The 115,343-nt window shown below is 42.2% G+C and carries 97 protein-coding genes, 5 tRNA genes and 1 other RNA gene (2 of these 103 only partly in view); 51 read left to right on the top strand and 52 right to left on the bottom strand.

The features are described 5' to 3' along the window. Positions 1–915, bottom strand: the beginning of a protein-coding gene (locus FGL37_RS15640) for a glycoside hydrolase family 92 protein (RefSeq protein WP_028069090.1). It extends 2,217 nt beyond the left edge of the window; the window shows 915 of its 3,132 coding nt (coding positions 1–915); its start codon is at positions 913–915; its stop codon lies beyond the left edge, outside the window. A gap of 878 nt (positions 916–1,793) precedes the next feature. On the opposite strand from FGL37_RS15640, the gene FGL37_RS15635 reads away from it, so the two are divergent. Further along, positions 1,794–2,555 (top strand): response regulator transcription factor, encoded by a 762-nt coding sequence (locus FGL37_RS15635; RefSeq protein WP_051606611.1) that lies wholly within the window; start codon positions 1,794–1,796, stop codon positions 2,553–2,555. A 10-nt stretch (positions 2,556–2,565) separates the two neighbouring features. On the opposite strand, the gene FGL37_RS15630 is transcribed toward FGL37_RS15635, so the two are convergent. Then, positions 2,566–3,255: a hypothetical protein gene (locus tag FGL37_RS15630; RefSeq protein WP_028069092.1), complete on the bottom strand. Its 690-nt coding sequence runs from the start codon at positions 3,253–3,255 to the stop codon at positions 2,566–2,568. 106 nt (positions 3,256–3,361) lie between these two features. Beyond that, on the bottom strand, positions 3,362–4,111 hold the full coding sequence (locus FGL37_RS15625; protein WP_028069093.1) for a HesA/MoeB/ThiF family protein: 750 nt from the start codon (positions 4,109–4,111) through the stop codon (positions 3,362–3,364). Positions 4,112–4,304: 193 nt separating this feature from the next. Between FGL37_RS15625 and FGL37_RS15620 the strand changes: the two genes are divergently transcribed. The 3 genes from FGL37_RS15620 to FGL37_RS15610 all read left to right on the top strand — a co-directional run bounded on the left by FGL37_RS15620 (position 4,305) and on the right by FGL37_RS15610 (position 7,384). Then, positions 4,305–4,655 carry a DUF2200 domain-containing protein gene (locus FGL37_RS15620; RefSeq protein ID WP_028069094.1) on the top strand — a complete coding sequence of 117 codons (351 nt, stop codon included), beginning with the start codon at positions 4,305–4,307 and terminating at the stop codon, positions 4,653–4,655. A gap of 155 nt (positions 4,656–4,810) precedes the next feature. Further along, positions 4,811–5,677, top strand: coding sequence for a helix-turn-helix domain-containing protein (locus FGL37_RS15615; RefSeq protein ID WP_037532521.1), 867 nt, complete (start codon positions 4,811–4,813; stop codon positions 5,675–5,677). Positions 5,678–5,854: 177 nt separating this feature from the next. Next, entirely contained in the window at positions 5,855–7,384 is a 1,530-nt protein-coding gene (locus FGL37_RS15610; RefSeq protein ID WP_028069095.1) for an acyl-CoA dehydrogenase family protein, read from the top strand. Between the two features lie 441 nt (positions 7,385–7,825). On the opposite strand, the gene FGL37_RS15605 is transcribed toward FGL37_RS15610, so the two are convergent. Beyond that, entirely contained in the window at positions 7,826–9,736 is a 1,911-nt protein-coding gene (locus tag FGL37_RS15605) for an AAA domain-containing protein (protein WP_028069096.1), read from the bottom strand. A gap of 195 nt (positions 9,737–9,931) precedes the next feature. Between FGL37_RS15605 and FGL37_RS15600 the strand changes: the two genes are divergently transcribed. From FGL37_RS15600 to FGL37_RS15590, 3 genes are all read left to right on the top strand, one after another. Further along, positions 9,932–10,294, top strand: coding sequence for a cupin domain-containing protein (locus tag FGL37_RS15600; RefSeq protein WP_037532524.1), 363 nt, complete (start codon positions 9,932–9,934; stop codon positions 10,292–10,294). Between the two features lie 48 nt (positions 10,295–10,342). Further along, positions 10,343–11,086 carry a BlaB/IND/MUS family subclass B1 metallo-beta-lactamase gene (bla, locus tag FGL37_RS15595; RefSeq protein ID WP_081817809.1) on the top strand — a complete coding sequence of 248 codons (744 nt, stop codon included), beginning with the start codon at positions 10,343–10,345 and terminating at the stop codon, positions 11,084–11,086. A 77-nt stretch (positions 11,087–11,163) separates the two neighbouring features. Beyond that, a tRNA-Ala gene (locus FGL37_RS15590) sits at positions 11,164–11,237 on the top strand. 82 nt (positions 11,238–11,319) lie between these two features. On the opposite strand, the gene FGL37_RS15585 is transcribed toward FGL37_RS15590, so the two are convergent. Next, entirely contained in the window at positions 11,320–11,748 is a 429-nt protein-coding gene (locus tag FGL37_RS15585) for a nuclear transport factor 2 family protein (RefSeq protein ID WP_081817810.1), read from the bottom strand. A gap of 289 nt (positions 11,749–12,037) precedes the next feature. Between FGL37_RS15585 and FGL37_RS15580 the strand changes: the two genes are divergently transcribed. After that, positions 12,038–13,294, top strand: a complete 1,257-nt coding sequence (locus FGL37_RS15580) for a BamA/TamA family outer membrane protein (protein ID WP_028069099.1) — start codon at positions 12,038–12,040, stop codon at positions 13,292–13,294. A 3-nt stretch (positions 13,295–13,297) separates the two neighbouring features. Here the strand turns inward: FGL37_RS15580 and FGL37_RS15575 are convergent, their stop codons facing one another. Continuing rightward, on the bottom strand, positions 13,298–14,422 hold the full coding sequence (locus FGL37_RS15575) for a lipid II:glycine glycyltransferase FemX (protein WP_028069100.1): 1,125 nt from the start codon (positions 14,420–14,422) through the stop codon (positions 13,298–13,300). Between the two features lie 256 nt (positions 14,423–14,678). Here FGL37_RS15575 and FGL37_RS15570 point away from each other — a divergent pair, with 256 nt between their 5' ends. Both FGL37_RS15570 and ybaK read left to right on the top strand, forming a co-directional pair. Continuing rightward, positions 14,679–16,334 carry a DNA polymerase/3'-5' exonuclease PolX gene (locus tag FGL37_RS15570; protein ID WP_028069101.1) on the top strand — a complete coding sequence of 552 codons (1,656 nt, stop codon included), beginning with the start codon at positions 14,679–14,681 and terminating at the stop codon, positions 16,332–16,334. A gap of 4 nt (positions 16,335–16,338) precedes the next feature. Then, positions 16,339–16,827 carry a Cys-tRNA(Pro) deacylase gene (ybaK, locus tag FGL37_RS15565; RefSeq protein WP_028069102.1) on the top strand — a complete coding sequence of 163 codons (489 nt, stop codon included), beginning with the start codon at positions 16,339–16,341 and terminating at the stop codon, positions 16,825–16,827. Here the strand turns inward: ybaK and FGL37_RS15560 are convergent. The 8 genes from FGL37_RS15560 to FGL37_RS15525 all read right to left on the bottom strand — a co-directional run bounded on the left by FGL37_RS15560 (position 16,824) and on the right by FGL37_RS15525 (position 26,637). Next, positions 16,824–17,591: a methyltransferase domain-containing protein gene (locus FGL37_RS15560; RefSeq protein ID WP_028069103.1), complete on the bottom strand. Its 768-nt coding sequence runs from the start codon at positions 17,589–17,591 to the stop codon at positions 16,824–16,826. The genes ybaK and FGL37_RS15560 overlap by 4 nt on opposite strands. Before the next feature lie 34 nt (positions 17,592–17,625). Then, positions 17,626–18,609: a lipoate--protein ligase gene (gene lplA, locus FGL37_RS15555; RefSeq protein WP_028069104.1), complete on the bottom strand. Its 984-nt coding sequence runs from the start codon at positions 18,607–18,609 to the stop codon at positions 17,626–17,628. A gap of 114 nt (positions 18,610–18,723) precedes the next feature. After that, positions 18,724–19,725: an ATP-grasp domain-containing protein gene (locus FGL37_RS15550; protein WP_028069105.1), complete on the bottom strand. Its 1,002-nt coding sequence runs from the start codon at positions 19,723–19,725 to the stop codon at positions 18,724–18,726. A gap of 10 nt (positions 19,726–19,735) precedes the next feature. Beyond that, positions 19,736–21,568, bottom strand: a complete 1,833-nt coding sequence (locus tag FGL37_RS15545) for a peptidase MATCAP family protein (RefSeq protein ID WP_028069106.1) — start codon at positions 21,566–21,568, stop codon at positions 19,736–19,738. Then, positions 21,558–22,337, bottom strand: a complete 780-nt coding sequence (locus FGL37_RS15540; RefSeq protein WP_051606616.1) for an N-formylglutamate amidohydrolase — start codon at positions 22,335–22,337, stop codon at positions 21,558–21,560. Before FGL37_RS15540 ends, FGL37_RS15545 begins: the two co-directional genes overlap by 11 nt. A 744-nt stretch (positions 22,338–23,081) precedes the next feature. Then, a complete protein-coding gene (locus tag FGL37_RS15535; protein ID WP_028069108.1) occupies positions 23,082–24,308 on the bottom strand; it encodes a Glu/Leu/Phe/Val dehydrogenase dimerization domain-containing protein in 1,227 nt (408 codons plus the stop codon). Between the two features lie 12 nt (positions 24,309–24,320). Beyond that, a complete protein-coding gene (hppD, locus tag FGL37_RS15530) occupies positions 24,321–25,448 on the bottom strand; it encodes a 4-hydroxyphenylpyruvate dioxygenase (RefSeq protein ID WP_028069109.1) in 1,128 nt (375 codons plus the stop codon). Between the two features lie 31 nt (positions 25,449–25,479). Then, the gene (locus tag FGL37_RS15525) at positions 25,480–26,637 is read right to left on the bottom strand and encodes a homogentisate 1,2-dioxygenase (protein ID WP_028069110.1); all 1,158 of its coding nucleotides are present in this window, start codon (positions 26,635–26,637) and stop codon (positions 25,480–25,482) included. Positions 26,638–26,946: 309 nt separating this feature from the next. On the opposite strand from FGL37_RS15525, the gene FGL37_RS15520 reads away from it, so the two are divergent. After that, on the top strand, positions 26,947–27,921 hold the full coding sequence (locus tag FGL37_RS15520; protein WP_028069111.1) for a fumarylacetoacetate hydrolase family protein: 975 nt from the start codon (positions 26,947–26,949) through the stop codon (positions 27,919–27,921). 10 nt (positions 27,922–27,931) lie between these two features. Beyond that, the gene (locus FGL37_RS15515; RefSeq protein ID WP_028069112.1) at positions 27,932–28,834 is read left to right on the top strand and encodes a flavin reductase family protein; all 903 of its coding nucleotides are present in this window, start codon (positions 27,932–27,934) and stop codon (positions 28,832–28,834) included. A gap of 24 nt (positions 28,835–28,858) precedes the next feature. On the opposite strand, the gene FGL37_RS15510 is transcribed toward FGL37_RS15515, so the two are convergent. From FGL37_RS15510 to FGL37_RS15490, 5 genes are all read right to left on the bottom strand, one after another. Further along, positions 28,859–30,616, bottom strand: a complete 1,758-nt coding sequence (locus FGL37_RS15510; protein WP_028069113.1) for an aromatic amino acid hydroxylase — start codon at positions 30,614–30,616, stop codon at positions 28,859–28,861. A 130-nt stretch (positions 30,617–30,746) separates the two neighbouring features. Further along, on the bottom strand, positions 30,747–31,949 hold the full coding sequence (gene tyrS, locus FGL37_RS15505; protein WP_028069114.1) for a tyrosine--tRNA ligase: 1,203 nt from the start codon (positions 31,947–31,949) through the stop codon (positions 30,747–30,749). A gap of 250 nt (positions 31,950–32,199) precedes the next feature. Next, positions 32,200–33,048 carry a hypothetical protein gene (locus FGL37_RS15500; protein ID WP_028069115.1) on the bottom strand — a complete coding sequence of 283 codons (849 nt, stop codon included), beginning with the start codon at positions 33,046–33,048 and terminating at the stop codon, positions 32,200–32,202. A gap of 179 nt (positions 33,049–33,227) precedes the next feature. Then, positions 33,228–33,647, bottom strand: a complete 420-nt coding sequence (locus FGL37_RS15495) for an SH3 domain-containing protein (protein ID WP_028069116.1) — start codon at positions 33,645–33,647, stop codon at positions 33,228–33,230. 17 nt (positions 33,648–33,664) lie between these two features. After that, positions 33,665–34,168 (bottom strand): BON domain-containing protein, encoded by a 504-nt coding sequence (locus FGL37_RS15490; protein ID WP_028069117.1) that lies wholly within the window; start codon positions 34,166–34,168, stop codon positions 33,665–33,667. A gap of 234 nt (positions 34,169–34,402) precedes the next feature. On the opposite strand from FGL37_RS15490, the gene FGL37_RS15485 reads away from it, so the two are divergent. Next, positions 34,403–35,506: a DUF695 domain-containing protein gene (locus FGL37_RS15485; RefSeq protein ID WP_028069118.1), complete on the top strand. Its 1,104-nt coding sequence runs from the start codon at positions 34,403–34,405 to the stop codon at positions 35,504–35,506. Here the strand turns inward: FGL37_RS15485 and FGL37_RS15480 are convergent, their stop codons facing one another. Beyond that, positions 35,507–37,006, bottom strand: coding sequence for a hypothetical protein (locus FGL37_RS15480; RefSeq protein WP_028069119.1), 1,500 nt, complete (start codon positions 37,004–37,006; stop codon positions 35,507–35,509). A gap of 134 nt (positions 37,007–37,140) precedes the next feature. On the opposite strand from FGL37_RS15480, the gene yiaA reads away from it, so the two are divergent. After that, positions 37,141–37,608, top strand: coding sequence for an inner membrane protein YiaA (yiaA, locus tag FGL37_RS15475; RefSeq protein ID WP_028069120.1), 468 nt, complete (start codon positions 37,141–37,143; stop codon positions 37,606–37,608). A 57-nt stretch (positions 37,609–37,665) separates the two neighbouring features. Here the strand turns inward: yiaA and FGL37_RS15470 are convergent, their stop codons facing one another. After that, positions 37,666–38,997 (bottom strand): sigma-54-dependent transcriptional regulator, encoded by a 1,332-nt coding sequence (locus FGL37_RS15470; protein ID WP_028069121.1) that lies wholly within the window; start codon positions 38,995–38,997, stop codon positions 37,666–37,668. 254 nt (positions 38,998–39,251) lie between these two features. Here FGL37_RS15470 and FGL37_RS15465 point away from each other — a divergent pair, with 254 nt between their 5' ends. From FGL37_RS15465 to FGL37_RS15455, 3 genes are all read left to right on the top strand, one after another. Beyond that, positions 39,252–40,838 (top strand): ABC-F family ATP-binding cassette domain-containing protein, encoded by a 1,587-nt coding sequence (locus FGL37_RS15465; protein WP_028069122.1) that lies wholly within the window; start codon positions 39,252–39,254, stop codon positions 40,836–40,838. A 300-nt stretch (positions 40,839–41,138) separates the two neighbouring features. Next, complete coding sequence (locus FGL37_RS15460) at positions 41,139–42,875, top strand: GMC family oxidoreductase (protein WP_028069123.1); 1,737 nt, start codon at positions 41,139–41,141, stop codon at positions 42,873–42,875. 3 nt (positions 42,876–42,878) lie between these two features. Next, positions 42,879–43,511 (top strand): gluconate 2-dehydrogenase subunit 3 family protein, encoded by a 633-nt coding sequence (locus tag FGL37_RS15455; RefSeq protein WP_028069124.1) that lies wholly within the window; start codon positions 42,879–42,881, stop codon positions 43,509–43,511. Positions 43,512–43,588: 77 nt separating this feature from the next. Here FGL37_RS15455 and FGL37_RS15450 read toward each other — a convergent pair whose 3' ends face one another. After that, positions 43,589–44,485 carry an OmpA/MotB family protein gene (locus FGL37_RS15450; protein ID WP_028069125.1) on the bottom strand — a complete coding sequence of 299 codons (897 nt, stop codon included), beginning with the start codon at positions 44,483–44,485 and terminating at the stop codon, positions 43,589–43,591. A gap of 99 nt (positions 44,486–44,584) precedes the next feature. Continuing rightward, positions 44,585–45,109 carry a hypothetical protein gene (locus FGL37_RS15445; protein ID WP_051606617.1) on the bottom strand — a complete coding sequence of 175 codons (525 nt, stop codon included), beginning with the start codon at positions 45,107–45,109 and terminating at the stop codon, positions 44,585–44,587. Between the two features lie 438 nt (positions 45,110–45,547). On the opposite strand from FGL37_RS15445, the gene FGL37_RS15440 reads away from it, so the two are divergent. From FGL37_RS15440 to FGL37_RS15425, 4 genes are all read left to right on the top strand, one after another. Continuing rightward, entirely contained in the window at positions 45,548–45,922 is a 375-nt protein-coding gene (locus FGL37_RS15440) for a hypothetical protein (protein WP_028069126.1), read from the top strand. Positions 45,923–45,989: 67 nt separating this feature from the next. After that, on the top strand, positions 45,990–47,957 hold the full coding sequence (locus FGL37_RS15435; RefSeq protein ID WP_028069127.1) for a DUF3858 domain-containing protein: 1,968 nt from the start codon (positions 45,990–45,992) through the stop codon (positions 47,955–47,957). After that, positions 47,954–49,855, top strand: coding sequence for a DUF3857 domain-containing transglutaminase family protein (locus FGL37_RS15430; protein WP_028069128.1), 1,902 nt, complete (start codon positions 47,954–47,956; stop codon positions 49,853–49,855). The genes FGL37_RS15435 and FGL37_RS15430 overlap by 4 nt, the downstream gene beginning before the upstream one ends. A 71-nt stretch (positions 49,856–49,926) precedes the next feature. Beyond that, positions 49,927–50,586, top strand: a complete 660-nt coding sequence (locus tag FGL37_RS15425; RefSeq protein WP_028069129.1) for an HAD family hydrolase — start codon at positions 49,927–49,929, stop codon at positions 50,584–50,586. Positions 50,587–50,681: 95 nt separating this feature from the next. Here the strand turns inward: FGL37_RS15425 and FGL37_RS15420 are convergent, their stop codons facing one another. Continuing rightward, positions 50,682–52,073, bottom strand: coding sequence for a sigma-54-dependent transcriptional regulator (locus tag FGL37_RS15420; RefSeq protein ID WP_028069130.1), 1,392 nt, complete (start codon positions 52,071–52,073; stop codon positions 50,682–50,684). Between the two features lie 65 nt (positions 52,074–52,138). Continuing rightward, positions 52,139–52,516, bottom strand: an RNA gene (gene rnpB, locus FGL37_RS15415) — RNase P RNA component class A. 150 nt (positions 52,517–52,666) lie between these two features. On the opposite strand from rnpB, the gene FGL37_RS15410 reads away from it, so the two are divergent. Then, positions 52,667–53,722, top strand: a complete 1,056-nt coding sequence (locus FGL37_RS15410; RefSeq protein ID WP_028069131.1) for a helix-turn-helix transcriptional regulator — start codon at positions 52,667–52,669, stop codon at positions 53,720–53,722. Between the two features lie 85 nt (positions 53,723–53,807). Here the strand turns inward: FGL37_RS15410 and FGL37_RS15405 are convergent, their stop codons facing one another. The 3 genes from FGL37_RS15405 to argS are packed head-to-tail and all read right to left on the bottom strand — an operon-like array spanning position 53,808 to position 57,875. Then, positions 53,808–54,995: a BaiN/RdsA family NAD(P)/FAD-dependent oxidoreductase gene (locus FGL37_RS15405; RefSeq protein WP_037532640.1), complete on the bottom strand. Its 1,188-nt coding sequence runs from the start codon at positions 54,993–54,995 to the stop codon at positions 53,808–53,810. Between the two features lie 15 nt (positions 54,996–55,010). Beyond that, positions 55,011–56,087, bottom strand: a complete 1,077-nt coding sequence (locus FGL37_RS15400; RefSeq protein WP_028069133.1) for a Gfo/Idh/MocA family oxidoreductase — start codon at positions 56,085–56,087, stop codon at positions 55,011–55,013. A 3-nt stretch (positions 56,088–56,090) separates the two neighbouring features. Further along, a complete protein-coding gene (gene argS, locus FGL37_RS15395) occupies positions 56,091–57,875 on the bottom strand; it encodes an arginine--tRNA ligase (RefSeq protein ID WP_028069134.1) in 1,785 nt (594 codons plus the stop codon). A 108-nt stretch (positions 57,876–57,983) separates the two neighbouring features. Here argS and FGL37_RS15390 point away from each other — a divergent pair, with 108 nt between their 5' ends. After that, entirely contained in the window at positions 57,984–59,375 is a 1,392-nt protein-coding gene (locus FGL37_RS15390) for a type III PLP-dependent enzyme domain-containing protein (protein ID WP_028069135.1), read from the top strand. Positions 59,376–59,432: 57 nt separating this feature from the next. Here the strand turns inward: FGL37_RS15390 and FGL37_RS15385 are convergent, their stop codons facing one another. Beyond that, positions 59,433–59,942, bottom strand: coding sequence for a thioredoxin family protein (locus FGL37_RS15385; protein ID WP_028069136.1), 510 nt, complete (start codon positions 59,940–59,942; stop codon positions 59,433–59,435). Positions 59,943–60,290: 348 nt separating this feature from the next. Here FGL37_RS15385 and FGL37_RS15380 point away from each other — a divergent pair, with 348 nt between their 5' ends. From FGL37_RS15380 to FGL37_RS15370, 3 genes are read left to right on the top strand one after another with little or no spacing between them, the layout of a single operon-like run. After that, positions 60,291–61,868 (top strand): glycerol-3-phosphate dehydrogenase/oxidase, encoded by a 1,578-nt coding sequence (locus FGL37_RS15380; RefSeq protein WP_028069137.1) that lies wholly within the window; start codon positions 60,291–60,293, stop codon positions 61,866–61,868. A gap of 26 nt (positions 61,869–61,894) precedes the next feature. Continuing rightward, positions 61,895–63,394, top strand: coding sequence for a glycerol kinase GlpK (glpK, locus tag FGL37_RS15375; RefSeq protein ID WP_037532531.1), 1,500 nt, complete (start codon positions 61,895–61,897; stop codon positions 63,392–63,394). Between the two features lie 9 nt (positions 63,395–63,403). Then, entirely contained in the window at positions 63,404–64,138 is a 735-nt protein-coding gene (locus FGL37_RS15370) for an MIP/aquaporin family protein (RefSeq protein ID WP_028069139.1), read from the top strand. A 45-nt stretch (positions 64,139–64,183) separates the two neighbouring features. Here the strand turns inward: FGL37_RS15370 and glsB are convergent, their stop codons facing one another. Further along, positions 64,184–65,143 (bottom strand): glycine N(alpha)-acyltransferase GlsB, encoded by a 960-nt coding sequence (gene glsB / locus FGL37_RS15365; protein ID WP_028069140.1) that lies wholly within the window; start codon positions 65,141–65,143, stop codon positions 64,184–64,186. 5 nt (positions 65,144–65,148) lie between these two features. Then, the gene (gene glsA, locus FGL37_RS15360) at positions 65,149–65,982 is read right to left on the bottom strand and encodes a lyso-glycine lipid O-acyltransferase GlsA (RefSeq protein WP_028069141.1); all 834 of its coding nucleotides are present in this window, start codon (positions 65,980–65,982) and stop codon (positions 65,149–65,151) included. 248 nt (positions 65,983–66,230) lie between these two features. Between glsA and FGL37_RS15355 the strand changes: the two genes are divergently transcribed. The 9 genes from FGL37_RS15355 to FGL37_RS15315 all read left to right on the top strand — a co-directional run bounded on the left by FGL37_RS15355 (position 66,231) and on the right by FGL37_RS15315 (position 76,412). Continuing rightward, a complete protein-coding gene (locus tag FGL37_RS15355; protein ID WP_028069142.1) occupies positions 66,231–66,893 on the top strand; it encodes a CBS domain-containing protein in 663 nt (220 codons plus the stop codon). A 51-nt stretch (positions 66,894–66,944) separates the two neighbouring features. After that, complete coding sequence (locus FGL37_RS15350; RefSeq protein WP_028069143.1) at positions 66,945–67,829, top strand: NAD kinase; 885 nt, start codon at positions 66,945–66,947, stop codon at positions 67,827–67,829. A 221-nt stretch (positions 67,830–68,050) separates the two neighbouring features. Further along, positions 68,051–68,788 carry an undecaprenyl pyrophosphate synthase gene (uppS, locus tag FGL37_RS15345; protein WP_028069144.1) on the top strand — a complete coding sequence of 246 codons (738 nt, stop codon included), beginning with the start codon at positions 68,051–68,053 and terminating at the stop codon, positions 68,786–68,788. 113 nt (positions 68,789–68,901) lie between these two features. After that, complete coding sequence (bamA, locus tag FGL37_RS15340; protein WP_028069145.1) at positions 68,902–71,466, top strand: outer membrane protein assembly factor BamA; 2,565 nt, start codon at positions 68,902–68,904, stop codon at positions 71,464–71,466. Positions 71,467–71,797: 331 nt separating this feature from the next. Beyond that, complete coding sequence (locus FGL37_RS15335; protein ID WP_028069146.1) at positions 71,798–72,331, top strand: OmpH/Skp family outer membrane protein; 534 nt, start codon at positions 71,798–71,800, stop codon at positions 72,329–72,331. Between the two features lie 108 nt (positions 72,332–72,439). After that, entirely contained in the window at positions 72,440–73,006 is a 567-nt protein-coding gene (locus FGL37_RS15330) for an OmpH/Skp family outer membrane protein (RefSeq protein ID WP_028069147.1), read from the top strand. Positions 73,007–73,431: 425 nt separating this feature from the next. Continuing rightward, positions 73,432–74,124, top strand: coding sequence for a TetR/AcrR family transcriptional regulator (locus FGL37_RS15325; protein WP_138096894.1), 693 nt, complete (start codon positions 73,432–73,434; stop codon positions 74,122–74,124). Between the two features lie 188 nt (positions 74,125–74,312). Continuing rightward, positions 74,313–75,611, top strand: a complete 1,299-nt coding sequence (locus tag FGL37_RS15320; protein WP_028069149.1) for a 4Fe-4S dicluster domain-containing protein — start codon at positions 74,313–74,315, stop codon at positions 75,609–75,611. 6 nt (positions 75,612–75,617) lie between these two features. Continuing rightward, positions 75,618–76,412: a (Fe-S)-binding protein gene (locus FGL37_RS15315; protein ID WP_028069150.1), complete on the top strand. Its 795-nt coding sequence runs from the start codon at positions 75,618–75,620 to the stop codon at positions 76,410–76,412. A 460-nt stretch (positions 76,413–76,872) separates the two neighbouring features. Here the strand turns inward: FGL37_RS15315 and FGL37_RS15310 are convergent, their stop codons facing one another. Continuing rightward, positions 76,873–77,463: an LOG family protein gene (locus FGL37_RS15310; protein WP_037532643.1), complete on the bottom strand. Its 591-nt coding sequence runs from the start codon at positions 77,461–77,463 to the stop codon at positions 76,873–76,875. 153 nt (positions 77,464–77,616) lie between these two features. Here FGL37_RS15310 and FGL37_RS15305 point away from each other — a divergent pair, with 153 nt between their 5' ends. Continuing rightward, on the top strand, positions 77,617–78,285 hold the full coding sequence (locus FGL37_RS15305; protein WP_081817811.1) for a DinB family protein: 669 nt from the start codon (positions 77,617–77,619) through the stop codon (positions 78,283–78,285). After that, a complete protein-coding gene (locus tag FGL37_RS15300; RefSeq protein WP_232048713.1) occupies positions 78,286–78,741 on the top strand; it encodes an SRPBCC family protein in 456 nt (151 codons plus the stop codon). It abuts the gene before it with no gap. 77 nt (positions 78,742–78,818) lie between these two features. On the opposite strand, the gene FGL37_RS15295 is transcribed toward FGL37_RS15300, so the two are convergent. The 5 genes from FGL37_RS15295 to FGL37_RS15275 form a co-directional block, all read right to left on the bottom strand. Next, complete coding sequence (locus FGL37_RS15295; protein ID WP_028069154.1) at positions 78,819–79,739, bottom strand: metallophosphoesterase; 921 nt, start codon at positions 79,737–79,739, stop codon at positions 78,819–78,821. Between the two features lie 255 nt (positions 79,740–79,994). Then, positions 79,995–80,078: transfer RNA gene (locus FGL37_RS15290), tRNA-Leu, on the bottom strand. A 74-nt stretch (positions 80,079–80,152) separates the two neighbouring features. After that, on the bottom strand, positions 80,153–81,031 hold the full coding sequence (locus FGL37_RS15285) for a Ppx/GppA phosphatase family protein (RefSeq protein WP_028069155.1): 879 nt from the start codon (positions 81,029–81,031) through the stop codon (positions 80,153–80,155). Positions 81,032–81,296: 265 nt separating this feature from the next. After that, a complete protein-coding gene (locus FGL37_RS15280; RefSeq protein ID WP_028069156.1) occupies positions 81,297–81,845 on the bottom strand; it encodes a hypothetical protein in 549 nt (182 codons plus the stop codon). Between the two features lie 75 nt (positions 81,846–81,920). After that, positions 81,921–84,497: a phosphoenolpyruvate carboxylase gene (locus FGL37_RS15275; RefSeq protein ID WP_028069157.1), complete on the bottom strand. Its 2,577-nt coding sequence runs from the start codon at positions 84,495–84,497 to the stop codon at positions 81,921–81,923. Between the two features lie 254 nt (positions 84,498–84,751). On the opposite strand from FGL37_RS15275, the gene FGL37_RS15270 reads away from it, so the two are divergent. Together FGL37_RS15270 and FGL37_RS15265 are read left to right on the top strand one after the other, a co-directional pair. Continuing rightward, positions 84,752–86,944 (top strand): FUSC family protein, encoded by a 2,193-nt coding sequence (locus tag FGL37_RS15270; RefSeq protein ID WP_232048712.1) that lies wholly within the window; start codon positions 84,752–84,754, stop codon positions 86,942–86,944. Between the two features lie 31 nt (positions 86,945–86,975). Beyond that, entirely contained in the window at positions 86,976–87,962 is a 987-nt protein-coding gene (locus FGL37_RS15265; RefSeq protein WP_028069159.1) for a YpdA family putative bacillithiol disulfide reductase, read from the top strand. On the opposite strand, the gene FGL37_RS15260 is transcribed toward FGL37_RS15265, so the two are convergent. Then, complete coding sequence (locus tag FGL37_RS15260) at positions 87,959–88,573, bottom strand: TetR/AcrR family transcriptional regulator (RefSeq protein WP_028069160.1); 615 nt, start codon at positions 88,571–88,573, stop codon at positions 87,959–87,961. The genes FGL37_RS15265 and FGL37_RS15260 overlap by 4 nt on opposite strands. Positions 88,574–88,677: 104 nt before the next feature. Between FGL37_RS15260 and murB the strand changes: the two genes are divergently transcribed. The 3 genes from murB to FGL37_RS15245 all read left to right on the top strand — a co-directional run bounded on the left by murB (position 88,678) and on the right by FGL37_RS15245 (position 90,743). Then, the gene (murB, locus tag FGL37_RS15255; protein WP_081817815.1) at positions 88,678–89,694 is read left to right on the top strand and encodes a UDP-N-acetylmuramate dehydrogenase; all 1,017 of its coding nucleotides are present in this window, start codon (positions 88,678–88,680) and stop codon (positions 89,692–89,694) included. A gap of 262 nt (positions 89,695–89,956) precedes the next feature. Continuing rightward, positions 89,957–90,466, top strand: coding sequence for an RNA polymerase sigma factor (locus FGL37_RS15250; protein ID WP_028069162.1), 510 nt, complete (start codon positions 89,957–89,959; stop codon positions 90,464–90,466). 34 nt (positions 90,467–90,500) lie between these two features. Continuing rightward, positions 90,501–90,743, top strand: a complete 243-nt coding sequence (locus FGL37_RS15245; RefSeq protein WP_171019326.1) for a cytochrome b5 domain-containing protein — start codon at positions 90,501–90,503, stop codon at positions 90,741–90,743. Positions 90,744–90,749: 6 nt separating this feature from the next. Here FGL37_RS15245 and FGL37_RS15240 read toward each other — a convergent pair whose 3' ends face one another. From FGL37_RS15240 to mgtE, 5 genes are all read right to left on the bottom strand, one after another. After that, entirely contained in the window at positions 90,750–91,664 is a 915-nt protein-coding gene (locus tag FGL37_RS15240; RefSeq protein ID WP_028069164.1) for a PfkB family carbohydrate kinase, read from the bottom strand. Between the two features lie 57 nt (positions 91,665–91,721). Then, positions 91,722–91,795, bottom strand: a tRNA-Asn gene (locus FGL37_RS15235). 88 nt (positions 91,796–91,883) lie between these two features. Further along, positions 91,884–91,957: transfer RNA gene (locus FGL37_RS15230), tRNA-Asn, on the bottom strand. Between the two features lie 49 nt (positions 91,958–92,006). Then, a tRNA-Asn gene (locus tag FGL37_RS15225) sits at positions 92,007–92,080 on the bottom strand. A 254-nt stretch (positions 92,081–92,334) separates the two neighbouring features. Next, positions 92,335–93,711 (bottom strand): magnesium transporter, encoded by a 1,377-nt coding sequence (mgtE, locus tag FGL37_RS15220; RefSeq protein WP_028069165.1) that lies wholly within the window; start codon positions 93,709–93,711, stop codon positions 92,335–92,337. Between the two features lie 76 nt (positions 93,712–93,787). On the opposite strand from mgtE, the gene FGL37_RS15215 reads away from it, so the two are divergent. Together FGL37_RS15215 and FGL37_RS15210 are read left to right on the top strand one after the other, a co-directional pair. Further along, the gene (locus FGL37_RS15215; RefSeq protein ID WP_138096892.1) at positions 93,788–94,036 is read left to right on the top strand and encodes a hypothetical protein; all 249 of its coding nucleotides are present in this window, start codon (positions 93,788–93,790) and stop codon (positions 94,034–94,036) included. A gap of 494 nt (positions 94,037–94,530) precedes the next feature. Further along, complete coding sequence (locus FGL37_RS15210; RefSeq protein WP_232048711.1) at positions 94,531–97,218, top strand: TolB family protein; 2,688 nt, start codon at positions 94,531–94,533, stop codon at positions 97,216–97,218. On the opposite strand, the gene FGL37_RS15205 is transcribed toward FGL37_RS15210, so the two are convergent. The 3 genes from FGL37_RS15205 to sppA form a co-directional block, all read right to left on the bottom strand. Continuing rightward, the gene (locus FGL37_RS15205; protein ID WP_051606621.1) at positions 97,215–98,057 is read right to left on the bottom strand and encodes an endonuclease/exonuclease/phosphatase family protein; all 843 of its coding nucleotides are present in this window, start codon (positions 98,055–98,057) and stop codon (positions 97,215–97,217) included. The genes FGL37_RS15210 and FGL37_RS15205 overlap by 4 nt on opposite strands. Positions 98,058–98,376: 319 nt before the next feature. Continuing rightward, positions 98,377–99,567: a phosphoglycerate kinase gene (locus FGL37_RS15200; RefSeq protein WP_028069168.1), complete on the bottom strand. Its 1,191-nt coding sequence runs from the start codon at positions 99,565–99,567 to the stop codon at positions 98,377–98,379. Between the two features lie 113 nt (positions 99,568–99,680). Further along, positions 99,681–101,447 (bottom strand): signal peptide peptidase SppA, encoded by a 1,767-nt coding sequence (gene sppA, locus FGL37_RS15195; RefSeq protein ID WP_028069169.1) that lies wholly within the window; start codon positions 101,445–101,447, stop codon positions 99,681–99,683. 120 nt (positions 101,448–101,567) lie between these two features. On the opposite strand from sppA, the gene folK reads away from it, so the two are divergent. Both folK and FGL37_RS15185 read left to right on the top strand, forming a co-directional pair. After that, positions 101,568–102,095 (top strand): 2-amino-4-hydroxy-6-hydroxymethyldihydropteridine diphosphokinase, encoded by a 528-nt coding sequence (gene folK / locus FGL37_RS15190; RefSeq protein ID WP_051606623.1) that lies wholly within the window; start codon positions 101,568–101,570, stop codon positions 102,093–102,095. Beyond that, positions 102,088–102,396 carry an Hpt domain-containing protein gene (locus tag FGL37_RS15185; protein WP_028069170.1) on the top strand — a complete coding sequence of 103 codons (309 nt, stop codon included), beginning with the start codon at positions 102,088–102,090 and terminating at the stop codon, positions 102,394–102,396. Before folK ends, FGL37_RS15185 begins: the two co-directional genes overlap by 8 nt. On the opposite strand, the gene pssA is transcribed toward FGL37_RS15185, so the two are convergent. Next, positions 102,393–103,079, bottom strand: a complete 687-nt coding sequence (gene pssA, locus FGL37_RS15180; protein ID WP_028069171.1) for a CDP-diacylglycerol--serine O-phosphatidyltransferase — start codon at positions 103,077–103,079, stop codon at positions 102,393–102,395. The genes FGL37_RS15185 and pssA overlap by 4 nt on opposite strands. Positions 103,080–103,196: 117 nt before the next feature. Further along, positions 103,197–104,696, bottom strand: a complete 1,500-nt coding sequence (gene rho / locus FGL37_RS15175) for a transcription termination factor Rho (RefSeq protein WP_028069172.1) — start codon at positions 104,694–104,696, stop codon at positions 103,197–103,199. 297 nt (positions 104,697–104,993) lie between these two features. On the opposite strand from rho, the gene FGL37_RS15170 reads away from it, so the two are divergent. From FGL37_RS15170 to FGL37_RS15160, 3 genes are all read left to right on the top strand, one after another. Next, on the top strand, positions 104,994–106,721 hold the full coding sequence (locus FGL37_RS15170) for an MFS transporter (protein ID WP_028069173.1): 1,728 nt from the start codon (positions 104,994–104,996) through the stop codon (positions 106,719–106,721). A gap of 241 nt (positions 106,722–106,962) precedes the next feature. Then, entirely contained in the window at positions 106,963–107,832 is an 870-nt protein-coding gene (locus FGL37_RS15165; RefSeq protein WP_028069174.1) for an N-acetylglucosamine kinase, read from the top strand. Positions 107,833–108,131: 299 nt separating this feature from the next. After that, positions 108,132–108,953 (top strand): UDP-2,3-diacylglucosamine diphosphatase, encoded by an 822-nt coding sequence (locus FGL37_RS15160; RefSeq protein WP_028069175.1) that lies wholly within the window; start codon positions 108,132–108,134, stop codon positions 108,951–108,953. Positions 108,954–109,033: 80 nt separating this feature from the next. Here FGL37_RS15160 and FGL37_RS15155 read toward each other — a convergent pair whose 3' ends face one another. Both FGL37_RS15155 and FGL37_RS15150 read right to left on the bottom strand, forming a co-directional pair. Continuing rightward, positions 109,034–109,720, bottom strand: coding sequence for a metal-dependent hydrolase (locus tag FGL37_RS15155; RefSeq protein ID WP_317132241.1), 687 nt, complete (start codon positions 109,718–109,720; stop codon positions 109,034–109,036). A gap of 10 nt (positions 109,721–109,730) precedes the next feature. After that, on the bottom strand, positions 109,731–110,036 hold the full coding sequence (locus tag FGL37_RS15150; protein ID WP_028069177.1) for a YbaB/EbfC family nucleoid-associated protein: 306 nt from the start codon (positions 110,034–110,036) through the stop codon (positions 109,731–109,733). Between the two features lie 99 nt (positions 110,037–110,135). Between FGL37_RS15150 and FGL37_RS15145 the strand changes: the two genes are divergently transcribed. After that, positions 110,136–110,762 carry a substrate-binding domain-containing protein gene (locus FGL37_RS15145; protein ID WP_138096890.1) on the top strand — a complete coding sequence of 209 codons (627 nt, stop codon included), beginning with the start codon at positions 110,136–110,138 and terminating at the stop codon, positions 110,760–110,762. 79 nt (positions 110,763–110,841) lie between these two features. Here the strand turns inward: FGL37_RS15145 and FGL37_RS15140 are convergent, their stop codons facing one another. Further along, a complete protein-coding gene (locus tag FGL37_RS15140; RefSeq protein ID WP_028069179.1) occupies positions 110,842–111,795 on the bottom strand; it encodes a DUF8457 domain-containing protein in 954 nt (317 codons plus the stop codon). A 235-nt stretch (positions 111,796–112,030) separates the two neighbouring features. Here FGL37_RS15140 and FGL37_RS15135 point away from each other — a divergent pair, with 235 nt between their 5' ends. Further along, positions 112,031–112,612, top strand: a complete 582-nt coding sequence (locus tag FGL37_RS15135; RefSeq protein ID WP_051606629.1) for a thymidine kinase — start codon at positions 112,031–112,033, stop codon at positions 112,610–112,612. A 307-nt stretch (positions 112,613–112,919) separates the two neighbouring features. On the opposite strand, the gene FGL37_RS15130 is transcribed toward FGL37_RS15135, so the two are convergent. Further along, positions 112,920–115,343, bottom strand: the 3' portion of a protein-coding gene (locus FGL37_RS15130; protein WP_051606631.1) for a hypothetical protein. The gene runs 300 nt beyond the window's last position; the window shows 2,424 of its 2,724 coding nt (coding positions 301–2,724); its start codon lies beyond the right edge, outside the window — the gene reads right to left on this strand; its stop codon occupies positions 112,920–112,922.

Below are 115,343 nucleotides of genomic sequence, written 5' to 3'. Positions count from 1 at the left end.
CACTCCCCCTAATCGCTTTGGCCTCCGGACCAAGGAACCCGCATCTATCAGCTGTTCGTTAACATATATCTGATATTCACTGTCCACCGCCTTCGGTGTATAAGGCATGGGTATTTCAAGCCGTGACAAGCCTTTTTCAAGTGTTTTTTCATAGATTTTCTTTCCATCCAGTAATACCCTTACACACTGATCATCTTTCAATTTCAGCAGATCGACCAGCATATATTGAGTGCGCGTGTTTCCATCAAACAGTTCAAAGTCCAGCTGCTTCACATCTTTCACTGTTGAAGTGAAATCGGTTAGCAGTCTAACCCCATTGGGTCCTGATAATCTAAAAGAATCAAATTGCACCCAACCTCCTTTTATTACAGTGAGTGTAATTTGATTAAATCCTCCAGAGATCAGGTTCGCCGGTATGGGAATCCGAACAGTGGCACCGCCAGTACCTGAGCCTACCGGATCAACCGGAGCACTTTCATCTGCTAACTCATAGTTATAAGGCCTGCCGTTAACCATAATCTGCAAGGTGGGCCTATTTTTAGGATCACTATGGACCAATTTGACCTCAAAAGACCATGAACCATTTGGTATGTGACTGTTCAGCACATAATATAAATTTAGAAAGTGTGTCCTCAGACCCGAAGTGCCGCCAGTCCCCCCCCATCCATTGGCGGGCCCTGGCAGTACATAAGGAAGATCACTTGATACTGAGGATTGACCTATGATAAAACTGTTATCTTCGTAACCAAAGTCGTGTTGGAGGAATTTATTATAATCACCTGGAGCTAAGGCGAATTCTCTGCTCGAACCATCAGAATTGCCGATCTGCCATACGATTTTTTCCTGCGCGTTAATGGACTGCCCTAAGATATACAATAGGAAGATAGCGAAAGCAGCAAAATATTCTTTCTTCATAACGTCTAGTTTTGATATTAATATACTGCTGAGTATGCCCAGTCAGCACTTTGTTTACCTTTGTCATTCCTTATTCTCGGACAATAAAAACAAGACATTACGATTCAGCCTATTTTAAATTGTACATACATATAAATAGAATTAAAACTATTTGAGAACAACAAATTAAGTGAATAAAAAAGATTTACGTTACAATAGTAGTATAAAAATCAACAAATATCAAACAAAAAATATAAAATGTATATACATAAAGACATCTATAGACCCTTTGACTGGCACTCATAATTTTTGTTTTTTGGATGTAAGATGGAGATAATCTGATGACACCTGAAAGGTAAACTTCTAAAAGTTATCTTTTGCATGATTTACCCATAGGACAGTATACGGCATCATCACCTATATTGGTTCCCGATCGCGTTCAGGACGAATAACTTCGCTATCGATTATGAACTACAATCTAATCCATAAGCAAACGTCATTACTCGGATACACATTCTTGAAATAGGTTTATATTTATTAAATCACTGGTAAATTTGATAAAAGTTGCCCAAACCATTAGATATTTTAAATCCAATAGGTTATATTTATATAAATTTAACAGCTTTGAAACTGCAAAGATAGAGAGTAATATACGATATCCTGCATAAGAAAATTTATTCTACACATTTGTGTAGCATGTTATTCTTCTGTTCGATAGACATTTAGCGTGCCATAAGCCATCAGCTCCGATAAGAGTTTATCTCCAAAATCAGCTGAATCAAAAAAGTCAATTTTAGTTATCAGGCGACATCGGGCAGTTGATTTGATAACATGCACACTAAAATATTTACAATCTTCTGGAGGTCGGGAGTGATAATAGAGGATCATTGCAAGATGCTATGAAAATAAAAATAGAAGATTTTTTTAAGCCGATACATGTTAAAGACAACTTTACCAAAGATGACTACGAAATAGTGGAAGCCTTTATCAATTTTGCAAAATCTCTAAGCAAACTAACCTATCAGAGCATCTACCTCATTGATTATTCAAAAAAGAGCTTTTTATTCGTTTCTGACAACCCCATCTTTCTCTGTGGAAGTTCTCCAGCGGAAGTTATGAAGGAGGGCTATCGCCATTACGTAAATAATGTGCCGGAAAGTGATTTGCACTTATTGAAGAAAATTAACGATGTCGGCTTTGATTTCTATGGCAAACTTAAAGCTGACGACCGCTTAAAGTACTCGATATCTTACGACTTCCATCTGGAACAGCCCGGCAGCAAACCTCTCCTCGTCAATCACAAACTGAAACCTTTGCTTTTAGACGACAGCTCTAATCCCTGGATCGCTGTCTGTCTGGTTTCTATATCCTCACATCCCACTGCAGGCAATATCAGATTTAAGTCGGATGAGGACGGAAGGCAGTTTGAATACGATCTGGAAAATGATGTATGGGTTGAAACCCCACGTATTAAACTGAAACCACGGGAAAAAGATATCCTGCTGTTTTCTGCGCAAGGACTCACGATGGACCAAATCGCAGATAGGCTCTACGTTTCTATTGATACTGTCAAATTCCATAAAAAACAGATCTTTTCGAAGTTAAAAGTAAAAAGTATCACTGAAGCAACAGCCTTAGCCATTGAACTATCACTTTTCTAATCGATGGCGCTTATCTGCTATTTTTTGAACAGAGTATCCCCTCTGCCATATTTATGAATTTTTGAATATCGTTTTCATTTGCATCGCTCCATTGCGACAATCTGTTTTTCTGTATGAAAACCTCCAACCATTCTGAACGGATATAAATAGGCAAGGTTTCAGAATAAAGATAGATAATTGGATCGCCGAGCTGGTAAGATTCTATCTCAAGTTTCCGTAAAGTATTTACTACTTTTCGATCACATTCGGCGATTATCAATCCAGCCTCCAAACTGTAAGGAACATAAAAGGCATCAAAAAGCATCTTTTTGAGAATATTAATCCGATTTCCCGCAATTCTGCCGGAAATCACAAACCGGCCGATGTGCCAGAAATTTTCAATATCGGGCAACAACAGGTCTTCGGTCTTTATCGCAAATAATTTTTGAATGGGTAAATTCGTTTCCTTATCCCAATAAGTGATCCTGATCGAAGCATAAATTCCATTGTCCGTCTTGCTCCGCAAAACATAATACTCTGATTGGTCGAAAAACACCAGATCTTCGCCGATCAACGATGCATAATCCGTTTGATAATCCTGCTCAGAATATGCCGAAAGTTTATAGTGCTCCTGAGTGGCTCTTAAGTAAAAATCAATAAGGTCTGGCAGTTCATCTTTACGAAGTTTCGTAAAATAATAATTCTCTGGTGTCCAGTTCATGGGATCAACATTGGGTATGCTTAACAAAAATAATTTTACTAGTTTAGATCGCCTCCATTAATTGGTATACAAAAATAGTATATTTATCACATTATTTTTAACCATTCTAATCAAACATACTTAAATAATAAGACTCTGGAAAAGTTTTTATACGTTTGCCTGTGGCGATATTGAATACCACATGACAAACCATTCCGGATAGTAAATATAATCCCAAGGCCAGTTGGGGCGGTGGAGAGTCCATCGCTATCTTACCGTATTCGCTGAGGAACTCTTCCAGCCATTCAGTATTAATCCCCTGGTCCTTTAGATTGTCCACAATAAATTTTCCCACATTCATTTCAAAGATCTGATGCGCCTTATCCAATGACCTCAAATTACGGCTTTCGGGTGTTATTACCGTTAGAAATCCTGCCCATCCTAAATTATAGGGATGCACAACGGGGATGTTTTTATATGCCATATGTTCATCAAATAAAAAAGGAATATCCGATGAAAAGTCCAGTGCATTGATGGCCAACTTGTGTCCAATATCAAGACTATATAGGTTACTGCGGTCTATAAATTCGGTATAAGCAGTTATTTTTGCATCCGGATTTATCGATGTCAGACGTTGTTTCAATGCGATTGCTTTCTTAAATCCGATATCTTCATGTCTATAATTTTGTCTGTTTAGGTTTGTCAGTTCCACGACGTCTCCGTCTATAATGGTTAGGTTCTCAAATCCCATGCGTAAAAGACACTCTGCTATATAGCTACCTATGCCGCAGCCGCCAATAAGTATCGGAAAATCCTTAATACGTCGCTGCTCCTCATCATTTACATGGATTTGATTACGAATATACCTTAAGTTCATAGTTGTGCTTGTTTTAAAGACCAGATAAAGATACACTATAAATCAATAAATCTATAGACCACGGCAGCGACGGTCCGATAGACTCAATCGCTATGAAGAAGTGAGCAAGCATTTAGGGAAGCGGTTAGTCACGACATTAGGAAATTTTGAATCAAAAAGCTAACTTTATCCGACAGTTTCATACCCTATAGAAATGGATAATACTAGAGTATACCGTATGTCGTTCGCAGGGGTGTATCCCCACTATATTCAGAAGGCAACAAAAAAGGGACGCACCAAAGAAGAAGTGGATGAGATTATATTTTGGCTGACAGGTTACGATAGCAATGCCCTTCAACAAGTGATAACGGACAAAATCGATTTTGAACACTTTTTCAATCAGGCGCCCAGACTAAATCCCAATGCTTCCAAAATTACTGGTGTAATCTGTGGATATCGCATCGAAGATATTGAAGACCCATTAATGCAAAAAATTCGTTATTTGGACAAATTAGTGGATGAATTGGCTAAAGGTAAGCCAATGGACAAAATTTTAAGAAAATAAAAATAGGACTATCCTCCAAACTGTCGGGTACCTCGGGTCTATTTTATTTTGTTTTACCTTTGAAAGATGGTCAGACAAAGCGGGTATAGACTTAAGGTAAAAGATATCATCGACTGTTTAAACTTACATAACTTTGCAAGAAGCAACTGACAACAATGGACAAGCAGGTAAACGCAGGTGAGTTTGTGGATCGGTTTATGACGGGAAGTCTCGAACATCTACGGTATCAGCAATCACCGATCAAAATTTTCCAGCTCAGCGAAATCGCTCCTTACATCAAATTTCCCACTCCACCTATTTTCTTGGGTTACAATCTCCTTGTGCATATCACCGAAGGCTATTTTAAACACAAAATCGGAGCAAAAGAATATGTGGTACAAGCCCCAGCCGTCCTTATTAGCAACTATGGAAATATATCGACCATCAAATCTGTCGATAAATCAGCAGCAGGTCACTGCGTATTAATCAATGATAACGCCATGACTTCCATATTTAGAGAACAGGAAATTCTGAATGTCTTCAATATTTCTCCACTGCTTAATTTAACCAGTCAGGAGAGCACTGATCTACATGAGCTGTTCAACATGCTGTATAATGAATTACTTTCTGAATCACCCTATAAGGAGCTTTATGAAAGCCTACTTAAATCATTGCTCCTAAAAATCATCAAGCTGTCGTCCTCATATCAGGCACTCAATAGACGTCAGGAAATTGCCATGATGTTCAAACAGCTTGTGCACAAAAACTTCAAAAAACACAAAGATATCTCCTTTTACGCGGACAAATTAGCTGTATCGACCAATTATCTGAACAGATGCGTATTTTCTGTATTCAAAAAATCATCTAAAGAGCTAATTCTCGAAGTACTCATTATGCACAGTCAACTACTTCTTTTTGAATCCACTAAAAGTGTTTCGGACATCTGTTACGAACTTGAATTTTCTGATCCGTCCTATTTCTCCCGGCTATTTAAAAAAATTGTTGGTGTTTCACCAAGTGTTTATCGGAGTAAATCGTCCTAAAAAGTAACATGCACGATTTGTCCTAGTTTTTATACAAAAGTTGACGAACTGCTTAGCATCACATGGATTATTTTTGTATAGCGATTGAGATGTAGTTTATTCAAACTATCGTGTATAGCTATAACGCACACATCTGCGATTGCAAAAAAATGTTTCATCATTTAATCCATATCTAAGATGTCCAACGTATTAGAACACACAAACAAAATGCAGGATTTCGATTTATTTATCGAGAATTTCAAGAAAAAGCTATCCCATCTGTTCCATGTAGAATACGATTATAACAAACTGAGTTTAACGAGAGGCTTACCACCGCAGTTCCTGAGCGAAATCATGACAATGAACCCTCTATCCGTTGCCATACCGCAACATCACGGTGGTAGAGGTTTACACGTTAAGGAATGTTTAGGTGTACTAGCGGCTGCCTCTTATGAATCTCTTTCTCTATCATTAATCTTCGGAATTAATATCGCGCTGTTTCTGGAGCCTTTCGCCAAATACGGCCCTCCCCTGCTTCAGGAGAAGATCTTCGAACGCTTTTTGACAAACAAGGCCATGGGTGGCCTGATGATCACAGAACAGGCTTACGGTAGTGACGCGCTCAATATGCGTACATCATATCATCAAGAAGGCAATAAATATATCCTTCAGGGAGAAAAACATTGGCAGGGCTTAACTGGTGCTGCAGACTTTTGGCTTGTCACAGCGCGAAAGAAAAATGAGAACGGTGAACTTGTGCGTGATATTGACTTCTTCGTAACCGACAATGCCATTCAGGAACAAAAGATTGAGGTACTGAAAAAATACAATAGCCTCGGTCTATATGCCATTCCTTACGGAATCAACAAAATAGATATTGAGGTACCTGAAGATCATCGCCTGACACCGGAAAGCACGGGAATCAAACTAATGCTCGACACCTTGCATAGGAGTAGGCTTCAGTTTCCGGGAATGGGAATGGGTTTTATTAAACGCATGCTGGACGAAGCGATGAAACATTGTTCCACCCGGCGTGTAGGTGGTATTCCCTTGAACGAGATAGACTCCGTCAAGTTTCAGCTATCTCGGTTACAAGCAGCTTTTACCATCTGTTCGGCGATGTGCGCCCACAGCAGCTCGATAAGCTCTATTCACAACGATCTCTCTGCCCACAGCATGGACGCTAACAGTGTTAAAGCTCTGGTCACCGACTTAATGCATGAAGCCGCACAGATCTGCGTACAATTGTCCGGGGCAAACGGTTATCGGTTAGATCATGTTGCAGGCCGTGGGCTGGTCGACAGCAGGCCTTTCCAGATCTTCGAAGGATCCAACGAAATGCTATATGCTCAAGTAGCCGAAGCAATCGCTAAATTAATGCGGAAAAACAAAGAAAACAACTTGCTGTCATTCCTGAAAAGAAATTCCGCTACAGCGCTTGCAGCACCTTTCTTCCCTACTTTACTGGACTTTAATTTTCCCTTACAGCCTAAGCAACGTGACCTGGTCACACTTGGCAAAATCATAGCCCGTGTAATCTGTTTCCAATATGTATTGCAAATCAACAATGCCGGATTTAATGATACAATGACCGAAATCACCCGTCAGCATATGAGCATGGACCTATCCATGCTCGTGGGGCAGTTGTCGAGCAATCAGCATGCTGATCCACTAAACGACTATTACGATAACAGCGATTGGATGAAATTTGTATCTTCTGCCAGTTAAAATATATATAAGAGACAGCAAATGGGGCCGTATCAAAATAGTTATTTTGATACGGCCCCACTTTTTACGTTATCGTCATGATCTTTATTGCGCATTTCCTTAAATATCTTGCCCTTCTTCTGGACAGATTATGGACAAGTCAAGGCCAATTCCGGCCTCCCCCCGACTTGTAAGAAACGTGCACGCACAGTGAAAGCAGCTTAAAAGGTACACTCAACGTGGACTCACTGTGGACTCACTCCCCTTACAGTCCGAATTTGGTAATAGCTTGGTACGGACTTTGTCCCTACCAAATCTTTCCAATTGCCAAGCCGCAGTCAAAGGTCCTCGAGAGGCTAGCGCCTATGGTAACATCTGTGTGGAAAGAAAAATGATCATACAGAGCCGACTAAACTTAAGTGTTATGCCTAGACCGGCCATGCATAAATCAATGACAGTCTCTTATAAATTCGCTATATCCCACTCCCAAACGCTATGATAGTGCCCAATGCGCTCGGCATAGCCGATAAATTCTTTATAAAAAGGATGTGTCCCGATTGTTGCACTGTCGCCAATAACAACCAGTTTCTTTTTTGCGCGCGTCATGGCCACATTCATTCGCCGTACATCGGATAAAAATCCGATCTGCTGTGAAAAATTGCTTCGCGTCAAGCTGATGTATATGATATCCTTCTCCTGCCCCTGGAAACTATCGATTGTCTGTACCTGTAGAATAGCTGCATAAGCAACCAGCTCTTCGTCCTGTTCGAAGATTTCTATCAGCTGCGCAACCTGCTGCCGGTACGGAGCAATAATGCCAATACTTGGCCATCCGCCCACATCATCCCCGTTGGCCCAATGTCGTATTTCCGACTTTAAATGTGCCTTGAGAAAACGGGCTTCGCCGATATTACTAATTGCACCGTCAGTTTCTGTTTCTTCATAGCCCGCACCCGCTGTATCAATAAATAAAATAGGCTCTATATCCTGCGGTAAAGTGCGGCCCGCTACCGCATCGTCCGCCTTTAGTAGTCCACCATACAATGCCGCGGATGGGTATTGCATAATCTGCTCGTTCATCCGGTATTGTACATCCAATAAGCAGATTGCCTGCGGATATAGTTTGATAAGCTTTTCAAATAAGGTGTTATGAAGCTTGCTCGCCGTAGGTGTGTTTGACTTCACAGTTGGCGGCAGCTGACAGTGATCTCCTGCGAGGACAAGCTTCGCTGTTTTTAAGATGGGGATCCAACAGGCAGGCTCCAGAGCTTGTGCAGCCTCATCTATGACAACTGTATCATATTGACGGTCACGAATCACGTCCTGATTAGCCCCTATTAGTGTTGCTGTAATTACTTGGGAACTGTCGAGAATATCTTCCACAATAAAATCCTGTATATGGTCGATGTCTTTTTGAATCCGATGTGCTTCACCATACAGCGCTTTGCGCTGTTCGCGCTCCGCTTTTCCAAAATGACGTTTATACTTTTGAGCCATGTCTGTATATACTCGGACCTGCTTTCGCAACGTCCTTATCTCTGTATTTGCACGGTGTTGGTCAATTTTCCCGTCCAACGTCAGCTCCTGCAAATGCTCGGAAACTTTAATCGGGTTACCAATTCGAGTCACTCTTACACCTGCCTTGTCCAGTCGTTCAGTCAATAAATCCACAGCTGTATTGCTGGGTGCGACAACCAATACTTGTCTGTTGTTTTGCAATAAGGCCACCACAGCTTTGACCAAGGTGGTTGTTTTACCCGTTCCGGGCGGCCCATGCAAAAGCGCGATATCCGTTGTATCCAGAATGTGCTGAACAGCTCTATTTTGGCTGGCGTTCAGCGATGGACAGTGATAAAACTCCTGTATATTGGTGTTCGAAAGCTGTTCGGCACCAATAAGCTTTCTAATGAATATTCCCTCATCCGACAGGATGGCCATTTCCTTCGCTTTTTGTAAAGCAGAAAACATCTGCCGGTAGGAATGCTCATCAAATAAAAGATCCACTCCGAGTTTACCCCGTCGCGTCCAGTCGGGCAGTTCGTCCACACGAAATGATATTCGCATCTGATCTTTACCCACCCAATTTGTGACACCGTCTATCCGATCTGTTTCCGGAGCATGGTTTGAAAATAATGAAACAGGCATTCCAAAACGAAATTTATGTTCGAATTCCAAAAAATTCGCCCGACTTATACTTACGGTTAAATAGTCACCCCTACCCAGCTCGCTGTCTGTTATACGAATAGGAAACCAAGTGACCCCAAGCATTCTTCTTTCATTTAGATTATTCTGCAATAGTAATGTTTCGTGCTGAATTTTATCGTATTGCTGTTCTTCCTCTAGCAGGTTAATAAGATCATCGAAATAGTCCATGTCAAGGTGTTGAGTTTATCAGGGAACAAAGTAAGTGTTTTTTCCAATATTTCATTTATAGCGCCAATTATCCTCGCGATATTTTTTAGCTTTACATTTGTTTTGCAAATGGGCAAAACGGCAGGAAAGTTTCGTTCTAGCATAGAATTTCCTATTTGTTTATTATCATTGGTACAGTTTTAACATCATATTACTATGAAAGAAAAAAACAGCGAAATATTCTTACCTGATAGCGAGCTCCAATGGGAGGATCTGGGTGACGGTGTCCGACGTAAAATATTGGTATATAATGAACAACTCATGGTCATGAAGGTACAGTTCAAAAAAGGAGCCATCGGTGCACTACATCAGCACCCACATACACAAATATCCTACGTAAATACTGGAAAATTCAACTATCATATCAACGGTATCGACCGCATTTTAACCGCCGGCGACTCCTGTATTGTGTACCCGGGGTACATCCATGGCTGCGAGTGCCTTGAAGAAGGCGAATTGATCGATTCTTTCACACCTTATCGCGAAGATTTCGTGGAAACTGCATCATCCAAAACTTAAGTGGACTACTGAGCACAATATTCAAGTCGGACCAGCGTTTATTTAATTATGTCAAAAAATATATTCAAGTTGCTCAGAGTGAAGATGTATTTGTTACTTGTTAATTTATGCGTCCTATCCTCTTTACAGGCTCAAGAAAAGCCATTATCGATTGAAAAAATCAATTCCCAGCTTTACCTCTTTACGACCTACAACACTTTTGAAGGAACCCGATACGCCGCTAACGCAGTCTATTTAATCACAAAAAAAGGCGTAGTCGTTTTTGACACCCCTTGGGATTCCACCCAATATCAGCCACTGTTGGACAGCATTCAACATAAACATCAACTACCAGTTATCGCAGTTTATGCCACACACTGGCATGAGGACCGCGCGGGGGGATTTGCCTATTATAACAAAATAGGAATTCCTACTTATGCAACCCAAAAAACCAATGACCTACTGAAAGCAAACAATAAAGCGCAAGCGACACACCTCGCGGAAATCAATAAAACTTATAAAATAGGCGGCCAATCGTTTGTTCTCAATTTCTTTGGTCCTGGACATTCCCTCGACAACGTGGTAGTTTGGTTTCCAGACTATCAAATTCTCGACGGCGGCTGCTTTATCAAAAGTAGCGATGCCCAAAATCTAGGTTTTGTAGGCGATGGTGATGTCAAAGCCTGGAAGCCCTCATTGGCCAGATTATTAAGCAAATATCCGCAAATAAATAGGGTTATTCCGGGGCATGATGAGTGGCAAGACCAAGGACAGATCAAGCGAACCGAAGAGCTGCTTAACGAGAAGCAATAAAAACTGTAGTCAAAAAAACAAAAAAACCGATTTGGTTTTTACAAAAAAGTATTATCTTAGCGGCAGAAATACAGAAAGGGGCATTAGCTCATTTGGCTAGAGCGCTTCGCTGGCAGCGAAGAGGTGGTCAGTTCGAATCTGATATGCTCCACAATAAAAAGGTTACCTTGTTCGGGTAACCTTTTTTGCTGATAAACTTTTTGCTCTTATCTTATTGGTGTACTACCGCACTATTATCGGTATGAGTTAACGGACTTGGAAACTTTCCAAGTACCATTCTCTTTGACAAGTGTAATCAGATCGGTTTTTGAAAATCCGTCAAACTGCATAGTTATTTTTGCAATGGCATAATCTGGCAGCTCTTCAACAATCTGGGTCGTGGTTTTACAGTTCATTTTTATTCCCTTTTGTTTTTTCAGAAACTCGATCATTTGCGAACGGCTGTGACTTAGGTCCTGTTTACCGCATATTTTCTGATTGAAATCCGATGTAAACAATTTATCCAGATACATTACCTGTCCTTCCGTCATTGCTCCTACATATTCGTCCACCGCCAGATCCGCTGTGACAAGATTACGCTCCTCTGGTTTAACCGAAGCCATGGAGCATGTTGTGATGGCTATCATTGCAGCCGCTACAAATGTTTTTACTAAGTTTTTCATTTCTTTTCTGTTTTATAATGTATTAGTATATTTTTCTTATTTTATTGTCGTACAGGATCCTTTATTGTTGCACGTTTTTCTTATTTATTTTCTGATTCAAATTTAAGACAACTAAGATGTGTATTTCATTACTTTTAGATTAACATTGCATTAAAGTCGGTAAATGTTGCTTTTTTATAGGTGAATAGATTACCGAAGGTCGGCACCATAGCCAAAAGACGACAAGACAAATAAAATATTCTTTACAATATTGTAATTTTGTTTAATTCCTCTTAGATTGCGTGCTTTCATGGCACACGACTATAGACGACACCTTTTTTTCTGCAAGATTGCCACCATTGTGGCTGTATCAACGGTATTGCATGTTGATGCGTACGCCCAGCGTCCTGTCAATGAAATAGAAACTACCAAACACGTTGCCGATACCAGTAAACAGCGAGATCTCATCGACATTGGAAAAGAGATTCTGAAGATCAAACCGCCCAAGTCCGTGGACAGCACAGGAAAAAAGGTCTATTTTTCTTTTTTGCCGTTTTCAACCAATGTTCCGGGCGGCGGCCATGCTTTGATCACAAGCACAACAGCAGGATTCTATCTGGGTGACCGTAAAAACACCTATATGTCGAAACTCACGTTCACGCCATATACAAATTTTGCAAAGCGGTTTGGCTTGCCAATCCGTTCATACGTTTGGTTGAAAGAAAATACATGGGTGATAGATGGTGATATCCGGCTCCTGAAATATCCCCATGAAACCTGGGGTATAGGTAAAGAACATGCGGGAGACCAGAAGATCAATTTAGATTACACCTACTTCAGACTTTATCAGCATGCGTTAAAACGTATTCATGGCGGATTGTTTATGGGGATTGGGTATGATCTGGATTATAGAATGAATATTAGGTCAACGGGCGATATTCTACTGCAAGATTATACCGCTTATCCTTATGGCACAGAACAAAAGGACCATACCATCTCCTCAGGTGTCAGTCTAAACTTCATTTATGATACCCGCGCCAACTCAATCAACACATGGTCTGGCAATTATGCTAACCTCCAATTTCGGATAAACCCCACATTTTTGGGCAGTGACCAAAACTGGAAATCGCTATTTCTTGAAGTCCGCAGATATCACCGGCTGACAAGGGATCCCAATCGACAGAACATGATTGCTGTACGCAGTTTTTTTTGGACCGTATTTAATAGCAAAGCGCCCTATCTCGATTTGCCAAACTTGGGTTGGGACCCTTACAATAGCTCCGGAAGAGGATTTCCCGTAAGTCGATTCCGCGGCAAATCCCTCTATTATCTGGAAACGGAATATCGGCGAGACATTACCAAAAATGGCCTATTGGGCTTTGTGACATTTCTGAACTTTACAACAGTCAATGGTCCGAAAAATAGTATGTTTGCAGACTGGAACATCGGTACCGGTGCCGGTGCCAGGATCAAATTCAATAAAAACTCAGGCACCAACATCGGAATTGATTACGGTATCAGTACCAATCACCGTGGTGTAAGGTTAACCTTGGGTGAGGTATTTTAAATATTAACTCAAGTGATAGCTTTGATTTTTAAACTCCATGGAGGTGTAATATCTGTACCTGTCGCTATTCAAAGGATAGTCCCAACAGCCCATGCGATGGTAAATATCTCCTCCAAAACCTGTTTTGAACCGATAAAGACCATATAAAGGATGAGATGGGTCAGCTTGTGGCGACACACCAAAGAAGTCATATTCTGTACAGCCTTTCTCCTTTGCCATCTGCATAGCACGCCACTGCAAGGCATAAGTTGCCATATAATTCCGATGTTCGGAAGCCGAAGCCCCATAAAGATATGTTCCCCGGTTGGCTGTGATCACTAAAAACATCGCCGCGAGTGGCTGAGCATCCACTTCCGCAACCAGCAAATGCACCTCAGCTGGCGACAGCGTATCATTAGCTCTTGCCGACAGCACAATCTTAAAATAACTGATATCATGCAGAAAAAAGTTGTTTCGAACCGCAGTCTGTCGGTACAAATCGTACCAGATGGCTAAGCTCTCCAGTCCTAAGGAACGTACTTTTACCCCCTTTCGGTCCGCCAGATGAATGTTATACCGTGTCTTCGGTTTCATATTGGCCAACAATAGATCTTCTGATGTACGCAGATTCATAAAAATGGTATTGGACGGCAGTATGTCTGTATTGGCTTTATGAAAATTCCAGTTTTCTGTGTTAAAGTTAAAACGCATTTCCTGAATACGTTTCTCTGGTACGCCAAGCCAGTTGCCATGCAAATCATAACAATCTTCATCTTTGGCCCAATGCGATTCCCACGAAAGATCGTAACGTATCATAATGCAACTGGGCGGTAAGTAAGAACGCAGGCTCTCTGAAAGCTGTTCTAAAAAATAACCCTGGTTTTCCTCCGAAGGCTCTACTTCCGGGCCGTATGGAACATAAGCGATGCTTTGATCGCGATCTATCCCCTGTATGATAATTAAAAAATCACCAACAAAGTAGGCTTCATTGTCAACTCCAACATATAAATCTGAGTATTTCGCTTTAAAATTAAAGGCCATGGATTCTATCCCCTGCATTTTCTTTACAGTCGACCAGTAAGCTGTCTGCTGAATAATACCGGTCTTATATAGACCGCTCACTTCTTTATCATTTATGTCTGCTATCATTGAATTCTATTTTTGGAAGATCCTTCGTCACAAAGGACAAAACAGCTGGATTTCCCAACCCAAAAACGGCAAACTTAGCCAAAATGTCCCGCTATGGGACTATTTATTTGTCACGTTGTTGTTAATTTAAATAAAAACAGTACAATTTTAGAAAAAAACAGCTTTTTCACATTATTTAACGGCGTTATCTGTTCCCGCCAATTGGTATTTTGTACCAAAATTTAGGATATTTGTAGCCTAACAATTCACAACGACGATGGACAATAAAGCGATCTCCAAAATATTTAAACTGTGCAGCCAGCTGATGGAACTTCAGAACGAGAATCCATTCCGTACAAAAGCAATGGCAAGCGCGTCTTTTAAGCTGGACAAATTACCCGTACGGATCGTTGAGGCATCGCTCGAAGAATTGAGTGCATATCCCGGTATTGGAAAAAGTACAGCAGAAAAAGCGAAAGAAGTTGCGGGGACTGGAACGTTTAAGGAACTGCAGGATTTGTTGCAACAAACGCCAGCAGGTGTCGTCGATATGCTTCAAATAAAAGGATTAGGACCGAAGAAAATTCAGATTATCTGGAAAAATCTAGGCATCGAAAGCGTAGGAGAATTACTTTACGCCTGTAACGAAAATCGCCTGATTGAAGAAAAAGGGTTTGGACTGAAAACGCAGGAGGAAATAAAAAAATCCATAGAATTTTCTATCTCAAACCAGGGATGGTTTTTGTACGCCAAAGTGCTATCTCAGGCAAATATATTCTTTAATATGTTAAAAACACATTTTCCTTCTTCCCTGCTATCGTTTACCGGTGATTTCAGGAGAAAATGTGAAGTATTGAGTACTGTTGACGTACTAATTTCCGAGAATATTGAAACGGTGGAAAAATTTCTCAGCAGCTACACCTTAGTAGAGAAAACAGAAAATTCATTGGAGGTAACCGATGAACTGGGTTTTACATTCAAAGTCTTCAGTAGCAATATCAATGATTTTTATCGCGATCTTATACTAAGTACCGGCTCCACGGCTCATCTGGAACAATTGTTCCAAATTCTGCCTGATCTACCCTCGCTTTCAAGTGAAGAAGCTGTCTATAGAAACCTGGGCCTCGACTACATTGAGCCAGAACTACGGGAGGGTCTGGATGAAATACGACAGGCGCAGGACCATACCCTGCCTCAGCTCATTCAGTTCAAAGATCTTAAAGGAACCTTACATAATCATTCCACATACAGTGACGGCGTGCATAGTCTCGAACAAATGGCACTATATTGCAAAAACCAATTAGGCCTTGAATACCTAGGGATATGTGACCACTCCCGAACTGCGGTTTATGCTAATGGCCTTTCTATCGAACGGCTTCAACAACAATGGGACGAAATAGCACTGTTAAATCAGCAACTCGCCCCGTTTAAAATTTTCAGAGGCATAGAATCTGATATTTTGAGCGACGGATCACTAGATTATCCGGATGAAATTCTCGCAAAATTTGATTTTGTCGTGGCTTCTGTACACTCCAATCTAAAGATGGATAAAGAAAAGGCAACAGCCCGACTGATTAAGGCAATCGAAAACCCTTATACCACGATACTAGGACATCCAACAGGCCGGCTTTTGCTGAGTAGATCCGGGTATCCTTTGGATTATGAAAAGATCATCGACGCTTGCGCCGCAAATAAGGTTGTCATTGAGATAAATGCCAATCCCCTAAGGCTCGACTTAGATTGGAGATGGCATCGTTACGCAGTTGAGAAAGGTGTTATTTTATCTATAAATCCAGATGCCCACCGTACCGAAGGCCTGCTGGATATGCAGTATGGCATTCTGGTTGCGCAAAAAGGAGGGCTCGAAGCAAAAAACTGCCTGAATACATATTCGCAAAGTGAAATTACAGCTTATTTTAATAGTCTAAAATAATCGTATGCTACATAAAACGAATGCTGTACGCCTTTTGGACAGGGTCAAAGTCCCCTATGAATTAAAAGAGTACGAGGTGGACGAACAAGATGTCAGCGCTGGGCATGTCGCGCTTTCCATGGGGCTATCGCCGGAAGTGCTCTATAAAACCTTGGTATTAAAGGGCAATAAAGACCCTTACCTTGTCGCGATAGTACCGGGAAACGCACAGCTGGACTTAAAAAAAATCGCAAAAGCTTCAGGAAATAAAAATTGTGAAATGCTCCCGCTGAAAGATCTTGTAACCGTCACTGGATATGTCCGAGGCGGCTGTTCCCCTATCGGCATGAAAAAATTATTTCCCACATTTATCGAAGAAACTGCTCAGCTGGAAGAGCGGATTTCGGTCAGCGCGGGCAAACGCGGTCTTCAGATGTTGCTGGATCCTGACGATCTTGCCGGGTTAACCCAAGCGGTCTGGTCCGATCTCATCAGCACCAATGCGGGGACCTAAGCCCTACGGCCGTAAAGCAAGAGTCGCTTAAACGGGTATATTGCCGGAAATTCGGGAAAATGTGCTCTGATACGTGACCTAAACGCATGAATGAATAATTGATGTCTTTCCTTCTCCAAATGCTCCATATAAGGAATCAACGCCGAACCGGCGATGAATTCATAAAGCATTTTTTCCGAATCAGCCACTATCGGATAAACGCGGATGGAGAGGTCGAGCTGGACCAGCCCCTCTTTATACAATAGTTCTGCATAATCATCGAGACTTAACACGGGCGACACCCTATTCCAACCCTTCAAGTAAGAACAAAAAGGTTCTTCCGCCGCCATTTCTATCAGTATTTTATTAAGCACATTTTCTGGCTGTAAAGGCATTTGAATAGCCAATTGGCCTCCCCGAGTCAACTTCGAAATAAGTTTAGGAAAAAGTATACGATGATCGTCCAGCCATTGTAAGGCCGCGTTGCTAAAAATCAGATCCCATGTCTCTGCTGTGCCGAGAAAATCTTCAACACTGCTATTGCTAAACTGTAAACGTCCATGAGCAAGCTGATCGCTATTCGATAGCATCTCTGCGGAGGCATCCAGACCAAGAAATGTGGCTTGCGGAAACCGTTCGCTGAGGATCGCGGTTTGCTCACCAGTGCCACATCCTAGGTCTACCGCTTTCATCCTTGGTTCTGACACAATTAATGCAGACAGATCCTGAAATGGCTTGAAGCGAATATCTTTGAATTGATTGTATAACTTTGGATTCCAGGGCATAGCTTATAATTCTGTGTTTAATAGTTTGCAATATTTATTTAAACAGTTCCAAGACTTCGCTGACGTCAACTTTACCAAAATAGCCCGTCAGATCCACTGTATCTAGTACCGTTTCTATCTCTGCCAGCTGGTGGCGCTTACCGAGCAAAAGCTGTTCCAGCTCAAGAATGGGTTTGGATGCAAAAAAATCACCAAAAATTTTAGCTTGCTCGATATAGCCTTTGTGAACATCGAGGTGCAGCTCGATAAAACCTGCCGGAATTTTAATCGCTTTCTTAAAATTGTAGTTCGGAGAAAAACCAAAATTCCAATCCCAGGTCTCATATTTGTCCCTAACCAGTTCCTCAATATCACGGATATCGTCTGGAGTCAAACGGACCATTTCAGCATCTGTATTTTCTTGCTTCATCTCTGCGATCAATAAGTCCTTGAATTTTATGGTCGTAAAATCGTCAGGTAGATAACCGATTAAATTGGTGACACGAGCACGGTTTGATTTTACGGCCTTATCTACAAATTTAAGCGGATTTGTGATCAGCGCTTCCCCCAAAACCTCCATCTGTGAATCAATTAAAATCGTACCATGCTGGATCATTTTACCATTTTTTACGAGCTTCGCATTGCCGCTAAACTTCTTGCCGTCAACCAATAGATCATTCCTGCCCTGAAGCTTTGCCGGAATACCCAGTTTATTCAAGATAGTGACAATGGGCTGGGTGAATGTCGAAAAGTCCATAAAATCGAGATTGCCCAATAGCGTATGGAATGAAAAATTGAGATTGCCCATATCATGGTACACGGCCCCACCTCCCGACATGCGCCGCACCACTTTAATATCGTGCTGCCTGACATAATCAAGATTTATTTCAGCCAGCGTATTCTGGAACTTGCCGATAATGATCGAAGGCTCATTGACGTACAGCAGAAAGATGCTTTCACGTGGATACTTGCTCAGCAGATATTCTTCGGAAGCAATATTAAAATAGGGGTTATTCGAGGGTGAATCTATAAAGAGCATCGTATTTTATATTTTTTCAAAAATAAGAAGAAAACAAGAGGCTCACTTCATCTCAAACTCATAATTTCCCGCAGAGTCTGGCCAAAAAGTGGGAGCATTCCGGGCAAACAGTTATTACGCTTTTTGCAAACTTATTTTTGTTTCAAGTTGTTTAATGATAAAGGTAGAAAAGTCCTCTTTGACGATCTCTTCGGTCTGGCACAATGCTCCCGGACTAAAAACGTTGATTTCCATAATACGGTCGCCAACGATATCCAGACCGACAAAATACATTCCATCCTGAATAAGTTTATCCTTGACTTTGTCTACCATTAACAACAATTCGGGCGTAATCTGCGCTGCTTGGGTCTTAGCGCCCTGATGTACATTGCTCCGAATCTCATTCCCCTGTTGTACACGATGAACTGCCGCAAATTTGCCATTGATTAATATCGGCTCGCCATTTAATAAAAAGAATCGGATATCTCCCTGAGCAGCTTCATGAAGATATTCTTGTCCAATCACATATCCATCCCGCGCAATAGCCTCCACCGTCTGTTTGAGGTTCTGCTGATTCTCCTTATTGATCAGAAAAACGTTTTTACCACCAGAGCCTTTTAAAGGTTTTAAAATGATGAGTTTATTCTGCTTCTCAAAAAAATCGACCACATCGGCATAGTTTCTGGTCACAATCGTTTTTGGTCGGATCGTCTCGTCAAAACCCTCAAGATATAATTTGTTACTTGCCCGACTCAAACTATCTGGATCATTGATTACCTGAACACCTTTTTCCTTTAATAAAGATGCGAACTGCAAAGCAGATGAAGCCGCCCAAGGACGGTTAACCATATCCAATACAGGGTCGAACCTCAGCCAGACGACATCCATGATCTCCAATTCCATCTTTATCTTTTTGCAGTTACGCAGCGCCTCCATCAACGCTTTGGCCGACATGATGTGCTGCTCGGGCAATACGGCACGGACATGTGCCGCGATGTGGGCTGATTCATAATAAAAATCTGCTAAGCCAATGTAATAAATTTCATGTCCCAGCTGATGCGCTTTTAAAGCAAGAAGGGTGGTCGTGAAACGCTCGGTTTCTTTGTGGGTTTGATTAATAACGAATGCAATCTTCATAGAGTTCCACTTATTGTATCATTTGAAATATTCCTTTATTTTCCTTTAACGTCGACAAGACGTCCGTATAGGGGGATGTGAGGTATCTCGGAGTCAGTACCGGTTCCTTGAGCATTCCTTTAAGCATTAATTCCTCAACAATGGGAATATAGTCTTCCCGAATCTTGCCCATGGTCAATAAGGTAAGATCACGGCCAGTTTTGATATAATTGATCAATTCGATCAAGCCACTTAAGTACAATGCATCCTTGGTAAGCCCACCGCTTCTATAAACACGCATGGTCATCTGAAAGGCGGTCTCGGGAATAAACCGATGCTTGTCTACCAACAGGAAGAATGTATCCAAGAACGTATTTCCTTGCTGCATGTGGTGTACGGCCACCACACGTCCCGCAAGTATGCGCAACCTGTTGTTGGTTAATCCGCCCACCAAATATTCAGCAAGTACAGCCAGTCCTTCCTGAAGTTTTTCGTAACCGGGGACGCCTAGCCTAAAAAGACTAAACGGTTGCTGTTTGCCATTGTAATAGGTCACGATATGGGTACCCACTTCATGCTGAATCAATGCTTTTACCCTACTGCGTGGTAAGCTATACTGCTTACTGATATTCAGCACACCTTGGTTTACCATAACCCCGTAGATATCATCCCGAAGCCTGACGGTTGTCCCAAAGTTGGGCTCTTGCATTTTGAGATAATTCAGTTCTTCCTGTGCGAGCTTTGCAAACTCATCAGCGTACACCACATCCTCCTCTCGGCCCCTATTCTCTGTATCTGTCGCTGTAATGGTCAAAATAGCTTGTGCTTTCTCCAGAAGTTTTTCGTTTACCGTACCAAAAACTTGCATACTGCCCAGCAAAAAGCCTTCTTTCCCACGCTCACTGAGCATGCTCATCATTTGATCCAATTCCTTCCGTTTGTCCCGAAATAAATACGCAATCGAAGGATCGTACAGATCTTCAATATGTAGGTTATATAGATTGCGCTTGATAATATCGGGGTCAATGGGCATTGGACGATAACGGAAAACCGGAACTTTACGATAACTCCCCTTTTTGAACTGTAGCCAGGCATCATAGGAATTAGTAGGCGTAATCAACAGGAGAAAATCAAATCTCTGGCTTTCACGAGCCAATTTTTGATCAATCTCCCATGCCAGGGGAAGCATCTTTTTAGGATGGCTTATTTTAAACGATGTAGGCTTCGAAACTGTATGTATCCGGATAAATTCAAAAAAAGTCTTTGACAGACTCCTGGATATAGCTTCCCGGAAATGACGGAGATCTATAGGCAATATCTGCTGATTGGAACCGAGTAGGTATTTGGGCTTGATCTCCAAACCCATATACAAGATATTGCTATTTAAATTGTCAAGCTGCACACTTGCCGGAGAAAGACTCTGCGTAGCGCTGGATTTTGAATCGGTTATAATCTCCACTTTTGCAATAGACTCCTCCGAAGTCAATTGTTTGCCCAGATACTGTGCGATTGCCTGTACATTTTTTCGGGCAATATGAATTTGAATATCCTCTTCCTGCCCTGGACTTGCTGTCCAGGCCTCAATAATCAGACAGGCACCAAACTCTTCAACAAGCTGATTAAGTATAGGACCGATCCAGTCCGAGACATTTAATTCTGGATCTTTAACACGAAAATAAGCAGGTTCGGATTTCACTAGTTCGGCCAGCATCGGGTCAGGGCTGAAAAACTGTCTATATAAAAATATATAGGGAACGACCTGGTTAAACACCAACTTATTTTTGGGAGGTATCTGAACATGAAAAACCTCTTTGCTCTTAATTTTCTTTAAAACAGCCGCCAGCTGCCGCTCCTTATTTTTCATAGGCAAAATAAGATTCTAGCGTTTCCATAGTTTGCATCAATAACTGCTTGTATTCCTGAAGCTTCTGTGGAAAAACCTGCCCTGTCCATTCATTCATGAAATCTTTACGAAATTCTATAGAAAAGATGCACCCCTTATCACCAAACTTCGAATTTAGATACGCTGACAGAAAGCCACCTTTAAATTTGACATTTTCACGCACATCATATGTCTGTCCATCTTTACCTTTTTTAAGGATATCCAGTAAAGAGTTTGTCAATGCACGCCACTTATCCCGATTATGGGAGGTCCCAATATTGATCTGTGGATTACTGCTCCTGTCAAGTGTCGCTGTAGGACCATCGCGCAAAGCATTATAACTATGGATATCAAATATGACAAAATAACCGAAACGGCTGATCGTTTCCGAAATTTGCAACTCTATTTCCTTATAGAGATCATCATAGATATCATAGATCTGTTTTTTTATATGCGAGGGCAATTCATTGTGCCAGACCTTGATTCCCCAAGATTGTTCGGGACGCAGATAGAGTGCCTCTCCTTTATTCCGATTGAGATCGATCTGAAACCTGGAAGTGCCACAGACAAAGCGGTTACATGGCAGTTCTGCCAAAATTGCCGTATACGGATCTTCCTCACGCAGCCGATCTTGAGGAGAGATAGCCATATAGGGTGCTAATGCTGGATCAACATGATGTCCGTCATGCACGGCAAACGCCCAGAAAGGACTCTCCTGATTGTCAATTTGATAAAGATATGTTAATGGCATGTATTCTATTTAAAACAGTGTACTGATCTCTTTTGACTCCATTCAATAAACATTTGGACACCACAAAAAGTTTGGAAATAATCTGCGGTCCAAATTGCTATAAATAGATAGAGCAACAGGTCAAAAGCGTTAAAAACCGTTAAACCGGAAAAGAATTCGTGGTATTGGCATCCAAATTGAAAGTTACTTACCAGTTTCATAAGTTTAGGTTAAAAATTAGTTAGTGATAAAAAAGCTGTTAGTATACCCTACTAGCGGCTTTTTTTATTTTCTAAAAGGAAAACATACCAATTGATGTGCAGTTAATCGAAAATCAATATAGAAATACAAAAAAATGTTAAAAAGTATAAAAAATAGAAATTGGTGAAACATTTTGACTTCTTACTACGTTATACTAGTACTTTTCATAAATTTAGGTTAATAATTGGTTAGGATAACTCCTGAAGTTCCCCGCTTCAGGAGTTTCTGTTTCAAGCAATTACAACACGGCTACGACTATAAATAGCACCCCGTAGAGGAGAATCTGTTTGAATTAAGATGTCGTATTTAACCGCCCAACGTTGACCATCTACCACAGTATTTTATATTAACAATAAAATGACAATTAATTCATTCTAAGAAAAAGAACTGGCATAGCAATTGTACTATTTTAGTCATTCATAAATTTAGGTTAATAATTGGTTAGTTAAAACACTTGAAGTTCCCCGCTTCAAGTGTTTTTCGTTTATAAACATCGTTACATCATTAAAGGAGTTGCTTCAGCGCTATTTCATAAGCTCTGGATGATAACCCTATGCGTTCTGCCGAAGCGTCTCTTATTTTCTTCAACGCTTCAAAAATAGTCCTTGAAACGTCTGAAAAGATAGCGTCGTCACTCATTTCAATATTCCTTTGCATTAAATAGGCAAACACTCGTGCCATACCACAATTGGCTATAAAATCAGGTATTACTGCGACATGCTGGTCGGCAAACTCCATAACTGGGCCGTAAAATATTTCCTGATCAGCAAAAGGAACATTTGCGCCACACGCGATCAGCTCGAGTCCATTTTCCATCAGTTGCTGTATCTGATCTTTTGACACCAGGCGCGACGCTGCTGCCGGCACAAAGATTTCGGCCTGCAATGTCCAGATCTCACTTTGTATTTGCTCAAAAGGAATCAGGTTATCCGTATACAATTGGTTTCCCCGTCTATCCAAAAATAACTGGTTAATAACAGCTTCACTAAAGCCGTCCGCATTGATCACTCCACCGGCACGGTCAAGGATACCGACGATCCTGACCCCAAGTTTACAAAGATAGAAGGCCGCCGCTGCAGCAACATTCCCCCAACCTTGGATAACCGCCCGCTTACCATGACAGCTATTTCCAAAAAGCGCGTAATAATGACGAATGGATTCAGAGACACCATAACCGGTAATCATATCTGCAACTTTATATTTGCGTCTGAGGTCCGGACTATAAGAATTGTCCTCCAGTACCTTCGAAACCCCGTACCGCAACTGACCGATTTGGTGGATGCGATTGCTCTCATTGACTTTGAAATGGCCGTTTAATATGCCTTCTTGCGGATGCCACAAACCGTACTCCTCAGTTAGCGGTATTACGTCATGGATCTCATCTATATTCAGATCTCCGCCAGTACCATAGTAGTTCTTCAACAAAGGGGTGACTACTTTAAACCAGCGATCTAAAACCTCATTCTTACGCGGATCCAGTGGATCAAAGTCTATTCCCGACTTGGCACCGCCTATAGCGGGACCCGAAACCGTAAACTTTACTTCCATAGTTTTGGCCAAAGACTCCACTTCATGCCGGTCCAAGCCTGCGCGCATCCGCGTACCACCACCGGCCGCACCACCACGCAATGAATTGATAACAACCCATCCTCGGGCTTCTGTTTCACTGTCTTTCCACTCAAATACGATTTCCGGACTCTTGTGCTCAAATGCACCTAACAATTCTCTCATTGCCATCACGTTTTATAGGTTCCCCCTCCGTTCCTGCTCCCGTTCTATGGCTTCGAACAATGCCTTAAAATTGCCGGCCCCAAAACTTTGTGCACCTTTTCGCTGAATAATTTCGTAGAATAAAGTGGGTCGGTCTTCCACTGGCTTAGTAAATATCTGTAATAGATAGCCCTCTTCGTCTCTATCGACCAAAATACCCAGCTCCTGGATCACGCGGATTTCCTCATCTATGTCACCCACCCTATCCGGCAGCATATCATAATAGGCTTCTGGCGGAGCGGCAAGAAATTCAACACCACGGGCTTTAAGTTCCTTTACAGTGCGTACAATGTCTTTCGTTGCCAAAGCGGCATGTTGTACCCCCTCACCTTCATAAAATTCGAGATATTCTTCTATCTGGGACTTCTTTTTTCCTTCAGCGGGTTCATTGATCGGAAATTTGACATAGCCATTTCCATTGCTCATGACTTTGCTCATTAAAGCCGAGTACTCCGTATTGATCTGCTTATCGTCGAAGGAAAGTATATTTACAAATCCCATGACGTCCTGATACCACTGGACAGCCTCGTTCATCCTGTTCCAACCCACGTTACCTACACAATGATCCACATAAAGCAAGCCCGTTTCTGCCGGATTGTAATTGCTTTCCCATTTTTCATATCCCGGCATAAAGGCACCTGTATAATTCCTCCGCTCCACAAATAAGTGCACAGTTTCACCATAGGTGTAAATTCCGGCGGTCCAGACCTCACCGTGTTCGTCCTGAAGTAACTGGGGTTCCTGATAGACTTTCGCGCCCCTTTTGGTAGTCTCTTCAAATGATTTCCGGGCATCATCCACCCACAATGCCAAAATTTTCACCCCGTCGCCATGCTTCTTTACATGTGCTGCGATGGGATGATCTGATTTTAACGCAGTGGTAAGAACCAAACGTATCTTATTTTGTCTTAAAACATAGGATGCACGATCCCTGACGCCAGTCTCGGGTCCAGCATAGGCCTCCGACTGAAATCCAAAGGCTGTCTTGTAATAATGTGCGGCCTGCTTGGCATTACCGACATAAAATTCAATATAATCCGTTCCGTTGATAGGTAGAAAGTCCTGCGCTTGGGCAATCTTTTCCGCAAATGTATTCGCCATAATTTTTATAAGGTTATTCTTTGTGTTTCAACTAACTCATCCAGGATCTAAAATAATCCGGATCTTCGATCTTGAGCGCTTCTACAGTCAGCATCAAGGGACGAAAAGGATCGATCATCACAGCAAGCTCCTCGGTTTTGGTCTGTCCAATGCTCTTCTCTACTGTACCGGGATGCGGCCCATGCGGGATGCCACCGGGGTGCAAAGTGATCTGTCCTTTCTCTACCGATTTGCGGCTCATAAAGTCGCCGTCGACATAATACAATACCTCGTCCGAGTCCACATTACTGTGGTTATAGGGTGCTGGAATAGCATGCGGATGGTAGTCATACAGACGTGGACAAAAACTACACAGCACAAAAGTATCTGTCTCAAAGGTCTGATGGACAGGTGGTGGCTGATGTAGCTTACCCGTAATGGGCATAAAATCATGAATAGAAAATGCCCATGGAAAATGATATCCATCCCATCCGATGAAATCAAAAGGATGGCTCCCGTAGATATAAGGATAAATTAAGCCCTGCTTTTTTATCCTCACCTCATAATCACCTAATTGGTCAAAAGTTTCCAGATCCTGTGGCGTTCGGATGTTCCGTTCAGAAAAAGGCGCATGCTCCATTAACTGGCCAAACTCATTCCGGTACCGTTTGGGAGTACGAACCGGAGAAAATGATTCAACAAGAAATAAACGATTATCCTCCTGATCAAATTCCATCTGATAGATGGTACCCCTAGGGATCACCAAATAATCGCCATACTTGAACGGAATAGCCCCATAACCTGTCTTCAACCTGCCTGTTCCCTGATGTATAAATATAACTTCATCAGCCTGGCTGTTCTTATAAAAGTAATCCTGCATGGAGCAGCGTGGAGCAGCCAGCGAAATATGCAGGTCTTGGTTGACCAAAACAGCTATTCGGCTTTCGAGATAATCATCTTTAGCCTCCACTTCGAACCCTTTTAAACTAGTATGCCTGAGATGCTTCTCTCTGGCAATTTTCGGAGTGACATCGTAAGGGGCATGAATCTGTTTCACCAGCGTAGGCGGGTGGCAGTGATATACTAGGGAGTAAAGACTTGAAAAGCCATGGGTGGAAACAAGCTCCTCCGCATAAAGCGTATTGTCGGGCTTTCTGAAAACAGTATGTCGCTGTGTTGGAATCTGCCCCTGTCTAACATAAAATGGCATAATTCTACGATTTAAAAGGTTATTAAAATAAAATCAATATCTGAGCCGCCAATAGGATCATTGGCAAAAAGTTCGAAGAGATTAGTATTGGGCAAAAACGATCTCAGCAATAATTGCTCTGTTAAAAGCAATATAAGCTATAGCTGGAGCAAAGTAAAAAAAGCCGCGGGCGATCATTTCTAAAGTTTATAATGTAATAATAAAGGTAAGCATAATTTTCTATTTTCAAGGGAAGAAATATTTTTTTCAAAACTTATCCAATATATTTGTGTCACATGTAAACATTGAATAACCAATACATATTCCAATATGAAAATCGTTACCTGCACAAAAAACGGTCAACACGAACTGGCCATCTTGATCGATGATCGGATATATCTCTGCCGGGACATAGATCCCGGGCTCCCAGGCGATATGGCCGGTTTTCTGACCGGGGGTGATGAAACGATGAACCGCTTACGAGACTATCATAATGCTCTGGCTGACGGCAGTATGACCAGCATATATCATCCCTTGCAGGATATCCAGCTTGCCGCCCCCGTCCCCAGACCCTCCTCCCTACGCGATGCTTACGCTTTCCGACAACATGTGGCCACCTCCAGACGAAACCGTGGACTGGACATGATCTCCGAATTTGATAATTTTCCTGTTTTCTACTTTTCCAACCATCAGGCTATACAAGGCCCCGGCCCAATACGATGCATGCCATTACATCTTGAACAGCTTGATTTTGAACTCGAGGTAGCCATCGTCATCAATAAAACTGGCATCAATATTCCGGCTTCACAGGCCGATGATTACATCGCCGGTTACATGATCATGAACGATTTCAGTGCTCGAAAACTGCAAATGGAGGAGATGAAACTAAGTTTAGGTCCGGCCAAAGGAAAGGATTTTGCTACAGCGATAGGCCCATGGCTAGTGACCAAGGACGAATTGGCCCCTTATAAAATCAAACCTTCCGAAAATCATATTGGTGGCAAATATGATCTTGATATGTCTTGTTGGGTCAATGGTCAAAGGGTATCCTCTGGTAATCTTTCGACAATGCATTGGACATTTGCCGAAATCATTGAACGAGTTTCCTATGGTGTACAACTTGTGCCGGGGGATATCATCGGTTCAGGAACCGTGGGCACAGGCTGCTTTCTCGAACTCAACGGCACGGCACGGATAGAAAACGCTACTCACCGCGACCAATGGCTTCAGCCAGGAGACCAAGTCGAACTGCAAGTAACAGGTTTGGGTACACTTTACAATTCCATCGAATTATACCACGCATAAAAAAAAGAAAATGAACTCCTCACTTTTTGAAACTGTCACATTTGAAGCTTCCGCAGACCAGGCTATTGTCGATAATTTAATCAAATACGCCGTTGCCCCCCGGCCAATCTGCTTTGCAAGTACTATAGACAGCTTGGGGCATGTTAATCTGAGCCCTTTCAGCTACTTTAACCTCATGTCTCATCAGCCTCCTATATGTGTGTTCTCTCCTTTGCGTCGCATGCGGGACGGAAGCACCAAACATACATTGGACAATCTCAAAGAAGTCAACGAAGTCGTCATCAATATCGTAAATTATGCTATGGTACAGCAACAATCGTTGGCAAGCACAGAGTACGCCAAGGAAGTCGACGAGTTTGACAAATCAGGATTGACGCCCATCCCTTCCCTCTACATACGTCCACCGCGGGTCGCAGAGTCCCCAGTTCAGCTGGAATGCAACGTCAGAGAAATTATTGCCTTAAGCGATAAGCCGGGAGCAGGAAATCTTGTGATCGCAGAAGTATTATATATGCACGTGCACAAAACTTTATTGCAGCATGACAACACGATCAAACAAGAACAGTTGGATTTGGTCGCCCGTCTCGGTGGAGACTGGTACTCCCGGGTGAGCAGCGAAAATCTCTTTATTGTTCCCAAACCGCTCCGTAGCCTCGGTATAGGTGTAGATCAATTACCTGAAAGCATCCGGTTGTCAACGGTGCTCACAGGCAATCATTTGGGTATGCTGGCGAATGTAGAATCTCTACCCAGATTAGATCACATACAGCTAGAAGATAAATATCTTCGGTATCTCCAGCTCAACTTTCAGCAAGATGCTGTGCGCATGAAACAAAAAGTACACGAATACGCTGCTCAACTATTGGATAAAGGTCAACTGGAAAAAGCATGGCAGGTATTGTTGAGCATTTAAACGAATTTATATGCTCGACAATACCTACTGATTATTTAACGCTTCGTCTTTCGCTATGCGTATCCCGTCTTCTATCAGCTTTGTCAGATCGGGCTTTATCGAAATGAAATAACGTAGTCTGTCTTCAGCAAGATTTGCAAGATCTAGTTCCTGATGTGCCCATGCAATTTCATACAGTTCCACCAAAGCCAGCCAGGTATCGGTAGCTTCCGCTGGGAGCTGTTCGAAAAGTGTCATCCAGACTCCCCGGTCAAAAGTACCGATGCGAAATGCCCTAATAGCATCATACAAAGCAATCAATCCACGGTAGGCTTTCGGAACTTGAGGCATGGTTGCAGCAGAAGGTGCATCCTCTGAAATACACTCATATGCGTCCTTATCAGCTGCTCCAGCGAAAACGGAAATGATTGTCGCCCCCACTGCCATATCGTAAGTCCCCCATTCGGATTTGAAATAGATTTCTTTTCGTCCATTTCGGGACACGGCACAGTCTTCGAATGACATCATTACAATTTTTTCTTCCCGGCGCAAAACATGCAACAGTATCCCGTTTACAACAATCCCCGAAGTAAACTGCAACACACATCGCTGTCGCTCAACAATACCGTAAACGCGCAGATCCCCATCCGAGAAATCCTCCAGATTCTTACCGCTTTCTTTCAGCGTTCCGACCGGTGAACCAAATCCATCTATATGATAATTGATGCCATGGCCGTCCAGTTGCTTGCCTGCGTATGCCAGCGCCGTAGGACCTGCTGTCCGTATATAGGAAATCGACGCGTCTGTATTGGCAGACTGAAAAACCCCTGACACCTGTAGGCCCGAGCTATATTCTGCTGTACATACGGCCCCACAGTCGATCGCTTTCTCCAAACTCTGTTTACCGCCGACCCGAAAGGCCATCGTATCCGCGAACTGGTCCAATACGTTAACCAAATGCTCGAAATCTGGTGTAACAAACAGTTGTGGCTGCGGCTGAGTAATATCATAAGGGTAAGCGACCGCAGCTAGATCGTAAGGTAATTTCGGGATGGATTTTTGCATACAACTTGCGCTCTCGCCAATGGAAGACAGCAATCCTGCACCATAAATTTTTGGATCTTCAAGGCTACCGATCAGGCCATACTCAACAGTCCACCAATGTAACCTGCTTAGCAAGGCCATTTCTGAGGCCTCTCCCATATTATCCTGAACCATTTTAAGCCGCGCCTCGGCGTCTGCCAATTCATCTTCCGTTGTACCAGCCTGCTCCTTTAAGATCGATAGATGACGAATGGCCTCATACAGTTCGAGATCCTTACGGGAAGAAAGCGCTTTTGTCCCGATTTCGCCAAAATACTGTAAGTAGGCCGCATAATCAGGTTCTCCGATGATAGGTGCGTGTCCAGAAGATTCATGAATGATATCGGGAGCCGGAGTATATTCAATATGTTCCAGCTGTCGTATGTCCGCTGCAATAACCAATACCCGATGTGCCTGAAACTCCATGAAAGCAGCAGGTGGTATAAAACCGTCTACCGTTACCGCCCCCCATCCAATCCGTTTGAGACTATCATTCATCTCTTGAAGATCCGGAATATGCTCTATTGACAGCCCCGCTTTCTTTAACCCAGGTATATAAGGATAATAGGCCACATCTTTCAAGAAAGCGTAGTTCTGCCGCATCACATAGCGCCATAAGGCCTGATCTAGCGCAGTATATCGTTCGTATTGTTGAGGCACGACATAGCGTTTTAAGTGTTTTGGCAACTGCGCCAGCACAGCATTGTTATATGTTTCCATTTATAATCGGTTTGAAATAAGCGTGAGCCTGTATATGAAGGTAGTAAATATTTATGACTTCCAAAAGTATAATGGTTTATTATTATTCAGTTTATCAAAATATATTTAATGTATACACTTAAAAATATTACTAAACAAACCTAAAAAAACTTCTTTTACCCAATTTAATTCTAAAGCCATCATTTAACGAGACAGGCATATCAGGCGCTGTAAATTTATTTGAATCAATCTGTACGCCACCCTCACATATCAGGCGGCGTATAGCTGACTTGCTTAGGTCCTGCTTCAGCCAATGGCAAAGATCTATTAACTTGGGGGTTTCACCGACCGCAGCCCGAATAGCCGACAGGGAACGCTCTTCAAAATTTTTGTCGTTAAATGATTTTTGCTGAAAGCGCTGTTCGAAAAATTCCATGGCCTCAGCAGCTTGCTGCGGATTATGGTATTGACACACTAAATTATGAGCTATGATTTTTTTGATCTTCATGGGATTGTCGCCCGATTCCAGCCTGAACTTCAATTCCGCTTTCTGTGTCTGATCAAAGTCTGTCGTCAGATCGAGATATTCGTGGATTAAGCTATCCGGAATCGACATTGTCTTACCAAACATATCATCGGGTTTGTCCAGTAAACCGATGGTGTTATGCAGAGACTTACTCATTTTTTCTTTTCCGTCCAGACCTTTAAGTAGTGGCATACATAGCACCACTTGCGGGTCCATATCGAAAGACTCCTGAAGCTGTCGCCCCATTGTACAGTTAAATAACTGGTCGGTCCCTCCCATCTCGATATCGCTTTTGACATGCACCGAATCAAATCCCTGCAGGATCGGATAGACTAATTCATGCATAGCAATGGGTTGATTGTCATTAAAACGCCTGTGAAAATCGTGACGCTGCATAAGCTGCGCTACGGTGACTTTCGACATCAGCTGGATTACTTTAGTAAAACACAGCTTATCCAGCCAATCTTCATTAAAAACAACACGCGTCTTCGACACATCGATAATTTTGGACAACTGAGCGATGTAAGTGGCAGCGTTGTGCGCAATTTCCTCGCGATTTAAGGGTTTGCGGGCTTTGTTTTTTCCTGTGGGGTCACCGATACGCGCTGTAAAGCTACCGACAAGCACGACCACCTGATGCCCGAGTACCTGAAACTGTCTTAACTTCTTCAGGACAACCGCATGCCCTAAATGTAGATCCGGCGCGGTAGGATCAAACCCAAGCTTAATGACAAGGGGCTTGCCGGTCTTGCTGGACCGTTGCAACTTAGCTTCTAGACCACCTTCAGGTAAAATGATTTCAATGTTTTCTTTTAAATCTGTGTTCATAGTACGATAAAAAACAAAAAAGCCCGAACTGAATGTCCGGGCTTAGCTATATACATTAATTAAATTTCTGATTTTTTTAATAGGCATAACGCTCCCGAACGATTATCGGGAGATAATAATTAAAGAAAAATGGCAAACGCAATATATTGTTCATTGTTTTCATTGCAGTAGCAAAATTAGCTATTATTTTTCACATACAAAAACGGATCGCAAGCACGCGCTGATTTTTATGGGTATTCGCTATTTGCAGTTATGCACCGTTGCTTTTTTTGGTCTGCTGTTCCAACAATATACCTTCTGCGTTATAAACATACTTTTCATGAGACTGTTTTCCTTTTTTGTGAACAATTCGTTTTACGAGCAACTGGTCTTTAAAATACTCGTGACAGATTGAATTATTCATTTTATAGATCCGTTCGCTTAAATTATTCTGATGATATAGATCGGTATAGTAAACGTCGTTTTTTCTATAATAATGTTTTACTAACCTTCCTTCCCTATCAAAAGATTTAGAAGCGGACACCTGGCCGCTTCCATCGAGTTTCGCCCTGAACAGCAACCGGTTGTCAAGACTGTAATCAGATCGGGTATGGTCAAAGTCATTCTCAATGGTATAATAGCTATCATAAAAAGTTTTCAGAACTGTCTTCTTCGCCTGAGGATAATAAAACACACGTTTTTCCTGGCTTATTCGACCATTTTTATAGTCCCGCCGCAGGCTTGAAGTATCCGTAAAAACATATTGAAAATGCAGCAGTTCTCCAGTTTTTACGATCATTTGCTCCAGTATCCCATGCCTTGTCCGCACAATGCCATGCTGATCACCTTTCTCAATCTTAAAGCTTCCTTCGATCAACCCTTCTTTACCTACATGCACAAAAGCATTAGCCGCACCCATAAACTGATTGTGCTGTACGATATAGTTCCCCTGCTTCAATTTAACTGCTCGTCCACTTTCGATTATTCTGACCGTATCTTTTGGGGATTCAGATAAATGCAGACGATATTTGCTTTTATCCAGTCGGACATACTCCTGCGCAAAAGTAAGCTGGCCTGCGCATACGCAAAAAATAAATATGAGATATCTCCATTTCACCATATTGTAATAAAATTGTTGCAAATAATACAATACAATTATTGCACCAAACTTGGGACACCGTCTATTACAGGCTTTAAAGAACTACACATCGCCTTCGACTTGCATACAAGCAATAAAAAAAGGGATAAATATTGATCAAATACTTATCCCTTTTCTGCCATGCAGCAGTAATTGGAAAGCTAGACAGATTCTAGATATTGCGCATAACAGTAACCTTCTTCATTATCCTTGGTTCTCACCAGCCACCATTGGTCATTGGCTTTGCTGATCAATGTAATGATTTCACCTTTGGCTGCTTTTCCCACGATAGGCTGATCCGTGCCAGGTCCTTTTCGGATATTTAGATTGCTATTTTCCGTAATAACCTTAACCTGACTCCCGGGCACTTCGGTGGCAACATCGACATTCAGGACCACATCACCCGATTGAAAGTTCGGATCTATATGACCATAAATTTCCCAGAGCTTGTTTTTTACATCAGCAGTCGGAGCTGTACCTCTGATCTGTAGTACACCGTCCATCTCAGCATAATTGAGATCGTTAACACCTGAAGACTGTGCGGTGTCCAAAAGGACTTTATATTTTTCTTGCAATGACATAATGTTCAATGTTTTAATTATTTGACAACAATACCACTCAAATCAACTTTTTTGGGATTCAGATTGTCTAAACCTTGTTTCAGTGTAACCACTTTTGCCTGTTCCAATGTCCCGGTTACGGTAATGATACCATTTTTGACGCTCGCCTGAACAGAGGGAAAATCTTTCATAAAGGTATTAACGGCCGCTCCCAGGACAGCATCGTCGTTGGAAGTTTGGATAGGTGCCGGTGTTGCCGAAACGGGAGCGCTAACAATAATATTATTTTGAATGGACTTCACATCCTTATCTCCCGCAGTCTTCGCGATGGATTCTATTTGCTGCTTCTCCTCCTCAGAAGCTGCCGTACCACTTAGGATTACTTTTCCTTTTTCGACCTCAACATCAACCGTGTTACGGCCGGTTAACGCGTTCTCTATCTTTTCTTCTAGTTTATCATCAGACAGACCTGATTTACAAGCAGAAAAAGAAAGTGTCGCAGACGCTGCCAAAAGACAAAATGTTAATTTACAAAATTTCATATGTACACAATTGTTTTAAGAGCTTACGGAATATAAAGACGAACAACATCCACATTCCTATGCCCGATAGTAATTAATTATTTCCAACAATAACTTTAACAAACAGCCACAACAATTGTTTGCCAGATAATATTTAATCAGGAATTCACTTGGCGAATCATAATTATATCGTTAAATTTAAAGCAGGCGTTTAGATTCAGGTACTACTGAACGCTCGATTGAACTACGACAACTATGCGCTTTTTGAGTAATATTTTTGGCAGAAAACACAACAAAAAAGATAATATACACGAGTTTTGGACATGGTTCTTAAAAAATGAACAGGCATTTTTTCATAGTGTCAAAAATAACGACCAAATTGACCAAAATTTTTTCAGTAAGCTCAGCCCTAAAGTAGACGCCTTGCGGAAAGATCTCTACTTTCTGACCGGCATGTATAATGAACACGTCGCAGAGCTGGTCATTACGCCTGATGGGGTTGTCAAAAACATCGCCTTTGTCGAAAACCTAATCGAATCTGCCCCAGCACTTCCAAATTGGAAATTTACAGCACTGAAACCTGCTTTCGACGATATCGAAAAACTCAAGATTACGATGTACGGATTTTCGTTTGACATCAATGACATGTTCTTCTACCCGATACTTCATACCTATCGGCCAGATGAAGTGGATATTGTCATCGTCCATCCTGATTACTCAGAAAATGAAAAAGCAAACATTACACACGGAGTAGAAATATTCTTGGACAACTATATCGGAGAACTGAACTCAATCATTTCCATAGACAGTTTGAGTGTTACATCCAAGGACATGGCCACGGGGGAGCTGATTCCGCTGACCAAGCTAAAGGACTATTTAATCTGGCGGGAAAAGGAATTTATCGAGAAATATACACACCTAAAACACGATACCGACCTTGATTCATACACCGCCTTCGAAGGTACTATGCAAAATGGCAGCCCTATTCTGGCAGTAATCAATACTGCCTTACTGGACTGGGACGGCAAAGCATCACATCCATGGATCGCTATATTGCGTATTGATTATGATGGCACGACTAGCCATGGAATGCCTGATCAGCAGACTTACGGTTTAATGGATAAATTTGAAGAAGACTTAATGCTTAGCTTTCCTCCCGATATCGGAAGCCTCAACATCGGGCGTGAGACAGCAGACAATATTCGGGAAGTTTACATTGCATGTACAGAATTCAGAAAGACATCCCACATCATTGATCAGCTTATCATTGTCTATCAGGACCAGCTGCAGATAGATTATTCAATCTATAAGGACAAGTACTGGAGATCCTTTAATAGATTTTGTAAACAAGTTGATTAATCATTGTTGCTTTCGTTCCTCTACTAAAGCCAATAACGCTTGATAAGGCGTTTCGGAGGTAATACGAGATCGCATCCAGGCAATAAAGCTCAAGACAAACAAATCTTGATTCTCGACAGCAGACGCCATCTGTTTGACCTCGTCGACGAATACGGCGCATTTTATCACTGCCGGATCCTGAAGATAACTTTCAACCAACTTTAAAAAACGGATCACCCGCCCCTCCTTCACCATTTCCAGGTATTTTTTATATCGTCGTTTAAAGCTCCTGACCCGAGATGCTGCCACGTCTATATTCCCGTTTTGTATGTGGAGCAATATCTCCAATAAATTTTTGCGTATAGTCCACAACATACCCATTTTCTTCTCATACCAAGAGTCTGTCCGCATCATTTTCCTGAGCTCTGCTAACGCATCCTGATCCTGGAACTGTGTCAAGAACATGACCAAACAGAGCTGTAAATCCGCGAGTTCTGCCTCGTTTGTCTGTCCCCCAATTTGCTGTATACCCGACCGCAAGAATGTCAGACCTTTGTCTCCCGCCCCTAAATAATGATAATTCAGCGCCATTAGCAGGTAATAGCGGCTGCGAAACTGCTTGCCATAAGCAATCCCTGTCGACATGCCTTCCTCCAGCTCTTGCAAATACTCCAAGCTATGACCAAACAAACCGTTACGAAAATTAAAATTGGCGAGAAAATAAAGGATATGCAAATAGTAGAACATATGATGCACTGAATTCGCGCGCTGCTGCGCAACAAATTCATCACTTATTTTCAAAAAGGATTTCACAAGCGCATAATTCTGGTGTATTGTTGCATACTCGTTGGCAATGTATAATATTTGATAAAGTGACTTAAAAGACAATAGTTCGCTTAATGAAATCGCATACTTGCGGAGAGCACCGGAGACAAGATTATTTAAGTCAACAATTTTGGCTTTCAGGTGGATATCCTGCAGCTCCGACCTCAAAAACGCATACGCAATCTCAAATTTAGCTTCCTGCTGCATTTTATTTTGATTGCACATCAAACGCTCAATCAGTATTTCTAAATTGGCCTTTGGATCCAGATACGCATATTGCAATCTCGTTTGCAGAATTTCATTGAGCAGACTGAACTGCTCAAGCAACTGCGCTTTTTGCTCAGCACGATGAAGACATTTAAATCCGGCTTTCGGCAAATGGTTTTCCAGTAGAAAACGGCCAACAACCAGTAGACGTAGAGCTTCATGTGCTTCGCTGTTATCCCGCTCAAACACCTTATTAGAAAGAAAAAAAAGCAGACTATCATGTAGCCTTTTCCGTAGTGCATGGTATGCATCTCTATTTTTTGACGTTCCATAAAGTTTTTCTAGCTTATTTATATCATCAGTTTTTATAAAATCAAGCAACTGAAGATTCTTCACATCAGTCCGTTTATTTTTCCTTTTTAAAAACGTCTTAAAATCCTTAATATCATCGATATTGAAAAGATCGATCAAGTCCGAAATAGAATCCATAATATACAAGATTAGTGAAAATATAAGATAAAACAACAAAATATGTCATCAGTATTATCAAGAAATTCATTTTCACGGATCAGCCAAGCTATAGATATTTGATCCAACAAATAACAACAATAAAAATTTACATTATGGAACCGCTAAAAAACACGATCGAAGAAAAAAATTTGAAAACTGATTCAAACGCAAGAAATCCATTAAAACCTACAGGAGCTTTTATCGGTGCTTCGTGGACGGCACTGCTTGTCGGAACGATAGGCTACTGCATCGGGCTCTGGAATGCAAGTATGACACTCAACGAGAAGGGGTATTATTTCACCGTTTTGCTATTTGCCCTGTTTGCGGTCATTTCTGTCCAAAAAAGCGTCAGAGACAAAGCCGAAGGCCTCGTCGTCACAGAACTTTATTATGGCTTGAGCTGGTTCGCAACGATTGCCGCTGTCGTCCTACTTATTATCGGTTTATGGAACGCAGATTTGTTGCTGAGTGAGAAGGGCTTTTATGCCATGTCTTTTTCCTTAAGCATATTTTCAGCGATTGCTGTTCAGAAAAATACCCGCGATGCTAAACTCATAGACGAAAACGAAATCAAACTTTAGCGGTTTGCCCATCCTGCAGCCTCTGCTTTAGACATGCTGCAGGATCTCGGCAAAGAGCTAGCTCAATTTATATTCTTCTATTTTGCGATATAAAGTGGCGACACCAATTTCGAGTAAACGCGCAGCCTCTGCCTTATTCCCACTGGTATGGTGCAAAACACGTTGGATATGTTGTTTCTCCATATTTGCCATGGCAAAGCTAGAAGCAATTAATGGGTCAGGATGAGCAGCTGAAAACGGAAGACTATCAACATCCAGCAATCCGCCCTCACTCAATATAACGCTACGCTCGATGACATTTTTCAATTCACGAATATTGCCACGCCAGGTATTTCGTTCGAGAGCAGTAATAAATTCATCCGTCATACGCAGTGGCTTCAGATTAGATTTCGCTGCGAAGAAATCGGCATAATATTGCGCCAGCAGACGGATATCCTCTACCCTTTCCCGCAAAGGTGGCAGGGGGATAGTGAACACAGAAAGCCGATAGAACAAATCGCTTCTAAAATGTCCCGTTTCAATTTCCATTTGCAGGTCTCTGTTGGTTGCCGCAAGGATACGCACGTCGACTTTTGTGGGTTTTGCGTCCCCGACTTTCAAAAACTCCCCTGTTTCTAAGACACGAAGTATTTTGGCCTGTAGTTCGAGCGCCATTTCTCCGATTTCATCTAAAAAAATCGTTCCACGGTGGGCCTCCTCAAAAAGTCCGCGCTGATCTTTCGTAGCACCTGTAAAGGCTCCTGCCCGGTGACCAAACAGTTCATTTTCCAAAAGGTCTTTCGTAAATGCAGCACAGTTAATTGCAACAAAATTACCGTCTTTTCGCGCACTGGCAAGATGTATCGCCTGAGCAAACACTTCTTTACCCGTTCCCGTCTCTCCTGTCAACAATACGGTGGTATTTGTTCTCGAAACTTTTTCTGCCAGATTGATCGCCACCTTAATGGCAGAAGAATGGCCAATAATTTTATCAAAGGACAATTTATCCCCGAGCTGCTTCTCCAATTGTTTGACCCGTCGTGCCAATGCGACTTTCTCGCATGCTTTATATAGTAAAGGAATTATCCGATTGTTGTCATCGCCCTTGGTAATATATTCAAATGCCCCATTCTTGATTGCCTGCACGCCATCGGGAATATTGCCATATGCTGTCAACAGGATAATTTCAACGACCGGAAATCGATCCTTAATTACTCTCGCAGTTTCCACACCATTACCATCAGGTAATTTAACATCACATAATACCACGTCCACATCAGCAACATCGAGTTTCTTTAATCCAGATTTTATGTCGGAAGCCTCTATAACTTCAAATCCCTCTAAACGGATAATCTTGGCAAGCAACTGACGCAGCTTCTCTTCATCATCTATAAGGAGTATTTTATTCACAGCTCTTTTTCTTTCAAAAGTACGATTTATGTGAAGCAAATCAGCAACAATTCTCTGTAAAGAAGTGAAGAGAAGCACCCAAAATTTTATTTTTCACCTAGAATTTCTTTCCGGTGAAAAATAAAATTGTATATTTGCAGCACCACATCATTATTGAAATTTATGTAAGATTAAAAATTCTTTAGCAAAGTACAGATACCGGCGGTGAACAAACACCATCTAACGGTTATGTTTAATCTTTAAAGAATTTTAACATGATTTCATTACACCAGATATCCTACATACATCCTAATAGAGATCTATTGTTTGAAAATATAAATCTGACCGTAAATGCCCACGAAAAAGTAGCCTTGATCGGCAACAACGGTGTTGGCAAGTCAACCTTACTGCGCCTTATTACTGGCAGCCTATTGCCTGCGGAAGGCACTGTACAAGTACATACAGCTCCATATTATGTCCCACAGATAACGGGGCAGCTTAATGAATTTACGGTGGCTCAGGCATTGGGCATTGAGCAAAAGTTAACGGCGTTCCACGCGATCCTCAAAGGGGATGCTTCTGAACAGAATTTTAATCTGTTGCAAGACGACTGGACCTTGGAGGACCGCTGCAAAGAGGCATTTGACTATTGGAAAATACCAGAAGTTCTGCTGACAAAAAAAATGGATGATCTTAGTGGCGGACAGAAAGCAAAGGTGATGCTTGCGGGTATTCAGGTCCACCAAAGTGAGCTTATCCTTTTGGACGAACCTAGCAACCACCTCGATCTGGAGAGCAAAAATCTGCTTTACGAATGGATAGTATCGTCAAAAAATACCATTGTTGCCGTCAGTCACGACCGGACACTTCTCGACCTTCTTGAGGATACTTTAGAAATGATTCCGGGGGGAATTAAGCGGTACGGTGGAAACTATACATTCTACGAAGCACAAAAAAACATCGAACGAAACGCGATGCAACAGGACATTCACCATCAGGAGAAAGCCATAAGGGTAGCAAAAGAGAAGGAAAGAGAAGCGCTCGAACGGCAGAACAGATTAAACAACAGAGGCCACAAAAAACAGGAGAAAGCAGGCGTGGCTAGAATAATGATGAATACCTTGCGGAATAATGCTGAAAAAAGCACCGCTAAGATCAAAAACGTTCATCAGGATAAAATTGAGGGCTTCAGGGCGAATCTGCAAGAACTCAGAAACGCACAAGCTGCTTTTGATGAAATCAAAATTGATCTTGAAAACGGCAGCTTGCCGTTTGGCAAGAACATCATCAAAGCCGAAGACATCAATTACAGTTACGGTGTCCGAAATCTCTGGGAAGAAAATGTTCAACTACAGATAGTCAGCGGGGACCGCATCGCACTCACAGGTAGGAATGGCTCCGGCAAAACCACGTTAGTCAAATTGCTGCTTGGACAATTGACGCCTTCCAATGGCCGTATTGTACGGCAGCACTTCACCTACAGCTATCTGGATCAGGATTATTCAATCGTCGACTCCACGTTGACCGTGTATGAACAGGCCCAACGTTATAACAGCGCTGCCTTAGCCGAACATGAAATCAAAATTAGACTCAATCGTTTTCTGTTCGGAAAAGAGGATTGGGATAAGGCCTGTGGACTCCTGAGCGGCGGTGAAAAGATGCGGCTGATCATCTGTTGCCTGACCATACAGCAACAAACTCCGGATCTGATCATTTTGGATGAGCCCACCAACAATCTCGATATTCAGAACATCCGCGTATTGACACGGGCCATCAGACAGTATAAAGGTACAGTTCTGGTCATATCCCACGATGAGGTTTTCGTCAAGGATATTGGAATAGGACGATCCATCGGTTTATAATCTGTATTGATGTTGATAGCCTGTATTCTCCCATTCGGGGAATACGGGCTGTCTTTTTTAGAGCTTATCGGAGGCCAATATGAGGGAAACCGCCCCATGCCTTTGTAACAATCTCATATTCGTTATTTAAAAACCTGCTAAAACGATAAATTAAATTAGAGAAATCTAAGATTTTATCAATATATTCACCTTGATTTTAAATACGGAACAATAACCATCGATTAATTGAACCTCCCCATAGATATGTATGCTCCAAGGAAAATCTATCTCGCAGGCTTCAATTAATTACTTAATTTAATTATGTCTAATTATCAAATTAAAGAGAGTCCTGAATTATTTGACGCAATCGTAGTCGGTTCAGGCGCAGGAGGAGGCATGGCCGGCTATATTCTGGCGCATGCTGGTCTTAAAGTACTGATGCTGGAAGCCGGCCCATTTTACGATCCGGCGAAAGATTCACTGCAATTGCGCTGGCCCTGGGAATCTCCAAGGAGAGGCGCGGGTACAACAAGGCCTTTTGGCGATTTCGACGCTGCATTTGGCGGATGGCAGCTGGAGGGTGAGCCTTATAGCAAAGTCGACGGAACAGAGTTTGAATGGTTTAGAGCCCGAATGCTCGGAGGCAGGACCAACCACTGGGGCAGGATTTCGTTACGCATGGGCCCCGATGACTTCAAACCCAAAGATGGTGTCACGGATGAATGGCCGATCACATACGAAGAAGTCAAACCATATTACGACCGCGTCGATCGTATGATCGGTATTTATGGCACGGTAGAAGGGATTCACAATGAGCCTGACGGCATTTTCATGAAACCGCCGAAGCCCCGTCTTAACGAACTATATATTGCCAGAGGAGCCAAAAAAGCAGGTGTACCAGTGATTCCGGGGCGTGGCGCTGTGCTTACCGAAGTATCAAAGGACATCAAAGATAGAGGTACTTGCTTCTATTGTGGTCAATGCGGCCGCGCCTGCAAAGTCTATGGTGATTTTTCATCTTCATCCTGTCTTGTTATCCCGGCGATGAAAACCGGCAACCTAAAGGTTATCGACAACGCTATGGTCAGGGAGGTGTTGACGAATGATGAAGGGCTAGCCGTCGGCGTCTCTTATGTAGACACCAAAGACCTCCAGGAGTATACGGTAAAAGGAAAAACAGTCATTCTGGGGGCCAGTGCCTGCGAGAGCGCGCGGATTATGTTAAACTCCAAATCTAAAGCCCATCCGGGGGGTGTCGGCAATAGCAGTGGTTTGGTGGGCAGATACCTTCATGATTCTACTGGAGCAAGTCTTTCGGGCTTTTTACCACAGCTTCTTGACCGCAAAAGGTATAATGAAGATGGCGTGGGAAGTGTCCATATTTATTCACCGTGGTGGGGAGATCATTCCAAATTAAGCTTCCCGAGAGGCTACCACATTGAATACGGCGGTGGTCTGCATATGCCATCCTACGGATTCCTCAACTGGGTACCTCAAGTAAACAGCATAAGTAAGGGGGCGGATGGCAAAACAAAACCCAAAGGCGGATATGGAACCGCTCTAAAAGAGGATTTTCGTAGTTTTTATGGTGCTAACGTAGGTATGGCCGGACGCGGCACCGCCCTGGCCCGGAAAGATAACTATTGCGAAATCGATCCCAACAAAGTTGATAAGTTTGGTATTCCGGTATTGCGTTTCCACTACAAATGGGCCAATGAAGAAATCGCACAGGCAAAGCATATGCAAGAAACATTTCAGTCGATCATGCACGAAATGGGCGCTGTCATCACATCCAAAATTCCGAGTGCTGATACATTATACGGATTGGAAGCTCCCGGAAAGATCATTCATGAAGGTGGCACCACCAGAATGGGCAACGATCCGAAGACCTCGGTATTAAACAAATGGGGACAAGCGCATGACTGTAAAAACTTATACGTTGTCGACGCTGGGCCATTTGTGCAACAGGGCGATAAAAACCTGACCTGGACTATACTCGCACTGTCTATGCGAACCGCAGAATATATATTACAAGAAAAGAAAAAATTAAACGGCTAAAAGATGAATAGAAGAGAATCATTAAAAGCACTGGGATTTATCGCTGCTGGGTCTAGTCTTTTAACCGCAGCTTGTAATTCTAAAGAAACAAAGAAAACTATAGCGTCAAATGGCGAAAGATTACCGGGTATTCAGGATTTCGAATATGAACGTACTGCTCAGCTTCAGGCCGAAAAATTCTTTGACGATCATGAAATGGCCACAATTACCGTTCTGGCGGATATCATCATTCCCAAAGACAGCAAATCCGGCAGCGCCTCTGAAGCAGGTGTCCCGGAATTCATCGAGTTTATCGTTAAAGATTTACCGGACAACAAAATCCCTATGCGCGGTGGCCTACGCTGGCTGGACCTACAGTGCAAGCGACGCTATGGCAATGTATTTATAAAATGTGATACCAAAGATCAACTTGCTCTCGTTGACGAAATCGCTTATCCCGAACTGGCCAAACCGGAAATGCAACAAGGGGCAGCTTTCTTTTCCCTTATGCGAAATCTTACTTCTTCCGGATTCTATACCAGTGAGATGGGCGTAAAAGATATCGGATATGCAGGTAATAAACCTGGGGTGTGGAATGGCGTACCGGACGATGTGCTCAGGGAGCACGGCTTTGACCCCAGCAAATTTTTTGGGTAATAAAAAATCCTTTCCAAAGTTGGAAAGGATTTTTTATTGGAAAATGTAGATGACCTTCGTATACGGTATTATACTATCTATTGTTCTTGGGTAACCTCAGTGGGCTCCGGTGCCTTATCTATTAATTCCATAAATTGATCCAGTTTAGGCGTGATAATGATCTGCGTTCTTCTGTTCCGCTGTTTTCCGAGAGCCGTATTATTATCTGCTATCGGGTTGTATTCTCCTCTACCACCGGCAGTCAGGCGCTTCGGATCAACTCCATACTTGTTTTGTAATGCCTGGACAACAGACGAAGCTCTCAAAGTACTCAAATCCCAGTTGTTGCGAATATTTGGTTTTGAAATAGGATCCGTATCCGTATTACCCTCGATTAGCACCTCATAATCTTTATAATCCTGAATAATTTTGGCTATTTTACTTAAGGTTAGATCAGCTCTCTCACTGATTTCATAGCTACCGGATTTATACAGCATGTTATCCGCAAGCGAAATATAAACAACCCCTTTTAGTACTTTGACATCGACCTCCTGCAATTCCTCGCGGCTGAGTGATCTAGTCAGGTTGTTCGTCAACACCAGATTTAAGGAGTCTGATTTATTTTTAGCCTCGACCAGATGTTTAATGTAACGGTTAGATGCATTGATTTCATCAACTAGCTTTGAAATATTGATGTTGCCCTGAGAGTTTTGGCTGATGCTATTATCTAATGATTTTTGCAACGCCGCATAAGCTGATCTAAGATCTGCATTGTTCTGCCTTTCGGAAGCAAGCTGGTCTTCCAGACTCTTGATACGTGTCCGTCCTTCTGTCAACTGCAGCTGACTGTCCTGATATTTTCTGGAGAGATCACCATGCGCTGTTTTCAAATTATTATAGTCCGTTTGTAACCCTGTATATCGTTTTTTGCTGACACATCCAGTGAAAAGTAAACTTGCGGTCAGCACAGATATCGGAAAGATGATATTTTTCATGATATTCTATTTTGTAGATGTTGAATTCAATTGTACAACAAGATAAGCAATATCTTCGCCAAAACCGTGATTTTTGGCTGAATTAACAACCTTTAACGTCTATCGTGCCAGCTCCTTCAGCTCAGATGCTGAAAAAACCTGCGCGCCCTTTAAATAGTGGTTAGCCCCTTTTAAATAATTGTAGATGATAGACTTTGCCTCTTCACTGGGCAGTTTATGGAGATTTTTAATCAAAAAATTTTTATCTTCAAGAATGTTGTCCTTGTACCCCAAAAACGAGGGCGCATGCACCTGTACACTCCACCGGATGAAGCGTGCTTCTATATGTTCTGGGTTTTCATCAATTAGTTCTTCCAGATGCCTTTTTCCTTCCTTAAACTGGCTTATTTTCTTAAACGGATTGCCCATATGTTTAGCTAGGAGTATCTCATAAGCTGCACAGTAAACTTTCTCCGTCACCGACTTTGCTCCCGCTCGTAATTGCTCTAAATTAAGTTCACAGATGTCCTCATTTTTTACCGCCTCAGCATATTCCCTTCGAATCTTGTCAACATTCAGCTGTTGCCCCAGCCCTATCTTTGTCACCGCGAGCAGAACTACGGCCAATAGTAATCGTGTCATCATAATTATTAATCAGGCTGTTTCAAAAAGTACGTTTTCCAATTCAAATTACTAAAAATATTGAATCCAAAGATTAAATTTCAATTACCATACCATAAAGCACCGCACGACTGTCATCAAATGGCTACAGGCATCTTTTTACTTACGAATATCTTTTTCGGAAAACATATTTTGAAGCATTTTTGAGGCATGAAATTTATACTAAAAACATCCCCGGTTTGGTTAAAAATTTGTTTATCGGTTCTATTTGGTATTTTATTAGGATGCTTGCTGGGCGAAATCGTATTCAGCTTTCTCCAGGCTTAGGAGGTCAATTTAACGTAAAGCAGAAAACGTATTCGCATGAATCCAAGTGTATGATCCAAGAAGTTACAGCATTCTTTCCTTGAATAAAATTATTTTTAGTATATTGGTTTTACCAATATAAATTTAAAGCAAGCTATGGAAACAAAAGCAGAGTATCAGATTTGGGACACTATTGTGAATAGTGCAAAAACTAAATTCGATTATAAGCATATTCGTGCTATGTTTAAAAAGGAAGATGACGAAATAACCGATAAATTTCTATTCCATATTATTGCAGGATTTGCCTGCGGTGAAGACCACCAGACAATCTCCACCAATTTGTTTAATGAACTGCAAAGTATCAATTTCGAGTGCAATGAACAGCAGATCGATAAGTTTATTTCGGACAAGCATGTCAAATTCAGCCCCGAAATCTATGCAACTTACCTAGCCTTCTCGATGCTCGAGGATGGAGAAGATGTCGATAATATTACAGAGGTGATTAGTAATTTATTGGAAATAGATAAATAATATTTCACCGGAAATTCGTTTAATTTTGGCTAAAGACCTATATTCGTAAACAAATTACGCCTAAGTCATGCGCCATTTTTTAACGCTATTTTTAATATTTTGCCTTTCCCTAGGTGGTTTCGGACAGAATTTTGATTTCGGTAGAGTCTCAGTTACTGATTTTTCTCCTACCTTGTTAGATAGTAATGCTAACGCAGTAGTCTTAAAGGAATTTGGACAAAGCGCCGTGTTTGTTGATGACTACGACCATCGGGTAAAGCTGATGCACGAATATCACGTACTTATTCGTATTAACAATAAAGAAGGATTTAGAAAAGCGAACTTCGAAATTCCTTCTTATAAACGTGGAAGCTATATCCGTGACCATCTTGATGAGCTAAAAGCCGGTACCTACAATCTGGAAGAAGGAAAAGTTTTTGTTACAGCACTGGATAGCAAAAAAGTCTATAAAGAGAATCATTCCACGTATCTGGAACTGAATAAGTTTACACTTCCCAATATCAAAGAAGGAAGCATCATCGAAGTTTCTTATCGAACGCTTGAGCAGGATCTATTTAACTTTAAAACATGGAACTTTCAGGATGATATCCCCAAACTTCAGAGCCAATATATTGCCATTATACCAGCGTCTTTTAGTTACAACGTCGTCTTACGTGGCCCTTACAAATTGGCTGACCAAAAGGGTGAAGCTTTACGGGAACACATTTTTTTGGATGGTGTTAGAATGGACTGCTCAAAAATCACGTATTCGATGAATAATATCCCTGCGTTTGTGGAAGAAGACTATATGACATCTCCAAAAAATTTCAGATCAGCTATATATTATGAACTCGAATCAATATTTTATCCAAGTACGGGATCAAAAAAAACATTCAGCAAAACCTGGAAAGATGTTGATCTCGAGCTAATGAATGACAAGTCATTCGGAGGGCAGCTGAAGAAAACCAATGTATTTGAAACGAGCCTATCCATGATCATTTCTTCCAGTGATGCGAAACTTGAAAAAGCGAAAAAAATATATAATTATATCAAAAAGCAAATTAAATGGAATAACTACCTTGGGAAATACGCAGAGAATGGTATTGAGAAGGCGATCGAGAAACGCACAGGTAATATCGGTGATATTAATCTCGCCCTAGTTACGGCACTCCAGGCTGCGGAGCTCGATGCCTACCCTATTATTTTATCCACTAGGCGTAATGGCAATCCGAATTCCCTCTTCCCCGTTCTGTCAGATTTTGACTATGTAATCGCTTGTGTAGATATTGATGGCATAAAGTATAAACTGGATGCCTCCATTCCGTCACTGCCTTTCGGATCGCTCCCGCTACATTGTCTCAATGAACGCGGTAGAATTATTTATTCCCGAAAGAGTTCAGACTGGTTTCCCTTATCGTCTGATGAAGTATCTGAACAGGTATATGCGTTCAGCGGCATACTAAATGACCAAAACCAGATCAAAGGCAAACTTATCATCAGTAGTATGGGCAATAAAGCGCTTTTAAAACGTCAACAGATAGCCAAATTCAACACCCTGGAAGAGTACTGGGAAAAAATGGATGAGGACATGCCGAACGTCAGCTTCACCCACGCAAAGATTGAACACCTGGACGATGTGGATCAAGTGTTGAATGAAGAATTTGAGATTACCATGGATCTTTCCAATCAAAATACCGGCAATAGCCTATTTCTTGCTCCAAACATTATCGACCGAATATCATATAACCCATTTAAAATACTGGACCGTACTTATCCTGTAGATATGGGATTCAAATCCAGAACACAGTATAATATACAGCTGGAACTACCCCAGCACTATCAGCTGGCGGACAAACCCCAGAATGTATCACTAGCACTGCCTGAATCAGCGGCTAGATATAAGTATATCAGCCAATTGAATGGTAAAAACCTGGAAATTGTAAGCATGCTTGCATTCAATAAACCAGTATTTTCGGTAGACGAGTACTTCTCTTTAAAAGAACTATATTCCCGAATTATACAACAACAAAAAATAGATTTTAGATTAGCCAAATGAAAACCGCATTTTTCAGTTTAGTATACTTCCTTATACCGCTTGTGACAACTGGCCAGGAAGATTATGACATTGCCAAAATACCTGCTGTCCTAAAAAGCCGTGCTGTCGCCACAGTGCGCAATGACAAAACTGTTGTAGAAGTCAAATCTCGGGAACAAGTGATCGAAACGGTCACACGTGCCGTTACTGTCTACAACCAAAATGGAGATTACTATGCAGCAATACCGCTACACTATAATAAATCAAGTGAGATAAAAAGCGTAAAGGGTGCTATCTATAACGATATGGGCATCTTGCAAAAAAAGATATCTAGCAAGGACTTTAAAGATCACAGCGCTGTAGATAATAGTACGATGTTTGCTGATTCAAGAATAAAACTCTATATCCCAGATCATCATAGCTATCCCTATACCATAGAATATCAGTACGAAGTACGGCATAAACAAAATCTCGTTCTCCCTTCCTGGAGCCCCGAAATCGCCAACAACGTATCTGTTGAAAAAAGCAGCTTTCAATTCATCGCACCGCTCGCGGATGAATTCCGGATCGAATCGAGAAACTATAAAGGGCATATTAACGAAGAAAAGACCGATAAAACAATCAGCAAAAAATGGCTAGTAGAGCAGATTCCCGCAAAAAAGGAAGAATCGTATAGCCCCAACCCTGATTTAAAAAGAGCAAATGTACTGATCGTCCCCAAGAGTTTTATTTATTACGGCAAGGAAGGCAATTTCACAAACTGGAAAGAATACGGCGACTGGATATCATCCAAATTATTGAGTAAAAAACAAGACCTTACGGAATCCTCCAGGCAGAAATTTATCTCGCTCACGAAAAACGCTTCGACAGATAAAGAAAAAGCGAGAATCTTATACGATTATTTACAGAAGAATACACGGTATATTAGTATCCAGATTGGAATCGGCGGACTTGAACCTTTTCCTGCTTCTGAAGTCGATCGCCTAGGATATGGCGATTGTAAAGCCTTGGTAAACTATATGCAGAGTATGTTGGCAGCAGTAAACATTCCATCCTATTATTGTATGGTTGAAGCGGGTAAGCACAAGGAGAACTTTCATAAAACATTTGCGAACGTTCAGGACGGCAACCACGCAATTCTCTGCATACCTTTTAAGAATGATACCACTTGGTTAGAGTGTACGAGTCAGAACCTTCCCTTTGGCTTCTTAAGCACCTTTACGGACGACAGAGATGTGATCGCCTGTACCGAAAACGGTGGCCTGCTTTTGCATACCCCCAAATACAGCAATGCCGACAATTTACAGCTCCGTTACGCTGACTTGACGCTCCTTGAGGACGGTAGCTTAAAAGGCACTTTAAAAACAAAGTTTTACGGCGCGCAGTATGAAAATCATATGAGCATACTTCTGGCAAGCAATAACGAAAAAACGAAATTGCTCGCCCAATATTACAACATTGATAATATAAATTTCGATCAGGTAAACTACGTCGAACATAAGGACATCAATCCCTTCATCGAAGAAAACCTCACGCTATTTATTAAGAACTATGCTGTAAAAAATGGTCATAAGCTGCTGATTCAGCCCAATATATTCAATATGCAGTCCAATATTTCGGAAAACAAAAACCGAACGGAGGAAATCCATATCGAACGTGGCTTTGTTGACGTCGACAGTATCTGCATAACATTGCCTGACAATATCGCAAAAACAATAAATCCAGAACGAAAGCTTATCGAAAAACCTTTTGGAAAATATGAATTTAGATCGGAGATCACCGGAAACAAACTGGTTACTTATAGAAAGCTCGAGCTGTTCGAGGGAAGTTATTCTGCTGATCAGTACGAAGACTTTTTCCAGTTCCATAAGGACGTGAGCAGCTCAGATAGGGGGCGATATAACCTCACAACGTTATAATCCAATAAATATTTACGTGAAAATGAAAGTCTCCGATCGATCAAATACAGCAATAATTGTATATTAGCCAGATGACAGAATACGCAGCGATTTTTGACATGGATGGTGTGATCAGTCACACAAATCCCTTTCATGCAGAAGCTTTTAGAGCTTTCTTTAAAAACCATAATATTGAGCAGGCAACCGAAGAAGAGTTTGAGCAGCATATGTATGGCAAGCACAACAGCTATATTATGCAGCATTTTTTTAAACGCCCAATTTCCCCGGAAGAGCTACGTACGCTCGAATTTGAAAAAGAGCAGCTGTTCAGGGTGATTTATAAAGACCATGTAGCCCCTATAAAAGGTCTCATTGAGTTTCTGGGCCAGTTAAAAGATAGCGGATTTAAACTTGCTGTGGCGACCTCCGCTCCGAAAGAGAACATGGATCTAATTCTGGACGAGCTGAATATCCGTTCGTTATTTTCTTCGACATTGAGTAGTGAGGATGTAAAATTACACAAACCTCATCCCGAAGTTTATTTGAAATCGGCAGAAAATCTGGGAATCCCCATTAAGCAGTGTATTGTATTCGAAGATTCCTTTTCAGGCATCACAGCGGCTCAGAATGCCGGAATGAAAGTAGTCGCGGTACTTTCTACACACAAGAGAGACGAGCTTCCTCCTAGTGATATATACATCCAGAACTATACTGAAATCACAGTTGCTAATGTAAAATCAATACTACGATAAAACGCTAGTCAACGGCTATATAGTATACTATTAGCCAAAGCGCTGTTGCGATATAACATTAAAAAGTGAGGGCCTGCTTGGGGGCCCTTACTTTTTTAATCTCTCTTTAAACCGAATTTTTCAATTTTGCTATACAAATGGCTGCGCTGTATGTCCAGGTCATCTGCTGTCTTAGAAACATTCCAGTTATTTTTTTCCAGCTTATATTTTATGAACTCTTTTTCAGCGTGGTCCTTGTAATCTTGAAACGAATCAAATGAATCCATATCCAAACCATAGTTAATGATCCCTTTTTCATGGGCAATTCCATTCACGGGTTCGCGGGAAGGATTGGCAAATGCGACGACATCTTTATCCGTAATGGATCTATCACTTAGGATGATCAATCTTTCAATCATATTCCGCAGTTCACGGATATTTCCGGTCCATGGTAACTGGCTCAATTCTTTCATTGCAGCGGCAGTAATTTCTTTGACCGGAATGCCATACTCCATACATATCTCCTCACAAAAACTCGTTGAAAGCAAGGGAATATCTTCCGTCCGCTCCACCAAAGAAGGTACATGAATCAAGATTACGGAAAGACGGTGGTATAAGTCCATTCTGAAGTTGCCTTCTTCAATTTCTTTCAGTAGATCTTTATTCGTTGCCGCAACGACGCGTACATTGACATCGATTTCCTTGTCGCCACCAACGCGCGTGATTTTATGTTCCTGTAAAGCACGTAGCACTTTGGCTTGAGCAGAAAGGCTCATATCGCCGATTTCATCTAAAAAGAGTGTACCGCCATTCGCCTGTTCAAATTTACCTATACGCTGTTTGATAGCCGATGTGAAGGATCCTTTTTCATGCCCAAAAAGCTCTGATTCGATCAGTTCAGAAGGAATCGCAGCACAGTTGACTTCGACCAGAGGGCCTTGCGCACGGTTTGATTTTTCATGAAGCCAGCGAGCCACAAGTTCTTTTCCTGAACCATTGGCCCCTGTAATCAATACTCTTGCTTCTGTTGGAGCGACCCGGTCTATAGTTTCCTTGATACGCTTGATCGCACCCGATTCTCCCAAAATGTCCTTCGTTTTCGAACTGCTGACCTTACGTTTAAGTACTTTGGTCTCCGTCACCAGCGAACTCTTATCCAGCGCATTTCGGACCGTGATGAGCAATCTGTTCAGATCCAATGGCTTCTCCAAAAAATCAAAAGCCCCCTTCTTTGCCGCTTCCACTGCGGTTTCTATGGTTCCATGTCCCGAAATCATGATAAAAGGAATATCCGGACTGCTCTGATGTGCTTCTGCAAGGACTTCCATGCCGTCCATCGCATTCATCTTTATGTCACAAAGAACTAAGTCAACTTTTTCCTTTTTTAAAATATCTAATCCGTCGCGACCATTGTCAACGTCTAAAATCGTGTAATCTTCGTATTCCAAGATATCACGTAGAGAACTTCTGATGGCGCGTTCATCATCAATGATTAAAATTGTACTCATAAATCCAGCATTATGCTATTTTCAATTATGGGAATCAATATAAGGTTTTTTTAGCAATTAGCGAAAAAGAAGCAAACCTTGTAAGCCGGGTTCTGTAGACCACCGAAGTGGAATTTCTATCATTTATCTAGGTTTGCCATCACTGACAAACTCAATCAACCTACCCATTACGAATTCCAATAAATTGAAAGAAGACGAGCAGCCTTCGCATTTCGTAACCTATTTGGTCTTTCAACACACGAGGTTTACCGTAATATATGTCACCATATAAGACCGTAAGCTCTTACCTTACGTTTTCACCCTTACTCCGAAAAGCGGTATATTTTCTGTGGCACTTTCTGTCTGTTATATCCATAACATCCTTCCCGTTAGGAAGCGTGTCGCTCTATGTTGCCCGGACTTTCCTCTCCTCCCGAAAGAGCAGCGATAGAACCAGTTTGCTTCTGCGCAAAAGTAATTATTTTACTTCGGAAAACATCAATTTCTTTGCAATTTCAGCACATCTACAGCAGTGCGCATGGCATTTCGTTAAAATTCCCTCACAGCATGCACAAAAGTTTTGTATTTTCATCCCAACTTAAGTCAATAAAGAGATGGCACTCAATAAACTTGCGCTGATCCGTTATAAAATAATCGACAATTGTCTGCGAATGAGGCATAGAAAATGGACATTAGAAGATCTAATGGAAAAGGTCTCCGATGCTCTTTATGAGTTCGAGGGAATCAAGAACGGTATAAGTAAACGAACGATCCAGGGGGATATCCAATTGATGCGGAGCAACAAATTGGGCTACAATGCACCCATTATCGTTACACACCGCAAGTTTTACACCTATGAAGACCCTGATTACAGTATTAGCAACTCACCTATTTCTACGGGGGATATGCAAAAAATGAAAGAAGCCGTCGAAGTACTGAAGCACGTCAGTGGCTTTTCGAGCTTCGATGAAATGAGCGATATCATCGCCCGTCTGGAAAATAGCATACATACCCGAAGAGATAATCAACCATCCATTATACAGATGGAAAGCAACAAGCTCTTGAAAGGCTTGTCTTTCATCAGTCCACTTCACCATGCCATACGTGAAAAGACACCCCTGCTCATCACTTATCAGTCCTTTAAAGCCATACGGAAACAGGATTTGATAGTCTCCCCTTACCTACTGAAAGAATATCGCAACCGCTGGTTCCTCATTGGACACCACAGGAAAAGTCAAGGCCTGATGACCCTTGCGCTGGACCGGATCTGCGGAATAGAAGAAATGGGAAAAAGTGCATACGTTGAATATACCGGGGTGGACTTTGAACGCTATTTCTCCGACACCATTGGGGTCACCAAGTCGCAAAAAGATCGGGGGCAACGCGTCATACTACACATCAACGCGAAGAATGCACCTTATGTTGAAACGAAGCCACTGCATCCATCACAGCAGATTCTGAACCGAAAGGAAGACGGTTCGCTTTTAATCCGAATCGATGTCGTGATTAACTTTGAATTGGAAAGAGAGATCCTGGGATTCGGGGAAACAATCACCGTACTTGCTCCCAGAAATCTACAAACCCGCATAAGACAGCGCTTGTCTGCTGCGGCAAAATTATACATCAATGAACCAGAAAAACAGGATGCAGTACACCATCGTAACGGATAGTTCCAAAAAAAGGTTCGTGAATGGATAACAGAAAAAACCGCTGGATTATGTTACCCTTAAATAACAAAAAGCCTGCTATACTGAGCTACAGATCCTGGGCAATAACATAACCACTAGCCCAGGCCCACTGGAAATTATAACCGCCCAGCCATCCCGTAATGTCGACCGTTTCACCGCCAAAATAAAGTCCGGGAATTTTCCTTGCCTCCAAAGTCTTGCCGTACAATTCTGCCGTTGAAACGCCACCACGCATAACCTCTGCCTTATCGTACCCCCTATCTCCAGCAGGCTTAACCTTGAAACAATGGACCGTATCGGTGATATGTTTGGCATCGGCCTTGCTCAGGGAAGCTATCTTGATGTCTAAATCGATGAATTTGCCAAACGCATCAACAAGCTTTCGGCTGAAATAATCATGCAACAATTGCGATACCAGCCGCCGTCCACCCTTTTGTCGTTCTGCTTTAATAACTTCCTCGAGATTGAATTGTGGAAGCAGGTTGATCCTGATCTCATTTCCGGGCCGCCAATAACTGGATATCTGAAGAATGGCAGGCCCACTTAATCCCCAATGTGTAAACAATATATTCTCTTCGAAAGCAATCGTACCGATCGACACTCTCGAAAAGACGGTATTTCCAGCCAAGGCTGCATACCAATCGGCATCTTTACCGGTAATGCTGAGGGGCACCAGAGCCGGTGCAGTCTGTACTACATCCAGACCAAATTGTTTTGCTATACGCAGACCAAAGTCCGAAGCTCCTAATTTTTGAACGGGTAGTCCTCCTGAAGCGACAACCACTTTTTTCGCCCGGTACTGTGCCATACCCCGACGATCTTCTGCAGTGATGACAAATCCCACCCCATCTTTTATAACCGAACGGACAAGGGTGTTCAATGCGATATCCTGGCCTGTGCTGTAAAGTATGTGGGTAAACACACCAACAATATCTTTGGCTTTATCTGTTTCGGGGAAGAGCTGCCCTAGTGTTTTCTCCTTCCCTTTAATACCATAACGCTCAAAAAAGTTAATGGTGTCTTCGACCGTCCATTGTTGGAATACACTATGTAAAAATTCAGGATTTTCAGAAATAAAATTGCGAATGGTAGTCTCTATATTGGTATAATTACATCGTCCACCACCAGATATCAATATCTTTGCTCCCACCTTATCATTACGCTCCAGCAACAGTGTTTTCTTACCCAACAACCCAGCCTGTGCAGCACACATCAGGCCGCAGGCACCACCGCCGATAATAATTGCGTCATACATGTTTGCCATCACGTTTTAATAAGCAATCAACTGTCCCTCGGCCGAAATTACTTTTCGCTCCAATTGGCTTTGATACCCCAATTCGATAATCCGGATCACATCCCTGGCTTGCTCGGGACTCGCCATCAAAGCAGCGTTTCCTAAAATAGTATCTGCTACATTCTGATAAAATTCCGGATAAGATCCGCGTTCCGACCGGACCACCTCCAACACGTCCTTTCCTTCTTCGACGATATGGAGTGTTCCATAAATACTGGGATCTTCTTCCCCCCAATTTGGATCCTCATCCGGAAATTGACCCGCTCGTAATAAAGCTTCCTGCGGATCTACACCGTGTTTTACGAAGTTGCCGTTGAGGCCAAATAGACGGTAACGCGGTGTAGGCTCCTTTGCTAGCATGGACCCTTTTAACGATACCCGAAGGTTATCATAATATAAAATACAGTCAAAATTATCTATTGTCTTTGCGTAATCGCGCTGTATTGCCAAATCGCAGAAAACAGCCTGCGGCTTACCAAACAACTGCAGGGTCTGATCAATAAGATGCGGCGCCAAATCATAAAAAATTCCTGAGCCCGGCAAGTTTTCCTCACGCCAGGCATTCGGCCGTAAATAATTTCGAAAACGGTCAAACCGGGCCTCGAGATTGACAATCCGCCCCAGGCGGCCTCCTCGAACAATTTTCTCGACGGTACGGTAATCCGAGTTAAACCGTAGATTGTGATACGGCGCAAGGACCAGATTCCTTTCCTTCGCCAGAGCAATCAATTCGTCTGCCTGCGCCACAGTATTGGTAAAGGGCTTCTCAACAACAACATGCTTGCCCGATTCCAAGGCGCGCTTGGCAAGAGGATAATGCATATCGTTGGAAGTCGCCACCACCACCAAATCAATGGCTTCGTCTCCCAAAATCTCGTCTGCAGAGAGTGCAATCTCTACCTGGGGAAAACGCTCTTTGAGCAGAGCCTGCTGCTCGGCTTTCCGGGCAGTCACTTTAACGAGTTCAAGTGTTGCAACAGCACGCATGACAGGCGCATGAAATACCTGTCCGGAGATACCGAAACCGATCAAACCTACACGGATCTTTCTCATCGCTTACATTCTTTCGGGTACATCAATCCCCAATAAAGCCATACCTCTGGCAATAACCTTCGCTGCTGCAGATGACAAATGCAATCTAAAATTCTTGACTTCGTTGTCTTCGGCTTTTAAAATGCTCTCCTCATGATAGAATTTATTATATAACTTGGCAACTTCATAGATATAGTTTGCCAGCTGTGCCGGGCTAAACTCTTGCGCTGACGCCTCAATGACCTCGGGAAATGCGCCCAGTTGCTGAATAAGATCCCTTTCGTAGGAAGAAATGGATGACACTGCCGCCAGGGAATGACCGGATTCAAATTCGGCTTTGCTCAGGACAGACTTGATACGCGCATGCGTGTACTGAATAAAGGGTCCGGTATGCCCCTGAAAATCCACCGACTCATTGGGATCAAACAATAGCCGCTTTTTGGGATCCACTTTCAATAGAAAATACTTTAAGGCCCCCATACCGATTGTGTTGTATAATTCTGCCTTCGCATCTTCAGGCAATCCCTCGGTCTTGCCCAGCTCTTCGGTGCGTTCCTGCGCAGTTCTGACCATCTCAGCCATTAGATCATCGGCATCCACAACGGTCCCTTCCCGCGATTTCATTTTGCCTGAAGGCAGATCCACCATACCATAAGAGAGATGAAATAAACCATCTGCCCAGGTCTTGCCTAGTTTTTTTAGAATCAGAAATAACACCTTGAAATGGTAGTCTTGCTCATTGCCTACCACATAAATGGATTCATCCATCTTAAATTCATCGTATTTAAGCTGTGCTGTACCCAAATCCTGGGTGATATAGACCGAGGTGCCGTCTCCGCGGAGCACCAATTTCTGATCCAGTCCTTCATCTGTCAGATCGATCCAGACAGAATGATCGTCTTTTTTGAAGAACACACCTTTATCCAATCCCTCCTGAATGATGTCTTTCCCCAGAAGATAAGTATCCGATTCGTAATAGTACTTATCGAAATCGACCCCCAGTTGTTTATAAGTCCTTTCAAATCCAGCATATACCCAGCCGTTCATCGTCCGCCAGAGCGTAATAACTTCCTCATCACCAGCTTCCCATTTTTGTAGCATAGCCTGGGCTTCTTTCATGAGAGGTGCATTTTTCTTAGCTTCTTCCTCAGATTGGCCTATAGCCCTCAAGCTGTCAATTTCCTTTTTATATTCCTTATCAAATATTACATAATATTTGCCGACCAGATGGTCTCCTTTCAATCCGGTAGATTCAGGAGTCTCGCCAGCACCAAATTTCTGCCAAGCGAGCATGGATTTACAGATATGTATCCCCCTGTCGTTCACTAAATTCGCTTTAACAACCTCATAACCATAAGCTTTGAGAATTTCAGCAACAGAATAGCCTAATAAGTTATTACGGATATGTCCCAAATGTAAAGGTTTGTTTGTATTGGGTGAAGAATATTCCACCATCAACTTTTTGCCATTCGACGGAAATGTACCAAAATCCCGAGCGGCAATCTTTTCATTCAGGAGAGAAATCCAATAAGCATCCGAAAGTACAATATTCAAAAAGCCCTTGATTACATTGAAGTCCGATATTTCGGCAATATGTTGCTGCAGAAAAGCACCGATCTCCTTGCCAGTCTGCTCGGGCGACAATTTCGAAAAGCGTGTTACTGGAAAAGTTACGATTGTAATCTGCCCTTCAAACTCCTTGCGGGTAGCTTGCAAAGCCAATTGATTTTCTAAAATATCTGCATGATAAAGCTCTTTAACTGCCTGTACAGTGACTTCAACAAGTCGCTTTTGAATAGAATTTGCCATTTAACGATTTTGTAAATTTTACAACTTCCTGATAGTGAATTGGAAATAAATAACATTCCTTATTTAGGTATTCACCATTAAAGTATATCTTTGCAAAAATAATAAAAAATGCAGAGCTATCAGGAATTTCTTGACTTAAGTGTTGGTTTTCCGCAGGACGGATTCGAAATCATCGACGACGAATTGTATTTCCATGATTTGAATTTAATGGAAATGATAGAAACGTACGGCACGCCATTACGTTTTACTTATTTGCCTATCGTCAGCAAAAAAATTCAGCAAGCTAAAATCCTTTTTCAGACCGCAATCCTGAAACACGATTATCGCGGAACCTATAAGTATTGTTATTGTACCAAATCGTCTCATTTCAAGCATATCGTAGAAGAAGCGCTGAAAAATGATATCCATCTCGAAACTTCATCTGCATTTGACATGCCTATGATTGATTCATTGGAAAGACAGGGTACTGTAACAAAAGATATTACGGTAATCTGTAATGGATTCAAAACTTATCAATATAAGCAGTACATTATTGATATGATCCATGATGGGTATAAAAACATTATACCGGTACTGGATAACAAAGAAGAGTTTAATCTTTATGATGATGAGATCGAACTCGATGAACCCTGTGCGTTAGGAATCCGTGTTGCTTCTGAAGAACAGCCAGATTCACAATTCTATACCTCAAGACTGGGAATACGGCAGGAGGACGTCATTGATTTTTATAATAATAAAATCGTTGACAATCCTAATTTCAAAGTGAAACTCCTGCATTTCTTTATCAATTCAGGTATTTCTGATACTCCGTATTACTGGAATGAACTGGAAAAATATGTAACTCTATACTGCAAGTTCAAAAAAGTAAACCCAGACCTCGATACACTTGATATCGGTGGCGGTATGCCTTTCAAGGATTCGTTGGTACATGATTTCGACTACGAGTATATGGTCAACGAGATCGTTAACCGCATCAAGCAGATCTGCGCACACCATGATGTCATGGAACCCGATATTATTACCGAATTTGGCAAGTACACCGTAGCCGAAGCATCGGGTATTCTTTACAAAGTTTTGGGACGTAAACAACAGAACGACCGCGAGCGCTGGTTTATGATTGATGGATCTTTCATCACCAACCTCCCTGATGTATGGGCCCTAAACCAAAAGTATATCTTATTGCCTATCAATAATTGGGACTCCGAATACGAACGTGTCAATCTGGGCGGAATTACCTGCGATGGACAGGATTACTACAATCAGGAAGCTCATATGAACTCGGTATTTATGCCAAAAACCCGTAAAGTACAATATCTGGGCTTCTTCCATACCGGTGCTTACCAGGATGTACTGAGCGGATATGGCGGGATACATCATTGTCTACTCCCCTCTCCAAAACATGTATTGGTCCGTCGCAACCGGGATGAAACATTCAATTATGAAGTTTTTGGCGAAGAGCAGAACTCCAAACAGGTCATGAAATTACTGGGATACCAATAACTTAAGCTTTAGCGAAATAATAAAAAAAACACTTGTTGATGACAAGTGTTTTTTTTATTATTTCGCTACCCAGGAATTAAAAAATTTTAGCACTTTATCCTCGTCATAACTCTTTCCTTTTTCCAAACTACCGCTTTCCTGCACATGTAACGTCTTCCCGTTTTTATCTAGCACAATAAAGAAGGGATAACCTAATTGATTCCCTTCAGGTGCATATTTTTGAAAAACAGCTTCATTTTTATTCTCCTTTGAATAGTTGAGATGATAATACAGAAAACGGCGCCGAAGCAAGTCATCCACCTTCGCCGTTTTGTGAATGAAGTCATTGAATCGCAAGCACCAGACACACCAATTTCCCCCCGCTTGGATAATGATATTCTTATGCTCTTTTTTTGCACGTTGCAACAACTCATTGATGTCTTTTTGTGCATCTGCCTGGGGGCTGTATGGTTTCGCAAAGTCCTCCTGAACTTTTGCATGCTCCTGGGCCACTGCCTTATCTGTATGCAGCAATCGTCCTCCTATAATGAATGACAGACCAAGGAATAGTAATTTAATTCTTTTCATCGTTCGACACGTTATATAATTATTAAAAATACAAAATCGTTGTCCCAATCCCAAACATATGCCCCTCATGTTGGTTAACATTATGGATAATTCATCATTAAAAATGTGATCATACAGGTAAAATCGATCAAATTAGTACTTCCTTAAATAAAGAAACGCACGATAATGAAGAAAAATCACACAAATACAATCATAATATCAAAACAAAAAATAACAAAAACAAACATTCGCTATACAGACAATTTTAATCAAAATCCTTTATTTTCTCATAAATAAACTATAACTTAGTTATTAGCGAATACAACTATAGGAAAAAAGAGGTTTTCAAAAGACCAAAAACGAAATAAAATGAAACATGAAGAATTCAACAGGTCGAGATTACTAGAAAAGATAAAAGGCTCGAGTGAATGGGATGTTATTGTCATCGGAGGCGGGGCAAGTGGCTTAGGCGTCGCCCTAGACGCGCTGAGCCGTGGCTTCAGAACGCTATTATTGGAACAAGTTGATTTCGCAAAAGGCACCTCAAGTAAAGCGACCAAACTTGTTCACGGAGGTGTACGCTATCTGGCACAAGGTGACATCGCCCTCGTTAGAGAAGCGCTCCATGAAAGAGGGTTGCTGCAACAGAACGCACCACATTTGGTCAAAAATCAATCCTTTATCATTCCCAACTACAGCTGGTTGGACGGCCCTTTTTACACCATCGGGATGAAAATTTATGATTTTCTGGCCGGTAAATTGAGCCTCGGAAAATCTACACATATCAGCAAAGAGGAAACCGGACGGAGAATCAGCACCGTAAGAACAAAAGGCCTATATGGCGGGGTCGTCTATCAGGATGGCCAATTCGACGATGCCCGTCTGGCAGTAAATATAGCTCAAACCTGCATTCAGATGGGTGGCGTTGTACTTAATTATATGAAAGTGACGGATCTGACAAAATCAGACTTGGGGCTGGTGGACGGTATTGTTGCACAAAATACGGAAACTGGCGAGAACTTTACCATCAAAGGGAAAGCAGTGATTAACGCTACCGGAATCTTCGTCGACGACATTCTAAAAATGGATAAACCGGAAGCCAAGCAACTCGTCAGACCCAGCCAGGGGGTTCATCTTGTTTTTGACAAATCCTTTCTTCCGGGCGACGATGCGATCATGATCCCAAAGACCGATGACGGCAGAGTGCTCTTTCTAGTTCCATGGCACAACCGCGTCATCGTCGGCACAACAGATACACCGATTGATGAGCATAGCCTTGAACCGGTAGCCTTGGAGCAAGAAATAGACTTCATCCTCAAAACTGCTGGGCGATACCTCACCAAACAGCCAACGCGACAGGATGCACTCGCTGTGTTCGCTGGTCTTAGGCCACTGGCAGCGCCGACAGACAATTCGAACAAAACCAAAGAAATTTCGCGTAGCCATAAAATTATCGTCAGCGACTCTAAACTGCTGACATTAACCGGTGGAAAATGGACCACATTCCGGCGCATGGGCCAGGATACCGTAGACAAGGCGATCAAAATCGGCTGCTTGCCGAAAAAAGAAAGTACATCAGCTACCACAAAAATCTATAGCGCCGTCCCGACTGCCGACCGGAGCAATCATATGTACATATACGGGTCGGACCAGGAAGCTATAAACGCCCTCGCAGAAGAAAATCCAATCTGGAACGAAAAACTAGTGGAACCGCTCGAATTTAAAAAAGTGGAAGTCGTGTGGGCTGTGCGAAATGAATTGGCCAGAACAGTGGAAGATGTATTATCTCGAAGAGTCCGCCTCTTATTCCTCGACGCCAGGGCAGCTATTGATGCTGCTCCGGAGGTTGCCAGAATACTTGCAGAGGAACTTGGAAAGGATGAAAACTGGCAAAAAAAACAAATAGAAAGTTTCCAAAACGTTGCAAAAAATTATATCTTAAACTAGTTCAAAATAACCAGCAATAATCAATTATGGAACAACAGTACATTTTGGCCATGGACCAAGGCACAACAAGCTCCAGAGCCATTATATTTGACAGGGATAGAAATATAATCTCCATTGCCCAAAAAGAATTTACCCAGATCTTCCCAAAACCGGGATGGGTGGAACACGACCCCCACGAGATCTGGTCAACGCAGGCAGGGGTAACCGCCGAAGCCACAACAAAAGCTGGACTCAATGGAAAAAATATTGCGGCAATCGGTATCACCAATCAACGTGAAACTATTGTTGTCTGGGAAAAGGAAAGCGGCAAACCAGTCTATAACGCCATCGTATGGCAGGATAAACGCACTGCCGATTATTGTGACGAACTTCGTCAGTCGGGCAAACACAAAATGATTCAGGAAAAAACAGGGCTAATCCTTGATCCGTATTTTTCAGCAACTAAAATCAAATGGATCCTCGACAATGTGGAAGGGGCAAGAGAAAAGGCGACTAACGGCGAATTGATTTGTGGCACCATCGACACCTGGCTTGTGTGGAATCTTACACGCGGCGATGTGCATATCACCGATGTTACCAATGCTTCCCGCTCCCTCTTGTTCAATATACATACCATGGATTGGGATGCTGAACTGCTTGACTTATTTAAGATCCCTGCAACAATGCTCCCTCAGGTAAAAGAAAGCAGTGAAATCTATGGGGAATCGCGAACAACAATCTTCGCCCATAAGGTCAAAATTGCGGGAATTGCGGGCGACCAGCAGGCAGCGCTATTTGGTCAGCAGTGCATAGAAAAGGGAATGGTTAAAAACACCTACGGCACCGGTTGCTTCATGTTAATGAATATCGGAGATAAACCCATCATGTCCAAAAACAATTTATTGACAACAGTAGCCTGGAAGATCAATGGAAAAACGGAGTATGCACTGGAAGGCAGTATATTTATTGGTGGCGCATTGGTACAGTGGCTGCGTGACAACCTCAATGTGATTAACAGGTCTGCCGATGTGGAACAATTGGCACTTTCGGAAAAAGACAACGGCGGAGTTACCTTTATCCCAACATTTGCAGGTCTTGGCGCCCCATACTGGAATGCCCGGGCACAGGGTACCTTGTTTGGTCTAACACGTGCGACAACAAACGGACATATCGCCAGAGCATCCTTGGAAGCAATCTCTCTGCAGACCAGAGATGTCTTAAAAGCCATGGAAGCCGACAGCGGCATACCGATTAAGGAACTACGCGTAGATGGGGGAGCCACGGCCAATAACTTGCTGATGCAGATCCAGGCCAACGTGCTAAATAGCCAGGTCGTAAGACCCAAAATCACCGAAACCACCGCACTGGGCGCAGCTTATCTTGCCGGCCTGGCCGTCGGTTTCTGGAAAAATGAAGAAGAGATCTCGAAATTCTGGGCCCAGGACCGTGTTTTCGAACCTGAAAAAGAACAGGAAGAGCAGACCAGACAGATTATCAAACAGTGGACTAAAGGCATAAAGGCATTACAATTCTGGACAGAAAACTAACCAATACTTATGAACCATTATTTAGCAGAATTTATTGGCACCGCCCTCCTTTTGCTTCTGGGCAATGGTGTGGTCGCAAACGTAATTTTAAAGGGAACAAAAGGTGAAAACGGCGGGTGGATCGTGATCACGACCGGCTGGGCACTGGCGGTATATATAGGTGTCGTATTCGCAGGTCCTTACACAGGAGCCCACCTGAACCCGGCAGTCACTGTTGCAGTAGCGCTCAACCACGGAGTTTCCTGGACGGAAGTACCCGGATATATCCTCGCACAGATCAGCGGCGGATTCTGTGGAGCCTTATTGACCTATATCATGCACAAAGATCATTTTGATGCGACTTCCGATCCAACAACAAAACTAGGTGTTTTTGCCACAATCCCAAATATCCGAAATGTATCTACTAATCTGGCCAGCGAAATCATCGGGACATTTGTCCTGATTTTTGTCATCTTTTTTATCACGGGACAGGATGTCAGCATCAATGGGAAAAATGAACCCATTGGCATGGGATCTCTCGGAGCAATTCCAGTGGCCTTCCTCGTATGGGCAATAGGCCTGTCCCTCGGCGGAACAACCGGATATGCAATTAACCCTGCCCGCGATCTTGGCCCCCGTTTATTCCATACGGTGTGGCCCATCAAGGGAAAAGGGAGCTCGGATTGGTCTTACGCCTGGATCCCCGTACTGGGACCACTAATTGGTGCAATCCTGGCATTCGCGCTATATGCCTTAATAAAATAAAAAAGGGATTCAGCCTTAGCTGAATCCCTTTTTTATTTTATCTTCTTAACCGCGTTTCGGCTTCCGGTGCCCATATTCACGGTCCCGTTCAAAAGTATTCATATGCCTTTCCTTCTTCACAGGGTAAACATCATCAATAACGATCAGAATTCCTTTTTCCTCAACCGTACCAAACTCATTATTTCGGGCAGTGCCAAATGATTTCATCGTTGGGGACAAATTCATATACGTATTTATCAATGGTGGAATATTCTCTCCCAGCGCCCTCACGTGGCTATTGAGTACTTTATACCCCTCCTTATAGTCTAACCCATCAAAAGTGCCGATAAAGCGATCGTAATCATTCTTAATTTCCAACTCCGGCAACGGGACGACCAGCTTATCGTGATCGGGAAAATAGTAATCCATGAAATAAAGCAACATATCCTTTGCATCTTTATTATAATGCGGATACATGGTTACTTTTCCAAAAAGATATTTGATCTCCGGGTTGAGCATCACAAGCGCTCCTAACCCATCCCATAAATTATCCAGAGAGAAAATGCCCTTCCTATTATCAATTGCAGGCTGGTATCTTGGTTGTACAAAAGAGCGGCCGAGCTCAATCGTATACGGTAGATAATCTTTTGTAAACTGGTCGGAAAACTGGAAATAGTGGGCTGTGGATAAATTGGGCACACCATTTACTGCGCCAGCTTCAGCACATTTAATGACCCGATAGCCTGCGACCACCTCCTCGTCTTCCGGATTCCAGGCAATCAGCTGATCATAGCAATCTTCACAGGTATCATTTTCATCAATATCGATGGATAACCCCGTACCTCCCCCTGCTCCGCGGAAAGTCAATTCCCGTAATCGTCCAATTTCACGCATGACATTGGGCGAATTATGATAGTTGATCAAATATATCTCGTTATTTCCATTGTTGGTATATCGTAAGAAAACTTCCTTATTCAGTTCCGTTTTCAATAATTCTCTATCAACTGGAGGTATAATTTCTTGCATAAATTCTATTTTTCTTGAGCTAGTCCATAAACCCTTCTTTTCACTTCTTCAGCCCAAGTCTTTTCGTTTTTTGATTGATCAAACGCTGTATAAGGGATTCTTTTTCCTATTATAATATTGACGGTATGCCCACGTTGGGCAAACATTTCATCAGGTAAATATAACATTTCAATGTTTACCTTAAGACCTAATTTTTGTCTGAGCCTTGCAAAATTATAAAAAAACTTAGAGTTTTTGCCGTCTATAAGCACCGGAACGATATCTTTTTTATACTTTTTTGCTTTACTGATGAAGCTTTTTTTCCATTCCAGGTCCTCAATATGCCCCCCTTTCTGCTTCCTTGAAACCAGACCCGCAGGAAATACCAGGAGGGCGTCATCTGCACCGTATGCTTCTTCAATGGCCGAAATGGCCTGCTTCCCCTGTGTTCCCAATTTGTTCACCCCTACAAACAGCGGTCTTAAATTACCAATATTTAACAAGATGTCGTTGACCAAAAATTTCACATCGCGTCTATACTTGCCGATTGCATGCATGAAAGCAATACCATCCAAGCCTCCCAGAGGATGATTGGAGGCGAAAATGACAGGGTCGGTAACAGGTATGTTTTCAGCTCCGTAAAGATTTACTTTCACATCCAGATCCTCAATAAGTGCGTCTACAAAATCAAGTCCCTGCAGATCAGCAAAACGAGTCATAATATCGTTTATCTCATCCTCATGAATTGTTTTCTTCAGATAGTTGAGCAAGAAAGACGGAATCCATTTCGCCAGCTTCGGATTTTTCTTATGGATTACTTCGCGTATATCAATAAATTTTTTGTTCTTAGTTGTAATCATGAATCTAATCTCTGACTAAAATACATTTTGTCTTTCATAAGCCTACTTGCAAGCTTATATCAAATAGCTGACAAAAATACTAACAGAATAGCAATAAAAGTACAATTTTAAATATTAAAATCGCAGTTAATTGCAATAATGTGATTACAAGCTGCCGTTCTCCCTGCAGACGGCTGCCTCTGTCTATGCATCGCTAAACTGATCGACAAAAATTTCGCTTCACATTGTTTTTTTTATTAAGTTTGGATATGTTAATAGGTCAATTTCTTTCAAACGCAGATTTCAGTATCCAACAGGCTGATTCCGTACATCAGGCATTAGAAAAGCTACAGGACATGCTTTGCAAAGAGTTGGTCGTTTTAAACGGAAACGAATATATTGGGTTAATCAATGAATCTGCTCTCCTGGATGCAGACAACGAACAAGCACCTCTTGCGTCTATTAAAATCAACACAGCCCCTATTCAGCTCAAATTTAATCAGCACCCTTACGATGCACTGGTGATGAGTACCGTGTACAATAGTTCCTTAGTACCTATTTTAGACCAAGACAACAAATATATTGGCGTTTGTACCCAATTGGACATTTTAAAGGCAATCTCGCTGATCCAGTCGCAAAATGAGTCTGGCGCAATTATCGTACTGGCTATCGGCTTACATGATTTCTCCCTATCCCAGATCGCACATTTGGTCGAGAGCGATAACTGCAGAATTTTAAATTGTGCTACAAAAATAAATCTGGAAAATGACTCCATCGAAGTGACCCTGAAAGTAGACAAATCCAATATCAACGCCTTACTAAATTCTTTCTTGCGGCACAACTATATAATATTGCAGACACATAATACCATCGCTGCATTTGATGACACAGCAGAACGTTACCAGCAGCTTATGAATTACATCAACATTTAATTAGTTAAGATTAGTTTTTTTCTCATCTTTGCCCAAATAAATTCAGAAAATATGAGAATTGCGATATATGGACGCGAGTTTCAGCCCTCCGTTATAGCACATGTGAAGCACTTATTTGGATATCTCGTTACCCAAAACGTTGACATATGGGTGTACGAGCCTTTTTATAAGTTCTTGACTACGCAGTTTGAATGTGGCTTTGAGTTTCCCACCTATTGTAGGTACGAGGAAATTAAAGACAATATCGATATTATGCTTAGCCTCGGCGGTGACGGCACCATGCTTTCTGCCGTTTCCCTAATCAAAGATTCGGGGATCCCAATTGCTGGAATAAATTTTGGCCGATTGGGTTTCCTGGCATCGATCAATAAAAATGATTTTGAACACGCCATAGCTGATATCATCAATCATCGTTATGATATCCAAAAAAGGGTGCTTCTATCTGTGGAATCTAAACAGGTCAATCTATTCCAGGGCAACCACTATGCACTTAATGACATCACTGTGTTCCGGTACGACAGTTCGGCAATGATCACTGTCAACGCGAGAATTAACGGAGAACTACTCAACTCCTACTGGGCAGACGGCCTGATTATCGCCACACCTACGGGATCCACAGCCTACTCGCTAAGTTGTGGCGGTCCCATTATCATGCCCGAAAGTGGAAACTTTGTAATCACACCGATCTCTCCACATAACCTGAACGTCAGGCCGATCGTTATATCCAATCAGTTTACGCTCGAACTGGAAATAGAAAGCCGAAGCAACCAGTATATACTTAGCTGCGATTCCAAAAACGAATCTATTGACACGTCTGTAACATTGACCATCCAACAGGCACCGTTTACCATCAACCTGATCCGCCTCCCCAACGAGAGCTTTTTCAGTACACTGAGGGAGAAACTGCTATGGGGGATCGACGTCAGGAATTACTAATCTTTATACATATTCCGCTTCTGATTTTCCGATTAAAAATCGATATTTGAAGAAATAACTGAAATTGGATAAAACATCTATCGGCAAGCTCCGGGAGTAATGATCAAACGATACCGTACCAAGTACACAATGTCGTTTGGCTTTAAATACAAAGACCGATATCTGGTCAACATACACTGAGCTCTAATTGGGTGAGGTGGTAATTATTGAAAATAGCAACAATGAGCTTTTTAGATCAAATTGATAACATCAAATTACCTCAACATATCGCCATCATTATGGATGGTAATGGTCGTTGGGCAAAACAAAAGGGCAAACTCCGTGTATTCGGTCATCAGAACGGAGTGAAAGCCGTCAGAGAAGCACTGGAGGGATGTGTTCAGGCCAATATCAAATATCTAACACTCTACGCTTTCTCCGCTGAAAACTGGAACCGGCCAAAACTTGAAGTCGTAGCCCTCATGGAACTCTTGGTTTCTTCCCTGAAAAAGGAAATAAAAACGTTTCAGGAAAATGGCGTCAGACTAAATGCAATCGGCGACATCAGCAAGCTGCCCACAAATGCGCAAAAAAAATTACAGGAAACAATAGAAGCGACAAAAGACAATACAACATGTACGCTAACCCTTGCCTTGAGCTATAGTTCACGCCAGGAGATGGTCGATGCCGCACGGACCTTGGCAGCGAAAGTTAAAGCTGGAGAAATAAACGCTGAAGATATAAACGATGATATGTTTTCAGCCAATTTGTATACACGGAACATTCCCGATCCCGATTTATTGATCCGCACCAGTGGCGAACTGCGGATAAGTAATTTTCTGCTTTGGCAAATCGCTTATTCCGAGTTATGCTTCCTGGACAAAATGTGGCCGGAGTTTACAAAGGAAGATCTGTTCCAATCTATTGTCGAATACCAACAGCGCGAAAGAAGGTTTGGAAAAACTAGCGAACAGTTATAAATGATTTTATTAAATTTGTCAACTGATTTGATAAAAACAAGCTGGTTAAATTTTCTTAATTAACAAAAATTAACAACTCATTGGTGTACTTTAGCGCCAATAATTATTGATAAATGAAGCGTATACTACCCGTAATACTATTTTTTGGTCTCTCATCAATGCAACTTGTCTACGGACAGGAAAATGGTGCGTTCAACCTAAATGACCCCGAAAAAATCAGTTATCTCAACCCAAAAAACTACGTAATTAGTGCCGTTGATGTGACTGGAACACAATTTTTGGATAAAAATGTATTGATTACCATATCCAAATTGTCTGTAGGTCAATATTTGGAAGTGCCAAGCGAAGCAACTGCAAAAGTTGTCAAAGATATGATGGCCCAGGGACTGTTTGATAATGTGGAATTATGGGCTGACAAAATAGAAGGTGAAAACATCTTTTTGACTATACGCGTAGTTGAACGTCCCCGTTTGACCCGCATCGACATCAACGGACTTAGCAAAAGCCAGACCGAAGAGGTCCGCAAACGTTTAAATAGCAATACAGGTAAGATTGTCAACGAAAATTTGATGAATACTACCCGAGCTACGATACAACGTTTTCTAAAAGAAAAGGCTTATTTGTATCCTGAGATTAAACTACGGACAGTTAAAGATTCGGCTCAGGCCAACAACGAAATCCTGATTGCTGATGTAGACAAAAAACACAAAGTAAGGGTCAAAAAAATAACGTTTACCGGCAACGAGCATTTCTCACAAAAGGAATTGCGTAAAATGGCCAAGCCAATTAAACAAAAAATGTGGTACCGCATTTTTGGTCCAGGTAAGTTCAAAGAAGAAAAATATAAAGAAGGTAAAGAAAACCTGATCAAAAAAATGGCGGCCAAAGGTTATCGTGATGCCGAAATCATAAAAGATACGGTCATCCGCGATGGAGAAAAGAATGTATTGGTTAATTTCGACATCTACGAAGGCCCTAAATACTATGTAGGTAACATTGTCTGGACAGGAAATGCCAAATATTCCGACACCTTACTGAACAAGATATTAGGCATCAAACGTGGTGATGTTTTCTCTGAGGAGAAACTGACTGCCAAATTAATGGGTCCCACAAAAAACAGTGATGACATATCATCCATATACATGAACGATGGTTATCTGACGTTTTCGGTAGATCCAGAGCAGACACGCGTATATAACGATACCATCGACCTCAATTTACGAGTATACGAGGGTGCACAATATACAATCAATAATGTGATTGTCAAGGGTAACGACGTCACCAATGACCGCGTTGTATTACGTTCCATTTACACGAAACCCGGACAAAAATTTTCAAAAGAGCAAATTATGCGAAGTGTTCGTGAAATTGCCCAATTGGGAAATTTTGATGAACAAAAAACAAATCCAGTACCAACGAATCTAAATTACGCCGAAGGAACAGTAGACATTGTATATAATGTAACGGAAAAACCTTCTGACCAGGTCGAACTTTCAGGAGGATATGGCGCCGGACAAATCATCGGTACTCTAGGTTTGACGTTTAACAACTTTTCGACGAGCAATTTCTTTGACAAGAGCTCTTGGAAACCGTTGCCTCGGGGCGATGGCCAGAAATTAAGTGTCCGTGGCCAGACCTCAGGTAAACGATATCAATCTTACAGCTTTTCCTTTTCAGAGCCATGGTTAGGCGGGAAAAAGCCAATTTATTTTGGTTTAAGCGCTTATACTTCGAGTTCGTCCTATGGTGGATTCAACTATTATACAGGAGAACAGATCGTAAAAGACTCCGAGCTAAACCGTATCTGGATGACTGGTATTACGGCCACTCTGGGAAAACGATTGCAGTGGCCTGATAACTGGTTTCAAGCCAATACATCGCTGTCGTTCCAGCGCTATAAGCTGCAGAATTATGGAAACTATTTCTTGTTCGATAACGGTACAGCGTACAACATCAACCTGACACAGGAATTCAGCCGTAACTCGATCGATGCGCCGATTTATCCTACTTCAGGATCTAACATCAAATTCTCCGTGCAGCTAACGCCACCATATTCTTTATTCAACAATGTTGATTACAAAAACGGTTCACCGCAAGAACGTTACCGTTGGACGGAATATCACAAATGGAAATTTGACTCACAATGGTATGCCAAAATTGCCGGTAAACTCGTATTTAAAGCCCAGGCTCAATTTGGATTCTTAGGCAAGTATTCCAGCAAAACAGAGATATCCACATTTGAACGTTTCAAAGTAGGGGGCGACGGCATGCAAGGGTTTGATTACCTGCAAGGTTCCGAAATCATTGCGTTGCGGGGATATGCCAATGGTATAATTATTCCAGAAGGTACCCAAAATGTCAATATCGCAAGAAACTCCGGTAGCCCAATTTATACGAAATATCAGATGGAGCTGCGCCATCCAGTCATGTTAAATGATCAGGCAACCGTATATGTACTGGCATTTGCTGAAGCCGGTAACACATGGAATAAATTTGCCGAATTCAATCCATTTAAAGTACGCCGTTCAGCTGGTGTGGGTGCCCGAATCTTCTTGCCTATCTTCGGTATGCTAGGTATTGATTATGGACACGCTTTTGATCCTATTCCGGGAGTTCCGAGCAGTACCTGGAAACAAAACTTTACATTTAGCATCATGCAGAATATGGGTGGTTTCTAAGATAATCACCAGTCATCAGCAGACATAATAGGTTAAGGATAGCTCTTCGCGAATCGCGAAGAGCTATTTTCATTTAGTATATTTTTAAGGTACCAAAAAAGAAACTGCGGTTTGCACACACGATCTTGGCAAAAAAACAGCAAACTGGCACCGACAAGTTAAATAGTGTTAAACCGGAGAAATATCTATCAGATTGTTTCTTTTTTCTTATTTTTGAGCGATAAATTTACATATAACAATTTTTCTCGGATTAAACTTTTGAGGTTCGCTATTGTCATAAGGTAAATTAATGTTAAATAAAAAATTGTAGTCTATAAAACTTACAGGAAATATGAAAAAAATATTGTTAGTTATAGCTTTTGTGGTCGTCAGTGCTACAGCAACATTTGCTCAGCAGCTTGCTTATGTTGATTCAGAATATATCTTGAAACATATCCCTGAGTATACAACCGCACAAAAACAGCTGGATGACCTTTCGAAACAATGGCAGGAAGAAGTCGACCAAAAATATGCTGAAATAGAAAAGTTATATCAGGCGTATCAGAAGGATCAAGCTTTATTAAACGAAGATATGCGCCGCCGCCGTGAAGATGAAATTGTCACACGGGAAAAAGAGGTAAAAGACTACCAAAAACAGAAGTTTGGATTTGAAGGCGAGCTCTTTAAGAGACGTGTACAGCTCGTTAAACCGATTCAAGATCGTGTATCTAAAGCAATCCAGGAAGTGGCCGCTGCACAAGGCTATGATTTCATCATGGATAAGGGAAATGAAACTACTTTTCTATATGCAAATCCCAAATTGAACAAAAGTAATGAAGTCATTACAAAATTAGGCTATAAACCCAATCCTAGTCTTGCAAACTAAGCAGGAGTTTATTATCATTGTGGACACAAGTATTAATAAAAAAATAGTAATTAATTAGAACACTAAAAGATTGCCATGGAGATGGCTTATTACATTAAAATGAAAAGCATGAAAAACTTATTAAAAGGTGCGGTTGCTATAGTGGCGGTATTTTTCTCAACTCAATTTGCAAATGCTCAACAAAAAATTGGTCATATCAATTTCGCTGAAATCATCCAATCTACTCCTGAATTCAAAGCAGCAGAAGCTCAATTGAAAACCTTGAGCGATGGTAAAACCAAAGAAATTCAGGATATGGTTACTATTTATCAAACGAAACAGAAAGACGCTAACGAAAAGTTACGTAATAGAAGCGAAGCCAATAAAGAAACTGTGGATCCTGAAATCAATAAAATAGGTCAAGAGTTACAGGACATTCAGACACGCATCCAAACGGCACAGCAGACCGCTCAGGAAGAACTGAACAAAAAAGAAGAAGAATTGATCGCTCCTGTGCATAGAAAAGTTGCTGATGCAGTAACTGCCGTATCCAAAGAAAAAGGCATGGCTTACGTATTTGATATCTCTAGCACAAACATTCCCTATTTCCAAGGTGGTGAAGATCTAACAGCTGCCGTGAAATCAAAACTAGGTATATCAGCAACCGCAGCTCCGACAGCTCCGGCAAAAAAATAACGGCTTATTTAAGGCATAAAAAAAGGATTATTCAGACGAATAATCCTTTTTTTATGCCTTTCTCTCCTTACAACGGGACGATATTCCCTAACTCCTTTAAACTTTCTCTCCTGTTTGCCCAATTATCACAGCGTCGATACTCACCGATATAATAAAAAATCTGTTGCCTACTTTCTTGTTTTTACCAGGTAAAATGTAGATATTGTCGCAGAAATAGACATTCTACCTTAATGAAAACATCATGGGCTCAATTTTGTTTATTAATAAACGAACTTGATGACTCATAGAAACTTCATTGCTAAAATGATTATACATGGCGTGGCCATGAGCCTAAATTAGCGTAAGCTGATAAGTTCATGAAACCCTCCATTGTTGTTAACACTGTTAAAGGCAGCTGCTATGCAGTCTTTGCAAACAAATTGGTAATGAGTAAACAAATTATTCTGATGAAAAAGAAAGTAACTGAGGATGCCCCAAAGAAAGAAAGAAAGGTAACATCTGGGCCGATCCGGGACAAAGAACGCACCAAAGCACGGATGATTGCGGCTGTAGGAAAAGTAATCCAGAAAAAAGGATACCATGCCTTGAATGGCCCAAATATCGCGCTGGAATGTGGTTTAAATAAGGCCCTCATATGGAACTACTTTGGAGGCCTGGATCAACTGATTGAAGCTTACTTAACTCAAAAGGACTTTTGGCTAATTGGCGACAAAGGAATTCTTGATCAAATGATCTCAAACCCCGACACAATCAATGTAGATCTGATCAATGAATTGCTTCAAAGCCAACTGAACACCTTCTTGAAGGATAAAACTAGACAGAAAATTATTCATTGGGGACTGGGCGAAAAGACCAAAGCCTTAAAAAGTATTGCCGACAAACGCGAGGCCTTTGGAGAAGAACTATTAAAAAACGTTGAACCAAAGTTCAGAAATACAGAAGAGGATATACGCGCCACACTCGCCCTCCTCATTGGCAGCATCTACTACCTATCCTTACAAGCTAAATCGACTGGTAGCACCTTTTGCGGAATTGACCTCAATACTGCAGAAGGAAAAGCTCGTATTGAAAAATCAATCGGAAGAATTCTACAGCGCACTTTTGCTGAAATAGAATAGATTTATATACCCCAACTTCCGGGAATCGGTCAATTCCTGGAAGTTCTTTCCCATACCTGGGCCCCTATTGCGCCTAAAATTTTCACCAACTTCTTTCATATCATTTTTGTCGAATATTTTTATTATGTTAGCATAATAAAAATTAGGTTGTTTTGTAGTATATTTGTTTATAACCAATACCCGTGCGTATGATAGGTCAAATTATATTTGTCGTTTGTTTTGTAGCTGCGTTATTTCTTTTTATAAAAAATGTGCGGCAGATCTATAGCAATATTAAACTCGGTCGGGATAGCGATCGTTCGGATAGACCGGCTGAACGATGGAAGACCATGATCCTCGTTGCATTCGGTCAAAAAAAGATGTTTAAAAGAGTCATTCCAGCACTTTTGCATCTCTTTGTTTATCTGGGATTCGTGATCATCAACATAGAGATGCTGGAGATTATCATTGATGGAATTTTCGGCACACACCGTGTTTTCTCTTTTTTAGGAACTTTCTATAATTTTCTGATCGCTTCCTTCGAATGGCTTGCTCTGGGCGTATTGCTGTCCTGCGTGATTTTCCTGATCCGGAGAAATATAGTTAAAGTAGCTCGTCTGAGCAGCAAGGAGCTCAAGCACTGGCCCAAAACGGACGCGAATATCATTCTTATCACCGAAATCTTTCTGATGACGGCATTTTTGTTAATGAATGCAGCAGACCAGAAACTACAGCTTTATGGGTTTGAACATTTTAAATCGGCAGGCTCCTTTCCCATAAGCCAGTACCTGCTCCCCCACTTGCCTACATCCACCGAAAGCCTCTACCTGATCGAAAGATGCTGTTGGTGGTTTCATATCTTAGGGGTGCTTGCATTCTTGAATTATCTGCCTTATTCAAAACACCTGCACATCGTCCTGGCTTTTCCCAATACCTACTTTTCAAATTTAGGTCCGAAAGGAAAACTATCCAATATGGATGCTGTTACCAATGAAGTTAAGGCCATGCTCGATCCTAGCTTTTCTCCACCTTCGACAGATGCCGTAGCGCGTTTTGGTGCCAAAGATGTACAGGACCTATCCTGGAAGAGCTTACTGGATGCCTATACGTGTACTGAATGTGGGCGCTGTACTTCGTCATGCCCAGCCAACATCACCGGAAAACTGCTGTCGCCCCGAAAAATAATGATGGACACCAGGGATAGATTAACCGAAGTCGGTAATAATATCAAGAAAAACGGTAGCTTTCAAGATGACGGCAAGTCACTTCTGGATTCCTATATCAGCCGGGAAGAGATATGGGCATGTACAAGTTGTAATGCCTGCGTCGAGCAATGCCCGGTCAATATTAATCCCTTGGATATCATCGTAGAACTTCGCCGCTTTGCTGTAATGGAAGAATCCCAGGCTCCAGCGAGTATTAATAATATGTTTGGAAACATTGAGAATAATGGCGCTCCATGGAAATATGCTCAAATGGACCGCGCAAATTGGACTCAACAACACTAGGTAATGATGGAAAATGAATTAAATATTCCGACAGTTGCAGAACTGTTAGCAAAGGGAGAAACTCCCGATATACTATTCTGGGTCGGGTGTGCAGGTAGTTTTGACGAACGCGCTCAAAGGATAACGCGCGATATTTGCCGTATCCTCCAGCATGTGGGAATCAACTATGCCATCCTCGGGACAGAAGAAAGCTGCACTGGTGACCCCGCGAAAAGAAGCGGAAACGAGTTTCTATTCCAGATGCAGGCCATGATGAATATTGAAGTGCTGAATGGCTACGAAATCAGGAAGATCGTTACTGCTTGCCCACACTGCTTCAATACCTTAAAGAACGAATATCCTGCGCTCGGTGGAAACTACGAAGTTATACATCACACACAACTGATACAAAGCCTGATTGACGAAGGTAAATTAAAGCCCGCTGACAATAACGTGTTCAAAGGGAAGAAAATAACTTACCACGATCCGTGTTATTTAGGGAGAGCAAATGAAGTGTATGAGGCCCCGAGAAAAATACTGGAGAGTCTGGATGCTCAGCTGGTCGAGTTAAAACGCTGTAGAAGCAATGGCTTGTGCTGTGGTGCCGGCGGAGGGCAAATGTTTAAGGAACCCGAACCAGGTAAAAAAGACGTTAATATCGAACGTATTGAGGAGGTCTTAGATGTACAGCCTCAAGTACTTGCTGCAGCCTGTCCTTTCTGTATGACGATGCTTAAAGACGGTGTGAAAATAAAAGAAAAGGATTCCGAAATCCAAGTGCTGGACATCGCCGAAATAACTGCTCGGGCAAACAATTTATAATTGCTTATTAAAACTCAAATTAAGAAGACCTGATCCGTAGATCAGGCCTCTTTTGTTGCTGGCACCGTAGTTACTCTGCCGATTAAAATTATGAGGCTACGGTGCTACAGCAACAGGTGGGCAGAGTTCCCATCTGCCGTATAACAGGTTAAGCCAACCCGAATACCATTTCAAAGATAAAGCACATTAAGCAAATATTTATTGACCATTTCGTTGAAAAACTTGACCAAAACGCAACTCATAAAAAAATGCAGGACGATCTCATACAGCTATAAGACAGCCATGAGCCTGCCGCTCCGATTGCAGCTATGGCCTTCAGCTTATTGGTCTAAAAGTTTCGTAAATAAGAAAAGGGATAAAAATAGTAATAACGATGGCGAGCCCGTCGGGCAGACAGTCTCACAATACCATAAGAAGCTATTTATAGAAAGACACTCTCCCTAACTAGGCTAAATGATATCTAGATCTGTTCTTTATTTACCCATTTCGTCACCTGAGGCGCACAATAATGTTCCATCTGATCTAATAGTTCCGCTATTGTATTCCCCACCAATAGCATGTCTCTATTTTCTTTTTTGAGCAGGCCTTCATCGACCATATGGGCTATGAAATCAATCAAATGATCATAGAATCCGTTTGTATTTAATATACCTACCGGTTTACGGTGCAATCCTAACTGTCCCCAGGTAATCATTTCAAAAAGTTCTTCAAGGGTACCAAAGCCACCGGGCAGGGCGATTGCTGCATCTGCATGTTCATTCATAATTCGCTTACGGTCATGCATACTGTCGACGGTGATCAATTTGGTCACCCCTGTATGTTCGCGTTCTTTTGAATTTAGAAAATGTGGGATTACTCCGATCACCTCTCCTCCCTGATCCAAGACGGCGTTAGCGATTGTTCCCATCAGTCCAACCCTACTGCCACCATAAATCAGACGAATGCCCCTTTGTACCAGCGTTTGCCCCAAATATTTCGCTTCTTCTGCGTACACATTGGAATGACCTAAACTGGAAGCGCAAAAAACAACAATACTTTTAATTTTATTCATACGCAAGTATAAAAAAAAGTGGGTTAATCCTTTCATGTCGATCACTTTATACTCCAGATTTCTTGCCTTATGAAAAGAATAAAAAAACAAAAAGGACGTATAATTGTAAAAGTAAAGTGACAAATAAATTATAAACTGATAAAATAGAATGTTATGTATTCAATGATCAAAATGATAGCAATGGCTGGTTTGGGCGCGGTGCTACTATCGTCCACAACAGCAGGTCTGCCTGCAGATCCGCATCAGCCTGCTCCGCAATCCACACGGCTTTCGCATGCGGAGATTCTGGAAGGCACCGATTCCCTGCTGCAATATTTTAATCAAACCACAGCGGATCTGGAAAAACAGGTGGCTGGACTTAGCGAGGCCCAGTTACAATTTAAACCTGCACCGGATAAGTGGTCGATCAGTCAATGCTTAGAACATATCGTATTGTCCGAACGTATGATATTTAACATGGCCAAGTCAGCACTTGAAAAAGCGCCGCAGCCTGAAAGAAAGTCCGAGGTAAAAATGACCGACGACCATTTGAAAACTAGCATAACCGACAGAACTCACAAGTTTCAAGCACCAAAAGAATTACAGCCGACGGGTATCTACAAGGACACCAAAACAGCCCTTACCGATTTTCTTGCTGCGCGACAACCCGTAATTGACTATATTAAAAAAGCGGATGTTACAGATCTGCGCAACCATATCAACGATTATCCCAATGGTGTGGTAGATGGGTATCAGGGGCTTATGTTTATAGCAGCCCACTGTGCGCGGCATACCAGACAAATTGAGGAAATAAAAGCAAACCCTAATTTTCCAAGACAATAAATGATGAAAAAATTGACTTATCAGCTCACAATAGATGCGCCGGCTGAGCATGTTTTTAAAACAATGCTTGCCAAAGAGACTTATAAACAATGGACGTCGGCTTTCAACCCAACTTCAGACTTTGAGGGCAGCTGGGAAAAAGGAGAAAAAATCTACTTCGTCGGCATGAATGAAAAAGGAGAAAAAGAAGGCATGGTAGCAAGAATAGCAGAAAATATACCGAATCAGTATTTATCTATCCAACACTATGGCATCTTGGATAATGGCCAAGAAGTGACCGAAGGCCCTGCTGTCGAAAGCTGGGCGGGAGCATTCGAAAATTATAGCTTTATAGACCTCGGTAACCAGACGACAGTGAAAGTTGACGTTGACACGAACGAGGAATATATAGATTATTTCGAACAGGCCTGGCCTGATGCTTTAAAGCGCTTAAAAGAAATCTGCGAAACTCCTTGATAGCCGATTTCTCAAAAGAGGATGACAATATCAAAACGCATGCTTAATGCCCATGGTTTTGATATTGTCGTTCGCTGCTATTTCTTCCTGTCGGCTTTCCTTGGAAACCAAAGTACACGGCTCGTCAAGCGCCCTTTGCCGTGAATTTCAATCCGGTCTATAAAACAATTCAGAACCCCAAATGCGTTATCTCTTCCCTCTACCATTCCTTCCAATGTAACCATCGGTATTCCTTTATAGACCCCAAAATTTCCTGCATGGTGATGACCTGAGAGGACAGCCCTGACATTTGGAAACTGTGCGATCAGCTCCAGAAGTTCTCTATTATTTAAGGCTTCAAGCCCATTTTCCGGAAAAAGCGGATGGTGGGTCAGGACGAGTATATGTTTATTCGCATTTTGCGCTTCATCGAGCTGCCCTTTTAACCATGCAAATTGTTGTGGCCCTACGCCACCGTTCCATAGAGCGGCATTGGTTCTACCTTGTCGTTTCAGGCTATCCTGCTGCCGTTGCCAGTAGATCCGTTCGTAAGTATCCACCTTTGTAGCGTATTGCGAAACTTCATTCGTATTCAAAAGAATAAATACCCAATCTCCCTTATTCACGGAATAATACGATGCGGGCATGTCAAATGCTTTATAGAGATTTTTTCCGTCCTCGGTGTGTACGTAATCGTGGTTTCCCAATAACTTGAATGTCGGTGCGTCTAACTTCGCAAGCCTCTCCGCAATCCGCGGAAGATCGTTGATGCCCTGGTCCACCAGATCTCCAAGCACAAAAGTAAAATCAACCGCTTGATTGTTTAATTCATGCACAGATTCCTCGATTTTTTGAAGTGACTGCCGATAACGGCGTTCACCCCGATCTTCGAGGTCCGCATATTGCGGATCAGCAATCAGACCTATGCGAAATTGGCAAGGTAGCTCTTGGGCTGTTACCCGCAACACGTTAGCGAAAACCAGGAGAAGAATAAATCTTAGAAGGTGGCTATGTCTCATGTCAAATCTTTTGTTGGTTATTCGGCATAAGATACCTCATTTTTCGCAATAATCTCGATATCTCGAATAAAACTTCTAGTTTTCATCAAAAATACTGGAGGCCATGAGTAAATTGTGTTAGTATGTCCATACGCAGGATTAAAAGCTAAAATAAATAGGAGACAAAAGATAGGATCCATGAAAGGGGAAGGTTTAAGGTACTTTTCAACAAACGAAAAAGGTTAGATCTCATTTCGATCTAACCTTTTTCATCAGTGCCCAGGAGCAGATTCGAACTGCCACGCCCATACGAGCGCCACCCCCTCAAGATGGTGCGTCTACCAATTTCGCCACCTGGGCTCATATTCGCCTTTGGTATCACAAAAGTAAAGATTTTTCCGGCTTTTGCAAGGCAAAAAACGCATTTTTATTTGCTATTTTACTAAATTCCTATTGATCAGCGTTCTAATAACACCGTCAACCAAACCAACCCGCGGAACAAGAATTTGTTTCAGGCGTCCATGCTTCATAATTGTCAGGAAGATCTCACTGGCTGGAATAATCACGTCTGCACGGTCCTCATTCAGCCCAAGTAAAATAATACGTTCTTTTAGGGAAAAAGATGACAGATGCTCATACACAGCCTTTAATTTTGCATAAGATAAAGGCTTGTCCAATTTCTCATTAGACAGACGGGCCAGTTTATTGATATTACCTCCAGTCCCTATCCCGATGACCTGTTTATACATGTGTGTATTACTGCGCACCCATTCTTTCAGTTCATCCCAGGTCTCCGCCTTATCCTGATTATCCAGTATCCGGATCGTACCCAGATTAAAAGATCTCGAATTGACCAATACGCCATTTGCAAACAGAGAAAGTTCAGTGCTGCCTCCACCCACATCTATATAAAGATAGACCTTATCTTTCTCCATTTTATTATCCCAGTGACTGTTATAGATGATCTCAGCCTCCTTAGCGCCTTCAATGATATCAATATCGATTCCGTTTTTCGCAACTTCAGCAACAATTGCGGCACCATTTTTTGCGTCACGCATCGCCGAAGTAGCGCAGGCCATATAATCCTCCACATGATACACATCCATCAGCTCACGAAAAGCTTTCATGGTCTTAATCAGGCTCTCCGCTTTTCTTGGCGAGATTTCCTGATGTATAAATGCATCATCACCCAAACGTAAAGGAACCCGCAAAAGGGTATTTTTTTTAAAATTAAATTGGTCCTTCTGGCCAATAATATCAGCGATCAAAAGACGGACCGCGTTGGAACCTATATCTATAGCAGCGTATCTCACGTTATCTTGTTCTATATTTTGATTAAATCATGCTAAAATAAACACAGTTATTAAAAACTATATTACAACGATGTTAAGTTATTATTAATTTAACAGTTCAACAAGTGATTTCTCTGATTCTCGCCGACTCATACTATGCTACAACGCGATCTAGATAGTGCTACGGCTGATGTACGTTGACCGAACAGAAAAATTTGACAATAAAATAAAAAAGGAATATTTACTGCAGTAAATATTCCTTTTTTATATAAAATCTCCAGCGGAATTAGTGGTGTCCGTGGCCTTCGGATTTACCACCGGCCAATGTATAGATTTCCTCCACTTTCTTCAGTGATTCTTCAGAAATATGGATCACCTTTGTGTTTGTATTATGTTCCTCGCGCGAAAATCTACCGTTGATTTCACCTTGCTTTTCGACTACAGTAGCTAAAAAGGCCTTGTCATTGAAACTGGCTGTACTATCAGTTCCAGAGATAGAGGTTGGCACCTCAAACGTCGGTACACCGCGCTCAAATTCTCCGACGTGCAGTTCTTTAGCTAAAGCATCTAGTTCCGGCAATATCGATGCGTAGGCTTCTTTAATTTTGGCAGCTACGTTCTTTACCTCTGCAGAGCTAGACTGTTTCGCAGCAACATCCGCAAGGTTTACCAGATAATTTCCATTTTCGCCCACTAACTTAATCATCGCAAACGCATCTCCGTCTGCTAATGTCGCATTGGCATATTGACGCTGTCTATCTGCAGCTGTTTGGCTACAAGATGCAAATAATGTGCTCGCACAAGCCGCTACAACAAATAACTTATTAATCTTCATATCAATTTTGTTAACTATGCAAAAGTAGATAAAATATATATTCTTCGAAACCCTATCCTCGAAAAGTCACGAAAATTAAGCAACATTTCTTCCCGCATTGATTACACCGAATATAGTCCGTGCAATCAGTTTCGAATAATCTTCCCGTTGCGCATCATCCAGGCGATCGGAATTTAGAGCCCTTATGGCGTAATGCTGTATCACCAGCAATGGCAGTACGATGCTCTCCCTGGCCAAAATCGACGCGCGATCTACCGGATAGTTTTCCATTAATTGAGACGTTCCACTGAGCTTCAACAAGTATTCTTTGGTAACCTGATACTCTGTATGTAGATTTTTCCAAAAGTCACCATACACCTTATCCTCCTTCATATACGCGGTAATATCAAAGTTTGATTTGGTCATGGACATCATACAGTTGTCGATTAAAGTCTGAAAAAAGCCCGAGGATACGTATAGCTGTTGCACATCTTTCCATAGGTTGTTTTTCTCAGCCCATTGCAAGGCTGTTCCCACACCATAAAATCCGGGGATATTCTGCTTCAGCTGACTCCACGAGGTCACGAAGCTAATGGCACGCAAATCTTCCAGCCTCAGCTCCCGTCCAGAATTACGTTTCACTGGCCTGCTCGATATATTGATCGAAGAAAGCGCTTTCAGGGGGGACATCGTTTCCAGATAGGGCAAAAACAATTTATTTGTACGCAGGTCCATGAATTTCTGGTGGCTCAGCTCCGCCAGTTTATCGATAATTTCGCACTGATGCTTCGTCAACGTATCACCCACCCGTTGTTTTAGGTCCGAAATAATACCTGCATGCAGCAATTGTTCGATATTAAAGCGCGCAGTATCCAGCGATCCGTACTGACTGCTGATAGTCTGCCCCTGAATAGTCAACTGAATGTGATCGTTGGCTATTTCTTTACCCATAGACGCATAGAAGCGCTGTGTTTTACCACCACCACGAGCCGGAGGTCCACCCCTACCGTCAAAAAAGACAAGATCAACATCGTATTCACGCGAAATTGCTGTCAACTCAATTTTCGCACGGTAGATCGACCAGTTAGCCATCAGATATCCACCATCTTTGGTACTGTCCGAATATCCCAGCATGATCGTCTGTTTATTTCCCCGCAGCTTTAAGTGTGCTTTATATTCCTTATTATTGTATAAGGTCTTCATCACATCTGCAGCTCTGGTCAAATCATCAACCGTCTCAAACAAAGGGACGAAGTCGATAGTCAACGCATCTTTTTTCCAGCCTGACCAAAGGAACAGCTGACGTAAACCCAGAATATCGCTCGCCTGCTGACAATTGCTGATGATAAAACGCTGTGCCGCCCGCTCCGAACCAGAACGCTGAATATCTTTGAGCAATTTTATTACACCCGACGTGTCCTTTGTCAATGGATCAGCATCTTCGCCGACCTGAAGGTCCAGCTCTTTAAACTTGAGCGCTTTCTGCTTGTCGGTCTCACTCAATTCCAGATAATTTGCAGGCATACCCGTCTCGACCTGATTGTGCTGGATCAGATAATTAGTCGCTTCCCGCAAAATACGGCTATCCTGACGTATGTCCAATGTGGTGAAAAAGCAGCCAAAGGTCATCACCTTACGTAATAGATCATCGACGATCTCGACAAAGAGGCCATTGTGATGTTCTTCCAGAACATTTTTGATCGCTTTCAAGTTCGAAATGATGTTGTCAGTCTCGTCTATCGGCTGCTCCACAGGATTAAAGCTGTTTTCATAAAACAGCGTCTGCAAATTTTCCATGTACTCTTCGACCCCACGGAACGTGATCCGGCGCCTTACAATACGGAAATCCCGGTAATAACATCTAAATAAGATTGTCCGTAAGAGCGCAGCTACTTTCTTCGTACTTTCAACGCTTACGTTGGGGTTACCGTCACGGTCGCCTCCCGGCCAAAAGCCCAGTTCGATCAGCTGTCTGACTTCCTCGGTATCCACATCTAGCTCATCATCAATAAATGACTGTATTTCGGATGCAACTTTATAGAACACGTTCTCCAGAAACCAGGCTAAACTTGCTGCTTCGTCTACGGGAGTCGGCTTATTTTTATTAATAAATGGCGTCTTTCCCAGTTGCTGCAAAAGCTGGTGTATACTATGAAGATCGTTGGATTTAATTGCATCGATCAAATCATTGATAATCCCCAGTACAGGCCCAGGATAAAACTGTGTAGGGTGAGCCGTTAAGACGAGGCGAACCGAAAAATCCTTTAACTTTGAAATGATCTTACGCCGCATGTCGCCGTTACCTTCTGCGTTCTTGATAAATGCTCCTAAGACATTCTCATCGTCACCACGGCCGACCATCTGAAACGACGAATCCTCTATGGCATCAAACAAAACAACCTGACGTTCTATGTACTGAACAAAGCGAAACAATAAATCAATACGTTGTTCCTCGGATGAAAATTCCTCATGCTGATCAAAAAAACTCTTTATGATCTCATCAGGTGTCATATGTTGATCCACACCTTTTTCACATTGCTTCGCAAAAAATGGCAATAAAGTACCCGTATCCTTAACACGCTGAAAGGGCAGTGTTAAAAATAAACTTTTGAAAAGCTCAAAGCGTGTCAATACTTCGTCCTGAAAGACGGCTTCATTTTTACTTTGCTTCATATTTAAATCTTTGAAAATGGTCAAGAGAGTTTAGGTGACTCTTGATCGTAATATATCTGAAATTACCCTACCGGCCAAATATAGCAATTTTATATTTAAACAAACAAAAATATATAAATTAATCAAAAAATATAGTCAAAAATTACAAACATATTAATGAATTTTAGTAATTTTTCATTTTCCGCATATTCTTGCAGTAAATACAGAAATCACAGGCTAATATAGTGTTATCTTGTATATTTGTGCTATACATTATGAAACAGACACAGGAAATAAAAAGTTTTTTTTACAGTCAGTATTTTGCGGATGGCTTGCGAATCACGATTGGATGCATTGTGCCTGTCCTTATCTTTGCAACGATCGGCCAGTTTACCAATGGAACGATTGTTTCGTTGGGAGCACTCCTGGTCGGCCTTTCGGATACTCCGGGAGCACCTAGCCATAGACGTAAAGGTATGTTTGCGGGAGCGCTGCTGACTACGCTGACTTTTATTTTGACCAATATAGTCAATCAGAATGTTTATCTCCTTGCTATTTTTATTGGCCTGGCCTGTTTTATCTTTGCCATGTTCGCAGTATTCAATGGACGGGCAGCTAATGTGGGGCTCATGTGCATACTAATGATGCTCATCCATGTACAGATCCATTATCCCTTGGCAGATGCACTCAGCTACCTCGGCTTTTACGTCCTTGGCGGACTGTGGTATATCACGATCAGCCTATCCATCACCCAAGCACGTCCGTACAGGCTGGCCGAACAAGAACTCGCCGAAACCATCCGTTATGTCGCAGACTATATCCGGCTGAAAGCCAATTTCTACGATGCCAAAATAGACAATGATAAAAATTACCTCAAACTGATTGATAAACAGGTAGAGGTCAATCAGCACCAGGAGAATGTACGCGATCTGCTGTTTCAGAGCAAAAGATCCATCAAAGACACCACTAAGGTCGGCCGCTATCTGACGCTGATCTTCAACGATATTGTCGACCTCTTCGAGCAGAGTATGGCGGCACATTACGACTACAATACCATCAGTGAACGCTTCGGGCCCACAGGCATTTTAGAGGATTTCAAAAACGTTATATTAAAATATACCAATGAACTGGACAATCTGGCCTACCAGCTCAACACCAATGTACAGCCTAGACCACTATACGATTTCGACGCAGATCTAAGCCGTCTGCATGCAAAAATCGACCAGCTCGACAAAGACTATCAGTACAGCACCTTTGCTTTACGAAAAGTGCTGATCAATCTTCGGGATCTGGTCCGCCGGATAAAAAATATATATGGCTATTCACATCTACAGCCAGACGAGGTCAAAAGAAAAGAAATTGACGACGCCAAACGCTTTGTGCAAAGCTCTGCCATTGACTTCAAAAAGTTTCGCGAAAACCTCACGCTGAAGTCGACTATCTTTAGGCATGCTTGCCGTATGGCCATCGTCATGTCGCTTTCGTATTATGTATTTGAGGTCACCAACATCACCAGCAACGTCTATTGGATCTTGCTGACGATCATGGTGATCCTGAAACCCGGATTTGGCCTCACCAAAGAAAGAAACATACAACGTCTGATTGGTACGACTATCGGCGGGCTCATCGGAGCAGTCATCCTGCTGACTATACAGGATCCCACCATCTTATTTGTCCTGCTGGTCTTCTTTTTTCTGACAGCTTACAGCTTATTTAGGGTCAATTATGTCGTCGCGGTTCTGTTCATGACGCCTTATGTGCTGATCATGCTCAGCTTCGTGAGCTCCAATACACTCGAAGTAACCAAGGAACGTATTCTGGACACTTTTATTGGTGGGATGATCGCGTTCCTCTCGAGCTATATCATTTTCCCCAATTGGGAGAGCATGCAGGTCAAGGAATCTATGCGTAAATTGTTGATCGCAAATTACAATTACATCTTTCAGGCGCTGAAAGAAATCGCCGGACAGGCTCCGTCAATTACTGATTATAAGCTAGCTCGCAAAGCTGTTTATGTGGAGACCGCCAATATGGGGTCCACATTCCAACGCATGCTAACTGAACCCAAAAAACGACAAAAGTACAGCAAGGAAGTCAATAAATTCGTTATCTTCAACCACATCCTCGCCTCGTTTTCGGTTACACTGATGAACCACCTGGACCAGATGGACAACAATTACCTCAACAAAGAACATGTAAGGATGATACGAAAAATATTGGCCAGCCTCGATCAGTCCATTCAATTGCTCTATTCCGAAGATTCCTCGGGTTCATTTGAGCCGATGGATATCGACATTCCCAACGATCGCTTTGAAGATACTGATATCCATTCTGTAGATGCAAAGCTCCTGGGTGAACAATTGGATTTTTTATACAAAATTGCACAGGACCTGCATAAGATCGTTCAGGATCTACACGATAAGAATGCCGCAGAACAAGCTGCCATATTAGCGAAAGTAAACAGTTGATTTATTCTCAAAATTCCCGAAATTTGTATTTATGAGCGAAAGTAAAGCATCAAGCTACGACATTATTATTGTTGGCGGCGGCCCCATCGGTCTGGCCTGTGCACTGGAAGCCAAACAGGCCAATCTAACATATCTTATACTGGAAAAAGGCTGCCTGGTCAACTCTCTGTACAACTACCCCCAAAATATGACCTTTTTCTCCTCCTCCGAACGTCTGGAAATAGGTGGCATTCCGTTTGTAACAACCAATCCCAAACCACGAAGGGTCGAAGCTCTGGAATATTATAGACGCATACAACAAAAATTCGAACTGCAGACACAACTATTCGAGGAAGTACTCGATATCAAAAAAAATGAGGCAGGCGATTTCCAGGTTCAGAGCAATAAAGCTGTTTACGTTGCCAAAAAGGTTATTATCGCGACCGGTTTTTATGATATCCCCATGTTGCTTAATATCCCCGGCGAAGAGTTACCCAAAGTGAGACACTATTACAATGATCCGCACTATTATAGCGGACAAAAGGTTATCGTGGTAGGCGCCAGCAATTCGTCCATTGACGCAGCACTGGAAACTTACCGTAAGGGAGCTCAGGTTACCCTGGTAATCCGGGGTAACGAAATCAGCCCACGGGTGAAATACTGGGTCAGACCGGATATCGAAAATAGAATTGCTGCCGGAGAGATCACCGTCTTCTACAATAGCCAGCTGACTGCAGTTACCGAAACTCAAGCTTTTATCCGAACTGAAACCGAAACAGTCGTGCTGGACAACGATTTTGTGCTGGCCTTAACTGGATATCGCCCAAATTTTGATTTTCTAAGAAAGATTGGTGTTGCTATCCCCCAGCAGGCCCCTTGCATCCCCAGCCATAACGAACAAACGATGGAGACAAATATAACAGGTTTATATCTGGCTGGAGTAGTATGTGGCGGCTTAAATACACACCTCTGGTTTATCGAAAACTCCCGAATCCATGCTAAGCAGATCTTGAGCCATATACAGTCTAAGGATAATTAACCTCGCTGATAACGTAGGCCATTCAGGAAGATTTTCATCATTTTCTTCTGCAAACTGAGAATATGATCGAATTCTTCTTTGGTCGGGAACAGCATATTCTTCATGTCCTTGAGGATGCCCATACGCATACCAAACAATGAGTATAATAAGATACGGGCGGTCTCATTGAGATCATCTACATGGATTTCCTGTGCATCGACACCAAGCTGAAGAATCTTTTCGATAATTTCAACTTCCCGCAGGTAGGATTCTTTGAATACTCGTTCCAGTTCATCCGGAAGCTCCTTGACCATTTTCATGGTGTATTCAAACAAATTGTAATATTGATTGATAATTTTGACACGCATATCAATAGAGTACATCATGATCTCTTCAAAGTTGCCCCCTCGATCTATGACCTCTTCGATCTCTTCGATCATCTTATCAATAACGTATTCAAAAACAGCAGAGTATAAACTGTTCTTATCTGGAAAATAATAATAAAGCAGTGCTTTTGAAAAATTAAGATCTTTGGCTATTTCCGACATCGTTGTCTTAGCCATTCCGAAGTGCGCAAAGCGTCTTGTTGCTGCTTCAAGAATTTTGATTCTTTTTACATCCGCATTACCCATTAAACATATATTTTTTTAGCATAAAATAAACGGTTGTACTATCTTTACCGATTATCATGCTAAAGATAGCTGATTTTTTTGAATTTCTGAAAATTAAAGTCAATATGGAATTAAACATTCAGTCGGATATATCTCTAAAAGCCTTCAATACATTTGGAATAGAAGAAAAGACAAATTTCCTGATCGAAGTAAATGACAATGAAACATTGACCGAAATTTTTAAAAAAGGAATTTTTGAACAGCAGTTTTTCGTCTTGGGAGCCGGCAGCAACGTACTGTTTACCAAACATTTCCAAGGCTATATCATTCGCATGACGAGCAAAGGCATAACCGCCAGATCAGAAGATTACCATGTGTATGTGACGGCCAAAGCCGGTGAGATCTGGGACGAGTTTGTATGGTACTGCATAAACAACAACTATGCGGGCATCGAAAATATGGCTCTTATACCCGGCACGGTGGGTGCCTCGCCCGTGCAGAATATAGGCGCTTACGGAGCTGAACTTATGTACGTGTTTCATAGTTGTGAGGCTTTTGATACGCAAACTGGAACATTTACGACATTTCAGAAGGAAGACTGCAACTTCTCCTACCGCGACAGCATTTTTAAAACCGAACACAAAGGACGCTTTATTATTACAGAAGTTACCTATAAACTGAGCCTGACGCCTAAAATCAATACCAGCTACGGTGCCATCGAAAGCGAGCTAGCCAAGCAACGTATCAATGAGCCTTCAATAGCTGACATCGCAAGGGTCGTTTCCAAAATTCGCGTGGAGAAACTACCGGATCCCAGTACAGTCGGCAATGCCGGAAGCTTCTTTAAAAATCCGGTGATTTCGCTTACGGATTTCCAGACTTTACAAAAGCTGTACCCGACCATCCCGCATTATCCCATGCCCGATAACCAAACAAAACTGGCAGCTGGTTGGTTAATCGAGCAGTGTGGATGGAAAGGCAAGGCCTATGGCCGAGCCGGTGTCTGGAAAAATCAGGCGCTTGTACTAATAAACAGACAACATGCAAGCGGTCAGGAGATTTACGAACTTTCTGAACGGATCATCCATGATGTGCAAGATAAATTTGGGATCGGTCTCGAGCGAGAGGTTAATTTATTGTAAAGAATCTCAGCTTTAGTTTATAGCTGTAAAAATGCTTAACAGAAACTGCAAAACAGCCCCAAGCTGGTCCAAGGCCCGATTCGGGCTAATTTAATTTACTTAAGATTAATTTTTCTGTCAATTTTCCCCGCTTAAAATAATCTTAAAATTACATTAAGAAATTCATTCTTAGGTATTTTGGCGCATTATTTGTCCGATAATTAATGAACCGGATTTATAAACTTACTGTTTGCTAAAAAGAACAGTTATAATTCATTAAGCTATGACAAAGAATGAATTTGACAACATGGTTATTGAGCAATCGGACTCATTAAAACTCTACGCCAGAAATTTTACCAGCGATTATGAGGATGCAAACGATCTTGTACAGGATACCATCCTCAAGGCCGTTACCTATTTCAAAAATTTCAAGGAAGGTACCAACCTAAAAGGATGGCTTTACACGATCATGAAAAACACGTTTATAAATAACTATAGGCGGATCGTAAAGACAAACTCATTCATCACCAAAGACGAAGACATCTCCAATTCTAATTTGCTAATGTCTGCCTCTAGCAATCAGGGCGAAAGCAAATTCGTCATGGAGGATATTCATGAAGCTTTATCCAGCCTGTCAGATGAATACTACATCCCCTTCTCTTTGTATTTTGAGGGATTTAAATATCATGAAATCTCCGAGCACCTGAATATTCCTATTGGCACTGTAAAGACGCGGATACACGTCGCCCGGAAGTTGATGAAACGATCTTTGTCCGCTTATAAAGTGGCCTAATTTTTCTAACTTCGCCTTCTTATCGATCGTCATGATGAAAGAAGGATTACCAGAATATAGCAAAGCACAGCTCGCCCTGCGGAACGGACAGGATAAACCACAGATCTGGATAGCCTACAAAGGCTTTATCTACGATGTAAGCGAAAGCAGGTTGTGGCTAAAAGGCATGCATTATGAGCATTGGGCAGGACAGGATTTAACGGCAGAGCTACAGGAAGCTCCACATACGGAAAGCGTATTTTCAAGATTCCAGTGTATCGGAATCTTGAAAACCTAAACTTCATTACAAGTTAAATTGGGAAAGAGCTACAAAAGCATTTAGCCGCTTCTGTATATCCTCATCTGTCAGTTCCACCAGCCGGTCTGTACCAAATTTTTCGACACAAAAAGAGGCAAGTGCAGAACCGAAGATCAGTGCATTTTTCATATTGGTAAAATTAATGCTTTTGACCTTGGCCAAATAGCCAATAAAACCTCCCGCAAACGTATCCCCTGCTCCAGTGGGATCAAACACATCCGCAAGCGGTAAGGCAGGCGCGGAAAATACCTGATTTTCACCAAACAGCAAGGCTCCATGCTCTCCTTTTTTTATAATCAGATAGTTGGGTCCCATATTCAAAATAACCTGAGCAGCTTTGACCAGTGAGTACTCACCCGAAAGCTGTCTTGCCTCCGCATCGTTGATCGTGAGGACATCAACTTTTTGCAGCACGTTCTTCAGATCATCTAAGGCCACATTCATCCAGTAATTCATAGTATCTAGTACGACCAGTTTGGGCGTCTGTTTTAATCGCGATAAGGTCGTCAGTTGCACCTGTGGAGTGAGATTACCCAACAGGAGATACTCACAGTCCTGATAACTATCAGGAATCAGTGGATCAAAATCCGCAAGGACATTTAAATCTGTGGCCAGTGTATCGCGGCTATTCATATCGTTATGATAACGGCCAGACCACGAAAAGGTGCGCCCCCCTGGGATGATCTGCACGCCCGAAACATCGATACCCCGGCGTTTGATCAAATCCATATGATGGTCACCGAAATCCTCCCCCACCACGCTGACCAGCTTAATCTGATCACATAAATATGACGCCGCCAGACTTGCAAAAGTACCGGCACCACCTAGAATTTTGTCAGTTTTACCGAACGGTGTTTCTATTGCATCAAAAGCCACCGTACCAATAATTACTAAACTCATAGTTTTTTAATAAAGCATGTAAACAAAAAAACCGGCCTAAAGCCGGTTTCTATTTTGCTCCTGAAGCTGGGCTCGAACCAGCGACCCTCTGATTAACAGTCAGATGCTCTAACCTGCTGAGCTATTCAGGAATTTTATTTTCAGAGAAGCTCCTTTCTCTTCGAGTGTACAAAAATAGTACATTTTGATATTACTTGCAAATAATTTATTTGCTTATCGCTCCTGAAGCTGGGCTCGAACCAGCGACCCTCTGATTAACAGTCAGATGCTCTAACCTGCTGAGCTATTCAGGAATGAAAATTGAATATACCAACAACGACGTTCTCACGAAGTTGTGAACTGCTCCTGAAGCTGGGCTCGAACCAGCGACCCTCTGATTAACAGTCAGATGCTCTAACCTGCTGAGCTATTCAGGAGTATTTTTTCAATTCTTTCGGAAACCCATTCGCGTTTCCGTGATGCAAGTATCGGAAGATTATTAGAATACTACAAATTTTTTGCGTACATTTTTTACAACTTCCTAAAATCCAATTAGAATAATTTATTTTCTTTATACCCAATTTCTCAAAAAATCAGATAAGGGGACCATAGGGGCATAAAAACGTTTCTATCATAGATAAAAACCTGCTTCTTGCAAAGAAATACGGACCGATTATTTAACAACGTACATTTAAAGCAATACGCCTTTCAAGATTAATGTAGCCACCGTAAAATAAATTAAGAGCCCAGTCACATCCACTAAGGTGGACACAAATGGCGCGGATGAACTCGCAGGATCTGCCCCCAGTCGCTTCATTACAAATGGCAACATCGATCCCATCAACGAGCCCCACAATACTACGCCAACCAAAGATAAAGAAATCACCAGAGCCACCAGCACCCAGTACTCCCCATAACTGTGGGCAAAAGACTGCCAGGCCATGATCCGCAAAAACCCAAGCGCACCCAAAATGACCCCCAGCAGTAAACCCGACAGAATCTCCCGGCGCATTACCCGCCACCAGTCAGACAGCGTCACCTCGCCAAGCGCCATAGCCTGTATAATCAGTGTCGAAGCCTGTGAACCACTATTCCCGCCACTGGAAATAATCACCGGCATCAACGCAAATAACATGATGGCGCTTGCCATCTGCTCCTCAAAATGCTCGATTACTGTCGCGGTCAGCAGCTGCCCCAAAAATAACACAATCAGCCATCCAGCTCTCTTCTTGACCAGATTTTTTATGGATACATCCAGATAAGGCTCATCCAAAGCTTCCGTACCGCCGATGCGTTGCATGTCTTCGGTATACTCCTCATTGGCGACCCAGAGAATATCATCTACCGTAACAATACCCAACATAATACCTTGCGCATCCACCACAGGTAAAGCAACACGATTGTTCATCCGGAAAATATTGATAGCTTCCTCCTGCGGATCATAAGCATTCAGCGATATCAGACGATAGTCGATCAGATCACTGACCACTGTTTCAGGCTCGGCCATGAGCACATCCTTGATGCGGATATCATCAATCAACTTACCGTTCGAATCAATGACATACAGCACGTCTATAGTTTCTGAATCTTTTCCATATCGACGGATATGACCCAGAATTCTTTCTATATTCCAATGCTCCTTCACCGTAATATAATCCGGCGTCATCAGACGTCCAACGCTGTCTTCAGGGTAGCCCAAAAGTGCTAGTGCTTCAACCCGGTCTTTTGGTGGTAACAGCAGTATCAGATGTTTGATATCATCCTTCATTTCGGAGAAAAATGAGGTGCGGTCATCAGGCGGAAGTTCATTAATCAGCGCACTGATTTTGGCCTTGGAAAGCTTCTTGAAAATTCGGTTTTGAGTAGGAAAATCCAGGATCCTAAATACGTTTACCGCGCGGTTTAAATTTAAAGATTCGATAAAAAGAGGACCATGCTCCGGCAGCTCGTCAATTAATTCTTCCACCTCAGAAATATTCATCTCATTTAGAAAATTCTCAAGGCCAACAAAATCACCACTCGCTATTAATTGCTCTACACGACTTACCTGCATTTCCAGTTCTTCCATATCTTCCTGCTGATTTAAAATCCTACATCTGTACAAAAAATTATATGGTACAAAAATCGCTTTTTTAAAGTAAAATTTGAATAAAAAAATAAATAACAAAAAAGCAGCTTTTAGTTCCCGTATTTCTGCAGCGGCCATGCAAGATCACTTCGCGGAGCGTTCTGAAACCAGACATTTTGTCACTACACAAGCTACTTCAGTCAGCCCTCACAAAAAGCAGACGAAGCAAACTGCTGCGCATCACAAACGCTTTTTCGCATGCCCGGATATTGATGCCGACCCAACAGCTGGCGCCGGATCCGACCAGTGCGAAAGCACAACTTAAAAACATTAGCTTCCTAAAAATTCCGGCCCCGTCCTGGCATCTCCCTCTCTGTTTCAAACACGCAAATATTTTTCATATCCCGTACGCTATGCTTGAATATTTAAGTATATTCGTCACATACTTTCCGGTTCTCTCAGACGGCATGCAAAGAAACTGGCAAGCCAGCTTCTAAGGCCTCAACCGGCTAAAATATACAACGAATAGACACAAATTACGAATTATATAAAATAATAAGAATCAAAACATTATAAACAAACAACAAAACTTAAAATTCATATAAAAAACGAAATTAAAACTAAATAAATTAGCAAACCATCATATTAGCCAATATAATGAACGATAAAAATATAATTTTCAAGTATTTAACGATATTTACATTAATCATATATTCACAAAAATGTTCCGCACAGTTTTTTGAAGACAGCCAAGCACCTGCCAGCCAAAAATGGTATAAAATTGATACACTTAATTTCCGGCTAATATTCCCTGAAGAAATGAAAAGCAATGCCCCTACCCTAGCAGATTACGTCCGCAATTCGCTTCATATAACCAGTCGAAATTATAAAATCACACCACGAAAAATCCCTTTTATTATACACAACACGAATCTGCAGACCAATGGCTTTGTTCAGCTTTCTCCCCGTAAATCTGAATTGTATAGCACCGCCGGTGCCGATCCGGATAACCAGACCTGGCTACCAAATCTGATCCTTCACGAATCCAGACACGTCAGTCAATTTGACAAATTGACAGGAAAATTAGGAGCTCCTTTTTTTGAACAGTTAGCGCTTGCCTATTATGGCCTGACCGTCCCTTCTTGGTATTTCGAAGGCGACGCCACACTGTCCGAGACCATTTTCTCTGCTGGTGGAAGAGGGCGGCTACCTTCCTTCGAAATGCCTATAAAAGCAAACTTTCAATCGGACCGACAGTATAGTTTTGACAAATATCTACTGGGATCTTTTAAAGACATCGTGCCAAGCTATTACACAATCGGCTATTTGATGACTACCACATTGAAGTCCGAATTACCACAGGACTACGAAGCGGATCTGTTTTCTGAGCTGAACAGAAAACCACTTTTTCCTTATAACATCAATCGGGTTTTAAAGAAAAAAATAGGTGGAAACAGTGCATATTTGTATAGAAAAACAATTGCAAAATTAGACTCGATCTGGACGAGAAAAACGGGCGCGTACAGCTTCCAGAATTACACGGAAATAGCTCCTGGAAAACATCGCTTTTACAACCATCATCTATTACCAAAATCGCAGTCCGGCATACTTTATTTTATAAAACAAAATCCAGAAAAAACCAATGCCATATACACCTACGATGATCGCACAAAGGAAGAATCTGAGTTGGTAAAAACAGGGATTCAATTAACACCGCATTTTGATATTAGCAGAGACTATGTTGTATGGGATGAACTGCGAAGAGATCCCCGCTATAGTAAAAGAAGCTACAACGTCATCAACCTCATGAACCTAAAAACCGGCAAGATTAGAACCCTCACCAAACATTCACGATATTATTCGCCGGTCTTTAGCCCCGTAGAAGCTTTGATTGCCTGTGTTGAAGTAGATTTATCCAACGAAAGCTATCTGACGCTTATAAGCCTCGAAAATGGCTCGATCGCGAAACGGATCAGACTTGCAGACGGTGAGCAGCTGCAGCATCCCGCTTTTAACCCCTCAGGCGATAAGATCGTCGCTATCCGCCTATCAGAAAATGGAACCGCTTTATGTGAAATAGATCTCAAACTTGAGAGGATCACCAACCTCACCCCTTGGGGAAACCAGCAGTACGAGCGACCACAATACCTTTCGGGTATGGATATCATCGCAAAAGCCAACTTCAACGGTATTGATAATATTTACCTGATCGATCGGCACTCGGGGAAGAGGCATTTGCTGACCAAGGCACAGTTCGGAGCTTTCAACCCTTTTTATAGCCGTGAAACTAAAGAGCTGCTGTTCAACAATTACCAATATAATGGATACAAAATCAGCCGAACGAGCATCGACAGTATATATAACATACAGCCCGAAACCGATTATTTTTCACATTACTACAGCAACGTGTTGCGCAAAGACAGTCTTCCGTCCCTGACCCTGGCACGGCCGGATTCCTCCTCCGGTTATACCATTGTTCCATACCATGGACTGGCAAGGACATTCAACTTTCATAGCCTCTCCCTCAGCAGCAGCAATTTTGAAAGCTTTGACAACTTCAAACCTGGAGTTTTCTGGCTTTCAAACAACATCTTAAACACGACACAGATAGCACTTGGCTATGAATACGACACCGATATCCGAAAGGGCATTTATTCGGCCGAGCTCAATTACAACAGATATTTCCCCAAACTATCGCTACGGTATGAAAACCGGGGCCAGATCGCAGCGGCAAGTGTCCCCGGAAAGCCCGACAGCAGCGTCCGCTTTGACTGGCGCGAACACTATATTTCCAGTCAGCTGTCCATTCCGCTTTCTTTTTATCGTTTCGACTACAATTATTCGACAGGCTTCAACTTCGCAACGGCTTACTTAAGACGTTATAACCTGAGCCGCAACGATCTTAAAAACTTCAACGACGAGACCGCATTTCCATTGACCTATCAGCTTTATTTCAACCGCAACGCCCGAATGGCAACGATGGACCTATATCCGCGATGGGGACAAAATTTGAGCATTACTTACAGACACACACCCTTTGAAAACAAAGCTAAAGGCGAAATTCTGTCTGCGCGAACAGTATTTTACCTACCCGGGTTAATGCGGAATCATGGTTTTCAGATCCGGCTCAGTGCACAAGCAGGAACTGGAATCTATGAATACATCAACGACATCCCGCTGGTAAGCGGATTTAGTTATTATAAATACGAAAAAGTGAAAAATACCTTATTGGTAAACTACAGGTTTCCGATGGTTTATCCCGACTTGGCGCTAGGTTCAATAGCTTACATAAAACGTGTAAAAGGAGGCTTGTTTGCAGACTACCAAAACATTCACAAACACCAAGAAATTGCACCAAAAAGCTTTGGAGCTTACTTGTCCTTTGATTTCAACTCCTTCCGATACCCCTTACCTGATTTTGAATTTGTGGTAAAGGGAACCTATATCAACGACAATACTGCAACTCAGCGCGTGATACCTACGGTAAGTCTCAATTATACATATTAGAGGTGAATTGCCCAATTAAAATTGGCAGCCAGGGCGTAATGATCAGACAGAGGCAGTCCTTTGGAATTTGTAAATAGATTATTTTCGATATTATAGTCCCGGGCTGCCAGACTCAGATCGCCACTGCTGCGATAAAGGATTTTATCTATTGACTCACACTGATTGCCGATAGAGAGCATATGCGGTGGTCTGAACGCATGGTTAGCTTCCGGAACCAGCCCGCCATTCTGCAATTCGACCCAGCTGTCCACTAGTGCCGTCGATTCCATAAAATCATGTAGATTGTCATCGCTAAAACTATAGTGCGCGTTAAAATCCCCCATCACAATCAACGCATGTTCACGAGAATGAGCGGCGATATAATCACGCAGCTGGTTGAGATTGTCCCTCCTGGCACTAGCCGCTCTCCGGTTGTTCTGGGCGTTTGCGTGCACATTATAGACATCGATCCACACATCGTCCACAATTTCCACTTTCACCAAAGTAAAGCCTTTAGGCGTCAGAAAGTCGGCACCTGTACGTTTCCGCCACGGAACCCGGATCACTGCCGACATCGGAAAACGTGACAATGTATTTAGCCCGTCTCCGAAAGGAACACGCCCCTTTGTTTTGGTGCGATAGGGATGTTGATTCCCTCCCCAGTATAAACTATTATTGTAATTAAAATCTTCCTGTACATTGACAATATCGAAGGGATTTATCTTTTTACCGATTTCTGCAATGCTCCTGCTTCTACCCGTGATTGCAGAAGATATAAATCCCGGTAACCCCGCTACGTTATAGGTCAAAACCGAAAAAAAACCCGAACTCACCTTTTCTTTTTTCTTATTAGCATCCATCAATAAACACCTATATTATATCATGTCGGATAAATTTAACAAATGCGGCAAAAAATACCAGTACGGCTGCGATATTTAACAGATAATTGATTTACATCTGACATTGTGATAAAGTAACTGTTACAGTGTCTTCCTCTCCCATTTATCCCGACACGATCAAAAAAAACGATAAGGGAACGACAAGCCGATCCGGGCCCCTGGGGCAATCATTTAATGTAAAGTAAGTCCGGCCAAACCGAACGGCATCTCAGCCACACCATTCATAATCAAAAAAGGGGATAATATTGTATTATCCCCTTTTTCTGAATTTATATTCACATTAGTCTTCAAGTGCCTTCACTCCGGGCAGCACTTTACCTTCCATATACTCTAAAAGTGCTCCTCCGCCGGTACTGACATAACTCACATCATCGCTCATCCCGAACTTGCTTACAGCTGCAGCAGAATCTCCTCCTCCGATCAACGAAAATGCGCCGTTTTTTGTTGCTTCAACCACCGCGTCAGCCACTGCTTTCGTCCCTTTGGCAAAAGTATCAAATTCGAACACGCCCATAGGTCCGTTCCAGAGAATAGTTTTAGAATCCTTGATAATCGCAGCGAAGTTAGCCGCAGACTCCTTGCCGATATCCAGTCCTTGAAGATCCGCCGGAATTTGATCATTAGGCCCGTCATATACATTGGCATCGTTCGAAAAAGCATCTGCGATTTGCGCATCTGTAGGAATCACAAGATTAACGCCCTTTTCTTTTGCCTTTTGAACCAGTTCATTTGCCAGGTCAAGCTTATCTATTTCGACCAGCGACTGACCGATTTCACCGCCTCTTGCTTTGACGAATGTATAGGCCATACCCCCACCGATCAACAAATTATCGACTTTATCCAACAAAGCTTCAATCAGCTGAATTTTATCGGAAACCTTGGCGCCGCCCATAATAGCGGTAAACGGCCTGACCGGATTATTGAGCACCTTCTCGGCATTGCCTACCTCGGCTGCCATCAGGTATCCGCTATACTTAGCACCCGGAAAAAATTGTGCAATTATAGCCGTTGATGCATGGGCGCGGTGCGCTGTACCGAAAGCATCATTGACATAAACATCGCCCAATGCGGACAGCTTTTCAGCAAAACCCACATCTCCTTTTTCCTCCTCTTTATAGAAACGCAGATTCTCTAACAATAGCACTTGCCCAGCTTGCAACGCGGCAGCTTTTTCCTGCGCTTCGGTTCCGATGCAATCGTTGGCAAACTGTACGACGGTACCCAGTACATCTGAAAGATGCGAAACAATATGTTTCAATGAATATTTATCAGTAGGACCATCTTTTGGTCTTCCTAAATGCGACATCAGGATCACACTTCCACCATCCTTCAATATCTTCTTTATGGTCGGAGCAGCCCCCTGTATACGGTTGTCATCTGTAATATTGAAATTCTCATCCAAAGGAACGTTGAAATCAACACGCACCAAGGCTTTTTTACCTGCAAAATTTAAATCGTCTACTGTTTTCATTATGTAACTTTAATGGTTTTGGATTGTCGTTTGCCAAAACAAACGCCTAAATATAAAAAAAAGCATTTGTTTTCGTCAGAATAATTTGTTTTTTAATGGTTCCGTAACTTACATCAATAGATCTCCACTGTATACGGTAGCCTAGCCTGAACCCCACTCTGCGCTGTCGCCTTTTTGATCACATCAAAATACCGGTAGTATTCACCCATCTGTTCTCTTGCTACCCAAGCCTGGACCTTCTCCTTCGAATTGTTTAGAATCGATGTAAACGGATCCTCCTTTTCGGGGTATTGTGCGACCTTGTATTTGCTCAAGTTTGCTTTCTTAGCTGCTGCGCGTATGGCCGTTTCCACATTACCGAGACGGTCCACCAGCTTATTGTTGACCCCTTGCATACCTGTCCACACACGTCCCTGACCAATACTATCCACCGCGGCTACAGACAGCTTACGTCCACCCGCAACGACGCCGGTAAAAGTTGTATAGACCTTGTCAACTTCCTTTTGGATGATATCCCTTTCTTCAGCAGTCAGCGGACGGTCAAAGGTCGTCATCAAGTCCGCAAATTTAGCGGTCTTTACACCATCGTAATGCACGCCAATCTTATTGTTCATCAGATTCTGGAAGTTGGGTATTACACCAAATACTCCGATCGAACCGGTTATGGTCGTGGGCTCCGCAAATATAGAATCTGCTGCCGCCGCAATATAATAGCCGCCCGAAGCAGCCACATCGCCCATCGAGACGATCACTGGTTTTACTTTCTTGGTCAGCACCACTTCCCGCCAAATGATATCAGATGCCAGTGCGGATCCTCCCGGCGAGTTAATCCGGAGCACAACGGCCTTCACCGCATCGTCTTCCCGTAAGGCGCGTAGTTCGCGCGACAGTTTATCGCCGCCGATCTCACCCGGCCCTTTCCCCTCCCCATCCACAATCTCACCTGTAGCATAAAGGACAGCAATCTCAGAGCTGCTGACATCACTCTTTATTTTCTTGTTATAATCGAGCAAGGATACAAAAGGTATTTCCTCTTTCTCTCCCATATGTAGACGTTTTCTCAGATCCGAAAGCAGCTCATCTTTATATAGCTTCGCATCTGCTAGTTTATAACGTACTGCGTCATCCGCATTTCGGACAAGATAGCCATCAGCTATGGCCCTCAATGAGTCTGCTGCTATTTTTCTGCTTGCCGAAATTTCATTGATAAAGGTGTCGTATATACTACCCAGATAAGAGCTGACCTGAAGACGGTTTGGATCGCTCATCTGATTCAGAAAAAAAGGTTCTACAGCACTTTTAAATGTCCCGACTTTTACGATCTGCATCTCGACACCTACCTTATCCAGTAGATCCTTATAGAACATTGTCGAACTCGCCAGCCCTCTGAAATCGACAGTTCCCTGCGGATTTACGTATACCTTGTCAGCTATACTGGCCACATAATAGGCCTTTTGATTATAGCCGGCATTATAAGCAACGACAAACTTCCCTGTTTTCTTAAAAGTCTGCAATTCGTCCCGAATCTCCTTTAGGCTCGCAAAGCCAGTCCCAATACTGCCGGCATCGATATAAATACCTTTGATATTTCCATCGGTGGCCGCATATCTGATCCTTTCCAGAATATCATCCAGCCCAATACTCTTGATCGTGTATCCCGGGAGATTCAGGCTGCCCAGCGGATTGGCTTCACTACGCTCGGTAATTTCGTAGTCAAAGGATAGAAAGAGCACCGAATTACTTTTAACAACCACTTCCTGATCCGACGATGCTGAACTTATAATCGCACCGATGATCCCCATAAAGACAATAAACAGTATCACAAAGGACACCAAAATCCCTGTAATCGTAGCTAACACATACTTAAAAAATGATCTCATATTCTCTAATTAAATTCTATTTCCAAACACTATCAAAAAAGTGATTTATTTTACACTAAAGGTAATGCAATATTTTTTATTCCCCCAGTATTTTAGTTTTTAAAAACTTAATTTAGCGACATGAATGAGATTTTTATATTACTGGGGACCAACTTAGGCGATCGCTTTGCACAGCTGTCCTTGGCAAAGCAATATCTCAGATCGCAGGTCGGGAAAATTATAAAGACCTCTTCGGTCTATGAAACAGCCGCCTGGGGTGTAGAGGACCAGCCGGCTTTTCTCAACCAGGTCATCGTGCTGCACTCCCGTCTATCACCTTCCGAGTGCCTGAAACAAACGCAACAGATCGAACAGCAGCTGGGACGAGTGCGGATCAAAAAATGGGGAGAAAGAGCAATCGATATCGATTTACTCTATTTCAATGATGAGATCATCGATCTTCCTGATCTCAAGATCCCCCACCCCCACATTGGCGAACGAAAGTTCACCTTAATCCCCCTCGCCGAGGTCGCTCCGGAACACCTACACCCCGTTTACAAAAAAAATAGTGTATATTTATTGAATATTTGTAAAGACAGCTTACCCGTAACGAAAATTAGCAGCGATGAACCATATCGACACGGACTTGATCAGTCAAAACATGTTTGACGATCAAGCTTTAATCAAACAGTTTGTATCCATGTACCTTATTCAGACGCCTGTCGATCTGGACCATTTGCGCAATGCCATAGCGGCCGGCGACCTCCAGAACATAGCGGACGCCGCTCATCATATCAAACCGACTATGGATTACATCGGTGCTTTCCATCTAAAAGCTAAATTTGAAACGCTCGAGACCGCCGCAAAAAATAGTGAATCCCTTGAGGGACTCCGGGCTGCTTTCGAGGTGCTGGATATTGAAATGAAAGAATTGATCTTCGAACTTGAGCAATATGAAAAAACGATCTAAACCAGATCGTTTTTTTTATGGAAGTGCAGCGCCGATAGTATAAAATAGAGCACGAGAATGAGTGGCAGTGCCATAAACCGGCCGATCAAAAACAGAATCAACGTTAAGAACAGAAATATAAATCTAAATTTATTTGTCTTCCAGTCCATCGAACTAAACTTCATCGAGAATAACCGGATCTCGCTGACCAACAAATAACTGGTTAATAGAACACTTCCAATCAAAAAAACAGGATTCAGCACCAGCTCCGGATACTTGCCTGAAATATACGGCAGCGAGAGCACATAAAATGTATTCATGGGCGTATTCAACCCAATAAAATCCGAAGTTTGCCGTTCATCCAAATTGAACTTGGCCAGTCTCAGCGCGGAGAACACCGTAACTATATAGCCCACATAAGGAACAAAGGAACCATCGGCGAACGTTTTTTGCAACAGCATAAACATCAGTGTTCCGGGTAGAAAACCAAAACTCACCATGTCCGCTAAAGAATCCAGCTCTTTACCAATGGAAGATTTCACATGAAGCAGCCGGGCGACCATGCCATCAAAAAAATCAAATATTCCCGAAGCGAGCACACAGATCGTAACTGCTGTGATATCGCCCCGCAATGCCATCAATACAGCAATACAGCCACTGAAAAGATTAAGGCAGGTTAATAGATTCGGAATATGTTTTTTCATCGACATGTAATTATATAATCATTTTTTTGAAATACGGATCTCAATAACCTCCCACTTTCAAAAAAAAAGCCATCATTTCCATTGAAATGATGGCTAAAATATCAAAATTTAATGGGATTACCCATTCATACTAATCAAAAATTCTTCATTTGATTTAGTACCACGCAGTTGTGCCTGTAAAAATTCCATGGCCTCTGTCGAGTTCATATCCGACAAATGGTTGCGAAGTACCCAGATGCGCTGTAGCGTATCTTTGTCTGTCAACAGGTCGTCCCGGCGTGTGCTGGATGCAGTAATGTCAATCGCAGGGAAGATACGTTTGTTCGCCAGCTTACGGTCAAGCTGCAGCTCCATATTACCTGTACCTTTAAACTCTTCAAAGATTACCTCATCCATTTTAGAACCTGTATCGGTCAATGCGGTAGCCAAAATAGTCAACGAACCACCGTTTTCAATGTTCCGCGCAGCACCGAAGAAACGTTTGGGCTTGTGAAGAGCATTGGCATCCACACCTCCCGACAATATCTTACCAGAAGCAGGTGCCACTGTATTATAAGCCCGTGCCAGACGGGTAATGGAATCCAGAAGAATAACCACATCGTGACCGCATTCGACCATACGTTTCGCCTTTTCCAGAACGATATTAGCAATCTTCACATGACGGTCTGCAGGCTCATCAAAGGTAGATGATACCACCTCTGCCCGTACACTTCTTGCCATATCGGTCACCTCTTCCGGACGTTCGTCGATCAATAAGATAATCAGATACACCTCAGGATGGTTCTTGGCAATCGCGTTTGCTACTTCCTTCAACAAGTTGGTTTTACCCGTTTTAGGCTGAGCAACGATAAGGCCACGTTGTCCCTTTCCAATTGGCGTAAACAGATCCATGATACGCGTAGAATAATTTCCCATCCCCATATCCAGATTTAGACGCTCGTCAGGGAACAATGGTGTTAAATAATCAAATGGCACACGATCACGTACCTCAGCTGGATTCTGACCATTGATAGCCTCCACCCTTACCAATGGAAAATATTTTTCGCCTTCCTTTGGTGGACGGATACAACCACGGACAGTATCTCCGGTTTTTAAGCCAAACAGTTTAATCTGCGACTGAGATACATAGATATCATCAGGCGATGTCAGATAGTTGTAGTCTGAAGAACGTAAGAAACCATATCCATCGGGCATGATTTCAAGAACACCTTCATTAACAATAACATTATCGAAATCTGTACTAGGAGGAGTAGTTTCAGCTTTGGGAGTTTGCGGTGTTTTATCAGGTTGGGGACCTTTATCTGCCGCAGAAACCGTCTCGGCAGCGCTATTTTCAGGATTTTCAGCAACTTCGCGCTTCCGTACAGTGACGGGCTCCGCTGTTTTTACGGTCCTTACTCGCTTTCGCGTCGTCCGTTCAGCTTGTTCTGGATTTTCTTCATTTGCTTTAGCAACCTTTTCGACAGAAGCTGGAGCTGCTTCTTCTTCCCCACCCGTATTGCTAATTCTTTCTATTAATTCCTGCTTACGCAATTTATCAGCATCTGCGATACCGATCAACTTAGCAATCTCGCGCAATTCTGATACGAGTTTAGCGTTTAATTCGTTAATATCCATTAATGTGTTGTGTATGTTTTTTTGGATTTTCTTTTTTGAGCTTTATTCTGATTATACACTTAAGCTAGTTACCCGGTTTAAGTGAATGAAGAACTAAATGATTTCTTTTAATCCCGAAGTGGGTTAAATATTGAGAACCTTGACAAAGAAAAAAACAAATTTTGTTATTTCAAAATATTTCAAGAAAAATATTTACTATTGTAAGTAGTAAAACGATTTAACAACATTTTTAGATTGAATTTATATTTTTTTTCATAAGTTCGTAGCTTTCAAAATTAAAGTTTTTAGATCCCTTATATGGAACAGCAACAGACTAAAACCAATTACCCCGCGCTCTACACACTGATTATTGTGTTTTTCTTTTGGGGCTTCATTGCGGCAGGAAACAGCGTATTTATCCCTTTCTGCAAGAATTACTTTCACCTTGATCAATTTCAGTCGCAACTTATAGATTTTGCCTTCTATACGGCATACTATATCGGTGCATTGCTCCTTTTTATCTTCAGTTCGATAGGTGGTAAGGACCTTGTCGGAAAATGGGGCTACAAAAAAAGTATTGTTTACGGACTCCTTTTTTCAGCATTGGGCGCCGCAGCAATGATAGTAGCTGTAGAGGTGAATTTGTACATAGGTATGTTGTTAGGTCTATTTGTTGTGGCACTCGGTTTTTCGCTTCAGCAGACAGCAGCCAATCCCTTCGCCGTGTTGTTGGGAGATCCCAAAACAGGCGCTTCCCGTGTCAACCTTGGAGGAGGTGTAAACTCCTTCGGAACGACGATTGGCCCGTTGGTGATCGGATTTTCATTGTTCGGTACCTTTGAACCTATTTCTGATTCCGAAATTGCTAACCTGCCATTAAACAAGGTGGTTTACCTATATATTGGCGTTGGCCTGCTATTTCTTCTGGCAGCTGCCCTATTCAACTTTAGTAAGAAGGTCCCTGCCGGAATTAGCGACGAACCCATGGAGAAAGCGAATAAGGCCTTACGTACCTTGATCGTGATGACCCTTTTGTTATTCGGTATGTTCACACCGGTCTTTTTAAGCTACAAAAGCGACCTGGCCCTACACATCGAACAGTTGCATCAGCAGGTTTCCAGCCTGACAGATCAGGTGCAGATCGACCAGTTAAAAGCACAAATAAAGGACGTGGCCAAGCCGCTTGAAACACAACGTATGTTATGGTTAGCAGGGGCATTGGTAGTCATGATAGGCGGCCTGCTTTTTGCAAACAGAAGTGCGCAAAAAAATCCTGAAGGCTGGGGAGCGATGAAATATCCACAATTGGCCTTGGGCATGTTGGCCTTATTTATTTATGTAGGTATCGAGGTGGCTATTGGAAGCAACCTCGGAGAATTGCTAACGTTAAAAGAATTTGGCAGCCTACAGTCTTCACAGATCACACCTTACGTATCGATGTACTGGGGCAGCATGATGATCGGACGCTGGGCTGGTGCCATCACAGCATTCAATCTAAGCAAGTCAACCAAAAACGGTTTACTCATCGTCGTCCCCTTGATTGCATTTTCTATTATCATAGGTGTAAATACCCTTGCAGGCTTTGAAATGTCGCACCTTTATTACTATGTGGTCTGCATCATTCTTCAGATCGTGGCTTTTTACCTGAGTAAAGAAAAACCTGCACGTACCTTGATCATTTTTGGTTTATTCGGCATTATAGCCATGCTAATCGGCCTATTCTCGTCGGGCACAGTAGCCATTTACGCGTTTCTGTCTGGCGGTCTGGCCTGCTCCATCATGTGGTCGTCTATTTTTAGCTTGTCCATCGTTGGCCTAGGAAAATATACAGCCCAAGGATCGGCTTTCCTTGTTATGATGATTCTCGGCGGTGGTGTTCTTCCTCCTATACAGGGAAAATTAGCAGATATTATTGGCATCCATAACTCATATATCCTACCCTTAGTCGGATTCTGCTATATCGTATTCTTTGCCATATTTGTCAGAGGAATTTTGACTAAACAAGGCATTAATATTGATGAGATTGAAGCCGAAGGCGCACACTAAAGCAGTCAACTAATTGTAAATAGTACACTATTTAAACAATTTTATTACAAGCTTTAAAAACTGGCTTAACGACACTGTTAAGCCAGTTTTTTTATAATATGGGAGGAATGCCAAAATTTATTTTTTCAAAAATACATGGATAAATTATGATATTTAAAATTAAAAAATGTATTTTCGGGGAATTGATTAATGAATTGATTACTCATTTTATAACGATAAACACAATTAAAACTACTCAATAATGATAATCATTGCTGACGGGGGATCAACAAAGACAAACTGGTGTTTGTTAGATGATTCAAATAAAAAAATCTACTTCAACACAGAGGGATACAACCCTTATTTTGTTGACAGTGAATACATTGTAAACTCCCTAAAAAAAGGATTGCCGCAAGATTTACCTTTTGAAAAAATTGCGGAAGTAAATTATTATGGCGCCGGGGTGCATAATAAAGAAAAGGCTCAGATCGTGGTTGATGCACTGCAACAAGTATTTACTACTGCGAAAGTAGAGGTGGGACATGATCTTCTCGCCGCAGCCAGAGCATTATTAGGCTCTCAAGCTGGATTTGCAGCAATTTTAGGTACAGGAACCAACTCCTGTCTGTACGACGGCAAAGAAATTACATTAAATATCGATTCGGGTGCGTATATCCTGGGCGATGAGGGGTCAGGCAGTTATATCGGCAAAAAACTACTTGCGGACTACGTCCGGAATCTAATGCCTAAAGATGTCAAAGAAATGTTTTGGAACACCTATAAAATGACCAAAGACGAAATCATGGACGCGGTATACACCAAACCGATGCCCAACCGTTTCTGCGCTAGCTTTAGCAAATTTGTCTATGACAACAACGTCAATATAGAATATACACGTAATATTGTCGACGATGCATTTGAAGCTTTTTTCAAAAATCTAGTCAGCAAATATCCTAATTATCAGAGTTATACTTTCAATTGTATCGGTTCGGTCGGCTACAATTTCAGGAATGTTCTGGCGGAAAAAGCCGAACAGTATGGCATGAAAGTCGGAAAGATTTTACGCTCCCCAATTGATGACTTGGTGCAGTTCCATATCGACCGCGCAGCAGCAACGGCAACAGCCAAATAAGAAGATAATATTCTTTAACATGATAAAAAAAGGTGTCCAGACTATTGGACACCTTTTTTTTGCATCCAGACTGTTGCCGCTGCCATAATCGGCAATATTAATTTAGAATAAACTGATTTATACTATTTTATAAAACTTTTTAATGATTTCATAACAGCAATTTCATCTGAACAAAATAAAAGTATCTTTCTTTTGTAATAGAAATATCGATGAAACCATCATGAGATCGACGAACCTTAAGCCCATAAAACGAGATACTGATCATGATAGCTTCATTGTTCTTAAGACAATTTACGCACATGAAAAGAAGCCTTGATATACTTGTACTTTCCGACATCCATCTGGGTACCTACGGAAGCCGTGCAAAAGAACTTTTACTTTACCTGGAGTCAGTATCCCCCAAAATACTTATACTCAACGGAGATATTGTCGATATCTGGCAGTTTAAAAAAAGTTATTTTCCACAAGAGCATTTGAAAGTGATCAAAAAGATCATCGATATGAGTTCTACAGGTACTGAGGTGCATTATATCACTGGAAATCATGATGAAATGCTGCGCAAGTTTACCGACCTCAAACTTGGAAACATCAAATTGAGCAACAAGTTACTGCTCTCGCTCAACAACCAAAAAGTATGGGTCTTTCATGGCGACGTATTTGATGCATCAATCCATCACTCAAAATGGCTGGCCAAATTAGGCGGATGGGGATACGATAAGCTGATCCAGCTGAACAACATCATCAACTTTTGCCTCGACAAACTGGGCAAGGAGAAATATTCCCTTTCAAAAAAGATTAAAAATTCTGTCAAAAAGGCTGTTAAATATATCTCAGATTTTGAACATACCGCCACCGAACTGGCAATAGAAAACAACTACGACTTTGTTATCTGCGGACATATCCACCAGCCACAGATCAAAGAAGTAATCACCAGAAAGGGTACCTGTACATATATGAATTCGGGCGACTGGATTGAAAACCTGAGCAGCCTTGAATACAAAAATGGCGAATGGCAATTATTCTATTTCGAAGAGCACAAAGAGCAAATTCTGAAAAACAAAATTATTGATACGCCGCTTTTCAGTTTGGAGGATTTAAAGAAAATCGTCATATCGTCTTAGGCAGCCATCTGAAGGAAAAAAACATTGCTTTCAACCAAAACCAGTAAAAACAAAAAACCGGACATCTCCGGTTCTTTGTTTTATAAGTCTATCGTCTCACCAATCTGGGGAAGTAACAGCGAAATATCTTCATTTTGAAACTTGTCCAACGCCTGTTGCTTATTGATTGTAATGGGCGGGAACGAATCATAGTGCACGCCAACTACGCTCGCACAGTTGATAAAGGTTGCTGCTTTGACAGCATCATCAACATCCATCGTATAGTGTCCACCAATAGGCAGAAATGCCCAGTCCAGGTTCAGGTCCGCCAGTAGTTTCATTTCCATGGTCAGCGCCGTATCCCCTGCAAAATAGATTTTCTTTCCTTGTACATCGAATACAAAGCCTACAGGAAAGCCTCCATACTGACCATCTGGCGTGCTGTTAGTGTGTGCCGCGTACACCATCTTGACAGAACCAAAAGGCAACTGAACCGTACCACCAAGATTGAACTCCACCACTTTGTCATCAGCAACGCCCTGTCTCCTGACCCACGCAGCTGTCTCAACAATAGCCAGTACTGTCGCACCGCTGTTCTTTTGTATTGTGGCCATATCAGCCACATGATCCTGATGTCCGTGGCTCAGGAAGATGAAATCCGGCTTAATCGAATGGACATCAATCGCTTTTGCCAAAGGATTGTAAGTGATAAACGGGTCCAACAAGACCTTTGTTCCATCGAAGTCAAATTCCACACAAGATTGTCCGTAGTAAGTCGCTTTTATCATAATCGTATTTCTATTGATTAAACAATCCACTTAGTCCGCCCAGCATATCTTTGCTAGCCGCCTGCATTTCCGCCTGACTGATCTGATCTGCTTGCGTGATCGCTTTGTTCAGGGCGACAACCAATAGTTCTTCCAATTCCTCTTTATCGGCATTGGACAAAAAAACAGGATCTATCGTAATTTCTTTGATCTCCTTATTAGCGGTTGCGATCACGCGGATCAACCCGCCTTCCACTTCACCCGACACCGAAATCGTATCTAACCGTTTCTTGATCTCCTCCGCTTTTTGTTGCGCTTGAAATAGTTTGTCAAACATATGTATACCGTTTATTTTATGCTAATTTACGAAAATCCCCCAACACCGGCTATTGCTAATTTACTTTCGCTAATGCGGTGCATTTTGTATTTTTGCAGCATGCAAAGCAATCAACAACTATTAGTTGACCATCTTTTGGAACAGCTAAATCTAGATAACTTGGCTGTCCCGCCACAAACGTATCTCAAATTGATCTCCCAGCAAAACAATCTGGTAAAGATTGATGATATCATTGCGTATATCAATGCCCTGGGAATGGAATTACAGCAGACAGACGCCATCAATGAACTGGTTGAAAAAATTGAAGACGATACCAATATACTGATCCATAAGCTAAAATTCATTACAGTGGCTGACAGGCCTAAAGTATGGACATTAAATCAAATACAGCCTGTAGAAGTCAACCACACTGCCTTTTTGAACGAATCCATCCAAATAGCCGGCGGAATCCCAGTGACAACAGCTCATGAAGCAGACAAAATCATATTGATCAACAGCGATGAAACGGCTTTCGCTGCTATCCCCGACTTATTAAACATTCCTGGGGTTGCTGCTTCCAAGGCGGTCGAGCTGGACCAGGTGTTTGTCATCACAAAACCGCACTTTGCCCAAGTACCGGGATATGACTATCTGACCGAACTCGAAGCACTGGCGGAGATCCTCCAGCCCAAGTACTTCGTGTATGGACACGAGGGTAAGCATTGGCTACAGTTTCAATTAAAATAACAATTCATTTTACTAAACGCATAAAAAAGAGGCTTTGACTATGAGTCAAAGCCTCTTTTGTTGGCTGATCAGCTTGTTGTTACTGATATCTTCTGCGAAGTACCTCATATAGCTTTTCGACCGTATGCGGTTTGTCCGCCCATTTATTTTTGACGGCGTAATTTGTCTGCAAAAAAGCATCTGCTTCGGCATAGCTATTAAATCTGTTCAGTAACTCCACGGCTTCACTATACGCGAGGCTATAACCATTAAACAGGTCTTTGATAAACAGCAATTTGTCATTCAGGCTTATACCCGCTTTTATATCGGTCAATTTATCTGCACTCGCAGCCTGATTTACCTGATATACGCGATTCTGTACCCCAGCTTGTTTTTGCTGTGAGATAATTTCATTTAAGGTCAGGGGTCTGGAAGGAGCTTCTTCAACAACCGTATTCACCTCCTCCTGGATCGCTCTGGGCAGGGGTTCTTCAATGATTACCTGTTTTTCTTCCTCAACCACTTCGTTTATTACGACTGGTTCCGCCTTAACCTCAGTTTCATCTACGAGGTTGATAACAGGTTCCGCCACCTCATACGTTTTTTCCGAAGCATCATCAGCAATAGAATCCACCGCTGATTCATTGGACTCCGTAGCAGAAGGCTGTGAAGCAACAGTTACCTCCACTGGGGCAGCGACGTTTGACGCACTCACAGGACTTTCCGCAGCCTCCTGATCGTTAATCAGCGGTTCAGGCGAAACTACTCCCTGATTAGCAGTTCGGATAGACGACGGAGGTGTAAAATAGTCGTTGAACGCTATCTTTTTGCTTTCTGTGGCTGCTGCATTTAAGGAATTGGGTACCTGCTCCTCCTGCAGTACGGTATTCGTTTTAAGCAAAGTGATATAAGCAGCCACGGCCTGCGCTTTCGCTTCCAGTGTCACTAATTCCCCAAACTCCCAGCTGTCTCTGTCCGACAGGGTCTCGTAGCGCGTATGCAGATCTTGTAATAAATCTCCTATTTTATTCAGTATTTCGTCCTTAGTACCCATAAATTCTTGTTGAAATCGCTTGTAATTCGTTTATAACACTCACTCTAATTGCCGCTTAAAAAGTGGAAAACTCAATCCTTTGATTTATAAATAATTGAATTTCCGTCGCCTTTTTTGCTACTCAAATTTAAATATTAATTCTGATATTAGCACGGTCAAAAACAGAATATAATCGACGGTCGCTCCACAAATAGTACCTTATTTGCAGGCCATCAAACATCATTAAATTATTCAAATGCTTTTTTCTGAACATAACTTGACATGGAGACCAGCTCGAGTGGGAAGTATTGAAGTGATCTGTGGCTCCATGTTTTCCGGCAAGACGGAAGAGTTGATCCGCCGCTTGAAACGAGCACAATACGCACGTCTTCACGTCGAGATCTTCAAGCCTGCCGTCGACAAACGATATGATGAACAATGGGTTGTTTCGCACGATAGCAATAGCATACCATCTACACCGGTCGATCACTCCTCCGCTATTCTATTGTTGAGTGCGGACACGCAGGTTGTAGGCATAGACGAAGCCCAGTTTTTTGATGACGGTTTGACAGAAGTATGTGTCAAATTGGCAAACAGTGGCATTCGGGTCATCATCGCTGGTCTGGACATGGATTATAAGGGACAGCCTTTTGGCCCCATTCCCAGTTTAATGGCTGTCGCCGAACATGTGACCAAAGTACATGCGGTATGTATGCAGTGCGGCGCCCCCGCAAACTATTCCTATAGACTGTCCAAAGACACCGAAACGGTCCTTTTGGGCGAAAAAGAAGCCTATGAGCCCCTTTGCCGCCAATGTTATTATAATCTTGGGCAATAATTTCTTCATCACGTGGAACTCCGAATCTGGAATTGCATATGATGCATTAGGCTGCTGTTGAAAGCAGTTCTGAATAGATATAGATCGATAGATTGCTGCCGTATTCTTTTTCCGATCAGTTTGGCATAAGATTTGAAATAACTGTAATAAATAAGAGGATAAACGCCATAAAAGGCGACAAAATACTTTTCATAATTTAGGTTTATAATTGGTTAGTTTGCACCTCCTTGCCCATCAAGGAGGTGTTTTTTTTTGAAAAAAAAACGCTGCTTCAAATGAAGCAGCGTTTTTTCTTCCAGCAATTCCGTTAGGGCTGGACACGGTAGTTGATTACTTTGCGGCCAATATTGCCGGTCTGGTCCATTCCCTCCACAATTACTTTATAATTTCCATTTCCATCGGCATTATAAAACTGCAGCGTGGCTTCTCCCGTCTCATTTATCGTCACCTTTGGATTCCAATAAACTGTCGTTCTGAGGTCGTTTACAGCCTTCCGCTCCGGCGTATCATACTTCGGCACGTAGAATTTGCGTTCTTTAATATAGCCTAATGGATACATATCGATTACGTTGGATTTGGGCAGCAAACTTTCAATCTCACTCAACGACATTCTTGGTTTCTTCGCCTCAACCTTCTTGGTATAGATGGACACCACACCATTATTTTGATACATCCTTGAGACAGTACCCAATTCGTCCCGCAGGAAGATTTCTATACCTTCGATATCCGCTACATTGATGCTGTTGAGCCCCGGCTCGTCTATAGGCATACCATTCAGGAAAAACTGTACCGGTGTACGTCCCCCCGCATTATAGTCTCGCGACACATAATACTTCAGAGTCTGCGGGTCATAGGTGATACCCGTTAGCACGGTCTGAAGACACATAGTCAGCACATTACAGCCTGTAAGGCGGTCCGGTTCGATACGGTGTTCAGGCATGGACAATCCCGAAAGTGCAGGAAAATCCTTATTGGTGATTACTTTCTTCTGTACACCGGTCACCTCTACCTCGTCAAGTAAGATCGACTTCCGGTACTCTTTGCGGCTGTTGTCCAGGTAAGGTGCGATAGCCTGGTCTATATTGGGCACGAAGTAGCTTTTGTAACCATTATTTTTATCTATCTCCGGATAATAGCTCTGATCCATATTGATCACCAGGCTACGATAATTATCATTCGAACGCGCATTCACCGTTACTTTGGAAGAATCCGGAAACACGAGATCCTTAAAGGCAAAGCGGCCGTTTTGATCCGTATACACATCCTTTTTTATATTGCGCGAAGGTATCGTCAACAGTAGACCACCATTGGGATACGGCCTTCCCGTATTCAGTCGCAGAATACCCGACAGCTCAATTCCCTGCTCGGGAAGAAAGTTGATTGCCGGAAGCTTTTCGGCAATCAGGCTCGGATAATCAAAACGGCGGTAGCCCTGTGTCATCAGCAGGGCATCCAATGCCTTGTCCCGGTTGGGATTCTTTTCATCAAAGTAAAAGTTCGGACTTTCGACGTTGCCTTTCAAGTCTGAGGTCAGCAGGAAGTTACTGACAATCGACACATCTGATTGATCATTATAGGGAACCTTGGATTCGTCGATGACCGCTATCGAATAGCTCCCCGGGGTCTTCTGTCCATTGTTATCTACCGACAACTTGATACTGACCGGATCCTTTGCCTTGTAGCTTTCTTTGTCACTGCTAACTTGTATATTCAACAATTTTTCACTCTGTACAAATGCCAGGCGCTCACTCACGGGCTTTCCATCCGGCGTCAATAAGGTTACTTGAACAATACCATTCGGCAGACGTTCTTTCGGTATATTAACCAGTGCTGACGAAGATTTCATGTTGACCTGAGCCCCAAAACATAGATGCCCATTAGACTGTACCAGGATATAATAAGATAATGCGTTGTTTTTCGTAAAGTTATCCTCACTGGTTACTACTGCAAATTCAGCATTTGTTTCATCCTGCTTGATGAAAACCACATTGGCTTTATCACTCACCACGGCTGGGAGTTTATATTTGCGTTCCTGTCCATTGTTGAATTTGACAACCGCCTGATAGTTTTCGCCAGCAAGCGGCAACAACGAAAAGTAACCCATCCCTAGCCCAAAATCCTCAAATTCGGCGACAGGCTTGCCTTTTGAATCAAGAATACTTCCCTTAACTTTTAAACTCTTACCATCAGAGCCAACGGCTTTAAAGGCAACTTTTTTGGCCAGGCCGGCGATTAAATCTCCACCCTCTGGAAAAAATTGCACGTCCGCGTCCCACAACGCATTTTTGAGCAGGAAAGAGCTGGATAGCGCTTTCTCCTCTTTATTCTCCTGAATACTGACCTTAAGCTGGCCCTTTTCCAGATTTGCCTTTTCCTTGGCCGATAACCCGATCGTTACCTTACCCAGCGCATCTGTTTCACCCTTCCCTTTATCGAGCGTTTCCCATCCAGAAACAAATTCCCAGTTAATTTTAGAATTGACCATTGGCTTACCGGTTCGGTCACGGAACTGGATCACCGCCTGGGTTTTGTTCCCCTGCAGGTTATTCTGAAACTCAATGTTTGTGATCAACTTTTTGTTGATCACATCCCCGATCGGTACGATCTTATTGAAAAAATAGGCATTGTCGAAATTAGCCATCCATTTCGTATACGCTCTAAAACGGTAGTTATCCTGCGACATAAACTGGGGATCGAGTATCATCTGGCCACTACCCACACCTTTCTCCAG

Source organism: Sphingobacterium thalpophilum, from assembly GCF_901482695.1.
In the GTDB taxonomy this organism is placed as follows: domain Bacteria; phylum Bacteroidota; class Bacteroidia; order Sphingobacteriales; family Sphingobacteriaceae; genus Sphingobacterium; species Sphingobacterium thalpophilum.
This window is presented reverse-complemented; position numbering and strand designations above follow the sequence as displayed.

Bases quoted from the DNA above. Each gene is read 5' to 3' on its own strand.
- FGL37_RS15585 (WP_081817810.1), bottom strand. From the start codon at position 11,748: ATGAAAAACTTAGTAAAAACATTTGTAGCGGCTGCAATGATAGCCATC.
- FGL37_RS15315 (WP_028069150.1), top strand. From the start codon at position 75,618: ATGGAAAATGAATTAAATATTCCGACAGTTGCAGAACTGTTAGCAAAG.
- FGL37_RS15185 (WP_028069170.1), top strand. From the start codon at position 102,088: ATGTTTGACGATCAAGCTTTAATCAAACAGTTTGTATCCATGTACCTT.
- FGL37_RS15620 (WP_028069094.1), top strand. From the start codon at position 4,305: ATGGATAATACTAGAGTATACCGTATGTCGTTCGCAGGGGTGTATCCC.
- FGL37_RS15150 (WP_028069177.1), bottom strand. From the start codon at position 110,036: ATGTTTGACAAACTATTTCAAGCGCAACAAAAAGCGGAGGAGATCAAG.
- FGL37_RS15170 (WP_028069173.1), top strand. From the start codon at position 104,994: ATGGAACAGCAACAGACTAAAACCAATTACCCCGCGCTCTACACACTG.
- FGL37_RS15370 (WP_028069139.1), top strand. From the start codon at position 63,404: ATGAACCATTATTTAGCAGAATTTATTGGCACCGCCCTCCTTTTGCTT.
- FGL37_RS15300 (WP_232048713.1), top strand. From the start codon at position 78,286: ATGATGAAAAAATTGACTTATCAGCTCACAATAGATGCGCCGGCTGAG.
- FGL37_RS15440 (WP_028069126.1), top strand. From the start codon at position 45,548: ATGGAAACAAAAGCAGAGTATCAGATTTGGGACACTATTGTGAATAGT.
- FGL37_RS15570 (WP_028069101.1), top strand. From the start codon at position 14,679: ATGGACAATAAAGCGATCTCCAAAATATTTAAACTGTGCAGCCAGCTG.
- FGL37_RS15635 (WP_051606611.1), top strand. From the start codon at position 1,794: ATGAAAATAAAAATAGAAGATTTTTTTAAGCCGATACATGTTAAAGAC.
- FGL37_RS15430 (WP_028069128.1), top strand. From the start codon at position 47,954: ATGAAAACCGCATTTTTCAGTTTAGTATACTTCCTTATACCGCTTGTG.
- pssA (WP_028069171.1), bottom strand. From the start codon at position 103,079: ATGAAAAAACATATTCCGAATCTATTAACCTGCCTTAATCTTTTCAGT.
- FGL37_RS15305 (WP_081817811.1), top strand. From the start codon at position 77,617: ATGTATTCAATGATCAAAATGATAGCAATGGCTGGTTTGGGCGCGGTG.
- ybaK (WP_028069102.1), top strand. From the start codon at position 16,339: ATGCTACATAAAACGAATGCTGTACGCCTTTTGGACAGGGTCAAAGTC.
- FGL37_RS15335 (WP_028069146.1), top strand. From the start codon at position 71,798: ATGAAAAAAATATTGTTAGTTATAGCTTTTGTGGTCGTCAGTGCTACA.
- FGL37_RS15450 (WP_028069125.1), bottom strand. From the start codon at position 44,485: ATGAAAAATATCATCTTTCCGATATCTGTGCTGACCGCAAGTTTACTT.
- FGL37_RS15355 (WP_028069142.1), top strand. From the start codon at position 66,231: ATGTTAATAGGTCAATTTCTTTCAAACGCAGATTTCAGTATCCAACAG.
- FGL37_RS15135 (WP_051606629.1), top strand. From the start codon at position 112,031: ATGCTTTTTTCTGAACATAACTTGACATGGAGACCAGCTCGAGTGGGA.
- FGL37_RS15405 (WP_037532640.1), bottom strand. From the start codon at position 54,995: ATGTATGACGCAATTATTATCGGCGGTGGTGCCTGCGGCCTGATGTGT.
- FGL37_RS15600 (WP_037532524.1), top strand. From the start codon at position 9,932: ATGAAAGAAAAAAACAGCGAAATATTCTTACCTGATAGCGAGCTCCAA.
- FGL37_RS15140 (WP_028069179.1), bottom strand. From the start codon at position 111,795: ATGGGTACTAAGGACGAAATACTGAATAAAATAGGAGATTTATTACAA.
- bamA (WP_028069145.1), top strand. From the start codon at position 68,902: ATGAAGCGTATACTACCCGTAATACTATTTTTTGGTCTCTCATCAATG.
- FGL37_RS15275 (WP_028069157.1), bottom strand. From the start codon at position 84,497: ATGAAGCAAAGTAAAAATGAAGCCGTCTTTCAGGACGAAGTATTGACA.
- hppD (WP_028069109.1), bottom strand. From the start codon at position 25,448: ATGGCGAATACATTTGCGGAAAAGATTGCCCAAGCGCAGGACTTTCTA.
- rho (WP_028069172.1), bottom strand. From the start codon at position 104,696: ATGGATATTAACGAATTAAACGCTAAACTCGTATCAGAATTGCGCGAG.
- glsB (WP_028069140.1), bottom strand. From the start codon at position 65,143: ATGCAAGAAATTATACCTCCAGTTGATAGAGAATTATTGAAAACGGAA.
- uppS (WP_028069144.1), top strand. From the start codon at position 68,051: ATGAGCTTTTTAGATCAAATTGATAACATCAAATTACCTCAACATATC.
- tyrS (WP_028069114.1), bottom strand. From the start codon at position 31,949: ATGAACACAGATTTAAAAGAAAACATTGAAATCATTTTACCTGAAGGT.
- FGL37_RS15550 (WP_028069105.1), bottom strand. From the start codon at position 19,725: ATGAAGATTGCATTCGTTATTAATCAAACCCACAAAGAAACCGAGCGT.
- FGL37_RS15420 (WP_028069130.1), bottom strand. From the start codon at position 52,073: ATGAGTACAATTTTAATCATTGATGATGAACGCGCCATCAGAAGTTCT.
- FGL37_RS15575 (WP_028069100.1), bottom strand. From the start codon at position 14,422: ATGATAGCAGACATAAATGATAAAGAAGTGAGCGGTCTATATAAGACC.
- FGL37_RS15380 (WP_028069137.1), top strand. From the start codon at position 60,291: ATGAAACATGAAGAATTCAACAGGTCGAGATTACTAGAAAAGATAAAA.
- FGL37_RS15270 (WP_232048712.1), top strand. From the start codon at position 84,752: ATGAAACAGACACAGGAAATAAAAAGTTTTTTTTACAGTCAGTATTTT.
- FGL37_RS15160 (WP_028069175.1), top strand. From the start codon at position 108,132: ATGAAAAGAAGCCTTGATATACTTGTACTTTCCGACATCCATCTGGGT.
- FGL37_RS15510 (WP_028069113.1), bottom strand. From the start codon at position 30,616: ATGGAAACATATAACAATGCTGTGCTGGCGCAGTTGCCAAAACACTTA.
- FGL37_RS15250 (WP_028069162.1), top strand. From the start codon at position 89,957: ATGACAAAGAATGAATTTGACAACATGGTTATTGAGCAATCGGACTCA.
- lplA (WP_028069104.1), bottom strand. From the start codon at position 18,609: ATGCTCTTTATAGATTCACCCTCGAATAACCCCTATTTTAATATTGCT.
- FGL37_RS15260 (WP_028069160.1), bottom strand. From the start codon at position 88,573: ATGGGTAATGCGGATGTAAAAAGAATCAAAATTCTTGAAGCAGCAACA.
- FGL37_RS15495 (WP_028069116.1), bottom strand. From the start codon at position 33,647: ATGTCATTGCAAGAAAAATATAAAGTCCTTTTGGACACCGCACAGTCT.
- FGL37_RS15540 (WP_051606616.1), bottom strand. From the start codon at position 22,337: ATGCCATTAACATATCTTTATCAAATTGACAATCAGGAGAGTCCTTTC.
- FGL37_RS15460 (WP_028069123.1), top strand. From the start codon at position 41,139: ATGTCTAATTATCAAATTAAAGAGAGTCCTGAATTATTTGACGCAATC.
- FGL37_RS15385 (WP_028069136.1), bottom strand. From the start codon at position 59,942: ATGAAAAGAATTAAATTACTATTCCTTGGTCTGTCATTCATTATAGGA.
- FGL37_RS15515 (WP_028069112.1), top strand. From the start codon at position 27,932: ATGAACTCCTCACTTTTTGAAACTGTCACATTTGAAGCTTCCGCAGAC.
- FGL37_RS15330 (WP_028069147.1), top strand. From the start codon at position 72,440: ATGAAAAACTTATTAAAAGGTGCGGTTGCTATAGTGGCGGTATTTTTC.
- bla (WP_081817809.1), top strand. From the start codon at position 10,343: ATGTCAAAAAATATATTCAAGTTGCTCAGAGTGAAGATGTATTTGTTA.
- FGL37_RS15265 (WP_028069159.1), top strand. From the start codon at position 86,976: ATGAGCGAAAGTAAAGCATCAAGCTACGACATTATTATTGTTGGCGGC.
- FGL37_RS15630 (WP_028069092.1), bottom strand. From the start codon at position 3,255: ATGAACTGGACACCAGAGAATTATTATTTTACGAAACTTCGTAAAGAT.
- FGL37_RS15500 (WP_028069115.1), bottom strand. From the start codon at position 33,048: ATGGTGAAATGGAGATATCTCATATTTATTTTTTGCGTATGCGCAGGC.
- FGL37_RS15520 (WP_028069111.1), top strand. From the start codon at position 26,947: ATGAAAATCGTTACCTGCACAAAAAACGGTCAACACGAACTGGCCATC.
- FGL37_RS15400 (WP_028069133.1), bottom strand. From the start codon at position 56,087: ATGAGAAAGATCCGTGTAGGTTTGATCGGTTTCGGTATCTCCGGACAG.
- FGL37_RS15155 (WP_317132241.1), bottom strand. From the start codon at position 109,720: ATGATAAAAGCGACTTACTACGGACAATCTTGTGTGGAATTTGACTTC.
- FGL37_RS15205 (WP_051606621.1), bottom strand. From the start codon at position 98,057: ATGGATGCTAATAAGAAAAAAGAAAAGGTGAGTTCGGGTTTTTTTTCG.
- FGL37_RS15445 (WP_051606617.1), bottom strand. From the start codon at position 45,109: ATGATGACACGATTACTATTGGCCGTAGTTCTGCTCGCGGTGACAAAG.
- FGL37_RS15610 (WP_028069095.1), top strand. From the start codon at position 5,855: ATGTCCAACGTATTAGAACACACAAACAAAATGCAGGATTTCGATTTA.
- FGL37_RS15455 (WP_028069124.1), top strand. From the start codon at position 42,879: ATGAATAGAAGAGAATCATTAAAAGCACTGGGATTTATCGCTGCTGGG.
- FGL37_RS15350 (WP_028069143.1), top strand. From the start codon at position 66,945: ATGAGAATTGCGATATATGGACGCGAGTTTCAGCCCTCCGTTATAGCA.
- FGL37_RS15280 (WP_028069156.1), bottom strand. From the start codon at position 81,845: ATGAAGATTAATAAGTTATTTGTTGTAGCGGCTTGTGCGAGCACATTA.
- FGL37_RS15490 (WP_028069117.1), bottom strand. From the start codon at position 34,168: ATGAAATTTTGTAAATTAACATTTTGTCTTTTGGCAGCGTCTGCGACA.
- argS (WP_028069134.1), bottom strand. From the start codon at position 57,875: ATGGCAAATTCTATTCAAAAGCGACTTGTTGAAGTCACTGTACAGGCA.
- FGL37_RS15390 (WP_028069135.1), top strand. From the start codon at position 57,984: ATGCAGAGCTATCAGGAATTTCTTGACTTAAGTGTTGGTTTTCCGCAG.
- FGL37_RS15410 (WP_028069131.1), top strand. From the start codon at position 52,667: ATGGCACTCAATAAACTTGCGCTGATCCGTTATAAAATAATCGACAAT.
- FGL37_RS15245 (WP_171019326.1), top strand. From the start codon at position 90,501: ATGAAAGAAGGATTACCAGAATATAGCAAAGCACAGCTCGCCCTGCGG.
- FGL37_RS15580 (WP_028069099.1), top strand. From the start codon at position 12,038: ATGGCACACGACTATAGACGACACCTTTTTTTCTGCAAGATTGCCACC.
- FGL37_RS15525 (WP_028069110.1), bottom strand. From the start codon at position 26,637: ATGCCATTTTATGTTAGACAGGGGCAGATTCCAACACAGCGACATACT.
- murB (WP_081817815.1), top strand. From the start codon at position 88,678: ATGGAATTAAACATTCAGTCGGATATATCTCTAAAAGCCTTCAATACA.
- FGL37_RS15425 (WP_028069129.1), top strand. From the start codon at position 49,927: ATGACAGAATACGCAGCGATTTTTGACATGGATGGTGTGATCAGTCAC.
- yiaA (WP_028069120.1), top strand. From the start codon at position 37,141: ATGGAACCGCTAAAAAACACGATCGAAGAAAAAAATTTGAAAACTGAT.
- FGL37_RS15145 (WP_138096890.1), top strand. From the start codon at position 110,136: ATGCAAAGCAATCAACAACTATTAGTTGACCATCTTTTGGAACAGCTA.
- FGL37_RS15325 (WP_138096894.1), top strand. From the start codon at position 73,432: ATGAGTAAACAAATTATTCTGATGAAAAAGAAAGTAACTGAGGATGCC.
- FGL37_RS15615 (WP_037532521.1), top strand. From the start codon at position 4,811: ATGGACAAGCAGGTAAACGCAGGTGAGTTTGTGGATCGGTTTATGACG.
- mgtE (WP_028069165.1), bottom strand. From the start codon at position 93,711: ATGGAAGAACTGGAAATGCAGGTAAGTCGTGTAGAGCAATTAATAGCG.
- sppA (WP_028069169.1), bottom strand. From the start codon at position 101,447: ATGAGATCATTTTTTAAGTATGTGTTAGCTACGATTACAGGGATTTTG.
- glpK (WP_037532531.1), top strand. From the start codon at position 61,895: ATGGAACAACAGTACATTTTGGCCATGGACCAAGGCACAACAAGCTCC.
- FGL37_RS15165 (WP_028069174.1), top strand. From the start codon at position 106,963: ATGATAATCATTGCTGACGGGGGATCAACAAAGACAAACTGGTGTTTG.
- FGL37_RS15480 (WP_028069119.1), bottom strand. From the start codon at position 37,006: ATGGATTCTATTTCGGACTTGATCGATCTTTTCAATATCGATGATATT.
- FGL37_RS15465 (WP_028069122.1), top strand. From the start codon at position 39,252: ATGATTTCATTACACCAGATATCCTACATACATCCTAATAGAGATCTA.
- FGL37_RS15240 (WP_028069164.1), bottom strand. From the start codon at position 91,664: ATGAGTTTAGTAATTATTGGTACGGTGGCTTTTGATGCAATAGAAACA.
- FGL37_RS15200 (WP_028069168.1), bottom strand. From the start codon at position 99,567: ATGAAAACAGTAGACGATTTAAATTTTGCAGGTAAAAAAGCCTTGGTG.
- FGL37_RS15605 (WP_028069096.1), bottom strand. From the start codon at position 9,736: ATGGACTATTTCGATGATCTTATTAACCTGCTAGAGGAAGAACAGCAA.
- FGL37_RS15310 (WP_037532643.1), bottom strand. From the start codon at position 77,463: ATGAATAAAATTAAAAGTATTGTTGTTTTTTGCGCTTCCAGTTTAGGT.
- FGL37_RS15535 (WP_028069108.1), bottom strand. From the start codon at position 24,308: ATGAGAGAATTGTTAGGTGCATTTGAGCACAAGAGTCCGGAAATCGTA.
- FGL37_RS15210 (WP_232048711.1), top strand. From the start codon at position 94,531: ATGAAAAGCAATGCCCCTACCCTAGCAGATTACGTCCGCAATTCGCTT.
- FGL37_RS15560 (WP_028069103.1), bottom strand. From the start codon at position 17,591: ATGCCCTGGAATCCAAAGTTATACAATCAATTCAAAGATATTCGCTTC.
- FGL37_RS15295 (WP_028069154.1), bottom strand. From the start codon at position 79,739: ATGAGACATAGCCACCTTCTAAGATTTATTCTTCTCCTGGTTTTCGCT.
- FGL37_RS15625 (WP_028069093.1), bottom strand. From the start codon at position 4,111: ATGAACTTAAGGTATATTCGTAATCAAATCCATGTAAATGATGAGGAG.
- FGL37_RS15485 (WP_028069118.1), top strand. From the start codon at position 34,403: ATGCGCTTTTTGAGTAATATTTTTGGCAGAAAACACAACAAAAAAGAT.
- glsA (WP_028069141.1), bottom strand. From the start codon at position 65,982: ATGATTACAACTAAGAACAAAAAATTTATTGATATACGCGAAGTAATC.
- FGL37_RS15320 (WP_028069149.1), top strand. From the start codon at position 74,313: ATGATAGGTCAAATTATATTTGTCGTTTGTTTTGTAGCTGCGTTATTT.
- FGL37_RS15435 (WP_028069127.1), top strand. From the start codon at position 45,990: ATGCGCCATTTTTTAACGCTATTTTTAATATTTTGCCTTTCCCTAGGT.
- folK (WP_051606623.1), top strand. From the start codon at position 101,568: ATGAATGAGATTTTTATATTACTGGGGACCAACTTAGGCGATCGCTTT.
- FGL37_RS15545 (WP_028069106.1), bottom strand. From the start codon at position 21,568: ATGAAAAATAAGGAGCGGCAGCTGGCGGCTGTTTTAAAGAAAATTAAG.